The 112,989-nt window shown below is 71.9% G+C and carries 104 protein-coding genes and 4 pseudogenes (2 of these 108 cut by a window edge); 60 read left to right on the forward strand and 48 right to left on the reverse strand.

Annotated elements, in window-relative coordinates; all coding sequences use genetic code 11:
- A protein-coding gene (locus tag J1792_RS19125) for a transglycosylase domain-containing protein (RefSeq protein ID WP_207247891.1) crosses the window boundary here: on the reverse strand, positions 1-440 show its start. The gene continues 1,846 nt to the left of window position 1, outside the view; 440 of the gene's 2,286 nt are visible here — the first part of the coding sequence; the start codon lies at positions 438-440; the stop codon falls past the left edge of the window.
- Between the two features lie 240 nt (positions 441-680).
- Between J1792_RS19125 and J1792_RS19130 the strand changes: the two genes are divergently transcribed.
- The 5 genes from J1792_RS19130 to J1792_RS19150 all read left to right on the forward strand — a co-directional run bounded on the left by J1792_RS19130 (position 681) and on the right by J1792_RS19150 (position 5,463).
- Positions 681-1,616 (forward strand): SPFH domain-containing protein, encoded by a 936-nt coding sequence (locus J1792_RS19130; RefSeq protein WP_207247892.1) that lies wholly within the window; start codon positions 681-683, stop codon positions 1,614-1,616.
- Positions 1,613-1,876 carry a type II toxin-antitoxin system antitoxin gene (locus J1792_RS19135; protein WP_086570844.1) on the forward strand — a complete coding sequence of 88 codons (264 nt, stop codon included), beginning with the start codon at positions 1,613-1,615 and terminating at the stop codon, positions 1,874-1,876. The genes J1792_RS19130 and J1792_RS19135 overlap by 4 nt, the downstream gene beginning before the upstream one ends.
- Before the next feature lie 73 nt (positions 1,877-1,949).
- The gene (locus J1792_RS19140; protein WP_086570846.1) at positions 1,950-2,474 is read left to right on the forward strand and encodes a PadR family transcriptional regulator; all 525 of its coding nucleotides are present in this window, start codon (positions 1,950-1,952) and stop codon (positions 2,472-2,474) included.
- Positions 2,471-3,157 carry an ABC transporter ATP-binding protein gene (locus J1792_RS19145; RefSeq protein WP_086570848.1) on the forward strand — a complete coding sequence of 229 codons (687 nt, stop codon included), beginning with the start codon at positions 2,471-2,473 and terminating at the stop codon, positions 3,155-3,157. Before J1792_RS19140 ends, J1792_RS19145 begins: the two co-directional genes overlap by 4 nt.
- The gene (locus J1792_RS19150) at positions 3,154-5,463 is read left to right on the forward strand and encodes an ABC transporter permease (RefSeq protein WP_086570850.1); all 2,310 of its coding nucleotides are present in this window, start codon (positions 3,154-3,156) and stop codon (positions 5,461-5,463) included. The genes J1792_RS19145 and J1792_RS19150 overlap by 4 nt, the downstream gene beginning before the upstream one ends.
- Positions 5,464-5,542: 79 nt before the next feature.
- Here J1792_RS19150 and J1792_RS19155 read toward each other — a convergent pair whose 3' ends face one another.
- A complete protein-coding gene (locus J1792_RS19155) occupies positions 5,543-6,511 on the reverse strand; it encodes a hydrogen peroxide-inducible genes activator (protein ID WP_372446162.1) in 969 nt (322 codons plus the stop codon).
- 186 nt (positions 6,512-6,697) lie between these two features.
- Here J1792_RS19155 and J1792_RS19160 point away from each other — a divergent pair, with 186 nt between their 5' ends.
- Both J1792_RS19160 and J1792_RS19165 read left to right on the forward strand, forming a co-directional pair.
- Positions 6,698-7,252, forward strand: coding sequence for a peroxiredoxin (locus J1792_RS19160; RefSeq protein ID WP_086570852.1), 555 nt, complete (start codon positions 6,698-6,700; stop codon positions 7,250-7,252).
- Positions 7,253-7,263: 11 nt separating this feature from the next.
- Positions 7,264-7,797 carry an alkyl hydroperoxide reductase gene (locus J1792_RS19165; protein WP_086570854.1) on the forward strand — a complete coding sequence of 178 codons (534 nt, stop codon included), beginning with the start codon at positions 7,264-7,266 and terminating at the stop codon, positions 7,795-7,797.
- A 215-nt stretch (positions 7,798-8,012) separates the two neighbouring features.
- Here J1792_RS19165 and J1792_RS19170 read toward each other — a convergent pair whose 3' ends face one another.
- From J1792_RS19170 to J1792_RS19190, 5 genes are all read right to left on the reverse strand, one after another.
- On the reverse strand, positions 8,013-9,476 hold the full coding sequence (locus J1792_RS19170) for a catalase (protein WP_207247893.1): 1,464 nt from the start codon (positions 9,474-9,476) through the stop codon (positions 8,013-8,015).
- Positions 9,477-9,599: 123 nt separating this feature from the next.
- Positions 9,600-11,693 carry an ATP-binding SpoIIE family protein phosphatase gene (locus J1792_RS19175; RefSeq protein ID WP_242705362.1) on the reverse strand — a complete coding sequence of 698 codons (2,094 nt, stop codon included), beginning with the start codon at positions 11,691-11,693 and terminating at the stop codon, positions 9,600-9,602.
- Positions 11,694-11,751: 58 nt separating this feature from the next.
- Positions 11,752-12,462 (reverse strand): class I SAM-dependent DNA methyltransferase, encoded by a 711-nt coding sequence (locus J1792_RS19180; protein WP_207247894.1) that lies wholly within the window; start codon positions 12,460-12,462, stop codon positions 11,752-11,754.
- An 88-nt stretch (positions 12,463-12,550) separates the two neighbouring features.
- The gene (gene fomD / locus J1792_RS19185) at positions 12,551-13,249 is read right to left on the reverse strand and encodes a cytidylyl-2-hydroxypropylphosphonate hydrolase (protein WP_086570833.1); all 699 of its coding nucleotides are present in this window, start codon (positions 13,247-13,249) and stop codon (positions 12,551-12,553) included.
- A gap of 101 nt (positions 13,250-13,350) precedes the next feature.
- Complete coding sequence (locus tag J1792_RS19190; RefSeq protein ID WP_207247895.1) at positions 13,351-14,745, reverse strand: class II fumarate hydratase; 1,395 nt, start codon at positions 14,743-14,745, stop codon at positions 13,351-13,353.
- Between the two features lie 107 nt (positions 14,746-14,852).
- On the opposite strand from J1792_RS19190, the gene J1792_RS19195 reads away from it, so the two are divergent.
- Positions 14,853-16,376 carry a ricin-type beta-trefoil lectin domain protein gene (locus J1792_RS19195; protein ID WP_207247896.1) on the forward strand — a complete coding sequence of 508 codons (1,524 nt, stop codon included), beginning with the start codon at positions 14,853-14,855 and terminating at the stop codon, positions 16,374-16,376.
- Positions 16,377-16,421: 45 nt separating this feature from the next.
- Here the strand turns inward: J1792_RS19195 and J1792_RS19200 are convergent, their stop codons facing one another.
- Positions 16,422-18,134: a fumarate hydratase gene (locus tag J1792_RS19200; protein ID WP_242646308.1), complete on the reverse strand. Its 1,713-nt coding sequence runs from the start codon at positions 18,132-18,134 to the stop codon at positions 16,422-16,424.
- 155 nt (positions 18,135-18,289) lie between these two features.
- Between J1792_RS19200 and J1792_RS19205 the strand changes: the two genes are divergently transcribed.
- Together J1792_RS19205 and J1792_RS19210 are read left to right on the forward strand one after the other, a co-directional pair.
- Positions 18,290-18,916, forward strand: coding sequence for a DUF1707 SHOCT-like domain-containing protein (locus J1792_RS19205; protein ID WP_307843047.1), 627 nt, complete (start codon positions 18,290-18,292; stop codon positions 18,914-18,916).
- 181 nt (positions 18,917-19,097) lie between these two features.
- Entirely contained in the window at positions 19,098-19,454 is a 357-nt protein-coding gene (locus J1792_RS19210; RefSeq protein ID WP_207247897.1) for a WhiB family transcriptional regulator, read from the forward strand.
- 103 nt (positions 19,455-19,557) lie between these two features.
- On the opposite strand, the gene glpX is transcribed toward J1792_RS19210, so the two are convergent.
- On the reverse strand, positions 19,558-20,589 hold the full coding sequence (gene glpX / locus J1792_RS19215; protein WP_086575296.1) for a class II fructose-bisphosphatase: 1,032 nt from the start codon (positions 20,587-20,589) through the stop codon (positions 19,558-19,560).
- Between the two features lie 180 nt (positions 20,590-20,769).
- On the opposite strand from glpX, the gene J1792_RS19220 reads away from it, so the two are divergent.
- Positions 20,770-21,312, forward strand: coding sequence for a DUF4245 domain-containing protein (locus J1792_RS19220; RefSeq protein WP_086575298.1), 543 nt, complete (start codon positions 20,770-20,772; stop codon positions 21,310-21,312).
- 158 nt (positions 21,313-21,470) lie between these two features.
- On the opposite strand, the gene J1792_RS19225 is transcribed toward J1792_RS19220, so the two are convergent.
- The 4 genes and pseudogenes from J1792_RS19225 to J1792_RS19240 form a co-directional block, all read right to left on the reverse strand.
- Complete coding sequence (locus tag J1792_RS19225) at positions 21,471-22,061, reverse strand: malonic semialdehyde reductase (protein ID WP_086575304.1); 591 nt, start codon at positions 22,059-22,061, stop codon at positions 21,471-21,473.
- A 90-nt stretch (positions 22,062-22,151) separates the two neighbouring features.
- Positions 22,152-22,427 (reverse strand): exodeoxyribonuclease VII small subunit, encoded by a 276-nt coding sequence (locus J1792_RS19230; RefSeq protein WP_086575300.1) that lies wholly within the window; start codon positions 22,425-22,427, stop codon positions 22,152-22,154.
- Positions 22,428-22,437: 10 nt separating this feature from the next.
- A pseudogene (xseA, locus tag J1792_RS19235) lies at positions 22,438-23,657 on the reverse strand (exodeoxyribonuclease VII large subunit).
- A gap of 112 nt (positions 23,658-23,769) precedes the next feature.
- Positions 23,770-25,079, reverse strand: a pseudogene (locus tag J1792_RS19240) (APC family permease); the annotation flags it as partial.
- A 67-nt stretch (positions 25,080-25,146) separates the two neighbouring features.
- On the opposite strand from J1792_RS19240, the gene J1792_RS19245 reads away from it, so the two are divergent.
- On the forward strand, positions 25,147-26,136 hold the full coding sequence (locus tag J1792_RS19245) for a 4-hydroxy-3-methylbut-2-enyl diphosphate reductase (RefSeq protein WP_179199051.1): 990 nt from the start codon (positions 25,147-25,149) through the stop codon (positions 26,134-26,136).
- 30 nt (positions 26,137-26,166) lie between these two features.
- Positions 26,167-26,931 (forward strand): polyphosphate--glucose phosphotransferase, encoded by a 765-nt coding sequence (gene ppgK / locus J1792_RS19250; RefSeq protein WP_086573695.1) that lies wholly within the window; start codon positions 26,167-26,169, stop codon positions 26,929-26,931.
- Here the strand turns inward: ppgK and J1792_RS19255 are convergent.
- Positions 26,828-27,232 carry a DUF6542 domain-containing protein gene (locus J1792_RS19255; RefSeq protein WP_207247899.1) on the reverse strand — a complete coding sequence of 135 codons (405 nt, stop codon included), beginning with the start codon at positions 27,230-27,232 and terminating at the stop codon, positions 26,828-26,830. The two genes, ppgK and J1792_RS19255, sit on opposite strands and share 104 nt — an antisense overlap.
- A gap of 386 nt (positions 27,233-27,618) precedes the next feature.
- Between J1792_RS19255 and ychF the strand changes: the two genes are divergently transcribed.
- Positions 27,619-28,707, forward strand: coding sequence for a redox-regulated ATPase YchF (gene ychF / locus J1792_RS19260; RefSeq protein ID WP_086571820.1), 1,089 nt, complete (start codon positions 27,619-27,621; stop codon positions 28,705-28,707).
- A gap of 49 nt (positions 28,708-28,756) precedes the next feature.
- Here ychF and J1792_RS19265 read toward each other — a convergent pair whose 3' ends face one another.
- A complete protein-coding gene (locus J1792_RS19265; protein ID WP_086571818.1) occupies positions 28,757-29,338 on the reverse strand; it encodes a Uma2 family endonuclease in 582 nt (193 codons plus the stop codon).
- Positions 29,339-29,583: 245 nt separating this feature from the next.
- On the opposite strand from J1792_RS19265, the gene J1792_RS19270 reads away from it, so the two are divergent.
- The 6 genes from J1792_RS19270 (at position 29,584) to J1792_RS19295 (ending at position 36,410) form a co-directional block, all read left to right on the forward strand.
- Entirely contained in the window at positions 29,584-30,336 is a 753-nt protein-coding gene (locus tag J1792_RS19270) for a GntR family transcriptional regulator (RefSeq protein WP_086571821.1), read from the forward strand.
- Between the two features lie 248 nt (positions 30,337-30,584).
- The gene (locus J1792_RS19275; protein ID WP_086571816.1) at positions 30,585-32,228 is read left to right on the forward strand and encodes an APC family permease; all 1,644 of its coding nucleotides are present in this window, start codon (positions 30,585-30,587) and stop codon (positions 32,226-32,228) included.
- A 153-nt stretch (positions 32,229-32,381) separates the two neighbouring features.
- Entirely contained in the window at positions 32,382-32,561 is a 180-nt protein-coding gene (locus tag J1792_RS19280; RefSeq protein ID WP_086571814.1) for an SPOR domain-containing protein, read from the forward strand.
- Between the two features lie 132 nt (positions 32,562-32,693).
- Positions 32,694-33,110, forward strand: a complete 417-nt coding sequence (locus J1792_RS19285; RefSeq protein WP_086571812.1) for a (deoxy)nucleoside triphosphate pyrophosphohydrolase — start codon at positions 32,694-32,696, stop codon at positions 33,108-33,110.
- 172 nt (positions 33,111-33,282) lie between these two features.
- On the forward strand, positions 33,283-33,702 hold the full coding sequence (locus J1792_RS19290) for an ATP-binding protein (RefSeq protein WP_086571810.1): 420 nt from the start codon (positions 33,283-33,285) through the stop codon (positions 33,700-33,702).
- Between the two features lie 131 nt (positions 33,703-33,833).
- Complete coding sequence (locus J1792_RS19295) at positions 33,834-36,410, forward strand: SpoIIE family protein phosphatase (RefSeq protein WP_307843048.1); 2,577 nt, start codon at positions 33,834-33,836, stop codon at positions 36,408-36,410.
- Between the two features lie 183 nt (positions 36,411-36,593).
- On the opposite strand, the pseudogene J1792_RS19300 reads toward J1792_RS19295, so the two are convergent.
- The 6 genes and pseudogenes from J1792_RS19300 to J1792_RS19325 all read right to left on the reverse strand — a co-directional run bounded on the left by J1792_RS19300 (position 36,594) and on the right by J1792_RS19325 (position 43,400).
- Positions 36,594-37,577 (reverse strand): annotated as a pseudogene (locus tag J1792_RS19300) (IS481 family transposase).
- Positions 37,578-37,710: 133 nt separating this feature from the next.
- Positions 37,711-39,363 carry a TPM domain-containing protein gene (locus J1792_RS19305; RefSeq protein WP_207247900.1) on the reverse strand — a complete coding sequence of 551 codons (1,653 nt, stop codon included), beginning with the start codon at positions 39,361-39,363 and terminating at the stop codon, positions 37,711-37,713.
- 102 nt (positions 39,364-39,465) lie between these two features.
- Positions 39,466-40,245 carry a succinate dehydrogenase/fumarate reductase iron-sulfur subunit gene (locus J1792_RS19310; RefSeq protein WP_086572021.1) on the reverse strand — a complete coding sequence of 260 codons (780 nt, stop codon included), beginning with the start codon at positions 40,243-40,245 and terminating at the stop codon, positions 39,466-39,468.
- Entirely contained in the window at positions 40,242-42,206 is a 1,965-nt protein-coding gene (locus tag J1792_RS19315; RefSeq protein WP_086572023.1) for a fumarate reductase/succinate dehydrogenase flavoprotein subunit, read from the reverse strand. The genes J1792_RS19310 and J1792_RS19315 overlap by 4 nt, the downstream gene beginning before the upstream one ends.
- Positions 42,207-42,217: 11 nt before the next feature.
- The gene (gene sdhC, locus J1792_RS19320) at positions 42,218-43,057 is read right to left on the reverse strand and encodes a succinate dehydrogenase subunit SdhC (RefSeq protein ID WP_086572025.1); all 840 of its coding nucleotides are present in this window, start codon (positions 43,055-43,057) and stop codon (positions 42,218-42,220) included.
- Positions 43,058-43,109: 52 nt separating this feature from the next.
- Positions 43,110-43,400: an Rv0250c family protein gene (locus J1792_RS19325; RefSeq protein WP_086572027.1), complete on the reverse strand. Its 291-nt coding sequence runs from the start codon at positions 43,398-43,400 to the stop codon at positions 43,110-43,112.
- A 281-nt stretch (positions 43,401-43,681) separates the two neighbouring features.
- Between J1792_RS19325 and J1792_RS19330 the strand changes: the two genes are divergently transcribed.
- The 9 genes from J1792_RS19330 (at position 43,682) to J1792_RS19370 (ending at position 55,272) form a co-directional block, all read left to right on the forward strand.
- The gene (locus J1792_RS19330) at positions 43,682-45,712 is read left to right on the forward strand and encodes an ABC transporter family substrate-binding protein (RefSeq protein ID WP_372446133.1); all 2,031 of its coding nucleotides are present in this window, start codon (positions 43,682-43,684) and stop codon (positions 45,710-45,712) included.
- A gap of 176 nt (positions 45,713-45,888) precedes the next feature.
- Complete coding sequence (typA, locus tag J1792_RS19335; protein ID WP_086572029.1) at positions 45,889-47,793, forward strand: translational GTPase TypA; 1,905 nt, start codon at positions 45,889-45,891, stop codon at positions 47,791-47,793.
- 405 nt (positions 47,794-48,198) lie between these two features.
- Positions 48,199-49,830, forward strand: coding sequence for a peptide ABC transporter substrate-binding protein (locus tag J1792_RS19340; protein WP_086572031.1), 1,632 nt, complete (start codon positions 48,199-48,201; stop codon positions 49,828-49,830).
- Positions 49,831-49,927: 97 nt separating this feature from the next.
- The gene (locus tag J1792_RS19345; RefSeq protein WP_207247901.1) at positions 49,928-50,854 is read left to right on the forward strand and encodes an ABC transporter permease; all 927 of its coding nucleotides are present in this window, start codon (positions 49,928-49,930) and stop codon (positions 50,852-50,854) included.
- Positions 50,847-51,815: an ABC transporter permease gene (locus tag J1792_RS19350; protein ID WP_207247902.1), complete on the forward strand. Its 969-nt coding sequence runs from the start codon at positions 50,847-50,849 to the stop codon at positions 51,813-51,815. The genes J1792_RS19345 and J1792_RS19350 overlap by 8 nt, the downstream gene beginning before the upstream one ends.
- An 11-nt stretch (positions 51,816-51,826) precedes the next feature.
- Positions 51,827-52,882 (forward strand): ABC transporter ATP-binding protein, encoded by a 1,056-nt coding sequence (locus J1792_RS19355; protein ID WP_086572036.1) that lies wholly within the window; start codon positions 51,827-51,829, stop codon positions 52,880-52,882.
- On the forward strand, positions 52,875-54,023 hold the full coding sequence (locus tag J1792_RS19360; RefSeq protein WP_086572037.1) for an ABC transporter ATP-binding protein: 1,149 nt from the start codon (positions 52,875-52,877) through the stop codon (positions 54,021-54,023). Before J1792_RS19355 ends, J1792_RS19360 begins: the two co-directional genes overlap by 8 nt.
- A gap of 167 nt (positions 54,024-54,190) precedes the next feature.
- Positions 54,191-54,628, forward strand: coding sequence for a DUF6924 domain-containing protein (locus J1792_RS19365; RefSeq protein ID WP_086572039.1), 438 nt, complete (start codon positions 54,191-54,193; stop codon positions 54,626-54,628).
- Between the two features lie 152 nt (positions 54,629-54,780).
- Positions 54,781-55,272, forward strand: coding sequence for a hypothetical protein (locus J1792_RS19370; protein WP_143587742.1), 492 nt, complete (start codon positions 54,781-54,783; stop codon positions 55,270-55,272).
- A 5-nt stretch (positions 55,273-55,277) separates the two neighbouring features.
- Here the strand turns inward: J1792_RS19370 and J1792_RS19375 are convergent, their stop codons facing one another.
- From J1792_RS19375 to J1792_RS19425, 11 genes and pseudogenes are all read right to left on the reverse strand, one after another.
- Entirely contained in the window at positions 55,278-56,354 is a 1,077-nt protein-coding gene (locus J1792_RS19375; RefSeq protein WP_086572042.1) for an ABC transporter ATP-binding protein, read from the reverse strand.
- Positions 56,344-57,336: an ABC transporter ATP-binding protein gene (locus J1792_RS19380; protein WP_086572044.1), complete on the reverse strand. Its 993-nt coding sequence runs from the start codon at positions 57,334-57,336 to the stop codon at positions 56,344-56,346. Before J1792_RS19380 ends, J1792_RS19375 begins: the two co-directional genes overlap by 11 nt.
- Positions 57,337-57,348: 12 nt before the next feature.
- Complete coding sequence (locus J1792_RS19385) at positions 57,349-58,320, reverse strand: ABC transporter permease (RefSeq protein ID WP_086572046.1); 972 nt, start codon at positions 58,318-58,320, stop codon at positions 57,349-57,351.
- Entirely contained in the window at positions 58,313-59,236 is a 924-nt protein-coding gene (locus tag J1792_RS19390; RefSeq protein WP_086572048.1) for an ABC transporter permease, read from the reverse strand. The genes J1792_RS19385 and J1792_RS19390 overlap by 8 nt, the downstream gene beginning before the upstream one ends.
- A 45-nt stretch (positions 59,237-59,281) precedes the next feature.
- A complete protein-coding gene (locus J1792_RS19395; RefSeq protein WP_086572050.1) occupies positions 59,282-60,934 on the reverse strand; it encodes a peptide ABC transporter substrate-binding protein in 1,653 nt (550 codons plus the stop codon).
- Positions 60,935-61,107: 173 nt separating this feature from the next.
- Positions 61,108-62,098, reverse strand: a pseudogene (locus tag J1792_RS19400) (ABC transporter ATP-binding protein).
- A complete protein-coding gene (locus J1792_RS19405) occupies positions 62,095-63,087 on the reverse strand; it encodes an ABC transporter ATP-binding protein (protein WP_086573159.1) in 993 nt (330 codons plus the stop codon). The pseudogene J1792_RS19400 and the gene J1792_RS19405 overlap by 4 nt, the downstream one beginning before the upstream one ends.
- Before the next feature lie 19 nt (positions 63,088-63,106).
- Positions 63,107-64,084, reverse strand: coding sequence for an ABC transporter permease (locus J1792_RS19410; RefSeq protein WP_086573157.1), 978 nt, complete (start codon positions 64,082-64,084; stop codon positions 63,107-63,109).
- 20 nt (positions 64,085-64,104) lie between these two features.
- Entirely contained in the window at positions 64,105-65,910 is a 1,806-nt protein-coding gene (locus J1792_RS19415; RefSeq protein ID WP_086573156.1) for an ABC transporter substrate-binding protein, read from the reverse strand.
- 75 nt (positions 65,911-65,985) lie between these two features.
- Positions 65,986-66,957, reverse strand: coding sequence for an ABC transporter permease (locus J1792_RS19420; RefSeq protein ID WP_086573154.1), 972 nt, complete (start codon positions 66,955-66,957; stop codon positions 65,986-65,988).
- A gap of 220 nt (positions 66,958-67,177) precedes the next feature.
- A complete protein-coding gene (locus J1792_RS19425) occupies positions 67,178-69,298 on the reverse strand; it encodes a S9 family peptidase (protein WP_207247903.1) in 2,121 nt (706 codons plus the stop codon).
- A gap of 211 nt (positions 69,299-69,509) precedes the next feature.
- Between J1792_RS19425 and J1792_RS19430 the strand changes: the two genes are divergently transcribed.
- The 8 genes from J1792_RS19430 (at position 69,510) to J1792_RS19465 (ending at position 77,560) form a co-directional block, all read left to right on the forward strand.
- Positions 69,510-69,704 (forward strand): hypothetical protein, encoded by a 195-nt coding sequence (locus J1792_RS19430; protein ID WP_086573151.1) that lies wholly within the window; start codon positions 69,510-69,512, stop codon positions 69,702-69,704.
- A 96-nt stretch (positions 69,705-69,800) separates the two neighbouring features.
- Positions 69,801-70,691 carry an N-acetyl-1-D-myo-inositol-2-amino-2-deoxy-alpha-D-glucopyranoside deacetylase gene (gene mshB / locus J1792_RS19435; RefSeq protein WP_086573150.1) on the forward strand — a complete coding sequence of 297 codons (891 nt, stop codon included), beginning with the start codon at positions 69,801-69,803 and terminating at the stop codon, positions 70,689-70,691.
- Positions 70,692-70,702: 11 nt separating this feature from the next.
- Positions 70,703-71,080, forward strand: coding sequence for a DUF6113 family protein (locus J1792_RS19440; protein WP_086573162.1), 378 nt, complete (start codon positions 70,703-70,705; stop codon positions 71,078-71,080).
- Positions 71,081-71,261: 181 nt separating this feature from the next.
- A complete protein-coding gene (locus tag J1792_RS19445; RefSeq protein WP_207247904.1) occupies positions 71,262-73,802 on the forward strand; it encodes a hypothetical protein in 2,541 nt (846 codons plus the stop codon).
- Between the two features lie 163 nt (positions 73,803-73,965).
- Positions 73,966-74,925 (forward strand): ABC transporter ATP-binding protein, encoded by a 960-nt coding sequence (locus tag J1792_RS19450; protein ID WP_207247905.1) that lies wholly within the window; start codon positions 73,966-73,968, stop codon positions 74,923-74,925.
- The gene (locus tag J1792_RS19455) at positions 74,922-75,665 is read left to right on the forward strand and encodes an ABC transporter permease (protein WP_086567976.1); all 744 of its coding nucleotides are present in this window, start codon (positions 74,922-74,924) and stop codon (positions 75,663-75,665) included. The genes J1792_RS19450 and J1792_RS19455 overlap by 4 nt, the downstream gene beginning before the upstream one ends.
- 43 nt (positions 75,666-75,708) lie before the next feature.
- On the forward strand, positions 75,709-76,908 hold the full coding sequence (locus J1792_RS19460) for a sensor histidine kinase (protein ID WP_307843049.1): 1,200 nt from the start codon (positions 75,709-75,711) through the stop codon (positions 76,906-76,908).
- Between the two features lie 16 nt (positions 76,909-76,924).
- On the forward strand, positions 76,925-77,560 hold the full coding sequence (locus J1792_RS19465; RefSeq protein WP_278251581.1) for a response regulator transcription factor: 636 nt from the start codon (positions 76,925-76,927) through the stop codon (positions 77,558-77,560).
- 22 nt (positions 77,561-77,582) lie between these two features.
- On the opposite strand, the gene J1792_RS19470 is transcribed toward J1792_RS19465, so the two are convergent.
- Together J1792_RS19470 and J1792_RS19475 are read right to left on the reverse strand one after the other, a co-directional pair.
- On the reverse strand, positions 77,583-78,422 hold the full coding sequence (locus J1792_RS19470; protein ID WP_207248151.1) for a transglutaminase family protein: 840 nt from the start codon (positions 78,420-78,422) through the stop codon (positions 77,583-77,585).
- Between the two features lie 64 nt (positions 78,423-78,486).
- Complete coding sequence (locus tag J1792_RS19475; RefSeq protein WP_086571040.1) at positions 78,487-79,500, reverse strand: GNAT family N-acetyltransferase; 1,014 nt, start codon at positions 79,498-79,500, stop codon at positions 78,487-78,489.
- A 114-nt stretch (positions 79,501-79,614) separates the two neighbouring features.
- Here J1792_RS19475 and fdxA point away from each other — a divergent pair, with 114 nt between their 5' ends.
- Both fdxA and dapC read left to right on the forward strand, forming a co-directional pair.
- Entirely contained in the window at positions 79,615-79,938 is a 324-nt protein-coding gene (gene fdxA / locus J1792_RS19480) for a ferredoxin (protein ID WP_086571042.1), read from the forward strand.
- Between the two features lie 108 nt (positions 79,939-80,046).
- Entirely contained in the window at positions 80,047-81,144 is a 1,098-nt protein-coding gene (gene dapC / locus J1792_RS19485) for a succinyldiaminopimelate transaminase (protein ID WP_086571044.1), read from the forward strand.
- An 88-nt stretch (positions 81,145-81,232) separates the two neighbouring features.
- Here the strand turns inward: dapC and J1792_RS19490 are convergent, their stop codons facing one another.
- Positions 81,233-81,628, reverse strand: coding sequence for a hypothetical protein (locus J1792_RS19490; RefSeq protein ID WP_086571046.1), 396 nt, complete (start codon positions 81,626-81,628; stop codon positions 81,233-81,235).
- 299 nt (positions 81,629-81,927) lie between these two features.
- Positions 81,928-82,848 (reverse strand): VldE C-terminal domain-containing protein, encoded by a 921-nt coding sequence (locus tag J1792_RS19495; protein WP_086571063.1) that lies wholly within the window; start codon positions 82,846-82,848, stop codon positions 81,928-81,930.
- 74 nt (positions 82,849-82,922) lie between these two features.
- On the opposite strand from J1792_RS19495, the gene dapE reads away from it, so the two are divergent.
- Positions 82,923-84,002 carry a succinyl-diaminopimelate desuccinylase gene (dapE, locus tag J1792_RS19500; protein WP_086571047.1) on the forward strand — a complete coding sequence of 360 codons (1,080 nt, stop codon included), beginning with the start codon at positions 82,923-82,925 and terminating at the stop codon, positions 84,000-84,002.
- A 71-nt stretch (positions 84,003-84,073) separates the two neighbouring features.
- Positions 84,074-84,823: an LOG family protein gene (locus tag J1792_RS19505; protein WP_086571049.1), complete on the forward strand. Its 750-nt coding sequence runs from the start codon at positions 84,074-84,076 to the stop codon at positions 84,821-84,823.
- Between the two features lie 22 nt (positions 84,824-84,845).
- Here the strand turns inward: J1792_RS19505 and folP are convergent, their stop codons facing one another.
- On the reverse strand, positions 84,846-85,706 hold the full coding sequence (gene folP / locus J1792_RS19510; protein ID WP_086571051.1) for a dihydropteroate synthase: 861 nt from the start codon (positions 85,704-85,706) through the stop codon (positions 84,846-84,848).
- 107 nt (positions 85,707-85,813) lie between these two features.
- Between folP and J1792_RS19515 the strand changes: the two genes are divergently transcribed.
- Both J1792_RS19515 and J1792_RS19520 read left to right on the forward strand, forming a co-directional pair.
- Positions 85,814-86,227, forward strand: a complete 414-nt coding sequence (locus J1792_RS19515) for a cell division protein DivIVA (RefSeq protein ID WP_086571053.1) — start codon at positions 85,814-85,816, stop codon at positions 86,225-86,227.
- Positions 86,220-86,807, forward strand: coding sequence for a DNA-3-methyladenine glycosylase I (locus J1792_RS19520; protein ID WP_086571055.1), 588 nt, complete (start codon positions 86,220-86,222; stop codon positions 86,805-86,807). Before J1792_RS19515 ends, J1792_RS19520 begins: the two co-directional genes overlap by 8 nt.
- Positions 86,808-86,895: 88 nt before the next feature.
- On the opposite strand, the gene chcB is transcribed toward J1792_RS19520, so the two are convergent.
- Positions 86,896-87,696, reverse strand: coding sequence for a 2-cyclohexenylcarbonyl CoA isomerase (gene chcB / locus J1792_RS19525; RefSeq protein ID WP_086571056.1), 801 nt, complete (start codon positions 87,694-87,696; stop codon positions 86,896-86,898).
- A 306-nt stretch (positions 87,697-88,002) separates the two neighbouring features.
- On the opposite strand from chcB, the gene J1792_RS19530 reads away from it, so the two are divergent.
- A complete protein-coding gene (locus tag J1792_RS19530) occupies positions 88,003-88,170 on the forward strand; it encodes a DUF3117 domain-containing protein (protein WP_179198936.1) in 168 nt (55 codons plus the stop codon).
- A 146-nt stretch (positions 88,171-88,316) separates the two neighbouring features.
- On the opposite strand, the gene J1792_RS19535 is transcribed toward J1792_RS19530, so the two are convergent.
- Positions 88,317-88,982, reverse strand: coding sequence for an O-methyltransferase (locus tag J1792_RS19535; RefSeq protein ID WP_086571058.1), 666 nt, complete (start codon positions 88,980-88,982; stop codon positions 88,317-88,319).
- 248 nt (positions 88,983-89,230) lie between these two features.
- Between J1792_RS19535 and sigE the strand changes: the two genes are divergently transcribed.
- From sigE to J1792_RS19560, 5 genes are all read left to right on the forward strand, one after another.
- The gene (sigE, locus tag J1792_RS19540; protein ID WP_372446134.1) at positions 89,231-89,935 is read left to right on the forward strand and encodes an RNA polymerase sigma factor SigE; all 705 of its coding nucleotides are present in this window, start codon (positions 89,231-89,233) and stop codon (positions 89,933-89,935) included.
- Positions 89,932-90,669, forward strand: a complete 738-nt coding sequence (locus J1792_RS19545) for an anti-sigma factor family protein (protein ID WP_086571061.1) — start codon at positions 89,932-89,934, stop codon at positions 90,667-90,669. The genes sigE and J1792_RS19545 overlap by 4 nt, the downstream gene beginning before the upstream one ends.
- A 107-nt stretch (positions 90,670-90,776) precedes the next feature.
- Positions 90,777-92,666, forward strand: a complete 1,890-nt coding sequence (locus tag J1792_RS19550; protein WP_207247906.1) for a S1C family serine protease — start codon at positions 90,777-90,779, stop codon at positions 92,664-92,666.
- 108 nt (positions 92,667-92,774) lie between these two features.
- Positions 92,775-93,209, forward strand: coding sequence for a sec-independent translocase (locus tag J1792_RS19555; RefSeq protein WP_086569746.1), 435 nt, complete (start codon positions 92,775-92,777; stop codon positions 93,207-93,209).
- A gap of 116 nt (positions 93,210-93,325) precedes the next feature.
- Positions 93,326-94,015, forward strand: coding sequence for a hypothetical protein (locus tag J1792_RS19560; protein WP_086569744.1), 690 nt, complete (start codon positions 93,326-93,328; stop codon positions 94,013-94,015).
- An 82-nt stretch (positions 94,016-94,097) separates the two neighbouring features.
- Here the strand turns inward: J1792_RS19560 and J1792_RS19565 are convergent, their stop codons facing one another.
- From J1792_RS19565 to J1792_RS19575, 3 genes are read right to left on the reverse strand one after another with little or no spacing between them, the layout of a single operon-like run.
- Positions 94,098-95,258 carry an Mrp/NBP35 family ATP-binding protein gene (locus J1792_RS19565; RefSeq protein WP_086569743.1) on the reverse strand — a complete coding sequence of 387 codons (1,161 nt, stop codon included), beginning with the start codon at positions 95,256-95,258 and terminating at the stop codon, positions 94,098-94,100.
- 42 nt (positions 95,259-95,300) lie between these two features.
- Positions 95,301-95,912, reverse strand: coding sequence for a DUF1003 domain-containing protein (locus J1792_RS19570; protein ID WP_086569741.1), 612 nt, complete (start codon positions 95,910-95,912; stop codon positions 95,301-95,303).
- Complete coding sequence (locus J1792_RS19575; protein ID WP_086569739.1) at positions 95,899-97,197, reverse strand: magnesium transporter MgtE N-terminal domain-containing protein; 1,299 nt, start codon at positions 97,195-97,197, stop codon at positions 95,899-95,901. Before J1792_RS19575 ends, J1792_RS19570 begins: the two co-directional genes overlap by 14 nt.
- Before the next feature lie 239 nt (positions 97,198-97,436).
- Between J1792_RS19575 and J1792_RS19580 the strand changes: the two genes are divergently transcribed.
- On the forward strand, positions 97,437-98,228 hold the full coding sequence (locus J1792_RS19580; RefSeq protein ID WP_086569737.1) for a hypothetical protein: 792 nt from the start codon (positions 97,437-97,439) through the stop codon (positions 98,226-98,228).
- Positions 98,229-98,237: 9 nt separating this feature from the next.
- Here the strand turns inward: J1792_RS19580 and J1792_RS19585 are convergent, their stop codons facing one another.
- The gene (locus J1792_RS19585) at positions 98,238-98,744 is read right to left on the reverse strand and encodes a hypothetical protein (RefSeq protein WP_086569735.1); all 507 of its coding nucleotides are present in this window, start codon (positions 98,742-98,744) and stop codon (positions 98,238-98,240) included.
- A gap of 114 nt (positions 98,745-98,858) precedes the next feature.
- Here J1792_RS19585 and J1792_RS19590 point away from each other — a divergent pair, with 114 nt between their 5' ends.
- Positions 98,859-99,740: a DMT family transporter gene (locus J1792_RS19590; protein WP_372446163.1), complete on the forward strand. Its 882-nt coding sequence runs from the start codon at positions 98,859-98,861 to the stop codon at positions 99,738-99,740.
- A 24-nt stretch (positions 99,741-99,764) separates the two neighbouring features.
- Here J1792_RS19590 and J1792_RS19595 read toward each other — a convergent pair whose 3' ends face one another.
- Positions 99,765-100,874 carry a magnesium and cobalt transport protein CorA gene (locus J1792_RS19595; protein ID WP_086569732.1) on the reverse strand — a complete coding sequence of 370 codons (1,110 nt, stop codon included), beginning with the start codon at positions 100,872-100,874 and terminating at the stop codon, positions 99,765-99,767.
- A gap of 528 nt (positions 100,875-101,402) precedes the next feature.
- Between J1792_RS19595 and J1792_RS19600 the strand changes: the two genes are divergently transcribed.
- The 4 genes from J1792_RS19600 to J1792_RS19615 all read left to right on the forward strand — a co-directional run bounded on the left by J1792_RS19600 (position 101,403) and on the right by J1792_RS19615 (position 104,534).
- On the forward strand, positions 101,403-101,999 hold the full coding sequence (locus J1792_RS19600; RefSeq protein ID WP_086569730.1) for a suppressor of fused domain protein: 597 nt from the start codon (positions 101,403-101,405) through the stop codon (positions 101,997-101,999).
- Between the two features lie 111 nt (positions 102,000-102,110).
- Complete coding sequence (locus J1792_RS19605; protein ID WP_086569728.1) at positions 102,111-102,752, forward strand: DUF6758 family protein; 642 nt, start codon at positions 102,111-102,113, stop codon at positions 102,750-102,752.
- 122 nt (positions 102,753-102,874) lie between these two features.
- Positions 102,875-103,738: a PHP domain-containing protein gene (locus J1792_RS19610; RefSeq protein WP_207247907.1), complete on the forward strand. Its 864-nt coding sequence runs from the start codon at positions 102,875-102,877 to the stop codon at positions 103,736-103,738.
- 190 nt (positions 103,739-103,928) lie between these two features.
- A complete protein-coding gene (locus tag J1792_RS19615; RefSeq protein WP_086569725.1) occupies positions 103,929-104,534 on the forward strand; it encodes a MarC family protein in 606 nt (201 codons plus the stop codon).
- A 105-nt stretch (positions 104,535-104,639) separates the two neighbouring features.
- On the opposite strand, the gene J1792_RS19620 is transcribed toward J1792_RS19615, so the two are convergent.
- Positions 104,640-104,792 carry a DUF8834 family protein gene (locus tag J1792_RS19620; protein ID WP_086569723.1) on the reverse strand — a complete coding sequence of 51 codons (153 nt, stop codon included), beginning with the start codon at positions 104,790-104,792 and terminating at the stop codon, positions 104,640-104,642.
- A 138-nt stretch (positions 104,793-104,930) separates the two neighbouring features.
- On the opposite strand from J1792_RS19620, the gene J1792_RS19625 reads away from it, so the two are divergent.
- Together J1792_RS19625 and J1792_RS19630 are read left to right on the forward strand one after the other, a co-directional pair.
- The gene (locus J1792_RS19625; RefSeq protein WP_086569722.1) at positions 104,931-105,863 is read left to right on the forward strand and encodes an NYN domain-containing protein; all 933 of its coding nucleotides are present in this window, start codon (positions 104,931-104,933) and stop codon (positions 105,861-105,863) included.
- 106 nt (positions 105,864-105,969) lie between these two features.
- On the forward strand, positions 105,970-106,755 hold the full coding sequence (locus J1792_RS19630; protein ID WP_086569720.1) for a VOC family protein: 786 nt from the start codon (positions 105,970-105,972) through the stop codon (positions 106,753-106,755).
- Positions 106,756-106,801: 46 nt separating this feature from the next.
- Here the strand turns inward: J1792_RS19630 and J1792_RS19635 are convergent, their stop codons facing one another.
- Positions 106,802-107,467: a TetR/AcrR family transcriptional regulator gene (locus J1792_RS19635; RefSeq protein ID WP_086569718.1), complete on the reverse strand. Its 666-nt coding sequence runs from the start codon at positions 107,465-107,467 to the stop codon at positions 106,802-106,804.
- Positions 107,468-107,611: 144 nt separating this feature from the next.
- On the opposite strand from J1792_RS19635, the gene J1792_RS19640 reads away from it, so the two are divergent.
- A complete protein-coding gene (locus J1792_RS19640; RefSeq protein ID WP_242646310.1) occupies positions 107,612-107,914 on the forward strand; it encodes an efflux MFS transporter permease in 303 nt (100 codons plus the stop codon).
- Between the two features lie 83 nt (positions 107,915-107,997).
- On the forward strand, positions 107,998-108,834 hold the full coding sequence (locus J1792_RS19645) for an SDR family oxidoreductase (RefSeq protein ID WP_207247908.1): 837 nt from the start codon (positions 107,998-108,000) through the stop codon (positions 108,832-108,834).
- Positions 108,835-108,866: 32 nt separating this feature from the next.
- On the opposite strand, the gene J1792_RS19650 is transcribed toward J1792_RS19645, so the two are convergent.
- A complete protein-coding gene (locus J1792_RS19650; RefSeq protein ID WP_086569714.1) occupies positions 108,867-109,772 on the reverse strand; it encodes an alpha/beta fold hydrolase in 906 nt (301 codons plus the stop codon).
- An 82-nt stretch (positions 109,773-109,854) separates the two neighbouring features.
- Entirely contained in the window at positions 109,855-112,239 is a 2,385-nt protein-coding gene (locus J1792_RS19655; protein WP_278186351.1) for a DEAD/DEAH box helicase, read from the reverse strand.
- Between the two features lie 513 nt (positions 112,240-112,752).
- Between J1792_RS19655 and J1792_RS19660 the strand changes: the two genes are divergently transcribed.
- On the forward strand, positions 112,753-112,989 hold the 5' portion of the coding sequence (locus tag J1792_RS19660; RefSeq protein ID WP_086569710.1) for a ferritin-like fold-containing protein. It continues 510 nt past the right edge of the window; only the first 237 of its 747 coding nucleotides appear in the window; its start codon is at positions 112,753-112,755; the stop codon falls past the right edge of the window.

The following is a 112,989-nucleotide window of genomic DNA, read 5'->3' on the forward strand; positions in this document are numbered from 1 at the left end:
TGGGTGATCGTCGAACCACCCTGCTTGCCACGGCCGATGACCGTGTTGAAGATGCCGCGGGCGGTGCCCTTCAGGTCGACGCCCGGGTCGGTGTAGAAGTTCTTGTTCTCCGCGGCGACGACGGCGCGCCGGACGACCTCCGGCACCTTGGCCAGCGGCACCTCCTCGCGGTTGACCTCGCCGATGCGGGCGATGGTCTTGCCGTCGCTCGACTTGTAGACGTTGCTCTGCAGCTTGGCCGCCGAGTTGCCCTTCGGCACGTCCACGGAGAGGTACAGCGCGTAGAACGCGCCCATCCCCAGGGCGATCACGGCTATGAAGTAGGCCAGCAGCTTCTTCCAGGTGAAGAACCGGCGTATGCCCTTCTTCTTGGGCTTGTTGCCACCCCTTGCGGGGCCACTGCCCTTGTTCTGCGCCTGTCGCGCTTGCGCTCGGCCCATCTCTCCCGTAGCTCCAGTCCGTCCGCCCCCAACCCAGCTCACGAAGCTAACACCGCAACTGCCATCAAACGCCCATCGATCACGGCAATAACGGACGTGACATACAGCACCCCGGTCGGCGGGAACCGGGCGCGGCGTAGTGCGGGGGAAACCGTACAGGGCGATAATGTGCTATCACTTTGATAGACAGCCGAGAACGTGCGGAGGACCACCGCACGCCGAGCGAAACGGGGGGACACCATGTCCACGAACAGCACCGAGCACCCGCCCACCACGCCCGCGCCACGCGTGCGGGAACTGCCCGCCAACGACATCGGCGGCGGCCTCGCCCTGCTGCTGGGCCTGGTGGGCCTGCTCGCCGGCGCGGGCCTGGTGGCGACGGGCGTCGCGACCAGCTCGCACGTCGCGGGCGGCGCGACGGCCGCGCTCGTCGCCGCGGGGATCCTCGTCGGCCTCGCCGCGATCATCGCCATGAGCGGGCTGAACACCATCGCCCCCGGCCAGGCCAAGGTCGTCCAGCTCTTCGGGCGCTACCGCGGCACGATCCGCAACGAGGGCCTGCGCTGGGTGAACCCCTTCACCAGCCGCGAGGACATCTCCACCCGGGTCCGGAACCACGAGACGCCCGTCATGAAGGTCAACGACGCCTACGGCAACCCCATCGAGCTGGCCGCGGTCGTCGTCTGGAAGGTCGAGGACACCGCGCAGGCGATGTTCGCGGTGGAGGACTTCCAGGAGTTCGTCTCCACCCAGACCGAGGCGGCCGTGCGCCACATCGCCATCGAGTACCCCTATGACGCGCACGACGACGACGCGCTCTCGCTGCGCGGCAACGCCGAGGAGATCACCGAGAAGCTCGCCCTCGAGCTCCACGCCCGCGTCGAGACGGCCGGCGTGCGCATCATCGAGTCGCGCTTCACCCACCTGGCCTACGCCCCCGAGATCGCCTCGGCCATGCTCCAGCGCCAGCAGGCCGGAGCGGTGGTCGCCGCGCGCAAACTGATCGTCGAGGGCGCGGTGGGCATGGTCGAGCAGGCCCTGGAGCGCATCAACGAGCAGGGCATCGTCGAGCTGGACGAGGAACGGAAGGCGGCCATGGTGAGCAATCTGATGGTGGTGCTGTGCGGTGACCGGGCCGCTCAGCCCGTGCTGAACACCGGCTCCCTCTACCAGTGACGGACGACGCCCGCCGCGCCGGACGGCCGCAGCAGCGCAAGCAGGTGCTGCTGCGGCTCGACCCGCTGGTCCACGACGCGCTGACCCGCTGGGCGAACGACGAGCTGCGCAGCGCCAACGCGCAGATCGAGTTCCTGCTGCGCAAGGCACTGACCGACGCCGGGCGGATGCCCAGGGAGGCGGCCGCCATGCGCCGCCGGGGCCGGCCGTCGAAGGCGGAGCAGGAGAGGGAAGCGGACGGAGGACCGGGGACCTCATAGATCCGAAGCGGTCCGATCGGCTGTGCACCGCGTCTATACATACTGTGTATACACGCGGTGTACAGTGCTGCCCATGTCAATCGGACACACGCTGCTCGGCCTGCTCGAGGCCGGCCCCCGGCACGGCTACGACCTCAAGCGCGCCTTCGACGAACGCTTCGGCCAGGACCGCCCCCTGCACTACGGGCAGGTCTACTCCACGATGTCCCGACTGCTGAAGAACGGCCTCGTCGAGGTCGAGGGCATCGAGCAGGGCGGCGGCCCCGACCGCAAGCGCTACGCCATCACCGACGCCGGCGTCACGGACGTCGAGCACTGGCTCGCACAGCCCGAGAAGCCCGAGCCCTACCTCCAGTCCACGCTCTACACCAAGATCGTCCTCGCCCTGCTGACCGGCCGCGACGCGGCCCGGCTGCTGGACGCGCAGCGCGCCGAGCACCTGCGGCTGATGCGCGCCCTCACCGAGCGCAAGCGCGCCGGCGACCTCGCCGACCAGCTCATCTGCGACCACGCCCTCTTCCACCTCGAGGCCGACCTGCGGTGGCTGGAGCTGACCGCCGCCCGCCTGGGGCAGCTGGCGAAGTCGGTGGGAGCGTGACCCCCGCCGGCTCCCTCCTCGCGGGCACCGGCCTGCGCAAGGCCTACGGGCCGACCACCGCCCTCGACGGCGCCGAGTTCTCCGTCCACCCCGGCGAGATCGTGGCCCTCATGGGCCCCTCCGGCTCCGGCAAGTCGACGCTGCTGCACTGCCTGGCCGGCATCGTGCGCCCCGACGCGGGCTTCGTCGGCTACGACGGGCAGGACCTGACCGGCATGTCCGACGCCGAGCGCAGCGCGCTGCGTCGCACCGACTTCGGCTTCGTGTTCCAGTTCGGGCAGCTCGTGCCGGAGCTGACCTGCGTGGAGAACGTAGCGCTGCCGCTGCGGCTGTCCGGCGTCCGCCGCCGGGCGGCCGAGGACCGCGCCCTCGAGTGGCTGGAGCGGCTGAAGGTGGAGGACGTACGCACCCGGCGCCCCGGGGAGATCTCCGGCGGCCAGCAGCAGCGCGTCGCGGTCGCCCGCGCGCTGGTGACCCGCCCCCGGGTGATCTTCGCCGACGAGCCGACGGGCGCGCTGGACTCGCTCAACGGCGAGCTGGTGATGGATCTGCTGTCGGACGCCGCGCGCAAGGCCCACGCGGCCGTCGTCCTGGTCACCCACGACGTGCGCGTCGCCGCCTACTCCGACCGCGAGGTCGTGGTGCGCGACGGGCGGGCGACCGACATGGCGGGCGCGATATGACCGGCCCGCGCGTCTGGGCGCGCGATCTGGCCATGGGCGCCCGCTTCGCCGTCACCGGCGGCCGCGAGGGCTGGCTGCGCACGGCGCTGACAGCGGTGGGCGTCGGCATCGGGGTGGCGTTATTGCTGGTCATGACGTCGGTGCCGGAGGCGCTCGAGGCCCGCGAGAAGCGCGCCTCGGCGCGCGAGCCCCTCAGCGCCGGCACACCCATGGCGGCCGGCCCCACGACGCTGCTGTTCCAGCCGGCCGACACCGTGTACCGCGGCCGGGACATCGGGGGCGCCCTGCTGCGGCCCGAAGGCCCGCGGGCCCCGAAGCCGCCCGGCGTGGCGGAGCTTCCCGGCCCCGGCGAGATGGTGGTCTCCCCCGCCCTGGCCCGCCTCCTGCGCTCCGCCGACGCCGAGCTGCTGAAGGAGCGGCTCCCGTACCGCATCACCGGAACCATCGGCGACCAGGGGCTCGTCGGCCCCGACGAACTGGCCTACTACGCGGGCAGCGACCGCCTCGTCGTGCGCGGGCCGGGGACGTCCCCGCCGTACGGTGCGGCGCGGATCGACGCCTTCGACAGGCCGGCGTGGCCCCACCCGATGCGGCCCGAACTGAAGGTGCTCGTCGGCATGGCCTGCGCCGTGCTGCTGATGCCGGTCGCCGTCCTGATCGGCACGGCCGTGCGCTTCGGCGGCGAGCGGCGCGACCGCAGGCTCGCCGCGCTCCGGCTGGTGGGCGCGGACAGCCGCATGACGCGGCGGGTCGCGGCCGGTGAGGCCCTGAGCGGGTCGCTGCTGGGACTGGTCGTGGGAGCCGGATTCTTCCTCGTGGCGCGGCGGTTCGCCCCTTCGGTGAGCTTCTACAGCGTCGGCGTGTTCCCCTCCGACGTGGTGCCGTGCGTCTTGGCCGCCGTGAGCATCGCGGTCGCGGTGCCGGTCGGGGCCGTCCTCGTGTCGTGGTTCGCGCTGCGCGGTGTGGCCATCGAGCCGCTCGGCGTGGTCCGTGAAACGGCCCGTGGACCGCGCAGGTTGTGGTGGCGGATCCTGCTTCCCGTGGTGGGGCTGGCGCTGCTGATCCCGCCGGACGGCAAGGCGCCCGGTCTGTACGGGGGTTGGATCACCGGCTACCAGGCCGCGGCGGGCGCGGTGCTGCTGATGGCCGGCGTCGCGGCCCTGCTGCCCTGGCTGGTGGGCGCGTTCGTCGCGCGTCTGCGCGGCGGCCCGCCGTCCTGGCAACTGGCCGTCCGCCGCCTGCAGTTGGACAGCGGCCCGGCGTCCCGGGCGGTCAGCGGGATCCTCGTCGCCGTGGCGGGGGCGATCTCCCTCCAGATGCTGCTGGCCGGAACCTGGCTCTTCCTTCCGGTCTTCAAGGACGACGGCCATGGACCGGTGGTGACCGCCGGCCGGTACCTCCCCTCCGGAGGCGACGCCCGGGACCTCACCGAGACGTTCCGGGCGACCAAGGGCGTACGGCAGGCCGTCGGCCACATCACGTTCGAGGCTTCCCGGAACAACAGCGGCGGCGTCGTGTCGGTCGCCGTCGCCGACTGCGCCACCCTGCGCGAGCTCGCCGAGCTGGACTCCTGCACGGACGGCGACGTCTTCACCGGCCCGTACGCCCGGCCCGGCATGGAGCTGTCCCTGCCGAGCCGGGGCCGGGAGAAGCGGCGGTGGACCGTTCCGGCCTCGGCGGTCACGGGCACGCGACCGCGCGAGGACTCCCTCGGCCGGGGCGGCGTCAGCGGCGTGCTGGCCACCCCCGGCGCCCTCGACACCCGGGGCCTGCCGGACGTCTCGGCCGTCGTGCGGATGCGCCTCGACCCGTCCTCCCCCTGGGCGCTCGAGTACGTCCGCAACACCGCGGCACGGGTCGATCCCGCCATCGACGTCTTCGACACGGGCTTCAGGCCCAAGGAGGAGGACACCGACTACTGGGTCCTGCTCCGCTCCCTGCCGGCCGGCGCGGCACTGACCCTCGCCCTGATCGCCGTGAGCCTGATGCTGGCCACCCACGAGCAGCTGCGGGAGCGCAAGCGCGCGCTGGCCACGCTGTCCGCCTTCGGCACCCGCACCTCCACGGTGGCGCTGTCGGTGATCTGGCAGACGGCGATCCCGGTGGTCCTGGGCATGGCGCTCGCCGTGGCGAGCGGCGTGGCCCTGGGGTGGACGATGCTCACGCTGGTGTCGCGGCCGGTGAAGGACTGGTTCGCCTTCCTGCCCGTCGTGGGCTGGGGCCTGGGCGTCATCGCCCTGATCACGGCGGCCGCGCTGCCGACGCTGTGGCGGCTGACCCGTCCGGACGGACTGCGGGCGGATTAGCCGTACAGCGGTGAGCCGTACGCAGGTAAGGGGCGCCCTCCATTGCGGGGCGCCCCTTACCGGCGTACGGCTCGGCCCGTCACTTCTCCACGATCCGCACCGGCAGCCGCGCCAGCTCGACGCGCAGCGCGGCCGCGAACTCCTCGAACTCGCCCTGGCGCGCCGCCCCGCTGCGCATCGCCAGCGCGACGCGCCGCGAGGGCGCCGGCTCGGCGAAGTCACCGGTGGCGAGCCGGTCGCTGCGGCCGGTCTCGACGCGCAGGGCCGTACGCGGCAGCAGGGTGACGCCCAGGCCGCCGCCGACGAGCTGCACCAGCGTGGAGAGCCCGGCGGCGCTCGTCGTCATCGCCGCGCCCTCGGCGCGCCCGGCCTCCCGGCAGATGTCGAGCGCCTGGTCGCGCAGGCAGTGCCCCTCGTCGAGGAGCAGCAGGTCCAGCTCGCGCAGCGCCTCCCGCGGAATGTCACCGCGCCCGGCCAGCCAGTGGTCGCAGGGGGTGACGAGCACGAAGTCCTCGTCGAAGAGCGGGATTTCGGCGACGCCGGGGGCGCCCAGCGGCACGGCGAGCAGCAGCAGGTCGAGGCGGCCGTGGGTGAGGCCGTCCAGCAGCGAGGAGGTCTGCTCCTCGTGGACCTGCAGGTCGAGGGCCGGGTAGGCGTCCTGGACCAGGCGCAGGACCGTGGGCAGCAGGTAGGGCGCCACGGTCGGGATGACGCCGAGCCGCAGCACGCCGGTGAAGGGCGCGCGGGCCGCGTCGGCCTCCTCCATGAAGTCGCTCACGGCGTCCAGGACCGTGCAGGCGCGCGCGGCGAGCCGCTCCCCCGCGGGCGAGAGCAGCACCTTTCTCGTCGTACGCTCGAGGAGCTGGATGCCGAGGGACTCCTCGAGCGCCGCGACGGCGCTCGAGAGCGCGGGCTGGCTCATGCCGATGGCCGTGGCCGCGTCGCGGAAGTGCAGGTGCTCGGCCACGGCGACGAAGGCGCGCAGCTGGCTGAGACTGGGCTGGCGGGGCCGCGCCGGCGGGATCCTTCCCGCCCCGGGCCGGCCCACCGCGGCCCGCCCCGGTCCCGGTTCCGGCTGCCCCTGGGCTATGGACGACGTCACTGATAACCACCTCCGATCAACACCACCCAGTCTAGCTATTTCCGCTATCAATGCCTCCTGTGGCACTGTGGTGGACGTCCAACCCGCAGGAAACCTTGTGAACAGGGGTTTCCTCAGTTGCAAGGAGAGCGCGTGCTCACTGTCGGTGACCAGTTCCCCCAGTACGACCTGACCGCCTGCGTGGACCTCGACGCGGACAAGGCCTTCAAGCAGATCGACAACAAGTCCTACGAGGGCAAGTGGCGCGTCGTCTTCTTCTGGCCCAAGGACTTCACCTTCGTCTGCCCGACCGAGATCGCCGCGTTCGGTCAGCTGAACGACGAGTTCGCCGACCGTGACGCCCAGATCCTCGGCGTCTCCGGCGACTCCGAGTTCGTCCACCACGCCTGGCGCAAGGACCACAAGGACCTGCGCGACCTGCCCTTCCCGATGCTGGCCGACGCCAAGCACGAGCTGATGCAGGCCTGCGGCGTCGAGGGCGAGGACGGCTACGCCCAGCGCGCCGTCTTCATCGTGGACCCGAACAACGAGATCCAGTTCGCCATGGTGACCGCCGGCTCCGTCGGCCGTAACCCCAAGGAGGTCCTGCGGGTCCTCGACGCCCTGCAGACGGACGAGCTGTGCCCCTGCAACTGGACCAAGGGCGAGGAGACCCTCGACGCGGTCAAGCTCCTCGCGGGCGAGTGAGCTGATTCCCCATGGCCCTCGATGAGCTGAAGTCCGCCATACCGGACTACGCCAAGGACCTGAAGCTGAACCTCGGCTCGGTCATCGGCAACTCCAACCTGCCGCAGCAGCAGCTGTGGGGCACCGTCCTCTCCTGCGCGATCGCGACCCGCTCGCCGATCGTGCTGCGCGAGCTGGAGCCGGAGGCCAAGGCCAACCTGTCGCCCGAGGCGTACACGGCCGCCAAGGCCGCCGCCGCCATCATGGCGATGAACAACGTCTACTACCGCACCCGGCACCTGCTGTCGGACCCGGAGTACGGCAACCTGCGCGCGGGCCTGCGGATGAACGTCATCGGCAACCCGGGCGTGGAGAAGGTCGACTTCGAGCTGTGGTCCCTGGCCGTCTCCGCCATCAACGGCTGCGGCATGTGCCTCGACTCTCACGAGCAGGTGCTGCGCAAGGCCGGTGTGGACCGCGAGACGATCCAGGAGGCGTTCAAGATCGCCTCCGTCCTGCAGGCCGTCGGCGCCACCCTGGACGCCGAGGCCGTGCTGAACGGCTGACGTTCACGAATACGGGCAAGGGCCCGCTCCGACCACTGGAACCCAGGGTCGGGGCGGGCCCTTGGCCATGGTGCTGTGGGTTGCCCTCCCACCTTGCGGCGGACATACCCGCGCCAGACGCTGTACCTGGGGTTGGCCTAGTCTGCTGGCTCCAGCCAGTCACGGTTCGACAACCTGCGTGCAAGGTCCCGATAGAGAAGAGTGACCGTTAGTGCTCAGCGGCCGTTGATCCTGGCGGCGATCCGGTCGCCCAGCGCCTTGTCGATCGCGCGCCAGTACTGCAGCGCCCGCTCCAGGACCGGGTCGCTCACGCCCGCAGACAGATGGCCGGCCACGTTGGAGGCCAGCCGCTCGCGCGCGGCGTCGTCGAGGACCTGGCGCACCATCGTGCCCGCCTGGCCCCAGTCGTCGTCCTCGCGGTGCAGGCGGTAGGCCTCGCGCACCATCTCGCCCGACGCCGCCCAGCCCGCGATCTCGCCGAAGCGGTGGGTGTCGGCGGCCGGGCCGCCGTAGGAGTTGGGCGCGTACGGCCGCGAGACGCGGGCGGGCTGGTAGCGCATGGGCCCGTCCTTGGCGTACGAGGCCACCGGCGCGTGCGGCCGGTTGGGCGGCAGCTGCTGGTAGTTGGGGCCGATGCGGTAGCGGTGGGTGTCGGGGTAGGAGAAGAGCCGGCCCAGCAGCATCTTGTCCGGGGAGGGGCCGATGCCGGGCACCATGCTGGAGGGCTCGAAGGCCGCCTGCTCGATGTGGACGAAGTGGTCCTCGGGGTTGCGGTCGAGCGTCATCCGCCCGACCTCGATCAGCGGATGGTCCGTGTGCGGCCACACCTTGGTGAGGTCGAAGGGGTTGAAGCGGTAGTCCGCCGCCGCCTCGAAGGGCATCACCTGGACGTACAGCGTCCACGAGGGCGCGTCGCCGTCCTCGATGGCCTCGTACAGGTCGCGGCGGTGCCGGTCCGCGTCGTGCCCGGCCAGCTCGTCCGCGTCGGCCTGGGTGAGGAACTCGACGCCCTGGTCGGTCCTGAAATGGTACTTGATCCAGAACTTCTCGCCGGCCTCGTTGACCCACAGGAAGGTGTGCGAGCCGTAGCCGTTCATGTGCCGCCAGGTCCTCGGTATGCCCCGGTCGCCCATCAGCCAGGTCACCATGTGCGCGGACTCCGGGGAGAGCGTCCAGAAGTCCCACTGCATGTCGTTGTCGCGCAGCCCGGTGCGCGGGTGGCGCTTCTGCGAGCGGATGAAGTCCTGGAACTTCTGCGGGTCGCGCACGAAGAAGACGGGGGTGTTGTTGCCGACCAGGTCGTAGTTCCCGTGCCGCGTGTAGAACTTGAGGGCGAAGCCGCGGGGGTCGCGCCAGGTGTCCGGCGATCCCAGCTCGCCGGCGACCGTCGAGAAGCGGGCCAGCAGGTCCGTGCGCCGGCCGGGCTGGAAGAGGTCGGCCTTGGTGTAGCGGCTGACGTCGCCCGTGACCTCGAAGTGCCCATAGGCGCCGCCGCCCTTGGCGTGGACCACGCGCTCGGGAACCCGCTCGCGGTTGAACTGGGCCATCTTCTCGATCAGATAGTGGTCCTGGAGCAGGATGGGCCCGGTGTCACCGATGGTGAGCGAGTGCTCGTCGCTCTCCACCGGGATGCCGGCGTTGTCCGTGGTGTACGGGATGCTCTGCGCCGAATCGGTCATGGGACGCCTCCCGGAACGATGACGGTGGGACGGGCGGATGCCTGCCCGTCCGCGGCGCGGTCAGTCTTTCGTTGCCGACAGTGCGTCGGCAACGAAAGAACGGACTCTGTCCGGAACTCGGTCTCAGCGCCCCTGAGAGGGCAGCGGCAGCTCGAACCAGACCACCTTCCCGGTGCTCAGCCGGGTCGCCCCCCACCGCCGCGCGAGCTTGTTGACCAGGTACAGGCCCCGGCCGCCCTCGTCCGAGGGCCGTGCCTGGCGCAGCCGGGGCAGCTGCGGGACGTCGTCGCCGACCTCGCAGCGCAGCACGTCCGTGCGCAGCAGACGCAGCGTGATCGGCCGCTCGGCGTACCGCACCGCATTGGTGATCACCTCGCTGACCAGCAGCTCCACCGAGTCCGACAGATCCTCCAGGCCCCAGCGCGTCAGCGCCCGGCGGGCCAGCCGGCGGGCCTGACGGGCCGTCTGCGGGCGCGGGTCGAGGAACCAGTAGGCGACGTCGCTCGGCGCGATCCCCTCGAAACGGGCCGCCAGCAGCGCGATGTCGTCGTCCCGGTCGCCCGGGCCGAGCATGCCCAGCACCTCGTCGCACAGCGGCTCCAGCGGCGGCGGGTTGGGGCCGGTCAGCCGGGCGGTGTCGATCAGCCGCTCGCGCAGCTGCTCTATGCCGGTCCACACGTCGCGTATCCGCGACTCCACCAGGCCGTCGGTGTAGAGCAGCAGCGTCGCCCCGGCGGGCGCGTCCAGCTCCACGGCCTCGAAGTCCACCCCGCCCACGCCGATCGGCGCGCCCGGCGGCACCCGCAGCACCTCCGCCCGGCCGCCGCGGTGCAGCAGGACGGGCGGGGGATGGCCGGCGTTGGCGATCACGATGCGGTGGGCGACCGGGTCGTAGACCGCGTACAGGCAGGTGGCCATGCGGTCGCTGCCCAGCCGCTGCGCCTGCTCGTCGAGGTGGTGCAGCACCTCCTGCGGGGGCAGGTCCAGGCCCGCCAGGGTCTGCGCGGTGGTGCGCAGCTGGCCCATGATGGCGGCGGAGGTCATGGAGTGGCCCATGACGTCGCCGACCACCAGCGCCACCCGGTTGCCGGGCAGCGGGATGGCGTCGTACCAGTCGCCGCCCACCCGGGCCGTCTCGGCCGCCGGGAGGTAGCGGCTGGCCAGCCGCACGCCGGTCGGCTGGGGCAGCGAGTCGGGCAGCATGGTGCGCTGCAGCTCGTCCGCGATGTAGACCTCGCGGCCGTAGAGCACGGCCTTGTCCACGCCCAGCGCGGTGTGGGTCGCCAGCTGCGCGGCGACCAGCAGGTCGTCGCCCTCGAAGGCGGGCCGGTCCATGCGGCGGATGAAGACCGCGGCCCCGATCACCCGCCGGCGGCCGCGCAGCGGCGCCAGGATCGTGCGCTGGCACAGCGGTACGTGCCGGCCCTCGCCCAGCAGTTCGGGGAGCGCCGCCCGCGCGGCCGAGGAGTCCCCGAACACGGGCCTGACCCCCCGCAGCACCTCCGCGAGCGGCCCGCCTATGCGCACCTCGCAGCGCTCGGCCGCCGCCTCCGCCAGCTCCGGGCCGGGGTCGGGCAGCCGCTCCGGCGGGGCGTCCGTGTCCTCACGATCCTCGCGGACGTACTCCGGCAGCCGGTCGGTGCGGCGCAGCCGCAGCACCACCGGGCCCACGGGCCGCTCGTCGCCGACGGGCAGCGGGTCGCGCAGGTAGACCAGGATCGCGTCGGCGAACGTCGGCACCGTGGCCCGGCACAGGCCCAGCACGATCTCGTCCAGGTCGATCCCGCGCGCGATGCGCCGCGTGGCCGCGCCCACGAACCGCAGCCGCTCGCCGCCGCCGGGGCCTCCGGCGGGCGTACGGGCCGCGTCGGCGGGGCCGGTGCCGCCGCCGTCCGGCGGACCGGCGGGGGACGGCACGCCGCCCGGACGGCCCGTGCGGTCCTCGTGGGAGGCGGGCCCGGCGGCGTCCGGGTGCTCGGCGGAGGCGTGCGCCTCGGCGCTCGCGCGCGCCCGCCGCTCCGGCTCGTGGTGGCCGTCGCGGCTGCCCTCGGTGCCGGTGTCGGCGGAGGCGTGGGCTTCGCCGTCGGCGTGCCGGGCGGCGGGGGCGGCGACGGCCTCGCGGCGCCGGTCGGCGGCCGCGGCGTCACCGGGCTCACGGTGCCCCTGGCCCGGCAGGGGCAAGGGGTGTCTTCCGTGGGAGTTGGAGTGCTCCGTCACGCGTGGGGTTCCATCCGTCGGGGCCGTGCGCCCCGCCCGGGGGCGGGACACACGTGGGTCAGACGCGGCGCAGGTTGAGAAAGAGCTGGATCTCGGGTGGTACGTCCGTACTCGCCGGGGCGTACGCCGGCGAGCTCTCCCCGGCGATGTCGAATCCCGCGTCGCGCACGACCTGGCGCAGTTCTTCCCGCAGGTATCCCGATACCCGGATCGTGTTGCCCAGGAACGGGATCGCGTAGTCGTCGACGTCCGCCTCGACCATCGAGAGCGCCATCAGGCCCCCGGGTCTGAGCAGGTCGTGCAGCATGCGCAGGGCGTACGGGATCTCCGGGCGCGGCAGCATCAGCAGCGCGAAGAAGGCGGCGACGCCGTCGAAGGTGCCCAGGTGCCCGTCGCGCAGATCGGCGAGGTCGCCCCGGTGGAAGGCGGCGTCCGGCACGTTGACGCGGGCCAGGTCGAGCATGCCGGGGGAGAGGTCGACACCGGTCACCTCGTGGCCCGCGGCGATCAGCTGACGGGCCGTCGGCAGGCCTGTGCCGCAGCCGACGTCGAGGATCCGGGAGCCCGGCGGCAGGGCGGCGGCCAGCCAGGCGCCGGCCGCGAGCTGGCCCTCCTTGTGCGGGAAGGCCTCGTCGTAACGGTCGCCGATGGCGTCGAACGCCTCGGCCTGTCCATTGCGGTCCAGCCCTAACCGGGCGTAGCCGTCGTAGTCCCGCCGGTCCTGACCGCCCACGGCTTCGCCCCTCCTGTGACCGTGACTTTCCTTCATCCTGCAGTGCCGTGCCGTCTCGCGAGTATCGCGGAGGCCGATCCTACGGTTGCCTCGCGGGGATTCGGCAAGCGTTTCCCGCTCCGATTCACGCCCCGATGCGCGTGGGAGTGCGGCCCCAGTCGCCCGGCAGCTCGGGAACCGTCCACCCCGGGTCCGGCCGCCACCCCTCCCAGCCCGCCGTGAACGGCGCGTCCCAGGCCTCGATCAGCTCGACCGCCGCGCGCCCCGCGGCCCGTACCCGCTCGGCCCGGTCGGCGGGCATCAGGCCGGCGCGCTGCGCCTGCGCGAACTCGTCCTCGTCCTTCCACTCCCAACTGCGGTCGGGGTAGACGGCGATGTCCAGGAAGTGGTCCTCGGAGTCGACGCCGCCGGCCCAGCGCGCGAGCGGTTCCTCGAGATTCACGTACCAGTTCCGGAAGCGCCAGTCGAGGTCCCAGAACAGCCAGACCGACCAGGGGTCGCCGGGCCGGGCGAGCTTGAGCACCCCGGGCCCGAACCAGCGGGTGACGGACGTGGCGCGCGGCTTGGTGTAGCGGGTGGCCAGCGGCTCGCGGTGGACGGGGGTGCCGTCGGCGAGGACCGGCTTGACGCAGTCGGTGCCGGGGGCCATCCAGACGGCGAGCAGCTCGTCGGTGTCCTCGACGACGGTGACGGGACGGCAGATGTGGATGCGGCCCTCGGTGCCGGGTCTGGTGTTGCCGCGGTAACGCCAGAGGATGTGGCTCCCCGGTGCCCAGTGGGCGGTGCCCGCCCCGCCCGTCGTCCCCGTCGTGTCCGCTGTCATGCGGAGATCTTAGGTGCCCGGGGCACCGATGCGCGGGGAAGTCCGCCGTGATGTGTACCGCAAAGGTACGGGCCAAAGGCCCGTACCCGTCCGGGCGCGCCTCAGGGGCGGGTCATGCGCAGCACGTCGAGGGCCTCGTCGAGCTGCTCCAGGGTGAGCAGGCCGCGCTCCACGTAGCCGGCCTCCAGGACGACCTCGCGGATGGTCCTGCGCTCGGCGAGGGACTTCTTGGCCACCTTCGCGGCCTCCTCGTAGCCGATGTAGCGGTTCAGCGGCGTGACGACCGACGGGGAGGACTCGGCGTACTCGCGGGCCCGCTCCACGTTGGCGGTGATGCCGTCGATCGTGCGGTCGGCCAGCAGGCGGGAGGCGGCGGCCAGCAGCCGGATGGACTCCAGGAGGTTCTTCGCCATGACCGGGAGCATCACGTTGAGCTCGAAGTTCCCGGCGGCGCCGGCGGTGGCGACGGTGGCGTCGTTGCCGGTGACCTGGGCGGCCACCATCAGGACGGCCTCGCAGACGACCGGGTTGACCTTCCCCGGCATGATCGAGGAGCCGGGCTGGAGGTCGGGCAGGTTGATCTCGGCGAGGCCGGTGCGCGGGCCGGAGGCCATCCAGCGCAGATCGTTGGCGATCTTGGTGAGCCCGACGGCGATGGTGCGCAGCTGGCCGCTGGTCTCCACCAGGCCGTCGCGCGCGCCCTGCGCCTCGAAGTGGTCGCGGGCCTCGGTCAGCGGCAGACCGGTGGTGCGGGCGACCTCGGCGATGACGGCGCCGGAGAAGCCCGGCGGGGTGTTGATGCCCGTGCCCACGGCCGTGCCGCCCAGGGGGAGTTCGGCGAGCCGCGGCAGGGAGGAGCGCAGCCGCTCGACGCCGTACCGGACCTGGGCGGCGTACCCGCCGAACTCCTGACCGAGCGTCACCGGCGTCGCGTCCATCAGGTGCGTCCGGCCGGACTTGACGACCTCGGCGAACTCCTCCGCCTTGCGCTCCAGCGAGGCCGCCAGGTGCTCGAGCGCCGGGACGAGGTCGGCGGTGACGGCGGCCGTGGCGGCGATGTGGATGGAGGACGGGAAGACGTCGTTGGACGACTGGCTGGCGTTGACGTGGTCGTTGGGGTGGACCGGTCTGCCGAGCCGCTCGCCGGCGAGGGTGGCGATGACCTCGTTCGCGTTCATGTTCGAGGACGTGCCGGAGCCGGTCTGGAAGACGTCGACGGGGAAGTGCTCGTCCCAGCGGCCCTCGACGACCTCGGCCGCCGCGTCCGCGATGGCCCCGGCCACGTCCTTGTCGAGCACGCCCAGTTCGGCGTTCACCTTCGCCGCCGCCGCCTTGATCCGGCCCAGCGCGGCGATGTGCGCCCGCTCCAGGCGCTGCCCGCTGACGGGGAAGTTCTCGACGGCCCGCTGGGTCTGTGCCCGCCACTTGGCGTGCGCGGGGACGCGCACCTCGCCCATCGAGTCGTGCTCGAGCCGGTACTGCTCGCTGTCGGTCATGGTCACTTACCTCCTGACAAACACAAGGTTTGTCTTGTCCATCCTGTTCCCAAAGCCACAACCGACTAGTAAATACCGCTGGTAACAACAGAACTCGGGGAGGCTTCATGACACGCAGACCCACCCTGCGATGTTCCCTCGCCGCGCTGGCGGCACTCGCCGCCGCGTTCGGCGGACTGACCGTCACCGCTCCCGGCGCGGCCGCACAGCCCCGCGCCGCCGCCACCGCGTCCACCCCCCTGCCGCCCGAGCTGGAGAAGCTCCGCGCCGCAGAGGCCGTGCGGCTCTACGGCGACCCCGCCGAGCGCCCCTTACAGGAACGCAAGACCTCCCTCGTCTCCCTCGGCGACAGCGAGATCTCCGGCGAGGGCGTCGGCACCTACGAACCGGGCACCAACGGCCCCGACAACTGGTGCCACCGCTCGCCCGACGCCGCCGTCCACCGCACCGCCATAGGCGCCGACGTCACCTACAACGTCGCCTGCTCCGGCGCGTCCACCGCCAACATCCGCATCGGCGGCAGCAAGCAGTACGCCGACGAGCTCGTGCAGAGCGACGCCCTGGCCGTCAAGGCCCGCGCCACCCGCGTGAAGATGGTGCTGCTCGTCGCGGGCGCCAACGACGACCTGCAGTTCGGCCCCGTGATGACCGACTGCGTCACCCGCTACCTCACCCTCCAGGGCCCCTGCGAGCCGAAGTACGCCCCCGCCTGGCAGTCCCGCGTCGACGGCCTGGTGCCCAAGGTCGAGCAGACCGTACGGGACCTGCGCAAGGTGATGACGGACGCCGGGTACGCGAGCGGCGACTACAAGCTCGTCGTCATGGGCTACCCCAGCCCCATCGGCCCCGACTTCGAGGACAACCCCGGCTACCGCGGCAAGCTCCTCGACGGCTGCGTCGGCCACACCTCCGACTCCGTGTGGGGCCGTAACCAGGCCGTCCCCGCCTTCGAGCGCGGGATGCGCAAGGCCGCCCGGGACACCGGCGCCGTCTACCTCGACAACTCCCGGCTCTTCCACGGCCACGAGGTCTGCATGGAGGACACCTGGGCCCGCGGCCTCTACGTCGACGTGACCAACCCCTTCCCGCCGAACGAGAACTCCGTACGGCAGTCCTTCCACCCCAACTTCCGGGGCCACGGCGCCTTCGCGTCCTGCCTGACGCAGATCTACCTCTCCGGCTACCAGGAGGCGGGCTGCGCCGACCCGGCGAGCACCGGGAAGCCCGTGCTGCACAAGGGCGCCTGGGACGACGCGTACAAGCCGCTGAAGAGCGCGGCGACGGGCACCTGCGTGGACGCGTACGGGGCCGCCAGCGCCAACGGCACCCAGGTCGGCGGCTGGCCGTGCTCGGGGAGCCGCAACCAGGACTGGTGGTACGACGCGGGGAACGGCTCGCTGCACTCCGCGCTGACGCACGACCGGTGCGTGGACGTGCCGGGCGGGAAGTACGCGGCGGGCGCGGCCGTGGCGCTGTGGAACTGCCACGGGGGCGCCAACCAGCGGTTCACGAAGTCCGGCTCGACGTTCCGCCCGTCGGCGGCGCAGGACCTGTGCCTGACGCTGGCGGGGGCGAAGGAGCCGGTGCGGCTGCAGAAGTGCGACGGCTCGGCGTCGCAGAGCTTCGCGTAGCCGGTCCTCCTGTGGGCCCCGGTGCGGGGCCCACAGGAGCACGGGTCACTTGCGGACGGGGATGGACGTGAAGGTCGGCGCCGGGGACGGGTCGACGAAGAAGTCGTTGCCCTTGTCGTCGACGACGATGAACGCCGGGAAGTCCTCGACCTCGATCTTCCAGACGGCCTCCATGCCGAGCTCCTCGTACTCGAGGACCTCGACCTTCTTGATGCAGTCCTGGGCCAGGCGGGCGGCCGGGCCGCCGATCGAGCCGAGGTAGAAGCCGCCGTGCGCGCCGCAGGCGTCGGTGACCTGCTTGCTGCGGTTGCCCTTGGCCAGCATGACCTTGGAGCCGCCCGCGGCCTGGAACTGCTCGACGTAGGAGTCCATGCGGCCGGCCGTCGTCGGGCCGAACGAGCCGGAGGCGTAGCCCTCGGGGGTCTTGGCCGGGCCGGCGTAGTAGACCGGGTGGTCCTTGAGGTACTGCGGCATCTCCTCGCCCGCGTCCAGCCGCTCCTTGATCTTCGCGTGGGCGATGTCGCGGGCGACGACCAGCGGGCCGGTCAGCGAGAGCCGGGTCTTGACCGGGTACTTGGTCAGCTCGGCGAGGACCTCGTCCATCGGACGGTTGAGGTCGATCCTGACGACGTCGCCGTCCGACTCCAGGCCCGCGGCGGAGCCGCCATTGAGTTCAGCGTCGGTGGTCTCCGGCAGGAAGCGCGCCGGGTCCTTCTCCAGCTGCTCGAGGAAGACGCCCTCGGCGGTGATCTTCGCGACGGCCTGGCGGTCGGCGGAGCAGGAGACGGCGATGGCGACGGGCAGCGAGGCACCGTGGCGCGGCAGCCGGACCACGCGGACGTCGTGACAGAAGTACTTGCCGCCGAACTGGGCGCCGATGCCGATCTTCTGCGTCAGCTCGAAGACCTTCTCCTCCAGCTCCTTGTCGCGGAAGCCGTGACCGGTGGGGGAGCCCTCGGTGGGCAGCTCGTCGAGGTAGTGCGCGGAGGCGTACTTCGCGGTCTTGAGCGCGAACTCCGCGGACGTGCCGCCCACGACGATCGCCAGGTGGTACGGCGGGCACGCGGCGGTGCCCAGCGAACGGATCTTCTCCTCCAGGAACTTCATCATGGAGGCCTCGTTGAGGACCGCCTTGGTCTCCTGGTAGAGGAAGGACTTGTTGGCCGAGCCGCCGCCCTTGGCCATGAAGAGGAACTTGTACGCGCCGCCGTCGGTCGCGTACAGCTCGATCTGCGCGGGCAGGTTGGAGCCGGTGTTCTTCTCGTCCCACATCGTCAGCGGGGCCATCTGCGAGTACCGCAGGTTGAGCTGGGTGTAGGCGTCGAAGATGCCGTGCGAGAGGGCCTTGGCGTCCTCGCCCTCGGTGAGCACGTTCTGCCCGCGCTTGCCCATGACGATCGCCGTGCCGGTGTCCTGGCACATCGGCAGCACGCCGGCGGCCGCGATGTTGGCGTTCTTCAGCAGGTCGAGGGCGACGAAGCGGTCGTTCGGGGAGGCCTCGGGGTCGTCGAGGATCCTGCGCAGCTGGGCGAGGTGGGCCGGGCGCAGGTAGTGCGAGATGTCGTGCATCGCCTCGGCGGCCAGCTTGCGCAGCGCCTCGGGCTCGACCTTGAGGAAGGTACGGCCGTCGGCCTCGAAGGTGGAGACACCCTCGGAGGTGATCAGGCGGTACTCCGTGGTGTCCTCGCCCGTGGGCAGCAGGTCGGTGTAGGCGAACGCAGGGTGGGTCGGGCGGGGGTAGCGGACATCGGAGGCCATTCCTCACTCGGCAGACGGCTGTGTGCCGGCATCTTCGACAGCACTGAAACAGCGTAGAACCCTGTCGGGGGGCGCAGGAGGTGAGGTAAGACTCACTCGACGCCCGCCTCCCGCACGGGCTATCGCGATCTATCGCGTTTCGCTACGCTGCCTTCGTGGACCACTCATCACTGCGCGCCTCCGACGCCGACCGCGACCGGACGGCCGGGATCCTGCGCGACGCCCTCGCCGAGGGGCGGCTGACGGCCGAGGAGCACGCCGAGCGGATCGACGCGGTCTACGAGGCCAGGACGCTCGGCCAGCTGGAGCCGCTGGTGCGCGACCTGCCCGGCGGGCACGGCCCCGCCGCGGAAACCGCCGCCGCGACCGCCTCCACGCGCCCGTACGGTGCTTCCGTGCGCCCCGCGCCGATGGCGAGCGAGAACGCCGTCGCCGTGTTCGGCGGCGCCACCCGCCGCGGCCGCTGGCGCCCGGCGCCGCGCACGAATGTGCTGGCCCTGTTCGGCGGCGTGGAGATCGACCTGACCGAGGCGTTCTTCGAGCAGCGGGAGATCGTCCTCAACGTCTGGGCCGTCTTCGGCGGAGTCGAGATCAGGGTGCCGGAAAACGTCTCCCTCCGGGGCGCCGGATCCGGCGTCTTCGGCGCCTTCGACGTGCAGACCGTCGAGGCCCCGGACCCGGACGCCCCGGTCGTCGTGGTCACGGGCTTCGCCGTTTTCGGCGCTGCGGAGGCGAAGCCCCGCAAGGGCAGGCGGCTGAAGAACCTCCGGGCGGCCAACTGACCGTCGCCGCGCGGTAACCGAGGGCATTCCGGTCATGGCAACGGTGTGAATAAGCTCGCGCACAGCGGGTAAAGCTTGGTGCATCGTCTCTCGTACGGCTGCGGGTGCGAATGGCCGTGCGCGCCGAGGCGGGCAAAGGTGACTCAAATCGGCCCAGCAAAGCCGTCGTCAGGAGTAGACCGTGCTGCTACCGCATCAGCCCCTGCAGGAAGCCGCCGTACCGTCCCAGCGGATTTCCGCTCGGGAACAGGCCGGCCCCTGGCATTCGGAGGCGGTGTGCCGCCGGGATGAAGCCGGGCTGTTCTTCGCACCATCAAAGGAGCCAACCGCCGCCCGTCTTTCCCGGGAAGAGGCCGCCAAACGCGTCTGCGCCCGTTGCCCCGTCATGGTCGAGTGCCGCGAGCACGCCCTGCTGCAGCCGGAGCCCTACGGAGTGTGGGGCGGGCTGACGGCGGCCGAGCGGCGCGTCGTGCTCGCCCGCCGCCGGCGGCGCGAGGCGGAGCTGCAGCGGTCCACACGCATCGCCGCGGCGGGCTGAACGCCCGCGCAGGGGACACATCGGGCCGGGCCCCGCCGTCTGACGGCGGGGCCCGGCCCGTTGAGCGCTCCGTTCCCCGGTGTGCCCTGCCGGGGTGCCCGGATCAGCTGGGGCGCTCGAAGTCGACCGAGCTGTAGGCGCGCAGCTTCGACAGCCGGTGCTCGGAGTCGATCAGACGGATCGTGCCCGACTTGGAGCGCATGACCAGCGACTGCGTGGTCGCCGTCTCGGCGCGGTAGCGCACGCCGCGCAGCAGCTCGCCGTCGGTGATGCCGGTGGCGACGAAGAAGACGTTCTCGCCGCTGACCAGGTCCTCGGTGTGCAGGACGCGGTCCAGGTCGTGGCCGGCGGCGAGGGCGCGCTCGCGCTCCTCGTCGTCCTTCGGCCACAGCTTGGCCTGGATGGTGCCGCCCAGGCACTTCATCGCGCAGGCCGCGATGATGCCCTCGGGCGTGCCGCCGACGCCCAGCAGGAGGTCCACGCCGGTGCCCTCGCGGGCCGCCATGATCGCGCCGGCCACGTCGCCGTCGGAGATGAACTTGATGCGGGCGCCCGCCTCGCGGATGTCCTTGACCAGACCGTCGTGGCGGGGGCGGTCCAGGACGACGACCGTGACGTCCTCGACGGAGGAACGCTTCGCCTTGGCGATGCGGCGGATGTTGACCGCGACCGGGGCGTCGATGTCGACGAAGTCGGCGGCCTCGGGGCCGGTCACCAGCTTGTCCATGTAGAAGACCGCGGACGGGTCGAACATGGTGCCGCGCTCGGCGACGGCCATCACGGAGACGGCGTTGGCCATGCCCTTGGCGGTCAGCGTCGTGCCGTCCACCGGGTCCACGGCGACGTCGCACTCCGCGCCGGTCCCGTCGCCCACGCGCTCGCCGTTGTAGAGCATCGGGGCGTTGTCCTTCTCGCCCTCGCCGATCACGACGACACCGTTCATCGACACGGTGTGGATCAGTGCGCGCATGGCCCGCACGGCCGCGCCGTCCGCGCCGTTCTTGTCGCCACGGCCCACCCAGCGGCCCGAGGCCATCGCACCCGCCTCGGTGACGCGGACGAGCTCCAGCGCCAGGTTGCGGTCGGGCGCCTCCGGGCTGACTACCAGCTGGGACGGCAAGTGATGATCGCTCATCGGGGCGCACCTTTCTGTACGGCAACGGCCGTGGGGCCCCTCCTTCCCCGGGTGGGCCAGGAGGGTGAGGGTGCTGATGACTTTATCGGTTCATTGCGAGAGTGAGCAGGGCGCCCCACGCATGAGCGGCGTAAAGGTCCGCTGTCAAGATCAAGAACGGCATGGGGGACCATAGGGGGCGTGGCAGGTAGGAACCCGAAGGCTCAGACGATCCGGAACATGCTGCTCGCGATGGCGGTGGTGATCCCGGTCGCGGGCATCAGCTATGTCTTCATCCCGCACGACCAGGACGGCGATCCCGTCCCCACGGTCGGCTACCGGGTGGAGCTCGACACGGCCCGGCGCGCCGCGCCGTACGCCGTGGCCGCCCCGGAGGGTCTGGGCGACGACTGGCGGGCGACCTCGGTGTCGTACCGGCCGAAGGGCGAGCTGGGCTCGGTCTGGCACCTGGGCTTCCTCGACCCGCAGACCGAGTACGTGGCCGTCGAGCAGAGCGACGGCCCGGCCCGCGCCTTCGTCGACGACGTGAGCCGGCGCGCGGAGAAGACGGGGAAGACCCAGCGCGTCGGCGGCGCCGAGTGGCAGCGCTACCAGGGGCCGAAGTACAACGCACTGGTGCGCGAGGAGAAGGGCGTCACCACGGTCGTCACCGGGACCGCCTCGTACGAGCGGCTCGGGGAGATGGCCGGGGCGCTCAAGGCCGCCAAGGGTCCCAAGAACTAGACACCCGGCCATGAGCGGTGCTCATGGATGCCGGTGACGGCCGTCCGCCATGAACGCCGCTCATGAATGCCGGAACGACGAGAGCCCGGGCCTCGGCCCGGGCTCTCGTCATGCGCGAAGCCGCTTTTTCCGCTGCTTCACGGCCTGTCTCGCCGCCGTCAGACGGTGGTGACGACCTGCTCGAAGGACAGGCGCGGCGAGCGCGGGCGGAAGGCGTCCTCGCCCGGCTTGCCGATGTTGACGATCATCAGCGGGGTGTGGTCGTCGTCGAGGAACTCCTTCTGCACGCCCGCGAAGTCGAAGCCGGTCATCGGGCCGGCGGCCAGGCCGGCGGCGCGGATGCCGAGGAGGAAGTAGCCGGCCTGCAGGGCGGCGTTGGCGGCGGCGGACTGCTCGCGGACCGGGCGCTCGCTGAAGAAGAGGTCCTTGGCCTGCGGGAAGTGCGGCATCAGGGCCGGCAGCTCCTCGTGGAACTCGTTGTCCGCGGCGAGGATCGCGACGAGCGGGGCGGAGACCGTCTTGGCGCGGTTACCCTCGGCCATCAGCGGCGCCAGGCGCTCGCGGGCCTCGGCGGAGCGGACCAGGACGATGCGCAGCGGCGACTGGTTGAAGGCGGTCGGCGCGAGCTTGATCAGGTCGTAGATCGCCTGGACCTGCTCGTCGGTGACGGGCTCGTCGGAGAAGGTGTTGGCGGTGTGGGCCTCGCGGAAGAGGAGGTCCTGGGCTGCGGAGTCAAGGGCGAGAGTCATGACCCCCACCATAGGGAGCGGTATGTGAAATTTCAACTAAACGGGCGGCAGGGTGGCGTACGTCACGTCGGCCCGCGGTTTAGTGCCTGATCACTCGTCGGTCGCGGAAGCGCCGGATGCGCCCTCTTCCCGCTCTTCCTGCGCCAGCGCCGCGTCCAGCCGGGCCCGGGCGCCGTCCAGCCAGCGGCGGCACACCTTCGCCAGCTCCTCGCCGCGCTCCCACAGGGCCAGCGACTCCTCGAGCGTCGTGCCGCCGGCCTCCAGCCGACGCACCACGTCGATCAGCTCGTCCCGCGCCTGCTCGTAGCCCAGCGCGTTCGCGGTCGCCGTCGCGGCCGTCGCGTTCCCGTCCGATGTCGTCGCCATGCCGGACAGCCTATGCGGGGGGTGCGACAACGGGCCGTACCGCGAACTCGCCCTCCGCGACCCGCGCCCGCAGCTCCTCGTCAGGCCCGACCTCGTCGGCCGCGCGGACCACCCGCCCGTCCTCGTGCTGCAGGACCGCGTAGCCCCGCCGCAGCGTCGCCGCCGGGGACAGGGCGACCACGCGCGCGTGGGTGTGCGTCAGCTCCGAGTGCGCCCGGTCCAGCAGATGGCCCAGGGTGCGCCGGGAGCGGTCGGTGAGGGCGTCGATCTGCTCCGCGCGCTCGTCCACCATCCGCTGGGGCCGCTCCATGCACGGACGCGCCCGCGCGGCCGCCAGACCGCGCTCCTCGCGGTCCAGGTGGGCGGTGACGCAGCGCAGGGCGCGCTCGCGCAGGTGTTGTACGCGGGTGAGCTCCTCGCCCACGTCCGGCACGACCCGCTTCGCCGCGTCGGTGGGCGTGGACGCGCGCAGGTCGGCGACCAGGTCGAGCAGGGGGGTGTCCGGCTCGTGGCCGATCGCCGACACCACGGGCGTACGGCAGGCCGCCACGGTCCGCACCAGCTGCTCGTCCGAGAACGGCAGCAGGTCCTCCACGCTGCCGCCGCCGCGCGCCACGATGATCACGTCGACGCCGGGGTGGGCCTCGAGCTCCTTGACGGCCTCGATGACGCTCGGGACCGCGTGCACGCCCTGCACGGGGACGTTGCGCACCTCGAAGCGGACGGCGGGCCAGCGGTGGCGGGCGTTCTCCAGGACGTCGCGCTCGGCGGCGGAGGCGCGGCCGCAGACCAGGCCGATGAGCTGCGGCAGGAACGGCAGCGCGCGCTTGCGGTCGGCGGCGAACAGGCCCTCGGCGGCCAGCGACTTCTTCAGCTGCTCCAGGCGCGCGAGGAGCTCGCCGACGCCGACGGGGCGGATCTCGGCGGCGCGGAGCGAGAGCTGGCCGCGCGGCGCGTACCACTCGGGGCGGGCGTGCACGACGACGCGCGCGCCCTCGGAGACGACGTCGGCGACGCGGTCGAAGACGGCGCGGTAACAGGTGACGGACAGGGAGACGTCATGAGAGGGGTCGCGCAGCGTCAGGAACACCACGCCGGCACCGGGGCGACGCGAGAGCTGGGTGATCTGACCCTCGACCCAGACGGCGCCGAGGCGGTCGATCCAGCCGCCGATGAGGCGGGAGACCTGACCGACGGGAAGGGGGCGTCGGGAGAGGTGGTCGCGGCCATGCGGTCGAGCGTATCGGGGCGGGGTGACATGTGGTGCGGGTCCGGGGCGGGACGGGGCGGGCCCTTCCCTACGCCGCCCTCCGCACCACCGCACGCTGGACGGCCAGCACCCCAAGCCGGCGACCAGCCACACCCCGCCGACCTGCTGGGCCGCGGGGAGGCCTCCACGATCACCGCGATCACCACCGCCAGCCCCAGCAGCGGCACCACCACATGCCGTACGAGCCCCACCCGCTCCCCGCGCCCCCGCACCCCGAACCACGCGATCACCGACGCGTGCAGCAGGCCGAAGGCCACGAGCGCGCCGATGTCGACCACCGACACCAGCCGGTCCAGGCCGTCGTCGCGACGGGCCGCCCACACCGCCGCGATCAGGGTCACCAGGGCCGCGCTCAGCACGGCGGGGCGGGGGACGCCCGAGCCGCGGTCGACCTTCGCCAGCAGGGACGGCAGCCGGCGGTCGCGGGCCATCGCGAACAGCAGGCGGCCCGCCGCGGCCTGACCCGCCAGCGCGGCGAAGGCCGCGCCGATCGCCTTGCTCGCCGCCACCAGGTCGTGCAGCCACCGGCCGGTCGCCGCGTCGACCGTGTCGTAGAACGCGGCCCCCTGCGCGGCCGGGTGCGCCGCCAGCGCGGCCGGGGACATCGGGGCCAGCAGAGCGGCGAGGTAGCTCTGCACGGCGAAGAGCACGCCCGCCACGGCCAGGCAGGTGACGACCGCGCGCGCCACCTTCCCCGAGCCGCCCGCCGACTCCTCGGCGAAGGCCGCGATCGCGTCGAAGCCCAGGTACGACAGGACCGCCACCGACACCGCCCCCAGCACCGCCCCGGGCGCGAAGCCCCCTTCCCCGGTCAGCGGCGACAGCCAGCCGCGGCGGGGGCCGTCCTGGGCCAGCGCGACGGCCGCCGACACCACGAAGACGGCCAGCACCGCGAGCTCCATGGCCAGCACCAGGAAGCCCGCCAGCGCCGCCGCCCGTACGCCCCAGAGGTTCAGCCCGGTCGTCACGACCACCGCGATCGCCGTCCACACCCACTGCGGCACGGCCGGCACCAGCGCGTGCAGGGCGATGCCCGAGAAGAGGTACGCGACCGCCGGGATGAGGGCGTAGTCCAGCATCGCCATCCAGCCCGCGACGAAGCCCGGCCCCTCGCCGAGGGCCACGCGCGCGTACGTGTAGACCGAGCCCGCCCGGGGGGCCACGCGCACCATCTGCGCGTAGGAGTACGCCGTGAAGGCCATGGCCGCCGTCGCCACGAGGTACACCAGCGCGATCGCCCCGTGCGCCTTCGCCGAGAGGGTGCCGAAGACGCCCACCGGCGCCATGGGGGCGATGAACAGCAGGCCGTAGACGACCAGGTCGCGGAAGGACAGGGTCCGGCGCAGCGTGCCGACGCCGGCGACGGGGGAGGGTGCGGCCATGGGGTCAGTATTCGGGCGCTTGGGCCCGGCGGCGGCGGGGCCACGCCGGTCCGCGCGGGCCCTTACGATGGACCGCATGACTGCTACCCCCGCCCGCAAGGTTCTGCTCGCCGCCCCCCGTGGCTACTGCGCGGGCGTGGACCGTGCCGTGATCGCCGTGGAGAAGGCGCTGGAGCAGTACGGTGCCCCCGTCTACGTACGGCACGAAATCGTGCACAACAAGTACGTGGTCAAGACGCTGGAGCAGAAGGGCGCGATCTTCGTCGACAGGACGGAGGAGGTGCCCGAGGGCAACATCGTCATGTTCTCCGCCCACGGCGTCGCCCCGGTGGTCCACGAGGAGGCCCGGCGGGGCAAGCTGGCGACGATCGACGCCACGTGCCCGCTGGTGACCAAGGTGCACAAGGAAGCCGTCCGCTTCGCCAACGAGGACTACGACATCCTCCTCATCGGTCACGAGGGCCACGAGGAGGTCATCGGCACCAGCGGCGAGGCCCCCGACCACATCACCATCGTCGACGGCCCGGAGGACGTGGCCAAGGTCGAGGTCCGCGACGAGAACAAGGTCGTGTGGCTGTCGCAGACCACGCTCTCGGTGGACGAGACGATGGAGACCGTCGACGCCCTCAAGGGCCGCTTCCCCAACCTGCTCTCCCCGCCCAGCGACGACATCTGCTACGCCACGCAGAACCGCCAGACCGCCGTGAAGCAGATGGGCGCCGACGCCGACCTGGTCATCGTGGTGGGCTCCAAGAACTCCTCCAACTCGGTGCGCCTGGTCGAGGTGGCGCTGGGCGCCGGCGCCCGCGACGCGCACCTGGTGGACTACGCCGAGGAGATCGACGAGACCTGGCTCGAGGGCGTCTCGACGGTCGGCGTGACCTCGGGCGCCTCGGTCCCGGAGATCCTCGTCGACGGCGTGCTCGAGTGGCTCGCCCAGCGCGGCTACGCGGACGTCGAGCTCGTCCGTGCGGCCGAGGAGAGCATCACCTTCTCGCTGCCCAAGGAGCTGCGCCGCGACCTGCGCGCCGAGGCCAAGGCCGCCACCGAAGGGTGATCAGCCCCGTCCGCGCCTAGGCTGCTGGGCATGGACGTATTCGGCGTGGACATCGGCGGATCGGGCATCAAGGGCGCTCCGGTGGACCTGGGGCGCGGCGAGATCGCGGAGGAGCGCTTCAAGGTGCTCACCCCGCACCCGGCCACCCCGGACGCGGTCGCCGACTGCGTCCGGCAGGTGGTCAGGCACTTCGGCCGGCCCGTCGGCCAGGTCGGTGTGACGTTCCCCGGCGTGGTGGTCGGCGGTACGACCCGCACGGCCGCCAACGTCGACAAGAGCTGGATCGGCCGGGACGCCGCCGGGCTGCTCGGCGAGCAGCTCGGCACGCCGGTGACCGTGCTGAACGACGCGGACGCGGCCGGTCTGGCCGAGATGACCCACGGCGCCGGGCGCGGACGCACCGGCACCGTCGTCGTGCTCACCTTCGGCACCGGCATCGGCAGCGCGGTCTTCATCGACGGGCGGCTGGTGCCCAACACCGAGCTCGGCCACCTGGAGCTGCAGGGGCACGACGCCGAGACCCGCGCCTCCACCCGGGCCAAGGAGGACGAGGACCTCAGCTGGAGCCGCTGGGCCAAGCGGGTGGGGCGCTACCTGGCACACGTGGAGATGCTCTTCTCGCCCGAGCTGTTCGTGATCGGCGGCGGCGTGAGCCGGAAGGCGGGGAAGTTCCTGCCCCTGATCGAGGGCGTCAGCGCCGAGGTCGTGCCCGCTCAGCTGGAGAACAACGCGGGGATCGTGGGGGCCGCGATGGCCGCTTCCGCTGCTCCTTCCGCGCCCTCTTCCGCAGCCTGATCAGCACGACCCGCCGGACCAGCGCGATCAGCGCGGCCAGCAGCGTGCCCGCGTAGAGCCAGCCGGCGCTCAGCGACAGCATGGTGACCAGGCTCATCAGTCGGCCGCCCAGGCCGCCCGTGCCGTCGCTGACGGCCACCGCCCCGACCGCGTAGGCGATCGGCGCGCTCACGGGGGCGGTCATCAGGTCGGCGGGGCGCACCCACAGCGCGCAGGCCGCGGCGGCGATCACGAAGAACACGCCGTAGACCCGGGGCGAGCCGCCCAGCAGCGCCGCGTCCAGGGCGCCGACGGCCAGCATGGCCAGCGCCGTGAGCAGTCCGCTGCCGAGCCCCGTCAGCCGGGGCGAGGGAAGGCGCCGGACCAGCGGGGAAGCCGGTCGGCGGGGCCGGGGTCGCTCGGGGCGGCGCCCTGGCTCTGTCCTACGGGAACGGCGGGGCGGGGCACGGGGACCCGCGCCGGGCCTTGCGCTGGGGGATGCGCGTGCTGGGTTGCTCCACCCGACCAAACTAGGTGGGGTCGGACGGGGAATCCCGCGTTGGACACGCCGGAGGCACCTCGTTGGCCGTGTGTTCGGGGAATCCTCCGTGCGGGGACCGTGTGCGACGCGGACCCGTAGACTGGATGACCGGGCGCGTCACGGGGCGCGGAACCCTCGCACTACGGGAACAAACGGGAAGTCGCCACGTGTCGCTCACGATCGGAATCGTCGGTCTGCCGAATGTCGGCAAGTCGACCCTGTTCAACGCCCTGACCAAGAACGACGTCCTGGCGGCCAACTACCCCTTCGCCACGATCGAGCCCAACGTGGGCGTCGTCGGCGTCCCGGACGCCCGGCTGAACAAGCTCGCGGAGATCTTCGGCTCGCAGCGGATACTGCCCGCCACGGTCGACTTCGTCGACATCGCCGGCATCGTGCGCGGCGCCTCCGAGGGCGAGGGCCTGGGCAACAAGTTCCTGGCGAACATCCGCGAGTCCGACGCGATCTGCCAGGTCATCCGCGCGTTCAAGGACGAGAACGTCGTCCACGTCGACGGCAAGGTCTCGCCGAAGGACGACATCGAGACCATCAACACCGAGCTGATCCTGGCCGACCTGCAGTCGGTGGAGAAGGCGGTCCCGCGCCTGACCAAGGAGTCGCGCCTCCAGAAGGAGAAGGTCGCCGTCCTCGCCGCCGTCGAGGAGGCCAAGGGCATCCTCGAGTCCGGCCAGACCCTGTTCTCGGCGGGCATCACCAAGGGCACCGAGCGCGGTGACCTCCTGCACGAGCTGCACCTGCTCACCACCAAGCCCTTCCTCTACGTCTTCAACGTGGACGAGGACGAGCTGGTCGACGAGGACTTCAAGAACGAGCAGCGCGCGCTGGTCGCCCCGGCCGAGGCCATCTTCCTCAACGCCAAGATCGAGTCCGAGCTCATCGAGCTGGACGACGACGAGGCGCTGGAGCTGCTGCAGTCCATGGGCCAGGAGGAGCCCGGTCTCGCCACCCTGGGCCGCGTCGGCTTCGACACCCTGGGCCTGCAGACCTACCTCACCGCCGGTCCCAAGGAGACCCGCGCCTGGACGATCAAGAAGGGCGCCACGGCCCCCGAGGCGGCCGGTGTGATCCACACCGACTTCCAGAAGGGCTTCATCAAGGCCGAGGTCATCTCCTTCGACGACCTGGTCGCCGCCGGCTCCGTCACCGAGGCCCGCGCCGCCGGCAAGGCGCGCATGGAGGGCAAGGAGTACGTGATGGCCGACGGCGACGTGGTGGAGTTCCGCTTCAACGTCTGACGACCACAGCGAAGGGCCGCACTCGGGGAGTGCGGCCCTTCGGCGTTCCTCAGCCCTTGCCGCCCGGGGTGAGCTTGTCCAGGTCGAGGCCGATCCCGAACGGGACGGGGCGCTGGAGGGCGTGGCGGAAGATGCCGGCGGGCGCGTAGGCCATGGTGGGCACGTCCAGCTCGTAGACGTGGACGACGGGAGCGCCGCCCTCGTCCTCGATGCACCAGTAGTGAGGAATTCCGGCGCGTGCGTATTTCTGCAGCTTGACCGTGCGATCACGGTGTGCGGACTCGGGCGAGACGACCTCCACCACGAGTTCGACGTCCTCCGGTGCGAACCAGGTGCGGTCGGGGTCGTAGGGCGTCCTGGTCACCAACAGATCAGGCTCGGGGCGGTTGCGGTCGTCGAGCCGGATGGTCATCTCCCGCTCGACCTCGAAACCGTCCGGCACCTGGTTCATGAGTGTCGTGGTCAGGGCGGTGACGAGGCGGCCGTGCCAGGACCGCTGCGGCGACATCATGAAGACGAGGGCTCCGTCGATCAGCTCGGTGTGGCGGGGGGCTTCCGGGAGGCGGTCCAAGTCCTCCGCGAACCAGCCTTCCCTGCGCGGCGGGCGCATCCAGTCGGGCAGTGCGGTCATGGACTCACGGTAGCCGTCCCCGGTGGCGTCGTGCAGGGGCGCGGACTTTTGTCACCGCTTGTCCGGCCATCCCCGCATAGTTGCGGAATTGCCGCCGGAGAGTGCGCTGCGCATGTGTCCCGGGATCTCACCTACACACCGCTGAGCTGCAATTCACCACATCTGGTGATTCCTTGGCCTAGAGTTGCGGACCGCAACCCACCGTTGCCAAGCTGTTGCGGACTGTCAACCCCTTGGGAGTGGACGTGGCCTTCGGTGATCAGCCCGCATACCTTCGCGTCGCCGGTGATCTCCGGCAGAAAATCGTCGCGGGTGAGCTGCCGCCGCACACCCGCCTTCCCTCCCAGGCGCGCATCCGGGAGCAGTACGGCGTCTCCGACACCGTCGCCCTGGAGGCCCGCAAGGTCCTGATGGCGGAGGGGCTCGTCGAGGGACGCTCCGGATCGGGCACGTACGTCCGTGAGCAGCCCGTGCCGCGTTCCGTGGTGCGTACGGGCTACCGGGCGGTCGGGGAGTCCACGCCGTTCCGGCAGGAGCAGGCGGACGACCGCGTCAAGGGCACGTGGGAGTCCCGCAGCGAGCAGGGCGTGGCCGACACGTCCCTCGCCCGCCGGCTGCGGATCGGGCTCGGGGACCGGGTGATGCGCACCGACTATCTGTTCCGCTCCGGCGGCGAGCCGAGCATGCTCTCGACCTCCTGGGAGCCTCTGGCGCTCACCGGGCGCACCCCCGTGATGCTGCCGGAGGAGGGGCCGCTGGCGGGGCGGGGCGTGGTCGAGCGGATGGCTGCCATCGACATCGTCGTCGACAACGTGACCGAGGAGGTCGGGGCCCGTCCGGGGCTCGCCGAGGAGACCCTCGCGCTGGGCGGCGTCCCCGGCCACTGCGTGCTGGTGGTCTCGCGGACGTACTTCGCGGGCGGCTGTCCGGTGGAGACGGCCGACGTGGTGATGCTCGCCGAGCGGTTCCGGGTCGCGTACCACCTCCCGGTGAAGTAGGCGTGAACCACATATGAACTGACTCCGGAGTCAGTGATGTAACCCCGCCCGCTGGTCCGTACCAGCGGGTAGGAAGTGTCCTGCTTGCCCCGGTTTTCCCTGCTTTGGTGAGCCGCTCCCTACTGTTGTAAAACTCACATCGTCCCAGGTCGAGGCCCTTTGGCGGAATCAAGCAGGCCAAATCGCTCGTACGATGGCGCGGTTTGTGTCCTGTCCGTGGGGGAGTAGAAGCAAAGGAGATCCGGGGCTTGAGTACCGAACAGGGTTCGACCTCCAATTACCGCCGGACCCTCGGCACGACGGCGCTGACCGCCGTCGGCCTCGGGTCGATCATCGGCTCCGGCTGGCTGTTCGGTGCCGAACGCGCCGCCGTGCTCGCCGGACCGGCCGCCATCTTTGCCTGGGTCATCGGCGCCGTCGTGGCGCTGACCATCGCCCTGACGTACACCGAGCTCGGCTCGATGTTCCCCAAGGCGGGCGGCATGGTGCGGTACGGGCAGTTCTCGCACGGCTCGCTGGCCGGTTACATGGCCGCCTGGGCCAACTGGATCGCGATCGTCTCCGTCATTCCCGGCGAGGCCACCGCGTCCATCCAGTACATGAGCTCGTGGAAGTTCGACTGGGCGGGCAAGCTCTTCGACGGCAAGGAGCTCACCGGGACCGGCCTCGCGGCCGCCAGTGTCCTGGTGGTCTTCTACTTCTTCCTGAACTGGTTCGCGATCACGCTGTTCGCCAAGACGAACAACGCGATCACCGTGTTCAAGGTCGTGGTGCCGGCGCTGACCGCGGGTGCGCTGATCTTCGCGCACTTCGACACCAGCAACGTCGGCTCCGCCCACGGCGGCTTCGCCCCCAACGGCTGGAGCGCCGTCTTCAGCGCCGTCGCCGTCGCGGGCATCGTCTGGGCCTTCAACGGCTTCCAGTCGCCGCTGAACATGGCCGCCGAGGCCCGTAACCCCGGCAAGTCGCTGCCGAAGGCCGTCGTCGGCTCCATCCTGATCGCGCTGGTCATCTACATCGCGCTGCAGGTTGCCTTCCTGATGGCCGTCCCCGCCGCGGACCTCTCCGGCGGCTGGAACACCCTGGCCTACAAGTCCCCGCTGGCGGACCTCTCCATCACCTGGGGCCTGAACTGGCTGGCGCTGCTGCTCTACGCGGACGCCTTCATCTCCCCGTCCGGCACCGGCATGATCTACGCGGCCACCACCTCGCGCATGATCAACGGTGTCCAGGAGAACGGTCACCTGCCGAAGGTCTTCGGCAAGGTCGACCCCAAGACCGGTGTGCCGAAGCCGGCCCTGCTGCTCAACCTGGTGATCTCCTTCATCTTCCTGGCCGTCTTCCGCGGCTGGGGCTCGATCGCCGAGATCGTCGGTGTGGCCACGGTCATCTCGTACATCACCGGCCCCGTCGCCGTGATGTCGCTGCGCCGCATCGCCCCGGACATGAAGCGTCCGGTCAAGCTCAAGGCCATGCCGGTCATCGCCCCCATCGCGATGATCTTCGGCTCGCTGGTCATGTACTGGGCGCGCTGGCCGCTCACGGGCAAGGTCATCTTCATCATGGCCATCGGCCTGCCGATCTGGGCCTGGTACGAGCTGCGCAAGCCGTGGGCCGAGCTGAAGCCGCACCTGCAGGCCGGCGCCTGGATGGTGACCTACCTGCTGGTCATGGCGTTCGTCTCGTGGGCCGGTGGCAGCGAGTTCGGCGGCAAGGGCTACCTGGCCCAGGGCTGGGACATCGTCGTGGTTGTCCTGATCGCGCTCGCGTTCTACCTGTGGGGCGTGCGCAGCGCGTGGCGCAACCCGACGCTTGTTCAGGTCGAGAAGGAAATGAAGGACGCCCAGGCGGTCGAGGAGAAGGACGAGGCGGAGCTCGCCGAGGCCAAGTAACCCTCACGGGTGGCCGAATGCGTACCTCTTCGTGAAAACCCGTATCCGCTGCGTAAAGGTCGGGCGTACGCTCGGGCATATGCGGACTGCGGTTTCTTCGGAAGTCACCGAAGGGCGTGCGCCGGTGCGCGCGGCGACGGGAGGGCAGGGGCGATGAACGACACCGGACCGGTCCTGCCCTGGCTGGTGATCCGCCAGGACGAGAACGGCAACCGCTACCGCGTCGGGCGCTACGCCACCAGAACCGAGGCGGAACGGGTGGCCGACCGGCTGGACGCGGAAGGCCGTCGCCGGCTGTACATAGTCGAGCGGGTCGGGCGCGCCATCCCCTAGTCGCTTCCCGGGACGGGGGCGCGCGACAGAGCGCGCCCGCCTCCGGGAGTGCGCCCCCGGGGCGGCGCTTCCCAGGCCCGGCGTCGCCCCGGGCCCGGCACCTCAAGGTGCCGGGCCCTACGCTTTCCCCTCATGGCGACAGTGCGCGTGGTGGTGGGCGGAGCGGTGTTTGATCAGGGGCGGCTGCTGGCCGCACGGCGCAGCGCCCCGCCCGAGCTGGCCGGCCGGTGGGAGCTGCCCGGCGGCAAGCTGGAGCCCGGCGAGAGCGCCGAGCAGGCGCTCGTACGGGAGCTGCGCGAGGAGCTCGGCGTCGAGACGGAGCCGCTGGAGCGCCTCGCGGGGGAGTGGCCGCTGAAGCCCGGCTACGTCCTCCAGGTCTGGACGGCACGGCTGGTGGCCGGTGAGCCCCGCCCGCTGCAGGACCACGACGAGCTGTGCTGGCTCACCCCCGACCGCGTCGACGACGTCGACTGGCTGGAGCAGGACCGACCCGCGGTGGCCCTCGCGGCCCGGCGGCTCGCCGCCATGGACCAGGCTCCGCCGCGGTGACCCTTCCGTACCGCCGCCGACCTGGGCGGTCCACGCCCGGTGTACGCCGAACGCGGCAACTCTCGCGGACGGAGCCGGGTGATGAAGATAGTCCGACCCTCATTCCGGGTATGTGCTGATTATTAGCCCCAAAGCCGGACATGCCGGTGTGGGGTCGCCAGAGGTCTGGGAAGTGGTCGGCGTGAGCGACAGCGCAGGGACCTTGGAATGGACGCCCGGCTTCGCCGAGTGGAGCTTCCCCGCCGAGGCCGGCGCCGTGCGCACCGCCCGCACCCTGGTGCGCGACACCCTGCGCCAGTGGGGGCTCGAGGCCGTCACCGACGTCACGGTCCTGCTGGTCAGCGAGCTCGTCACCAACTCCCTGCGCTACGCCAGCGGGCCCATCGGCGTCCGGATGTACTCCCACGCCGGCCCCAGCCTGCTCGTGGAGGTCTCCGATCCGCTTCCGGATCCGCCTCGCGAACGCGTGGCCGAACCCGACGACGAGGGCGGCCGCGGACTGCAGCTGGTGGCACTGGCTTCCCGCCGCTGGGGTACCCGCCCGGGCAGCACCGGAAAGACGGTGTGGTTCGAGCTCAGTCTGCCCGGTTAGTAACCCGGGGAGAAGACATAGCGGGTTGAGACCGTGCTGTGATCGTGAAGTCCGTGTTCCGAAGGGCCCCTGTGCTGGATACTCGGCCTTCTGATGCCGGTGCGAGCACATGAGCCGGAGGGGACGGGCACGTGAGCGAAAAGCCAGCGGGTACTGCGGGCAGGCCAGAGGGTACGGACTCCACTTCGCTGTGGCAGAACAGCCCGCCCGGGTCGCTGTACGACTACATCCGCGTGGCGTCGTTCTCCCTGGGCTCCGACGGCCGGATCGAGCAGTGGAGCGAGCGGGCGAGCGAACTCTTCGGAATAGCGGCCCGGCACGCCGTCGGCAGGAACCCCCTCGAGGTGTTCACCCCCGCCGACGAACGCCACGACCCCTCGCGCCCCGCCCCGCCCTTTCTCGCCGAGGGCGGCCTCGACGGACGGGCCTGGACCGGACTCGTCCCCTACCAGCGGGGAACCGACCGCCAACAGGGCCTCGCCGAGATCTATGTGATGCCCAGTGAGAACGCCGACGGGGAACGCGCCGCGCTCTGCGTGGCCGTCGACGTCCGGGCCCTGCGGGGAATAGAGACCGACATCGCCGCGTCGGAAGCCGTTTTCGGCCAATCTCCGCTCGGCTTCTTCTTCTTCGGCACCGACCTCACCCTGCTGCGCGTCAACGAGAGTTTCGCCCAGACTTTCGGACGCCCCGCCTCCTGGCACCGCGGCCGCACCCCCCACGACTTCCTGCCCCGCACCGAGGCCGAACGGCTGACCGCGGCACTGCGCCAAGTCCTCGACACCGGCAAACCCATGGCCGACATTCAGCTCGTCGGCCCGGTCCCCGGACACAGCGAGCGGCGCCGCTGGTCGGTTTCGCTGTACCGGCTGCACAGCGGCAGCGGACGGCCGATCGGGGTGGCCGCCATCGCCACCGACGTCACCGGCCGGCGCCGCGCCGAGCGGGAGGCCGCCGGCGTACGCCGCAACCTGGCCCTCCTCAACGAGGCCGGCGCGCGCATCGGCAACTCCCTCGACCTGGAGACCACCGCCCGCGAGCTGCTGGACGTCGCCGTCCCGCAGTTCTGCGACCTGGCCTCCGTCGACCTCTACCAGGGCCTGCTCGTCGGCGACGAGGCCCCGCCCGGCCTCGCCGACGGCAGCGCCGAGCTGCGCCGCGTGGCCTACTCCAGCGCGGTGTCCGGGGCGCCCCTCGACGAGGCCGACTCCAAGCCCATCCAGGTCGGCGAGGTCCACCGCTACCCCTTCCACTCGCCCTGCGCCCAGGCCCTGCGCACCGCCCATGTGCAGGTCGTCCCCGGCCGCGAGGGCGACGACGGCCCCGAGCTGGGCGCCGTCGTGCAGTCCACCCTCGCCGTGCCGATGGTCGCCCGCGACACGGTCGTGGGCCTCGCGCAGTTCTCCCGCACCAAGGGCAGCGAGCCCTTCGGCGAACGCGACACCGCCCTGGCCGTCGAGCTCGCCGCCCGCGCGGCCGTCTGCATCGACAACGCCCGGCTCTACCGCCGCGAGCACGAACGCGCCCTGATACTGCAGCGCAGCCTGCTGCCCCCCGGCGACCCCGAGGCCGCCGGCGTGGAGATCGCCTGCCGCTACCTCCCGGGCAACGCGGCGACCGAGGTGGGCGGCGACTGGTTCGACGTGATCGAGCTGCCCGGGCACCGCACGGCGCTCGTCGTCGGCGACGTCATGGGCCGCGGCCTGCGCGCCGCCGTCGCCATGGGCGAGCTGCGCACCGCCGTCCGCACCCTGGCCATGCTCGACCTCGAGCCCGCCGAGGTGCTCTCCGCCCTCGACGAGATCGCCCACGGCCTGGGCCGCCCCGGCGGCAAGCAGTCCGCCTCGCGCGGGGTGCGCGGCAGCGTCCGCCCGGCCGACCTCTCCGAGGTCTACCTCGCCACCTGCGTCTACGCCGTCTACGACCCGGTCACCCGGCGCTGCACGGTCGCCAACGCCGGGCACCTGCCCCCGGTCCTGGTCGAGGCCGGTCAGCCCGCGGTGCTGCTGGAGGTGCCGCCCGGCATGCCGCTGGGCGTGGGCGGCGAGCCGTTCGAGGAGACCGAGATCGAGCTCCCCGACGGGGCGCTGCTCGCCCTCTACACCGACGGCCTCGTCGAATCCCGCGACCATCCCCTCGACGAGGGCCTGCAGGCCTTCCGCGAGGCTCTCTCCGACCCCGAGCGCCCCCTGGAGGACGTCTGTGACCACGTCCTCGGCGCCCTGGACACCCACCACGGCGAGGACGACATCGCCCTCCTCATGGCCCGCCTGCGCGGCCTGCGCCACGACTGCGTGGGCGACTGGACCCTGCCGCCCGAGCCCCGCTCGGTCGCCCGGGCCCGGGAACTGGCCCGCGACCAGCTCGAGAGCTGGGGCATGACCGACCTGGTCGACACCACCGAACTGCTCGTCAGCGAGCTGGTGACCAACGCCCTGCGCTACGGCGAGGGCGAGATCCGGCTGCGCCTGCTGCTGGACCGCACCCTGGTCTGCGAGGTCTGGGACGGCGGTCACGTCCAGCCGCGCCGCCGCCGGGCCCGTGACACCGACGAGGGCGGCCGCGGCCTGCAGCTCGTGGGCCTGCTCAGCGCGGCCTGGGGCAGCCGGCGCATCCCGCACGGCAAGACGGTCTGGTTCGAGCTGGGCCTGCCGGAGGAGGGCTCGCCGGCCCCGGACGCGGTGGAGGCCCTGCTGAGCCTGTACTAGGGCGTGTCCGATGGGTCGGCACGGGCCCTGCGGCTCCCCCAGCTACCGCTGGGAGGCGCCCCCAGCACGGCACCTCGCTGCGTTGTCGCATCGCCCAAGGACGCCCAGCCCGAGGGAGACGCTCCGCCTTGCGATGCACCGCACCAGACGCCGCAGGACCCGCACCGACCCATCGGACACGCCCTAGGTGTATCGACCCGGAGCGTTGTTCACGCGGCTGATGGGCGGCTTGCCGCCCAGTGCGGTGTGGCAGCGGTGGTGGTTGTAGGTGTGGAGGAAGTCTGCCAGGGCCGCTGTCCGCTCGGTGTTCGAGCGGTAGGGCCGCTGGTAGGCCCATTCATCGAGCAGGGTGCGGTTGAAGGGTTCGACCTTGCCGTTGGTCTGGGGCCGGTAGGGGCGGATCTTCTTGTGGGTGATGCCGGCCGCGGTCAGGGCTTGGGTGAACTGCTTGGACTTGTAGCAGGAGCCGTTGTCGGTCAGGACCCGCTCGACGCTGATTCCATGGGCTGCGAAGAACGCATTGGCCCGGGCTCAGAAGGCGATGGCGGTGTGCTGGCGTTCGTCGGTGAGGACTTCGCTGTAGGCCAGGCGGGAGTGGTCATCGACCGCGGAGTGGATGTAGGAGTAGCCGATCACCGGCGTGCTGCTTTTGCGCTGGCCGGTGGTGGCCTGCCGGTTGCGGTCGCCTGCGGTTCGGCCCACCACGCGCCAGCCGCCGCCGTCGGGGATGTTGCCGAGCTTCTTGATGTCGACGTGGACGAGTTCGCCCGGTCGGTCGCGTTCGTAGCGGCGGATCGGCTCTCCGGTGGGCCGGTCCAGCCAGGCCAGGCGGCCCAGGCCGTGACGGGTCAGGATCCGGTGCACGGTCGAGGCGGGCAGGCCTAGGATCGGGCCGATTCGGGCTGGGCCGAGTTTCCGGCTTCTGCGCAGGTCGCAGACCCGGGCCTCGACCGCAGGGCGGGTGCGGTGCGGTGTCGTGTGCGGGCGGCTGGAACGGTCGTGGAGTCCGGCTTGGCCTTCGGCCCTCCAGCGGCGGACCCATTTGTGGGCGGTCGGCCGGGATATGCCCATCTCGGCCGCCACGTGCGCGACGGGACGCCCGGCCAGGACCCGTTCGACCAGGATCCGCCTGCCGTGAACAGTCAGCCGGGCATTACGGTGGGACACGAAGACCTCCGTGTGTGGTGTGGAGCCTAGACACCTCCACCACACCGGAGGTCTTCGCCATGATCAAGACCCGGTCCGCGTTAACAACGCTCGTGATCAATACACCTAGGCCGCCGGGAGGCCCGCCGGGGGCTCACCCGGTCAGCCGCGCCCGTGTCCCCCCGCCGCCGAACGTGGCCGGCAGCAGCCCCGCCAGGACGACGCCGCCCAGCTCGGCGGAGCCGGCCACGTCCCGCTCGGCCAGGGCCCGCGCCGCCCCGGCCAGCTCCTTGGCGCGCAGCGCCGCCGTGACCGTCGTGGCCCCGGCGAGCTCTCGTCCGGCCGCCGCGAGGCGGGTCCGGGCCGGGCAGCCGACCGCGCCGCGGTGGGTGGCGACGTAGTCCTCGGCGGCGGCCACCTCGCCGCGCGCGGCGAGCACCGCGCGGGCGGCGAGGTCGGCCGGCGCGGTGCGGGTCAGCGCGTGCAGGCGGCGCAGCGCCGCCGAGGTGATGGCGCGGCCCTGGGCGAGGGCGACCTCGGCCGTGCGCAGGGAGGTCACGGCCCGGGCGGGGGAGCCCACGAGCAGCGCGGAGCGGGCCTCGGCGAGGGCGGCGTCGGCGAAGGCGAGGCGCTCGCGGGCCCGGGCGGGGTGGTCGGCGACGAGGTCGAGGGCGGGCCCGGCGCGGCAGCGGGCGAGGGCGGTGAGCGCGGCCTCGGCGGCGCCGACGCGCGGCGCGAGCGCGCGGGCCGCGGCCTCGGCGCGCTCCAGGATCAGGGCCGGGTCGGCTCTCAGGCCGCGCAGGCGGTCGAAGGCCTCGGACTCCGCGTCCAGGCGGCGGTTGGCGCTGGTGCAGCGGGAGCAGATCTCGTCGAGAGCCTGGCGCCGGACGTCGGCGTCCTCGTGCGGCGACTCGTCGAGGCGCAGGCGCAGCCGGAAGGCGTCGGCGAGCTCGCCCCGGGCGTAGGCGACGGCCTCCGCGAAGGGCCGGGTGGCCTGGGCGCCCCGGTGCGCGGTCGCGAAGACCATCTCCTCGGCGCTGGTGCGGACGGCTTCGTCGGTGGCGACGAGGTTCAGCGCGGCCTCCGCGTCCAGCTCCGGCAGCGGGGTGAGGGGCTGGGCCAGGCGGGCGAGCCCGGGTGGGGTGGTGGTGGCGAGCACGGGGCGGTCGCGGGTGACCCCGGCCCGGCGGCGCGCGGCCCGGCCGCGCCGGGTGCAGACGTAGATCCCGCCGACGCACAGCGCGGCGCCCCCGGCCACCGGCATCCAGGTGCCCCGTTCGCCGGGGACGAGCCCGTCGCCGCCGGGGTCGCGGCTGCCGGGGCGGATGGCGGGCGGGCGTACGGGCTCGCCGCGCAGGACGGCCGTGTAGCCGTCGGCGGCGCCGACGGCGGCCCCGGCCCAGTCGTGTTCGCGCACGGCGGGCGCGATGGCGATGGCGGCGACGCGGGCGAGCTGGTTCTTGCGGAGGCCGGAGTCCTTGTCGGCGGAGACGGCGAACATGCGCGGGTTGGTGGCGACGGCGAGCAGGAGCTCCTGGGGCCCGAGGCCGTTGCGGTCGGCGGTGGCGTCGGCCCACTTGGTGCCGGAGCGGCCGGAGAAGTCGTGGACGTAGATGACGTACAGCTGGATGTGGTGGGCGGCGTTGAGACGGTCGAGCGCCGCCTCGACCTGGCCGCGGCGGCGCCCGAGGGCGCCGACCGTGTCGGTGACGCGGCTCGTGGCGTCCAGGTCCAGCGGTGTGTCGGCGTGGGCGGGGGGCGGAGCCGGAAGCAGCAGGGCGCACAGCGCGAAGAAGGCGCTGACCATAGCCCAGCTCCGCGCCCCCGGCCCGTACCGCCACGAAAGCCGCGTCACATTTTGGAGCGTATGACCGGAATGGCCGACCCGCTACCGGGAGGGCCCGAGCTACTACGGAGCGTGTTCGGCTCCCCGGCGGCGGATCTTGTTCCCCAGCCAGACCAGCGGATCGTAGGACCGGTCGACGACCCGTTCCTTCAGCGGGATCAGCGCATTGTCCGTGATCTTGATGTGTTCGGGGCAGACCTCCGAGCAGCACTTGGTGATGTTGCAGTACCCCAGCCCGTGGTCCTCGCGCGCCCCGCGCCGCCGGTCGAGGCCCTCCTCGGCCGCCGCGTCCAGCGGGTGCATGTCCAGCTCGGCCACGCGCATCAGGAAGCGCGGCCCGGCGAAGGCCGTCTTGTTCTCCTCGTGGTCACGCACCACATGGCAGGTGTCCTGGCACAGGAAGCACTCGATGCACTTACGGAACTCCTGCACCCGGCCCACGTCCTCCTGGTGCATCCGGTACTCGCCGGGCTTGAGGTGCGCGGGCGGCACGAACGACGGCACCTCGCGGGCCTTGGCGTAGTTGTACGACACGTCCGTCACCAGGTCCCGTACGACCGGGAACGCCCGCATCGGCGTCACCGTGATCGTCTCGGCCGGGTCGAAGACCGACATCCGGGTCATGCACATCAGTCTCGGCCGGCCGTTGATCTCCGCGCTGCACGAGCCGCACTTGCCCGCCTTGCAGTTCCAGCGCACGGCCATGTCGGGCGCGGCCGTGGCCTGCAGACGGTGGATGATGTCGAGGACGACCTCGCCCTCGTTGACGGTGACCTCGTAGTCGACGAGACCGCCGCCGTCCGCATCGCCCCGCCACACCTTGAAGCGGGCCTGATAACTCATGACGTGAGCTCCTCGTCGGTCAGGTACTTCCTCAGCTCTTCCTTCTCGAAGAGCTCCAGCAGATCGCCCCTGATCGGCGGCGTCTCCAGGCGCTCCAGCCGGATCAGCCCGAGGACCGAGTCGGCGGCGGCGGGCTCGGCGGACTCGTCGGCCAGCCGGCAGACCAGGTTGACCCGCCGCCAGCGCCGGTCCATCCCCGGATGGTCGTCGCGGGTGTGCCCGCCCCGGCTCTCCTCGCGCTCCAGCGCCGCCCGCGCCACGCACTCGCTGACCAGCAGCATGTTGCGCAGGTCCAGGGCCAGGTGCCAGCCGGGGTTGAACTGCCGGTGCCCCTCCACGCCCGCCCGCCGGGCCCGCGCCCGCAGCCCGGCCAGGCGGTGCAGGGCCTCCTCCATCTCGCTCGCCCTGCGGATGATGCCGACCAGGTCGCCCATGGCCTGCTGCAGCTCCTGGTGCAGGGTGTACGGGTTCTCGGCCACGCCCCCGGAGGCGTTCCCGGCGGCCTCCGCGCCGAACGGGCGCAGCGCCTCCGCCTCGGCCAGCTCGATGTCCGCCTCCGCCACCGCGGGCGCCGCACCGGTGGCGAAGGCGGCCGCGTAGCGGGCCGCGTGCAGCCCGGCGCGCCGGCCGAAGACCAGCAGGTCGGAGAGGGAGTTGCCGCCCAGCCGGTTGGAGCCGTGCATGCCGCCCGCGACCTCGCCGGCCGCGAACAGCCCCGGCACCCCGACGGCCGCCGCCGTGTCCGGGTCGACCTCGACGCCGCCCATCACGTAGTGGCAGGTCGGGCCGACCTCCATGGGTTCGGCCGTGATGTCGACGTCCGCCAGCTCCTTGAACTGGTGGTGCATCGAGGGCAGCTTGCGCTGGATCGCCTCGGCGGACATCCGGGTGGAGACGTCCAGGAACACCCCGCCGTGCGGGGAGCCCCGCCCGGCCTTGACCTCGGCGTTGATGGCCCGTGCCACCTCGTCGCGGGGGAGCAGCTCGGGCGGGCGGCGGTTGTGGTCGGGGTCGGTGTACCAGCGGTCGCCCTCGGCCTCGGACTCCGCGTACTTCTCCTTGAAGACGTCCGGGACGTAGTCGAACATGAACCGCTTGCCGTCGCTGTTGCGCAGCACCCCGCCGTCGCCGCGGACGGACTCGGTGACCAGGATGCCCTTGACGGACGGCGGCCAGACCATGCCCGTGGGGTGGAACTGCACGAACTCCATGTTGATCAGCCGGGCCCCGGCCAGCAGCGCCAGCGCGTGCCCGTCGCCGGTGTACTCCCAGGAGTTCGAGGTCACCTTGAACGACTTGCCGATGCCGCCGGTGGCCAGCACCACGGACGGCGCCTCGAGCACGAAGAACCGCCCGGACTCGCGCTCGTAGCCGAAGACCCCGGAGACCCTGCCGCCCGCGGCGGAGCCGCTCTTGGACGGGGCCTTGAGCACACGGGTGACCGTGCACTCCTGGAAGACCTTCAGCCGGGCCTCGTAGTCGCCGTACTCCCGCTCGTCCTCCTGCTGCAGCGAGACGATCTTCTGCTGGAGGGTGCGGATCAGCTCCAGGCCCGTACGGTCGCCCACGTGCGCGAGGCGGGGGTACTCATGGCCGCCGAAGTTGCGCTGCGAGATCCTCCCGTCGGGCGTGCGGTCGAAGACCGCGCCCCAGGTCTCCAGCTCCCACACCCGGTCGGGGGCCTCCTGCGCGTGCAGCTCGGCCATCCGCCAGTTGTTGAGGAACTTGCCGCCGCGCATCGTGTCGCGGAAGTGCACCTGCCAGTCGTCGTTGCTGTTGACGTTGCCCATGGAGGCGGCGATGCCGCCCTCCGCCATCACCGTGTGCGCCTTGCCGAACAGCGACTTGCAGATCACCGCGCAGCGCAGCCCCTGCTCGCGGGCCTCGATGGCGGCGCGCAGCCCGGCGCCCCCCGCGCCCACCACGACCACGTCCCAGGCCTGCCGGTCCACCCGTGTCATCAGTAGGCCTCCTAGAAGAAGCGCGGATCGTCGAAGGCGCCACTGGCGACCAGATAGACATAGAGATCGGCGACCGCCACGCTCACCAGGGACGCCCAGGCGAGCTGCATGTGACGGGCGTTCAGGACGCTCACCCACGTCCACATGCGGTAGCGCACCGGGTGCTTGGAGAACGTGCGCAGCCGCCCGCCGACGATGTGCCGGCAGGAGTGGCAGGAGAGGGTGTACGCCCAGATCAGCGCGATGTTGGCGAGCATCACCAGGGTGCCCAGGCCCATGTGGCCCCACGCGCCGTTCTCGTCGCGGAAGCCCAGCGCCGCGTCGTAGGTGAGCACCCCGGCCACCAGCACCGCGAAGTAGAAGAAGTAGCGGTGGATGTTCTGCAGGACCAGCGGGAAGCGGCTCTCGCCGGAGTACTTCGCGTGCGGCTCGGGCACCGCGCAGGCCGGGGGCGAGGCCCAGAAGCCCCGGTAGTAGGCCTTGCGGTAGTAGTAGCAGGTCAGCCGGAAGCCCAGCGGGAAGATCAGCACCAGCAGGGCGGGCGACAGGGCCCACCACGAGCCGACGATCTCCCAGTCGGCGCCGCCGGGCATGTCCGCGCAGTTCTCCGCGAGGCAGGGCGAGTAGAAGGGCGAGACGTAGGGGGCGGCGTAGTAGTCGCTGCCCGCGAAGGCCCGCCAGGTGGAGTAGACGATGAACGCCAGCAGGCCGGCCGCCGTGGCGGCGGGCTGCAGCCACCAGCGGTCGCGGCGCAGGTGGCGGGCCGGGATCGCGGCGCGCGTGGCGTGGTGGACGCCGCGCGCGGAGCGATCCCCGGCCGCGGAGGTATCGGGTTCGGTTCCAGTGGCCAAGAGGGACTCCGGTGAGGAGTGGGACGAAGGGGGACGCCGCTGCCGGGAGCGGTCAGGGGGCGTGCCCGCGGGAGCCGAGGCCCTCGTCCTCCGCGTCCTTCCACAGCGAGGCGTCGTACGGGGCGTCGGGGATCAGCACCATGGCCTGCCGGGACGCGCCGGCGGGGCGGGCCGCGCCGTTGCCACGCAGAAGGGCGACGCTCTCGCGCAGATGTCCGGCATCCGTGCGGACCCGCCGCACCTCCAGGCCGCCTTTGCCCAGCCGCTGCTCCAGCCGGCGGATCGAGCGGTCCATATCGTCGAGACAGCGCTGAATGGTGGTCAGTTCATCTTCAACGGACATGATGTGGCCTTCCGCTTCGGCGATTGCGGGTGGCGCCCGGTCATGCGACAGAGAGTGTCGCGCGTCACACCCCTCGAGGGGAAGATAGCCGTCGGGATCAGGCCTTCGGGGGAACGCGCTCGCGTGGCGCCGCCGGCCGCCGATCGTTCCCCCAGGTGGGTGGCGTGGCCGCGAGCGGCGACGTGTCGGCATGTCTTCGAGCGGGCTCTCGCCTTCAGTGGGCGGCAACACCGGCAGCACACACGGCACGGGCGGTGGACGCCCGGCGGAGGTGGCACCCCATGTCGTCCATGCCCACGCGGCGCACCCGCCGCTTCGCCGTTCTCGTCACGGCGGCGGCGCTGCTGCCCCTGCCCGTGCTGGCCGGCTGCTCCGGCGGGGGCGACGCCGGCGGGGGCGACGACGCCCCGGCCGTGGCCCAGGACATCGGCGCCGCCCCCCGCGCCAAGGTCGCCGACCGGGGCACCCTGAACTGGGGCGTGGACGCGCTGCCCGCCACCTACAACACCTTCCAGACCGACGCGGACGCCGCCGGCCACCGGGTCGCGGGGGCCGTGCTGCCCACCCTGTTCACCCTGGACGGCCGCGGCCGCCCGCGCCGCGACCCCGACTACCTGGCGTCCGCCGAGGTCAAGCAGCGCGAGCCCCGCCAGGTCGTGGTCTACCGGCTCAACCCCAAGGCCGTCTGGAGCGACGGCACCGCCGTCACCGCGGCCGACTTCGAGGCCCAGTGGAAGGCGCTGCGCGGCAAGGACAGCGCCTTCTGGGCCGCGCACCACGCCGGCTACGACCGCATCGACCGGGTCGAGCGCGGGGCCACCGAGCGGGAGGTCAAGGTCACCTTCGCCAAGAACTACGCCGACTGGACCTCGCTGTTCACCCCGCTCTACCCCAGGTCGGTCATGGGCACCCCCGCCGCCTTCAACGACGCCTCGCGCAAGCAGCCGCCGCTCGCCGCCGGCCCCTTCACGGTCGGCTCCCGCGACGACGAACAGGGCAAGCTGACGCTCGTACGCAACCCCCGGTGGTGGGGGGACAAGGCCAAGCTGGACCGCCTGGTGCTGCGGGCCGTGCCGCGCGACAAGCGCGTCGAGGCGCTGGCGACCGGCCGGCTCGACATCGCCGAGATCAACCCCGGCGCCGCCGAACGCATCACGAAGGCGAACGCCGCGAAGAAGAAGGACCGGTCCGACAAGGGCCGGCAGCCGAGCTCCGGCGCCCCGTCCGTCGGCGGCGACAAGAGCGACAACAAGAGCGGCAACGGGAGCGACAGCAAGGGCGACAAGCCCCGCGCCGCCGACGCGACGGCCCTGCGCGGCCTGGTCGTCCGCCGTTCCCTGGAGCCCGCCTACACCCAGCTCGCGCTCAACGGCGCCTCCGGCCCGCTCGCCGACGAGCGCGTACGCCGAGCGATCGCCCGCGCCGTGGACCGCAAGGCCATCGCCGAGTACGTGCTCAAGCCGCTGGGGCTGCCCGTCGCGCCCCCCGGCAGCCACGTCCTGGTCGCCGGGCAGCCCGGCTACTCGGACACGAGCTCCGCCATCGGCTCCCTCGACCCCAAGGCCGCCCAGGCCCTCCTCGCCGACGCCGGCTGGAAGGAGGGGCACGGCGCGGCCCCGCAGAAGAAGGCCGTGGGCAGCCTGCCCGCCGTCCCGCTGGCCAGCCGGACGGCCGCGGACGGGCACAGCGCCCAGCCGGACGAGGGCGAGGCCGACCGGCCCGACGGCACGGACGGCAAGGGCGCCCGCGACACCGGCGGCAAGGCCATGGCCGGCCCGGCGCGCTACAAGGACGGCAAGAAGCTGATGCTCCGCTTCGTCCTGCCCAAGGGCGCCGGCGGCGAGCCGCTGCGGGCCGTGGGCGAGCGGATCGCCCGCCAGCTCGACGCCATCGGCATCCGCACGGAGATCGTCAAGGTCGACGACGCGAGCTTCTTCAAGGACCACATCGCCTCCGGCGACTTCGACCTGGCCCTCTACGGCTGGCCCACCGGCGCCTACCCCGCCACCGACGCCCGGCCGATCTTCGCCAAGCCCCAGCCGGCGGCCGACGGCTCGCTGATCGTCGAACAGAACTACACCCGCGTCGGCACGGACCAGATCGACCGGCTGTTCGACCAGGCCTCGAGCGAGCTGGACCCGGAGGTCTCCCACGACCTGATGGCCCGGGCCGACGCCCGGATCTGGGCGGTGGCCGCGGCCATCCCGCTCTACCAGCGCCCGGAGCTGGTGGGCACCCGCAGGAAGGTGGCCAACGCCGGCGCCTTCGGACTGGCGACCCCGCGCTACCAGGACCTCGGATTCCTGCGCTGAAGCCCCTGATCGATACGGTATAACCGCAGGTCACACAGTGTGCTCACGGCCCTGGGCGGCCGAATGCGGCGGCGCCCCGTACCATGGAAGAGGCCGCGGCGTGATTCTGCCCGGCAGGGCGCGCGTGCCGGACCGTACGCGCCGCCATCCACGATTCCGGGAGAAGCGCCGCCAGTATGCCCACGCGCCACGACATTCGTAACGTCGCCATCGTCGCCCACGTCGACCACGGCAAGACGACCATCGTCGACGCCATGCTCAAGCAGGCCGGCGCCTTCGCCGCCCACCAGCTCGACTCCGTCGACGACCGGGTCATGGACTCGAACGACCTGGAGCGCGAGAAGGGCATCACGATCCTCGCCAAGAACACGGCGGTGAAGTACCACCCCAAGGACGGCGGCGAGCCGATCACCATCAACATCATCGACACCCCCGGCCACGCCGACTTCGGTGGCGAGGTCGAGCGCGGTCTGTCGATGGTGGACGCGGTCGTGCTGCTGGTGGACGCCTCCGAGGGCCCGCTGCCGCAGACCCGCTTCGTGCTGCGCAAGGCGCTCGCCAAGCGGATGCCGGTCATCCTGTGCATCAACAAGACCGACCGCCCCGACTCCCGGATCGACGAGGTCGTCAACGAGACGTACGACCTCTTCCTCGACCTGGACGCCGACGAGGACCAGATCGAGTTCCCGATCGTCTACGCCTGCGGCCGTGACGGCGTCGCCTCGCTGACCAAGCCGGAGGACGGCACCGTCCCCGCGGACAGCACCAACCTGGAGCCGTTCTTCTCCACCATCCTGGAGCACGTCCCGGCCCCGACGTTCGAGGAGGAGGCGCCGCTCCAGGCGCACGTCACCAACCTCGACGCCGACAACTTCCTCGGCCGTATCGCGCTGCTCCGCGTCGAGCAGGGCGAGCTGCGCAAGGGCCAGACCGTCGCGTGGATCAAGCGTGACGGCACGGTCTCCAGCGTCCGCATCACCGAGCTGATGATGACCGAGGCCCTCACCCGCAGGCCCGCCGAGGTGGCCGGCCCGGGTGACATCTGCGCCGTCGCCGGTATCCCCGACATCATGATCGGCGAGACCCTGGCCGACCCGGAGAACCCGATCGCGCTGCCGCTGATCACGGTCGACGAGCCGGCGATCTCCATGACCATCGGCACCAACACCTCGCCGCTGGTCGGCCGTGGTGGCACGGGCAAGGGCGCGGACGCCAAGTCCGCGGTCAAGGACCGCAAGGTCACCGCCCGCCAGGTCAAGGACCGTCTGGACCGCGAGCTGGTCGGTAACGTCTCGCTGCGAGTCCTGGACACCGAGCGCCCCGACGCCTGGGAGGTGCAGGGTCGTGGTGAGCTGGCGCTGGCCATCCTGGTCGAGCAGATGCGCCGCGAGGGCTTCGAGATGACCATCGGCAAGCCGCAGGTCGTCACCAAGCAGGTCGACGGCAAGACCTACGAGCCGGTCGAGCGCCTCACGGTCGACGTGCCCGAGGAGCACATGGGCGCGGTCACGCAGCTCATGGGCACCCGCAAGGGCCGCATGGACAACATGTCCAACCACGGCTCCGGCTGGGTCCGCATGGAGTTCGTCGTCCCGTCCCGTGGCCTGATCGGCTTCCGTACGGAGTTCCTGACGAACACCCGCGGCACCGGCATCGCCCACTCCATCCACGAGGGCCACGAGCCGTGGTTCGGCGAGCTGAAGACCCGTAACAACGGCTCCCTGGTCGCCGACCGCGCCGGTGCCGTCACCGCCTTCGCGATGACGAACCTCCAGGAGCGCGGCGTGCTCTTCACCGACCCGGGCACCGAGGTGTACGAGGGCATGATCGTCGGCGAGAACTCCCGCGCCGACGACATGGACGTCAACATCACCAAGGAGAAGAAGCTCACCAACATGCGCTCTTCTTCCGCCGACTCCTTCGAGGCGATCGTCCCGCCGCGCAAGCTGTCGCTGGAGCAGTCCCTGGAGTTCTGCCGCGACGACGAGTGCGTCGAGGTGACCCCGGAGGCGGTCCGCATCCGCAAGGTCGTCCTGGACCAGAAGGAGCGCGGCCGCACCGCTTCCCGCGCCAAGCGCTGACCTATTCCGGCCAAGCGCTGACCCTTTCCGCCGAAGGCCCGGCACCCCGCAGCACACGGGGCGCCGGGCCTTCGCCGTTCCCGTGTCCGGATAACGCGCTCAGCGCACCGGATGTCGTGTTAACAGTCCGTTTCGTAGGTGTCTGTCTGCACTGCGTTTGTCCGGATTTCGAACCTCGCGAGGTGATCGATGTGACCAAAGCGAGACCCTATAAGTGTGGTTTAAAGGGCGGTCGTACCCAATAGTTGGGTTCACTGAGCTCGGGTCAACGGGTCACGCGCTGTTGGGGAGCGCCGACTCACGAGCACACTCGAGGTGCCGGTTCCGTCTCCGCTGTCAGGGGTGTCAGCGTGGGGCCGGCGCCTCATCTTGTAGTGATAGTGGACTCATGAGGAGGGCATTCCCATGCGCGGTGCCAAGAGCGCTACCTGGGTCGCGATGGCCACTGCCGTTGCGCTGACAGCTACGGCCTGTGGTGGCGGTGGAAGTGACAGTGGGGACGACAACGCTGCTGTCAACCCCGACGGCACCTACACGTACTACAACGTCGAGCCGCAGAACCCCATCATTCCGAGCAACACCAATGAGGTCGGCGGCGGTTACATCGTCAAGAACCTCTTCCGCAGCCTGGTGGGCTTCGACGAGAAGTCGAAGCTGCGCATGGAGGCGGCCGAGAGCATCGAGTCCTCGGACAACCAGCACTTCACCGTCAAGCTGAAGCCGGGCTGGAAGTTCCACAACGGCGAGCCGCAGACCGCCGCGTCCTTCGTCGACGCGTGGAACTGGGCGTCCAACGGCAAGAACGCCCAGCTGAACGCCTCCTGGTTCGAGCCGATCAAGGGCTACGCGGACGTCCACCCGGAGAAGGGCGACCCGAAGGCCGACAAGCTGGAGGGCCTGAAGGTCGTCAACGACCTCGAGTTCACCATCGAGCTGACGAAGCCTGTCTCCACCTTCAAGGAGCAGCTCTTCTACGACGCCTTCTCCCCGCTGCCCAAGGCGTTCTACAAGGACACCAAGGCGTTCGGCGAGCACCCGATCGGCAACGGCCCGTACCAGATGGACGGGGACTGGTCGCACAAGGTCGAGTTCAAGACCAAGAAGTTCGCCGACTACAAGGGTGACGACAAGCCGAAGAACGGCGGCGTCATCTTCAAGTTCTACAACAAGGACGACGCGGCCTACAACGACCTCGTCTCCGACAAGCTCGACATCATGTACCAGGTGCCCAACTCCATGGCGGGCCAGTTCAAGAACGACCTGGGCAAGCGCGCCATCAGCCAGATGTTCGGTGGCAACACCAACATCTCCTTCCCGCTGTACGAGGGCGACTGGGGCAAGCCGGAGAAGGTGAAGGTCCGTCAGGGCCTGTCCATGGCGATCGACCGCGAGACCATCGCCAAGACCGCGCTCAAGGGCAGCAAGGACGCGGCCGACGGCATCACCCCGAAGGTCGTCGAGGGCTACCAGGCCAACTCCTGTGGTGAGTTCTGCAAGTTCAACCCCACCAAGGCCAAGGAGCTCATCAAGGAGGGCGGCGGCGTTCCGGGCAACAAGGTCACCCTCACCTACAACGCCGACGGCGCCAACAAGGAGTGGGCGGACGCGGTCTGCAACGACATCCGTCAGAACGGCGGCGTCGAGTGTGTGACCGACCCGAAGCCGACCTTCCAGCAGGCCCGCACGGACATCACCGAGCGCCACATGAAGAGCGCCTTCCGCATGGCCTGGGTGCAGGACTTCCCGAACATCCAGAACTTCATCTCGGCGCAGTACCGGACCAAGGCCGGTGCCAATGACATGGAGTTCAGCAACAAGGATGTCGACGAGCTGATGGACAAGGCCGACGCGGCCAAGACCATCGAGGAGTCGAACAAGCTCTACGCCGAGGCCGAGAAGAAGATCCTCCAGGAGAGCATGCCCTCCATCCCGCTGTTCTTCGACCACACCCTCGCCGGCTACTCCAAGAAGGTGCAGAACGTGAAGTTCGACTCCTTCCGTCAGGCGATCTGGACCGACGTCGAGGTCAAGAAGTAACCGGGACAGGCTTGCAGTGACGTAAGGCCCGGCGGCCGCCCTCCTCCCACAGGAACACGGGGGCGGCTGCCGGGCCCCGTCGGCGACAGGAGGAACCATGGGGCGCTTTGTCGCGAGGCGACTGCTCCAGATGATCCCGGTCTTCATCGGGACCACTTTGCTCATTTTCTTGATGGTGTATTCGCTGCCGGGCGACCCCGTCAAATCGCTCTTCGGCCCCAAGGCGGCCGACCCGGCGACGGTCGAGAGACTGCGCCACCAGTACGGCCTCGACAAGCCGTTGCTCGAGCAGTACTGGAACTACATCTCCGGCCTCTTCAAGGGTGACTTCGGGCAGAGCTTCACCGGCCGCCCGGTCGCCGACCTGATGGCCGAGGCCTTCCCGGTGACCATCCGGCTGGCCCTGCTCGCCTTCGGCTTCGAGGTCATCGTGGGCGTCGCCCTCGGTATCCTCACCGGCCTGAAGCGCGGCAAGTTCCTCGACCAGATCGTGCTCGTGCTCACCCTGGTCGTGATCTCGATCCCGGTCTTCGTCATCGGCTACGTCACGCAGTTCCTGCTGGGTCTGAAGTGGAAGGTCATCACACCGACCGTCCAGGACTCCATGAACATCGGGCAGTTGATGGTTCCGGCCATCGTGCTCGCCGCGCTCTCGCTGGCGTACGTCACCCGGCTCACGCGCACCACCGTGGGGGAGAACCTCCGCGCCGACTACATGCGCACCGCGGTGGCCAAGGGCCTGCCGCGCAAGCGCGTCATCGGGGTGCACCTGATGCGCAACTCCCTCATTCCTGTCGTCACGTTCCTCGGCACCGACCTCGGCATGCTGATGGGCGGCGCCATCGTCACCGAGGGCATCTTCAACATCCAGGGCGTGGGCAACACGCTCTTCCGGTCCATCCAGACCAGTGAAGGCCCCACCGTGGTGGGCATCGTGACCGTGCTCGTGCTCGTCTACCTCGTGAGCAGCCTGGTCGTCGATCTGCTGTACGCCGTCCTGGACCCGAGGATCCGTTATGCCTGAGAAGACTTCCCCCGAAGCAGGCCGCAGCACCGTCGCGGCAGCGGTGGTTGGCGCAGCTGAGCTCACCGAGGCGACCATCAAGACCCAGGGCCAGAACAAGCCCCGCTCCCTCGGTCAGGACGCGTGGCGCGAGCTGCGCGGCAGCTGGCTGTTCTGGGCGTCCGGCGTGCTGCTGGTCATCTTCATCGTCATGGCGGCGTTCCCGACGCTCTTCACCGACGTCGACCCGCGCCAGGCGGACCTTCGCGGCCACTACCTGGCCCCGCCGAACTGGTCCCACTTCTTCCAGGGCGACTGGTTCGGTTACAACGGCCAGGGCCAGAGCGTCTACGCCCGTACGGTCCACGGCGCCCGCGCCTCGATCATCGTCGGCGTCTGTGTGACGATCGCGGTCACCGTCTTCGGTGGCCTGGTGGGCATGCTCGCCGGCTACTTCGGCGGCTGGGTCGACGGTCTCCTCTCACGCATCACCGACATCTTCTTCGGCATCCCGCTGCTGCTCGGTGGTCTGACGCTGCTTCAGGCGTTCACCCACCGCACGGTGTGGACCGTGACGCTCGGCCTCGCCACCTTCGGCTGGATGCAGATCGCCCGCGTCATGCGCGGTGCGGTCATCACGCAGAAGCAGGCGGACTTCGTGACGGCGGCCCGCGCCCTGGGCGCCGGCACCGGCCGGATCCTCTTCCGGCACATCCTGCCGAACGTCCTCGGTCCGGTGATCGTCGTCGCCACCATCGCGCTCGGCGGCTACATCTCCACCGAGGCCACCCTGTCGTACCTGGGCATCGGCCTCCAGGACCCCGTGGTCTCCTGGGGCGTGGACATCTCCGCCGCCCAGAGCCAGCTGCGCGACGCCCCGCACGTCCTGCTCGTTCCGGCCACGTTCCTGAGCCTCACCGTGCTCGCGTTCATCCTGCTCGGCGACGCGGTGCGCGACGCCCTCGACCCCAAGCTGCGCTGAGGGAGGCGTACGTGACCACCATGGAGAAGACCGCGAACGTCCCCGAGCCGAGGGCCGGAGACGACACTGCACCCCTGCTGGAAGTCCGCGACCTGCACGTGGAGTTCCACACCCGGGACGGCGTCGCCAAGGCCGTCAACGGCGTCAACTACTCGGTCAGCGCGGGCGAGACCCTCGCCGTGCTGGGCGAGTCCGGCTCCGGCAAGTCCGTGACCGCGCAGGCCATCATGGGCATCCTCGACATGCCGCCGGGGAAGATCCCGCAGGGCGAGATCCTCTTCCGCGGCCAGGACATGCTCAAGATGTCCGGCGAGGAGCGCCGGAAGATCCGTGGCAGCAAGATCGCCATGATCTTCCAGGACGCGCTGTCCTCGCTGAATCCGGTGCTCAGCGTCGGCTACCAGCTCGGCGAGATGTACCGCGTGCATCAGGGCCTCTCCAAGAAGGAGGCCAAGGCCAAGGCCATCGACCTGATGGACCGGGTGCGCATCCCGGCGGCCAAGGAGCGCGTCAACGACTATCCGCACCAGTTCTCGGGCGGTATGCGGCAGCGCATCATGATCGCGATGGCGCTGGCGCTGGAGCCGGACCTGATCATCGCGGACGAGCCGACGACGGCCCTGGACGTGACCGTCCAGGCCCAGGTGATGGACCTGCTCGCGGAGCTGCAGCGCGAGTACAACATGGGTCTCATCCTGATCACCCACGACCTGGGTGTGGTCGCGGACGTCGCCGACAAGATCGCGGTGATGTACGCGGGCCGGATCGTCGAGACCGCCCCGGTGGGCGAGCTGTACAAGCGGCCCGCGCACCCGTACACCCGTGGCCTGCTGGACTCGATCCCGCGCCTGGACCAGAAGGGCCAGGAGCTCTACGCGATCAAGGGTCTGCCGCCCAACCTGCTGCACATCCCCACCGGCTGCGCGTTCAACCCCCGTTGCCCCAAGGCCACGGACCTGTGCCGCACCGACATCCCGGCGCTGCACCAGGTCACCGAGAAGGACGGCGCGGAGCTGGCCGGCCGCGGCAGCGCGTGCCACTTCTGGAAGGAGACGATCCATGGCTGAGAACAGCAAGAAGTCAGAGGCCGTGGACGCGACTCCGAACGTCTCCGAGGTCGAGGTCAGCGACGCGAGCACGACCGCCGAGGTCGAGGCCGTCCTCGACGCCCCGGTCGAGCGCGGCGAGCCGATCCTGCAGGTGCGCAACCTGGTCAAGCACTTCCCGCTGACCCAGGGCATCCTCTTCAAGAAGCAGGTCGGCGCGGTCAAGGCCGTCGACGGCGTCTCCTTCGACCTCTACCAGGGCGAGACCCTCGGCATCGTCGGCGAGTCCGGCTGTGGCAAGTCCACGGTCGCCAAGCTGCTGATGACCCTGGAGACGGCCACCTCCGGCGAGGTCTTCTACAAGGGCCAGGACATCACCAAGCTGTCCGGGCGCGCGCTGAAGGCCGTACGCCGCAACATCCAGATGGTCTTCCAGGACCCGTACACGTCGCTGAACCCGCGCATGACGGTCGGCGACATCATCGGGGAGCCCTTCGAGATCCACCCCGAGGTGGCCCCGAAGGGCGACCGGCGCAAGCGCGTCCAGGAGCTCCTGGACGTCGTGGGCCTGAACCCGGAGTACATCAACCGCTACCCGCACCAGTTCTCGGGCGGTCAGCGGCAGCGCATCGGCATCGCCCGCGGGCTGGCGCTCAACCCCGAGATCATCATCTGCGACGAGCCGGTGTCCGCGCTGGACGTGTCGGTGCAGGCGCAGGTCGTCAACCTGATGGAGAAGCTGCAGGACGAGTTCAACCTCTCCTACGTCTTCATCGCGCACGACCTGTCCATCGTCCGGCACATCTCCGACCGCGTCGGCGTGATGTACCTGGGCAAGATGGCCGAGATCGGCACGGACTCCGAGATCTACGACCACCCGACGCACCCCTACACCCAGGCGCTGCTGTCGGCCGTCCCGGTCCCGGACCCCGACGCCCGCGAGGGCCGCGAGCGCATCATCCTCACCGGTGACGTGCCCTCGCCGGCCAACCCGCCGTCCGGCTGCCGCTTCCGCACCCGCTGCTGGAAGGCCGAGGACAAGTGCGCCCAGGAGGTGCCGCTGCTGGCGGTGCCGGAGGTGTTCGCCGGCAAGAAGACCCCGGCGGCGCACGAGTCGGCGTGCCACTTCGCCGAGGAGAAGCAGGTGGTGGGCGCGGCGTAACGCCCGCCGCCCGCCGGCCGTACGACAAGGGGCTCCCCCGGACATCCGGGGGAGCCCCTTCTCGCTGCGCGCGCAGGCCTGGACCTGGCGGTACCGCGCGGGCGCGGGGGTGAGATCGTTCTGCTGACCTCGCAGACCACGGGGCATGTCCGAAGGGAACCAGAGCAGTGACGCAGGAACGTCCGTCGATATCCGCCCTCCTCACCGACGCCGGGTCCACGCCGGTGCTGCGCACCGACTTCTCCGACCAGGAGGCGTGGGAGGACATCCGGGAGGCGATCGGGACGCCGACCGAGCGCGACGAGTTCGTCGCGGACGTGACCCTCTTCGACGACGCCTCCTGCGAGGGCCTCACCGCCCGGGAGCTCGTCGCGCTCGTGCCGGACGACTACGACCACGCCCTCCTCGTCCTCGTCGACGACGTGGCCATGGCCTCGGACGAGATGCCGTTGCTGTGCGTCGACCTGGCGGACGAGCGGGGCCGTACGCTCCGCGTCGTCGCCGCCGAGCTCTGGTCGATCGAGAACAACCTCTCGCTCGCGAACATGGACTTCGAGGAGTTCGTGGACGCGGCCGAGGCCGACGGGGTCTTCCGGGGGTTCTGAGGCTCCGGACGGCGCACTCCTCAGGGCCGGTAGAAGGTCCGTCGGACGGGTCGAGGTCCACGACGGCTATGCCCTCGGCCGTGAACCGCAGGCCCGCCCGCTGGTCCCGGTGTTAGTTTCTGATCACGTGTCACCGCATTCAGGGGGGAATCGTGCGCAGAACTGCACAGCTGGCGGGGACGGCGCTGGCGGCCGTACTGATGGCGGGGTGCGCCGGAGGGGGCGGCGACAAGGCCGACGACCGTACGGCCTCCGCCGCACCGTCCGCCGCCCCGCGGCCGTCGGCGGCCACCGGGAAGGGCGGCCCCCTCGACGGCGCCTACGCGGCCCGGTCGGCGGACGGCCCGGTGGGCCTGTCCCTCTACGGGGACAAGGCGGCCGTCTACAGCGACAACGGCAAGCGCGCGTGCGTGGGCACCTTCCACCGGGACGCGAAGCCCGCCACGCTCGCCCTGCGCTGCGCCGACGGCAACACCGACCGGGCCGACGGCAAGGTCGATCCCACGGGCGACAAGACCCTGGTCATCACCTGGGACAGCGGCACGAAGGACACCTTCACCAGAACCGCCGACGCGGCCCCGCTGCCCGACCCCACCCGCCTCGGCGGAGGCCTGCCGGCCCCGACGAAGCTGGGCGACGGCTGAGGCCGTCAGGGCCCGTTCCACGACACCGGCGCCTCCGCCCCCGGCTCCCGCACCGGGACCACGTGCCGCTCCTCCGCGTAGTGGCACGCCGAGACGTGTGCCGCCGGGCCGCCGCCCTCGCGGAACCAGTCCGGGACCTCCAACGGCGGCACCACGCGCGCGCACTTCTCCTGGGCCTTCCAGCAGCGCGTACGGAAGCGGCAGCCGCTCGGCGGGTGCGCGGGCGAGGGCACGTCGCCCGTCAGCAGGATGCGCTCGCGCCGCTCGCGGGCGTCGGGGTCCGGGACGGGGACGGCGGACAGCAGGGCCTGGGTGTAGGGGTGGGTGGGGTGGTCGTAGATCTGGGCGTCCGTGCCCACCTCGGCCAGCCGGCCCAGGTACATCACCGCCACCCGGTCCGAGATGTGCCGCACCACCGACAGGTCGTGCGCGATGAAGACGTACGACAGGTCGAACTCGTTCTGCAGCCGTTCCAGCAGGTTGACGACCTGCGCCTGCACGGACACGTCCAGCGCGGAGACCGGTTCGTCGGCGACGATGACCTCCGGCCGCAGGGCCAGCCCGCGGGCGATGCCGATGCGCTGCCGCTGGCCGCCGGAGAACTGGTGCGGGTAGCGGTTGATGTACTCGGGATTGAGGCCGACCACATCCAGCAGTTCCTGCACCCGCCGGCGGCGGCTGCCCTTCGGGGCCACCTCGGGGTGGATCTCGAAGGGCTCCCCGATGATGTCGCCGACCGTCATGCGCGGGTTCAGCGACGTGTACGGGTCCTGGAAGACCATCTGGATGTTGCGGCGTACGGCCTTCAGCGCGCGCCCGGACAGCTTGGTGACGTCCTCGCCCTTGTAGCGGATGTGCCCGGACGTCGGGCGCTCGAGGCTGACGAGCAGCTTGGCGACCGTGGACTTGCCGCAGCCGGACTCCCCGACGATGCCGAGGGTCTCGCCGCGCCTGAGGTCGAAGGAGACGCCGTCGACGGCGTGCACGGCGCCGATCTGTTTTCTGATCAGGATGCCCCGGGTCAGCGGATAGTGCTTGACCAGGTCCCGTACCTCCAGGATCGCCTCGCCGTCAGCTCTCATCGAGGGTCTCCTTCCAGAAGTGGCAGGCGCTGGCCCGGCCGGGCTCCACGGCGTACAGCGGCGGCCGGTCCGAACGGCAGATGTCCTGGGCCCTGGGGCAGCGGGGGTTGAAGGGGCAGCCGGGCGGGATGGCGGTGAGGCTGGGTGGCAGGCCCTTGATGGCGTAGAGCTCCTGGCCCTTGTGGTCCAGGCGCGGGATCGAGTCGAGCAGGCCGCGGGTGTAGGGGTGCGCGGGCCGCTTGTAGAGCTCGTGCACGGGGGCGGTCTCGACGATCCGGCCCGCGTACATCACCGCGATCTTGTCGGCGACGTCGGCCACCACGCCCAGGTCGTGGGTGATCAGGACGAGGCCCATGTTGTACTCGCGCTGGAGCTCCGCGAGCAGGTCCATCACCTGGGCCTGGACGGTCACGTCCAGGGCCGTGGTCGGCTCGTCCGCGATGATCAGGTCCGGCTCCAGCGCCAGCGCCATCGCGATCATGATGCGCTGCCGCATGCCACCCGAGAACTGGTGCGGATAGTCCCGCACCCTCTCCTTCGCCGCCGGGATGCGCACCCGGTCCATCAGCTGCACGGCCCGCGCGCGGGCGTCCTTGCGGGTCATCCCCTGATGGACCTCGTACATCTCGCCGAGCTGCGCTCCCACCGTCATCACGGGGTTCAGCGACGACAGCGCGTCCTGGAAGATCATGGCGAGCTTCGCGCCGCGCACCCGGCGCCGGTGCTCCTCGCCCATGGTGAGCAGGTTCCTGCCCCGGAAGAGCACCTCGCCGCCGGTGACGAAGCCGGGTGGCGAGTCGAGGATGCCCATCACGGCCTGCGCGGTCACGGACTTGCCGGAGCCCGACTCGCCCAGCACGGCGAGGGTCTCGCCGGCGGCCACGGAGTAGCTGACGCCGTTGACGGCCTTGGCCACCCCGTCCCGGGTGCGGAATTCGACGTGCAGGTCGCGGACGTCCAGAAGCGTCGCCGGCTGCTCCATCTGTCGGGCTCCTCAGCGCAGCTTGGGGTCGAGGGCGTCGCGCACCGCGTCGCCGAGCATGATGAACGCGAGCACCGTGAGACTCAGCGCGCCCGCCGGCCACAGCAGCATGTGCGGGGCGTTGCGGATCTGGTTCGAGGCGTTGGAGATGTCGATCCCCCAGGACACCGTGGGCGGCTTGAGCCCGACGCCCAGGAACGACAGGGTCGCCTCCAGCGCGATGTACGTACCGAGGGCGATGGTCGCCACGACGATCACCGGGGCCACGGCGTTGGGGGCGATGTGCCGCAGCAGCAGCCGGGTGCCGCCGGCGCCGAGCGCCCGGGCCGCCTGCACGTAGTCGTGCTGCTTGGCGCCGACGACCGAGCCGCGGGCGATGCGGGAGATCTGCGGCCAGCCCAGCAGCACGATGAAGCCGACCACCGGCCACACCGATCCGCTGGTGACCATCGACAGGAACACCAGCCCGCCCAGGATGATCGGGATGCCGAAGAAGACGTCGGCCAGCCGGGAGAGCAGCGCGTCCCACCAACTGCCGAAGAAGCCCGCGAGCCCGCCCAGCACGCCGCCCAGCAGCGCGGCCCCGGCCGTGGCGCAGACGCCGACGGTGATCGAGGCCCGGGCCCCGTAGACCACGCGGGTGTAGACGTCGCAGCCCTGGGTGTCGTAGCCGAAGGGGTGGCCGGGCTGGGAGCCCTCCTGGGCCTTGGCGAGGTCGCACGAGAGGGGGTTGCCGCTCGCGATCAGGGAGGGCCGGATCGCGATGACGACCAGGAAGACGATGACGAGCGCGGAGAGCACGAACACGGGGCTGCGCAACAGGTCGTGCCAGGCGTCGGACCACAGGCTGCGGGCCTTGCCGCTCTGCGTCCCGCCGGGGATCGGGCCCCCCTCGAGCGTCTCGGCGTCGCTGGTGGCCAGGGTCATCGCCCCGCCGCCCGCCGGTGTGATCGTTTCCTTGTCGAGGGGGTCGGGCTCAGGCATAGCGGATCCTCGGGTCGAGCACGGCGTAGAGGAGGTCGACGATCAGGTTCGCCACCAGGAAGACGATGACCAGGACGGTCACGAAGCCGACGACGGTCGGCGAGTTCTGCCGCAGGATGCCCTGGTAGAGCTGGTAGCCGACGCCGTGGATGTTGAAGATCCGCTCGGTGACGATGGCCCCGCCCATCAGCGCCCCGATGTCGGTGCCGATGAAGGTGACGACCGGGATGAGGGAGTTGCGCAGCAGGTGCCGGGTGACGACGCGGTGCCGGGGCAGGCCCTTGGCGACGGCGGTGCGGAGGTAGTCGGCGCGGGAGTTCTCGGCGATGGACGTACGGGTCAGCCGGGTGACGTAGGCCAGCGAGGTCAGGGCCAGCACCGCGCCCGGCAGCAGCAGCTGGTCGAAGGGCGCGGCGGGGGACACGGACGGGGAGACCACCGCCCACTTCACCCCGAAGAGGTACTGCAGCACATAGCCGCTGACGAAGGTCGGGATGGAGACGACGACCAGGGTGGCCAGCAGGACGGAGGTGTCCACCGAGCGGCCGCGGCGCAGTCCGCTGAGGAGGCCGAGGGTGATGCCGATGACGATCTCGAAGAGGATCGCCACGATCGTCAGGCGCAGCGTCACCGGGAAGGCGTCGGCCATCAGCTCGAGGACGTCCTGGCCGTTGAAGGCGGTGCCGAAGTTCCCGGTGAGGATCTGCGCCATGTAGTGCAGGTACTGCTTCCACAGCGGCGCGTCGAGGTAGAGCTCCTGGCGGATGCGCGCGGCGGTCGCCGGGTCGGGGGCCTTGTCGCCGAAGAGGGCGGCGACCGGGTCGCCCAGGGCGTAGACCATGAAGAAGATCAGGAACGTGCTGCCGATGAACACGGGGATCATCTGGAGCAGCCGCCGGATCACATACCGTCCCATGACGACCAGGGCCTTTCCGGTGCGTACGCGCGTACCTGACGGGTCCTACTTGACGGTGATCCGTTCGTAGACGGGGACGCTGAAGGGGTTGAGCTCGACGTCCGCGATGTTCTCGGAGTAGCCGGCGCTGCCGTTCTGGTACCAGAGCGGGATGGCCGGCATCTGCTCGGCGAGGATCTTCTCCGCCTCCTGGAACGTGGCGACCGCCTTCGCCGTGTCCGACTCGGCGTTGGCCTCGTCGACGAGCTTGTCGAACTGCGCGTCGCCGAACTTCCCGAAGTTCGACGAGGCGCCGGTGTAGTAGAGCGGCTGCAGGAAGTTCTGCACCAGCGGGTAGTCCATCTGCCAGCCGGAGCGGAACATGCTGGTCATGCGCTGTTCGGTGACCTGGTTGCGGAAGTCGGCGAAGGTGCCGACCGGGTTGACCGTGCACGCCTTGTCGTCGCCCAGCGCGTTGTTGATGCTGTTGCAGACGGCGTCCATCCACACCCGGTGTGATCCGTTGTCGACGTTCGAGGTGATGGTGACCCTGCCGCCGGGCAGCCCGCCGCCCTCCTGGATCAGCCGCTTGGCCTGGCCCGGGTCGTATGTGCAGACGGCGCCGCACAGCCCGGCCTTGTAGCCGCCCTTCTCACCGAGCACCGGGGACGTCCAGTCGGTGGCCGGGGTGCGGGTCCTGCGGTAGATCTGTTCGGTGATCTGGTCCCGGTTGATGGCCATGGACAGCCCCCGCCGGACCTTCTCCATCCCGGCCTTGGACCAGGTCGCGTCGTACATGGGGAAGACGACGGTCTGGATGATCCCGGCGGGCTGGTTGATGTAGCGGTCGCCGAGGTCGGCCTTGACGTTCTTCAGCTGGGCGCTGGGAATGTCGTCGACGAGGTCGAGGTTCCCGGCCTGCAGGTCGGTGTAGGCGGTGTTGTTGTCGGTGTAGACCCGCAGCTCGACGCCGCTGTTGCGCGCCTTGTCCTCGCCGGGGTAGTCGTTCCACTTCGACAGCCGCATCTGCGAGCCCTTGGTGTACGAGTCGACCAGGTACGGCCCGTTGCCGACCGGCCGCTTCAGCCAGGCCGCGCGGTCGTCGAAGAACGCCCTCGGCAGCGGCGCGAAGGCGGCGTAGCCGAGGGTGTCCGGCCAGGTGGAGAACTTGGTGCGCAGCTTGACGGTGAAGGTGTGCGCGTCCTTCACGACCAGGCCGGAGAGGGTCTTGGCGGTGGGGGAGCCGCTCGCCGGGTGGACCTTGCCGTAGCCGTCGATGTCCTGGAAGAAGGGGGCGTTCTTCTGCTTGTTGTCGCTCAGCGCGGCGTAGTTCCAGGCGTCGACGAACGACTTCGCGGTCACCTCCTCGCCGTTGCTGAACGTCCAGCCGTCCTTGACGGTGATGGTGAAGTTCTGCTGGTCGGGGCTCTCGATCTTCTCGGCGAGCATGTTCCGGGCCTCGCCGGTCTTCGGGTCGTAGTGCTTGAGCCCCCGGAAGATCATCGCGAGGACCTTGCCGCCCTGTACCTCGTTGGTGTTGGCGGGCTCGAGCGGGCTCTGCGGGTCACCCCAGGAGGACCGCACGGTGCCGCTTCCGGTGGCCGACCCCCCTCCACCGCAGCCGGCGGCACACACCAGCGCGGCCCCGGCCGCCCCGACGGCCAGGCCGGCCCTGACCCACGATCGGGTGCGGGCGCGCGTGCGCGTGCCTCCACGCATGGGGTGCCCTCCTCGGCGCCTGGACCTGCCTAGGCCCAAATAACACCCTATGAAGCGTTATGAGACCGCGTTCCAGCACGTCTAAGTCGAAGAAACCGCCCATATGCGCGAGCGCCGCCCGACGGGCGATCCAGCCGGCCGCGCCCGGCGGCCCGCCGGGCCGCCCCCGCCCCTCAGCCCGCGGCCTCCGGGAAGTGGCATGCCGACAGGTGGCCCTCGTCGCTGCCCGGCGCCCGCTCCAGTGGGGGCTCCTGGTGGGCGCACAGGTCCTGGGCCTTCCAGCAGCGGGTGCGGAAGCGGCAGCCGGTCGGGGGTTGACGGGGGAGGGGACGTCGCCCGTGAGGCGGATGCGGTCGCGGGGGTGGTGGCGGCGTCGGCCGGTTCGGGGACGGCTGAGAGGAGGGCGTGGGTGTAGGGGTGGCGGGGGTGGTCGTAGATGTCCTCGCGGGTGCCCACCTCCACGATCCTGCCGAGGTACATCACCGCCACCCGCTGGGAGAAGTGCCGGACCACCGCCAGGTCGTGGGCGATGAAGAGGAAGGCGATGCCCAGCTCGCGCTGGAGGCGTTGCAGGAGGTTGACGACCTGGGCCTGGATGGAGACGTCCAGGGCGGAGACCGGCTCGTCGGCCACGATGACCTTGGGTTCCAGGGCCAGGGCGCGGGCCACGCCGATGCGCTGGCGCTGGCCGCCGGAGAATTCGTGCGGGAAGCGGTTGTAGTGCTCGGGGCTGAGGCCGACGGTCTCGAGGAGCTCGCGGACGCGGGCCTCGCGGCCGCCGGGCGGGGTGATGCCGTTGATCTCCATGGGGCCGGAGATGATCGTGCCGACGGTGTGCCGGGGGTTCAGGGACGAGTACGGGTCCTGGAAGATCATCTGGATCTGGGAGCGGATGGGGGCGAGCCGCTTGCGGCCCGCGTGGGTGATGTCCTCGCCCTGGTAGAGGACGCGCCCGGCGGTCGGCTCCAGCAGGCGGGTCAGCAGCCGGCCGGTCGTGGACTTGCCGCAGCCGGACTCGCCGACCAGGCCGAAGGCCTCGCCCGCCCGTACGGTCAGGTCGAGGCCGTCCACGGCCCGTACGGCGCCGACCCTGCGCTTGACGGGGAAGCCGCCCATGACGGGGAAGTGCTTGGTCAGGCCCTCGGCCACGAGGATGTCGTTCATCGGGTACGTCCCCTCCCGGCCCCGTCCGGCAGATGGCAGGCCGCTCCCCGGCCCTCCGGCGGCTCCGGTCGCTCGGTGCGGCACCGGTCGCCCCCGACCCGGTCGACGTACGCGCAGCGCGGGTGGAACGGGCACCCCGGCGGCGGGTCCAGCAGGCTCGGCGGGCTGCCCGGGATCGGGGTGAGCGGCTCGTCGACGGGCGAGGTCAGGCGGGGCATCGAGCCCAGCAGGCCCCAGGTGTAGGGGTGCCGGGGGGAGCGCAGGACCTCCCGGGCGGTGCCGCGTTCGACGGCCCGCCCGGCGTACATCACCAGCACGTCGTCGGCGGTGCCGGCCACGACCCCCAGGTCGTGGGTGATCAGCACGATCGCCGAACCCGTCTGCTGCTGGAGGTCCTTGAGCAGGTCGAGGATCTGGGCCTGCACGGTGACGTCCAGCGCGGTCGTCGGCTCGTCGGCGATCAGCAGCTCGGGGTCGCAGACCAGCGCCATCGCGATCATCGCGCGCTGGCGCATGCCGCCGGAGAACTGGTGCGGGTAGTCGTCCACGCGCAGCGCCGGGTTGGGGATGCCGACCTTCCGCAGCATCTCGATCGCCCGCAGCCGGGCCTCGCGCCGCGAGGCGCCGGTGTGCTTGCGGAAGGGCTCGGCGATCTGGCGGCCGACGGTGTAGTACGGCGAGAGCGCGGTGAGGGAGTCCTGGAAGATCATCGCCATGCGGTTGCCGCGCAGCTTCTCGAGCACGGACTCGGGGGCCGTGGTCAGGTCCTGGCCGTCGAGGAGGATGCGGCCCTCGATCTCCGTCGTACGCGGGTCGTGCAGCCCGAGCACGCTGAGGTTGGTGACGGACTTGCCGGAGCCGGACTCGCCGACGATGCCCAGCGTCCGCCCGCGCTCGACGTCGAAGGAGAGGCCGTCGACGGCCCGTACGACGCCGTCCTCGGTGGCGAAGCGCACGGACAGGTCCCGTACGGAGAGGAAAGCTGTCACTGTCGTCGTCTCCTGACGTTCAGGCGAGCCGTACGCGCGGGTCGATGAGGGCGTACGCGGCGTCGACGACGATGTTGGCGAGGACGATCGCCGTGCAGCCGACGAGCATCACGGCCATCAGCATCGGCAGGTCCGTGCCCGTCACCGAGGAGACGGCCAGCCGCCCCAGCCCGTGCAGGCTGAAGGTGAACTCGGTGATGATCGCCCCGCTGAAGAGCGAGCCGAGGTCGATGCCGAAGATGGTCACGATGGGCGCCAGCGCGCCCCGCCAGGCGTAGCGGAAGAAGACCGCGGACCGCCCGAGCCCCTTGGCCCGGGCGGTGCGCACATGGTCCTCGGAGAGCTGCTCGATCATCAGGGAGCGGGTCATGCGGCTGTAGCCCGCGATGAAGATGACGGAGAGCACCAGCCAGGGGATGAGCATGCCGGTGAACCACTTCACCGGGTCCTCGGTGATCGGGTGGTAGGCGGGGTTGTCCATCCAGTGCAGCCCGCTGACGAGGACGGCCAGGGCGAGGACGCCGACGAAGTAGATCTGCAGGGCGTTGCCGAGCAGCGAGAGCGAGCTGAAGAGCTTGTCGATCCAGGTGCCCCGGAAGGCGGCGGCGAGCATGCCGACGCCGACCCCGACGACGAGGAACACCACCGCCCCGCCCAGGGCGATGGACAGCGTCGTCGGGAAGCGGTCGACGATGGTGTCCCACACCGGCTGCTGGTTGGCGAAGGAGTAGCCGAAGCAGGGCGCGGGGCAGTGGCCGGCGGAGAACTCGCGGCCGGTGAAGATGCCCGCCATGTAGTGCCAGTACTGCACGGGGACGGGCTGGTCGAGGCCCAGGTTCTTGTTGATGACCGCGAGGGAGTCCGCCGTGCAGTTCTTGCCGCAGGACATCAGCGCGGGCTCGGAGGGCAGCGCGAAGAAGAGGAAGAACGTGATCGCGCTGATCAGCAGGATGATGACGAGGGCGCCGAGGGTGCGGCGGGCGAGGAATCTCAGCATGGCTCTTCCGTGGCCAGGTGCTACTTCACGAACACGCCGGTCGGGTCCACGCTGCCGTAGACCGGGTGGTACTTGACCCCGCCGAGGCCCGAGCCCCACAGCGAGAACTGCCGGTTGTAGAAGACGGGCACGCCCGGCACGTCGTCGGTCAGGACGCGGTCGGCGAGCTTCTGCCACTCGGGGGCGGCCTGCTTGACGTCGGGGATGGCGTTGATGCGGTCGATGTCGGCGTTGACCCGGGCGTTGTCGAGGTGCCCGTAGTTCTGGGCGCCGTCGGCGATCTGCCGGCCGTCGTAGAGCGGCGGGACGACGGTCGAGGAGACGGGCCAGTCCGCGCCCCAGGAGGTGCGGTAGATGTCGAACTTGTTCTTGACGTCCGCGATCGCCGTCCGCCAGGTGTTGGAGTCGACCTCCTTCTTCTGGACCGTGAAGCCCGCCCGCTCCAGGGCCTGGGTCACCACGACCGAGACCTTCTGCTGGACGTCGGTGTTGGCATAGGCGTAGACGATCTCCTGGCCGAGCTTTCCGGCCTCCTTCAGCAGCGCCTTGGCCTTCTCCGGGTCGCCGGCGGGCTTGGCCTTCTTGTCGAACGGGTCAGTGGGCCGGTAGCCGTCCATGGCGGGGGAGAGGAAGTTGGTGGCGATCACGCCGGCGGTCGCTCCGCCGTTCTGCTGCAGGATCTGCCCGTTGGGGATGGCGTAGGCGAGGGCCTTGCGGACCCTGACGTCCTTGAGGCGGTCGGTGTTGAAGCTGATGTAGTCGACGTAGGGCTGCACCTCGAGCAGCCGGCGCCCCTTGGTGTCGGCCTGGTTCAGGACCTTCTCGGTCATCTCGGGGGCGACGGCGTTGCTGAACGACAGGGTGGTCTTGTCGGAGCCCTGGTCGGCGAGGAAGCGGCGGGTGGAGTCGGCGTACTGGTGGCCGAAGCTGATGTCGAACCTGTCCGCGTACTGATGCCGGATGGGGTCCGTCCTCGGGTCCCAGTGCTCGTTGCGCACGAGAGTGAGGGACTTGCCGACCTTGTAGTCGCCGACCTTGTACGGGCCGGAGGAGAAGGGGGCGTTGTCGTACTTCTGCTTGGTGTCCTTCTCGGCCTTGACCGGTGCGACGTTGGGCATGGCGGTGGCGAAGGGGGCGTCGGCGTGCGGCTGCCGGAAGTGGAAGACGATCGTCTTGTCGTTCGGGGTGTCCAGCACGGACGAGGGCAGGTGCTTGCCGTCGTACGGGCCGTCCGGCAGGGCCTTGCGGAAGTCGTTGCCGTCGCCGGAGAGCCACTGCGGGATGTAGAGCGGGCCGTCGGACTGGTACGAGGCGTAGAGCCGCTCGATGCCCCACCGGACGTCCTGGGAGGTGATCGGCGAGCCGTCCTCGAACTTCAGCCCGTCCTTGAGCGTGAACGTCCAGGTCTTCCCGCCGTCGGAGGCCGTTCCGGCGTCGGTGGCCAGGTCGCCGACGACCTTGCCCCTGCCCTTGTCGTCGAACTTGTACGCGGTCAGGGTGCGGTTGTAGAGGAGCTGGTTGGTCAGGACGTCGATGTAGTAGATCTGCCCGGGGTCCAGGTGGTTGAAGGCGTCGCGCTGCAGGACGCCGACCGTGCCGCCCTTCTTCGCGCCCGGGACCTCGGGGGCGGGGCCGGCGGAGTCGGCCTTGGTGCCGATGGAGTAGTTCGCGGACGTCGTCTTGTCCTCGCCCGGCCCCTGGCTCTTGCCGCCGCCCCCGCCGCCACCTCCCCCGCCGCTGCACGCGGAGAGCACGAGCGCTCCCGCCGTCAGGGCGACGGCGGTGAGACGGGCTCTGTCCTTGCGGAACCTCGACGTGGGGGTCATGGTCGATGCACCTGCCTGTCGGTCGTCAGCGGGCAGTCGTAGGGGCCTTCGGGGCCTGCGCCGGCTTCACCGGCGTCACCGTCCGGTCCTGGGGTCGAACGCGTCCCGGACCGAGTCCCCGAGCAGGTTGAACGCGACCACGAAAATGATCATCGCGAGCCCGGGGAAGAAGATGTAGGTGATGTCGCTCTCGTAGTACCCGGCGCCGGCGGCGAACATCCGGCCCCAGTCCGGGGTGGGCTCCAGGATCCCCACGCCGATGAAGGACAGCCCCGCCTCCGTCGTCACCAGCGTGGGCAGCATCAGGGTCGACTGGACCAGGATCGGCGTCCAGAGGTTGGGCAGCAGCTCCTTGGTGATGATCCGCCAGGGGGACGCGCCGGTCACCTTGGCCGCCTCCACGAACTCCCGCTCCCGCAGGCTCAGCACCTGCCCGCGCAGCAGCCGGGCCAGCCCCATCCAGCCCAGCGCCCACAGCACCAGGATCAGGGTGAGCACGCGCAGCGAGGTCGGGGTCTCCTTCTCGGGGCTGACGAAGAGGGAGTAGACGATCGGGGTGAAGGCGATGAACGACAGCTGCGCGGGGAAGGCCAGCAGCAGGTCGATGAACCGCCCGAGGAGGTAGTCGGTCCTCCCGCCGAGATAGCCCGCCGTCACCCCGACGAGGACGCCCGTCAGCACGCACAGCACCGTGGCGGCCGCGGCGATCAGCAGGGAGGTGCGGATGCCGTAGACGAGCTGGGTCAGGACGTCCCGGCCCATCGTCGGCTCGAGGCCGAACCAGAAGCGGCCGGAGACGCCGCCGTTGGGCGCGACCGGATAGCCGAACTCGTTGAGCAGGCCCGACTCGTCCAGCCCGTAGGTGGCGGTGGGGCTCTTGCCGTAGACCGCCGAGATCAGGGGTGCGGCGAGCGCGACGACGAAGAAGAAGGCGACGACGTACGCCGAGACGACCCCCGAGCGGTCGCGCTTGAAGCGCCGCCACATCAGCTGTCCGGGCGACCGGCCCACGAGCTCACGGGGCTGGGTCTGGGAAGGAATCGGCATCGCGTGGATCCCCCGCACTGTCGTCTCGTCGGCCCTGCGCGGATATGGCGAACGCGGTTGGGTTGAGCGGACTTTCGCAATGGATGAACAGTGCAGTCAAGGGGGCTGCGGTGGACGACGCGGCCTTCCCCCGCTTCTTGAGCGAAGGTTGTGCGGATCGAGGTGACGGCGTGCTTGACAGCGAGGTCGAGCACACCGCCCCGAGACCACCCTCACGGGCTCAGGCGACGCCCAAGGAGCGCTTGAGGAAGTCGACTTGAAGCAGCAGCAGATTCTCGGCGACCTGCTCCTGCGGGGTCATGTGGGTCACCCCGGACAGCGGCAGCACCTCGTGCGGGCGGCCCGCGGCGAGCAGTGCCGAGGACAGGCGCAGGGTGTGGGCGGCGACCACGTTGTCGTCCGCGAGGCCATGGACGATCATCAGCGGACGGGTTCGGTCCGCCGGCGACGACAGACCGTCGTCGGTGACGAGGGAGTTACGGGCGTACACCTCCGGACGCTCCTGGGGCATCCCGAGATAGCGCTCGGTGTAGTGGGTGTCGTACAGCCGCCAGTCGGTGACGGGGGCGCCCGCGACGGCCGCGTGGAAGACGTCGGGGCGGCGCAGTACGGCCAGGGCCGCGAGGTAGCCGCCGTAGGACCAGCCGCGGATGCCCACCCGGCCGAGGTCGAGCGGGTAGCGGCCGGCCAGCGCGCGCAGCGCCTCGGCCTGGTCCTCGAGGGTGGCGTCGGCGAAGTCCTCGTGGATCGCCTTCTCCCACGTGGGGGAGGTGTGCGGGGTGCCCCGGCCGTCGGCGACGACCACGGCGAAGCCCTGGTCGGCGAACCACTGCGAGGTCAGGTGGGCGTTGTGGGCGGCCACCACGCGCTGCCCGTGCGGGCCGCCGTAGGGGTCCATGAGCACGGGCAGCGGCCCGTCGCCCTCCCGGTAGGTGCCGGGCAGCAGGACGGTGGCGGGAATGCCGCGTTCGCCCGCCCGCTCGAGCCGCGGCCGGGCGGTCAGCACGGGCCGCTCGGCGTACGACAGGACGGTGGCGGCCTGCTCGCCGTCGCGCAGGATCCGTACGGTGGCGCCGGGGCGGTCGAGGGCCGACGACGCCAGCACGGTCACCGCACCCGAACGCACGGCCGAGTGCCAGCCCGGCTCCCGCGAAACCCGCTCGGCCCCTCGCTCGTTGACGCGGTAGACGTGCGCCTCGCCGGTCTCGGGCTCACCGGCCTCCGGGCCGGCCGACGCGGCGATCAGCACGTCCTCCGGACCGACGTTCAGCACGGCCCGTACGTGCAGCCGGGCGTCGGTCAGCGTCCGCTCGCCGACGGCCAGCACACGGGCGCCGGCCTCGTCGGCGATCCGGACGAGCCTGCCGTCGGGCGTCCAGGCGGGCACTCCTGCGAAAAGTTCCAGCCACTTCGGATCCTCGTCCGTGTGCAGCACACGCGTCGCGCCCGTCCCGGTGTCCACCGCCAGGTACGCCTGGTGGCGCTGGTCGCGGGTCTGGACGAGCAGCAGCGGCGGGCCGCCGGCGGACCAGTGGACCCGGGCGAGGTAGGGGTGGCGCTCCCGGTCCCACACGATGTCCGTGCGTGTGCCGTCCAGACCCAGCAGCGCGAGGGACACCTCGGCGTTGGGCGTGCCGGCCGCCGGGTAGGCCACCTCGGCGGGCGCGCTCGCGGGGTTGGCCGGGTCGGCGATCCACCAGCGCCGCACGGGCGCGTCGTCCACCCGGGCGGCCAGCAGCGCGTCGCTGCCGGGCGACCACCAGAAGCCGCGCGAGCGGTCCATCTCCTCGGCGGCGATGAACTCCGCCAGGCCCCAGGTCGTTCCGGCGCCCTCCGGCCCGGCCAGGGCCCGGTCGCCGGTGCCGTCGGCGGCCGCGACACGCAGGGCGCCGCCGGCGACGTAGGCCACATGGCGGCCGTCCGGCGACGGCCGCGGGTCGGCCACCGGCCCGGGCGTCTCGAGCTCGCGGGCCGTGCCGCCGCGCAGCTCGGCGACGTACAACCGCCCCGACAGCGCGAACGCCGCCAACTCCACGGCGCCGTCCACCGCGTATCCCACGACGCCCGCCGAGCCCTCGCGGCTGCGCTCGCGGCGCGCCCGCTCCTCGGCCGACAACTCCTCCTCGGCCCCGCCCAGCAGGGCCTTGGGGTCGGCGGCCGGGTACTCCCTGCCCTCGTCGAGGTCCAGCACCCACAGCACGTTCGCCCGATCGGTGCCCGAACGGGAGCGCAGGAAGACGACACGCGAGCCGTCAGGCGACACGCTGAACGCGCGCGGCGCGCCGAGCGAGAAACGTTGGGTACGGGCGTGCTGACGGGGAAACGAGAGCTGTCCGGTCATGCCTGGGAGCCTAGAGGCCCTATCACCGGGTTCACCCAAGACGGCGAGAACTCGCCGTGCGCCCCGTGTTTGCTCCCGTGCACCGAGTCATGCGCACGCACGGAAAGTTATGATCGCTCGCGCATAGTGGATATGACTCCCCTGGCGTCGTATGCCACCCGGGCATTCGTATGCCGTCCGTCCGACCGCGCGTACCTGGAGGTGAGCCGCTGTGGCACTTTCGATTTCGGCGGTGGTGCTGCTGGCGATCATCGTCTTCCTTTTGGTCCGGAAGTCCGGGCTGAAGGCGGGCCACGCCGCGATCTGCGTGCTGCTGGGCTTCTACCTCGCCAGCTCGTCCATCGCCCCCACGCTGAACCAGCTGACCACCAGCGTCACGGGGATGATCAGCAACATCAAGTTCTGACGGCCCGCGCGCGCGAGGGGCGTACGGGCGGTGGGTGCGGGGTGCGGCCTGACGGGTGGCGCCCCGGCGGGCCCGTGCGGCTCGTAGGCTGGAGTCATGACCGACCTTCCCGGCCGCCGGCTGCTCCTGGTGCACGCGCACCCGGACGACGAATCGATCAACAACGGCGCGACCATGGCCAAGTACGCCGCCGAGGGTGCCCTTGTCACGCTCGTGACCTGCACGCTCGGCGAGGAGGGCGAGGTGATCCCGCCCGGACTGGCGCATCTCGCCGCGGACCGGGACAACACCCTGGGCGCCCATCGCATGGGCGAACTCGCCGCCGCGATGAAGGAGCTGGGCGTCACCGACCACCGCTTCCTCGGCGGCCCCGGGCAGTACCGCGACTCCGGCATGATGGGCGCCCCGCAGAACGCCGACCCCGCCTCCTTCTGGCAGGCGGACCTCGACGAGGCGGCCGCGTCGCTCGTAGAGGTGATCCGCGAGGTGCGCCCGCAGGTGCTCGTCACCTATGACCCCGACGGCGGTTACGGCCACCCCGACCACATCAAGGCGCACCGCGTCGCGATGCGCGCGGCGGAACTCGCCGCCGAACCGGCGTACCGCCGGGACTTGGGCGATCCGTACGACATCGCGAAAATCTACTGGAATTGTGTGCCGATGTCCGTTGTGGAGGCGGGCTTCGCCCGGCTGCGCGCGGCGGGCCGCGACAAGGAGCTCTTCCCCGGCATCGCCTCGCCCGAGGACGTCCCCGGCGTGGTGCCCGACGACGAGGTGACGGCCGCGGTCGACACCGCCGCCCACGCGCCGCGCAAGGCGGCCGCGATGCGTGCCCACGCCACGCAGATCGCCGTGGACGGCCCCTTCTTCGCGCTCTCCAACGACCTGGGGCAGCCGCTCTTCCCCACCGAGTACTACAAGCTCGTCAAGGGCCGGCCCGGCGCCGCCGGACGCGAGGACGACCTCTTCGCCGGAGTGGACGCGTGAACGACGGCCTGATGAGACTCCCCAGCGCCAAACGTCTGTTCGCCTATCTGGGACTGGCGCTGCTCGGCCTGCTGGTCGGGGCGGGCGGGGCGCTGGTGCAAGGGGGCTGGTTCCCCGCCGGGTTGCTGCTGGCCCTGCTCGGCGTCGCCGGGCTGTGCTACGGCGGCGCGACGGCGATGCGCAGCAGGGCCGGCGGTGCCGTGCCGGGCGCCGGGTGGCTGGTCGCGGTGCTGTTCCTGGCCGCCAACCGGCCGGAGGGCGACTTCGTCTTCGGCGCCGGACTGGGTTCGTACGTCTTCCTGCTGGGCGGGATGATCGTCGCTGTGATGTGCGCCACGGTCGCGAAATCGCCGCAACCGGAACGGCCTCCGGCCCGACTTGGCAAGTGACGTGGGGATTTTTACCCGTCCGGCACCCGACCGGCCGGGGGACCGAACCAGCGGTCGTCCATGACGAGCCCGTGGTGGCCAGTATGGTTGTGCGCGCCGCCGAGCCTCCCCTGGCCTCCGGCGATGGGCGACCCAAAGCGAGGTCAACGAGGGCGGCAAAGAGTATCCGGGAGAACCTGCTTTGAGCCGTGCATCTGACAGTTCGTCCTCCGGGCCCCAGGGGCGCGGTGGCGCCGCCTACCCGTCGGGCACCCCGCCGTACGGGACCGGTCCCGACGCGGATCCGGCCGCCGCTGCCGCCAAGCCCGGTGAGCCGAAGACCGAAACCACGCTGACGACGCGGATCCGCATCAACATCCCCGGCTCGCGCCCGATTCCGCCGGTCGTCATGCGTACGCCCCTGGGCGACGAGGCCCCGGCCGCCGAGGCGGCTCCCGCGGACGCGCCGGCCCCGGCGCCCGCGAGCGACCGCAAGGAGGGCCTGCCGACCCGTCCCAAGCGCTCCGACCGGCGTGCGCCCGGCGCGGCGCCGCCCGGCATGGAGCCCGGCTCCGGGGACAAGCCCAGCGACTGGTTCGCGCCCCGCAAGGCCGGCGGCGCCCCGCCGCCCCCGCCCGCCGCGGCCCGCCGTCAGCAGGCCAAGGGCGGTGGCCAGCAGGCCAAGGGCGGCGGCAAGCAGCAGCCGCCGCTGCCGCGCCGTGGCGGCGGCCAGAACCCGCCCGCGGGCGGTGGCGCGGGCATGGCCGCCGGTGCCGGCATGGGCGGCAACGCCGGTGCGGGCGGCGGCGTCTGGCAGGACGCGCCCCGGGCCGACCAGCTGCCGCAGCCGCCCGCTCCGCCCGTCTCCGGCGGTGCCCCCACCGGTGGTGGCGCGCCCTGGCCGAACGACCCCTCGACGACCGCCGCGATGCCGCAGCCGCCCCTCCCGGGCGCCGGCGCCATGCAGGGCGGCGCGCCCATGAACGGTGGTGCCCCTGTTCCGGGCGGCGCCCCGGCGGCCGGCGTCGACGACTGGCCGGGCGCCTCCGGCGCGCCGGGCAACGCCTGGCCGAACGACCCGTCGACCACGGGCGCCATGCCGCAGCCCCCGCTGCCCGGCGACCCGTCGACCACGGCCGCCACGCCCTGGTCCAACGACCCCTCCACCACCGCTGCCACCCCGTGGCCGAACGACCCCTCGACGACGGCCTCGATGCCGCAGCCGCCCGTCGACGACTGGCCGGTCACCCCGTCCGCGGGCGGCGGCCAGGCGGCCGGAGCGTCCGCTCCCGGCGGCGCGCCCACCAAGCGCCGCCGCGGCGGCGACGACTGGCCGGGCGGCGCCCCCGCCGCGGGTGGTGCCGCTGCTCCGGGCGGCGACTCGGCGCAGGCGAACGCCCGCGCCGCGGCCGCCCAGCAGTTCCCGCCGCCCACCATCGGCGGCATGCCCGCCGGCGGCGCGGCCTTCGCGCCCGGCCGTACGGACACTCCGCGCGAGGGCACCCCCGTCGTCCGGAGCGGTGGCGGCCAGCCCGGCGCCAAGGGCAAGAAGAAGCGCGGCGCCAAGGCGCCCGCGCCCGCCGGCTCCCCGCAGGCGTCCGGCGAGCGGCTGGTCAGCGGCGTACCGCCGGTGTCCCCGGCCGCCGGCCAGGTCCCCAAGCCGGGAGCGGACGGCGGCGCGCCGCGCGTGCCCGTGCCCAAGCCGAAGCCGGGTCCGGCGGTCCCCAAGCCCCCGGCGGCGGCCACGGCTCCCAAGCCCCCGGCCAAGGGCGCCAAGGCCGCGAAGAGCGCGCCCAAGAAGAAGGGCCGCAACAAGCTGGTGCTCCTGGGCGGCGGCCTCGTCGCCCTGGTCGGCGTCGCGTACGCGGCCGGGCTGCTGCTCGACCACGCGGACGTGCCCAACGGCACGACCGTGCTCGGCGTCGACATCGGCGGCACGTCCAAGGAACAGGCCGTCCAGAAGCTCGACTCCGCCCTCGGCAACCGGGCGACCGCCCCGCTGAAGGTCTCCATCGGCGGCAAGACGGCCGACCTCAAGCCGTCCGTGGCGGGCCTGTCCATCGACACCCAGGCCACCGTGCGCGCGGCGGCGGTGAAGGACTACAACCCCGTCACCGTCCTCGGCTCGCTCGTCGGCGGCACGCGGACGGCCGAGCCGACCGTGACCGTGGACGAGGAGAAGGTGGCCGCCGCCCTCAAGACGCTGGCCGGCGAGAGCGGCGGTGCCAAGGAGGGGACGATCAAGTTCCAGCCGGGCAAGGCCGTGGCCGTGTACGGGCAGCCGTACGAGGGCATCGACGTCGACGGCTCGGTCAAGACGATCTCCAAGGCCTACCGCGACCGCGCGGCCACCGGCCAGGACAAGCCCGTCACGCTGGCCACCTCCGCGCAGCAGCCGAAGATCTCCAAGGCCGAGGTCGACCGGAAGATGAAGGAGTTCGCGGAGCCCGCGATGTCCGGTCTGGTCACGGTCCAGACCGACCCGGCGCACAAGATCCAGTTCGGTCCGGACCGCTCGCTGCCGAAGATCCTCTCCGTCAAGGAGGTCAACGGCCAGCTCGTGGAGAACTACGACCTGGACGCGCTCAAGGAGCTGTACGGCGCCGCCTTCAACGGCGTGCTCATCCAGCGCGGCAGCGGCGAGAAGAAGCCGGTCATGCCGCAGGACGTCGCCAACGCCCTCAACAAGGCGCTGCGCGGCAAGACGCCGGCCGAGCGGGTCGGGGTCATCCCGCTGAGCTGAGCCGGGCCGTCCTTCCCCGTGTGAGCCCCCGTGTCCCTCGTGGCGCGGGGGCTCCCGCGTACCCGGGGGCCTCACGGATGCCGGCCCACCCATGACATCTGTCATGGCGGGCTCACGACGGCTGACACTGCCGCCCGCGCCCCGTTCTCGCGATGATTTCCCCATGACCACAACCGCTACCGCGATCACGGGGGACGGGCGGCATCGGACCGGCTCACCCGTGGTCAGCTTCGAGAACGTCAGCAAGAGCTACGGCACCGTGCGGGCCGTCTCCGGCCTGAACCTGGACCTGTACCCCGGCGAGACCGTCGCCCTGCTCGGCCCGAACGGCGCCGGCAAGTCCTCCACCCTCGACCTGCTCCTGGGCCTGCGCAACCCCGACGCGGGCCGCGTCGAGGTCTTCGGCACCACGCCGCAGCAGGCCATCGAGCAGGGCAGGGTCGGCGCGATGCTGCAGTCCGGCGGGCTGATGGAGGACGTGAAGGTCCGCGAGCTGGTGAAGCTGGCCTGCGACCTGCACCGCAACGCGTACCCCTTCGAGCGCGTCATGGAGCAGGCGGGCATCACCGAGATCGCCGACCGCATGGTCAACAAGCTCTCCGGCGGCCAGGAGCAGCGGGTGCGGTTCGCCATGGCCACGGCGGGGGCCAACGACCTGATCGTGCTCGACGAGCCGACGACCGGCATGGACGTCACGGCCCGCCAGGCGTTCTGGGGCGTGATGCGGGAGCAGGCGAACGAGGGCCGCGCGGTCCTGTTCGCCACCCACTACCTGGAGGAGGCCGACGCGATCGCGGACCGCGTGATCGTGCTGCACCGCGGCCGGGTGCTCGCGGACGGCTCCGCCGCCGAGATCAAGGCGAAGGCCGGCGCCCGCCGCATCGTCTTCGACCTCGAGGGGCACATCGGCGAGGCCGCCCTGCGCGAGCTGCCGTTCCTGGCCTCCCTGGAGATATCGGGCCGCACGGTCCGCATCCAGTCCCACGACGCCGACGCCACCGTGCACGCCCTGTACGGGCTCGGCCTCTACCCCCGCAACCTCGAGGTCGCGGGCCTGGGCCTGGAGCAGGCCTTCATCGCCATCACCGACGCCGCGGCCGCCGAGGAGGCGGTTTCCCGATGAACACCCTGATCAAGCTGGAAATCACGCGCACCCTGCGCAACAAGAAGTTCATGTTCTTCTCGGTGATCTATCCGGCGGCGCTCTATCTGATGATCGCGGGCGGCGCGAGCGCCACGGAGAAGGTCGGGAACACAGGCCTCACCCTGCCCCTGATCATGATGGTGTCGATGGCCTCCTTCGGCGCGATCACCGCCGTCCTGGTCGGCAACAGCGAGAAGATAGCCAAGGAGCGGGAGAAGGGCTGGGTGCGCCAGCTGCGCCTCACCTCGCTGCCCGGGCGCGGCTACGTCACGGCGAAGGTCGCCTCGGCCGCCGTGGTCTCGCTCCCGTCGATCCTGGCCGTGTTCGCCGTCGCCGCGATCGTCAAGGACGTGCGCTTCGACGCGGCGTGGCAGTGGCTCGCGCTCACGGCCGTGATCTGGGCCGGCAGCATCGTCTTCGCCGCGCTCGGCGTGGCCGTCGGCTACCTGGCCACGGGCGACGCCGTACGCCCCATCACCTTCATCATCTACTTCGGCCTGTCGATGCTGGGCGGCCTGTGGATGCCGACGGCCGTCTTCCCGCAGTGGCTGCAGGACATCGCGGAGTGGGTGCCCACCCACGCCTACGCCGCGCTCGGCCAGGCCATCGAGCAGGGCGGCGCACCGCATCTGAAGGACGTGGCCATCATGGTCGCCTACCTCGCCCTGTTCGGCGGCGCGGCCGCGTGGCTGTACCGCAAGGACACCCACAAGGCGTGACGTCATGTCATGGCCGCTGCCGGGTCCGGGGGAGACTACGAGGGTGAAGGAACACGGGGACCAGCAGGTGATGGGTGGCTTCATCCAGGTCGGCAGGGCGCCGGAGGACTGGCGGCAGATGATCGCCAAGGGCTGCTGGACCTTCCTCTACATGTCCTACCTCTACTACGCGGTGGAGGACCTGACCGAGGACCGGCACACGGCCGCGGTGACGGCCGTGGGGTGGGTGGCGCTGGTCTCCTTCGTCCTCGGCTACTTCTTCCTGGTCCTCGGCCCGCGCCCGGAGCACCTCGTCCCCTGGCGGAACCGCCTGCTGGGCGGGCTGTACGTGCTGGCGGTGACGCTGACGCTGACCCTCGGGCCGTCGTGGACGGTGCTCCTGGTCTACGTGTCCATCTCCAGCGGCGTCCAGCTGCCGCTGAAGTGGGGGCTGCGGGTCGTTCCGGCCATCGCGCTGACGGTGGCCGCGCTCGGCGTGCTGAACGGGTTCGGCACGGCCGAGATGCTGCTGCTGGTCCTGCCCACGCTGCTGGGCGGCGGGGCGATGATGGCCGTCGTGCAGATGGGCCGCACGATGCGGGAGCTGCGCGAGGCCCGGGCCACGGTGGCGCACCTCGCCGCGAACGAGGAGCGGCTGCGGCTCGCCCGGGACCTGCACGACCTGCTGGGGCACTCGCTCTCGCTCATCACGCTCAAGAGCGAGCTGGCCGGGCGGATGCTGCCGGACAAGCCCGAGGCGGCGGCCCAGCAGGTCGCCGACATCGAGCGGGTGAGCCGGCAGGCGCTGGTGGACGTCCGGGAGGCGGTGAGCGGCTTCCGCCGCCCCACGCTGGACGCCGAGCTGGCCGGGGCGCGGACCGCCCTGGCCGCCGCCGGCATCGCCGCCGACCTGACCCGCGTCTCCGTAGGCCACGCCGACTCCGGCCACTCCGACTCCGGCCACGCCGACCTCGCTCCGGACGAGGAGGGGGCGCTGGCGTGGGCGCTGCGGGAGGCGGTGACCAACGTGGTGCGGCACAGCGGGGCGCGCCGCTGCGAGATCGCGGTCGAGGAGACGGGGGACGAGCTGTGCCTGACCGTCACCGACGACGGCCGGGGGCCCGGGGGCGCCCACGGCAACGGCCTGACCGGCCTCACCGAGCGCCTCGCCCTGGCCGACGGCCGACTGGAGACCGGGCCCGGGCCGCGCGCCGGGTTCCGCCTGCGGGCGTACGTACCGCTCTCACGACGGGTCGCGGCCTGACCTCTACGCTGTCGGCGTGACCTCAGCACCGCCGCCCGCAGATGCCGCCGTTCGTGTCCTCCTCGCCGAGGACCAGTCCATGGTCAGAGAGGCGCTGGCCGCGCTGCTCGGGCTGGAGGGCGACATCGACGTCGTCGCCCAGGTGGCCCGCGGCGACGAGGTCCTGGCCGCCGCCCGCGCCACCCCCGTCGACGTGGCCCTGCTGGACATCGAGATGCCGGGAATGACCGGGCTGGACGCGGCGGCCCTGCTGCGCCGGGAGCTGCCGTGCCTCAAGGTCGTGATCCTCACGACCTTCGGCCGGCCCGGCTATCTGCGCCGGGCCATGGAGTCCGGCGCGGACGCGTTCCTGGTCAAGGACGCCCCGGCGGCCCAGCTGGCCGACGCGGTGCGCCGCGTGCTGCGCGGCGAGCGCGTCATCGACCCCACGCTCGCGGCCGCCGCGCTGGCCGAGGGCGCCAACCCCCTCACCGACCGCGAGCGCGCGGTCCTCGCGGCCTCCGCCGACGGTTCCACCAACGCCGAGCTGGCCGCCTCGCTGCACCTCTCGCACGGGACCGTGCGCAACTACCTCTCCACGGCGATCCAGAAGACGGGCGCCCGCAACCGCGCGGAGGCCGTACGGATCGCCCGGGACAAGGGCTGGCTCTGAGCCGGCCGCGCCCGGGCGGTCCTCAGTTGAGCATGGCCCGCGCGGCGAGCGCCTGCTGGCGGACGGACTCGGCCGCCGCCGGCTCCACGGGGTCGATGACCGCCGCGTACTCCTCCAGCTCGCGGGCGCCGCGGACGAAGTCGCCACGCTCGACGAGGAGCTCGGCGCGTTCGTAGCGCAGCCGGGCCGGGTGGGTGGGGAGCAGCAGGGACAGCTCGACGGCCCACAGCTGGACGTCGCTGCGCTCGGGGCGGGCGGCGGCCCAGGCGCGGATGTTGTTCAGGACGCGCAGGACGATCTCCAGGGGCTCGGCCGGGGAGAACATCGACGGCGCCAGCGGTGCGCCCGTCGCGCCCGCGACGAGCAGGCCCGCCTCCTCCTCGGACAGCGTCCGGCCGCCGTCGAAGGGGTCGGCCAGGACGTGCCGGCCGGCCGGGTCGCCGAAGCCGACGACGAAGTGGCCCGGCAGCGCGACCCCGTACACGGGCGCGCCGGCCCGCCGGGCCACCTCCATCCACACCACCGACAGCAGGATCGGCAGGCCGCGCCGCCGCCTGAGGACCTCGGGGAGCAGCGAGGACTCCAGCCTGCGGTAGTCGGCCGGTGAGCCGTGGAAGCCGCAGCGCTCGCCGAGCAGCCCGGCGAGGGCCTCCGCCCAGCGCCGCGGCTCGGCGTGCCGCCCCAGCGCGGGCAGCAGCCCGGCCAGCCGGTCCAGCTCGATCTGGGCCGCGTCGATGTCCTCCTCGGGCAGCCCCGCGCCGGCCTCCGCGGCGACCATGAGGCACAGCAGCGCGAGGTCGGGCCGGTCCTCCCGGGCCGCCTGGGTGAAGTCCCGCCGTCGTCCGGTGATGTCGTCGTACATGGGTGCCTCGTACCCGCTCGGGGCGGTGGCGCAGCCACCGCCGGTCTCCATGGTGCGACCGCGCTCACGGCCGGCGCAGCGGCTCGCGACGGTAGTGGTAGCCGTGGTGGGTGGTGAAGCCGAGCTCGTCGTAGAGGGCGGCCGCCGGGCCGTTGTCCGTCTCCACCTGCAGATACGCGGCCGAGGCGCCCTCGCTCAGGGCCTGCTCGGCGAGCCGGGCCATCACCAGGGTGCCCAGCCCCTCCCTCCGCCGTTCGGGGCGCACGTCCAGGGCCGCGAAGCCCGCCCAGCGCCCGTCGACGACACAGCGCCCTATGGCCGCCGGGTGCTCCTCGCCGGCCTCGCCGGGCACGGTCGCGAACCACACCGACGGCCCGCCCGTCAGCACCGCCGCCGCGTCCTCGCTCGCCGCGCCCGTACGCCCGTACGCGGCCGTCCAGGCCTCGTCCGGCTCGCGGGTCAACCGCACCCGCCCCGTGTCGGCACCCGTATCGGCGATCGGGGCCAGCGCGGCGGTGCGCATCAGGGCGTGCCGCTCGGCGGCCCAGCCGCGCCGCTCCAGCTCGGCGTCCAGCAGCGCGTCCCGGTCCGGGTCACCCGTCGTGACCTGCACACACGCGCTCAGCCCGCGCTCGGCGTACCAGGCGGTCACCCGGTCCAGCGCGGCCGGCAGCGGCAGCCCGGGGTCGCCCAGGGGCAGCACCGAGTTGGCCCGGGCGGTGAAGCCGCCGGCCGCGCGCAGCGTCCAGTCGCCGAGCCGCTCGCTCTCGCGCGGCGGCCAGCCGCGGGAGGCGGTCTCCTGGAGCTCACGGAGCGTGGCGGCGGGGCCGCGGCGCCGGGCCGGCGTCATCGGCACGACCTTGCCGGCGACCAGCGTGGACTCCGGGATCTCGACGGTTTCGCCGTTCCGGCGTGTGATCCGCAGCACACCGCCCTCCCAGGAGTCGAGCATGCCGACGGCGTCGGTGAAGCGTTCCGGCGACGTGCCGGAGGCGTTCAAGTGCCGTACGGAGACACGCTTGCCCACGTCCGCGGCGTTGATCCGGACTTCCAGCCTTCCGCCCGTGGTGAATTCCACAGCTCTGCCAGCCCCTCTTGTTCGTCATGTGCCCGGGGAGGGAGATACTAGGTGTGGGCATCGACGACGCCGCGCTCCCGCGCGAAATGAGCCCTACCGAGGAGGAACGACAGCGTGACCTACGTCATCGCGCAGCCTTGTGTCGACGTGAAGGACAAGGCGTGCATCGAGGAGTGCCCCGTCGACTGCATCTACGAGGGCTCCCGGTCCTTGTACATCCACCCGGACGAATGCGTCGACTGCGGTGCCTGTGAGCCGGTCTGCCCGGTCGAGGCCATCTTCTACGAGGACGACACTCCCGAGGAGTGGAAGGACTACTACAAGGCGAACGTCGAGTTCTTCGACGAGCTCGGCTCGCCCGGTGGTGCCTCGAAGCTGGGCCTGATCGAGCGCGACCACCCCTTCATCGCCGAGCTGCCGCCCCAGTCCGAAGGCTGAGCGGCACCGCCGCGGCCCCGTACGGCCCTGAGCCGTACGGGGCCGCGGCGTTTCCCCACGCACCACGCACCACCCCTCCCTCACGCAAGAGAGCGAGCAGCGAGCACCGTGAGCGCAGTCTCTTCCCGCCTCCCCGTCTTCCCCTGGGACCGGCTCGAGCCGTACAAGGCCACGGCCGCCGCCCACCCCGACGGCATCGTGGACCTGTCGGTGGGCACCCCCGTCGACCCGGTGCCGGCGGTGATCCGGCAGGCCCTGACCGACGCCGCCGACAGCCCGGGCTATCCCACGGTCTGGGGCACGGCCGCGCTGCGGGACGCGCTCACCGGGTGGGCCGAGCGCCGCCTGGGCGCCGAGGGACTGACCCACGCCAACGTGCTGCCGGTGGTCGGCTCCAAGGAGCTGGTGGCCTGGCTGCCGACCCAGCTCGGCCTCGGCGCCGGGGACAAGGTCGCCTACCCGCGCCTGGCCTACCCCACCTACGAGGTGGGCGCGCGCCTGGCCGGCGCCGAGCCCGTCGTCTACGACGACCCCACGGAGCTCGACCCCACGGGCGTGCGGCTGCTCTGGCTGAACTCCCCCTCCAACCCCACCGGCCGGGTGCTGTCCAAGGACGAGCTGCGCGCCGCGGTGGCCTGGGCGCGCGAGCACGACGTGCTGGTCTTCAGCGACGAGTGCTACCTGGAGCTGGGCTGGGAGACCGAGCCGGTCTCCGTGCTGCACCCGGAGGTGTGCGGCGGCTCGTACGAGGGCATCGTCGCCGTCCACTCCCTCTCCAAGCGCTCCAACCTGGCCGGCTACCGCTCGGCGTTCCTCGCCGGCGACGCCGCCGTCCTCGGCGAGCTGCTGCAGATCCGCAAGCACGGCGGAATGATGATCCCCGCGCCCGTCCAGGCCGCCACCGTCGCGGCGCTGGGCGACAGCGCCCACGTCGCCGAGCAGCGCGCCCGCTACGCCGCCCGCAGGGCCGCGCTGCGCGCCGCGTTCGAGGGCGCCGGCTTCCGGATCGAGCACAGCGAGGCCTCGCTGTACCTGTGGGCGACGCGGGACGAGCCGTGCTGGGAGACGGTGGGGAGCCTCGCCGAGCGCGGCGTCCTCGTCGCGCCGGGCGAGTTCTACGGCGTGGCGGGCGAGCGCTTCGTACGCGTCGCGTTCACCGCGACCGATGAGCGTGTGGAGGCGGCGGTCCGCCGTCTGGCCCAGTAGCCGCTACGCACGACGCCTACGCGAAGGGGGCCCGGGAGATGTACTCCCGGGCCCCCTCGGTGCTTCTCGGTGCCGTGTGCCGGTCCGGTCAGCCGCCCAGCGGAACCTGGGGCAGGCCGCCCTTGGTGGCGCCCTGGACGGTGCCGCCGAGGGCCTGGGCGCCGCTGCCGACGACCTTGCCCGCCTGCTTGTTGACGGCCGGGAGGGTCTCGCTGCCGGCCTTCTGCACCGCGCCGGTGGCGGCCGGTACGGCGGTGTGGACGGCCTTGCTCCCGACGCCCGACGCGACGGATCCGGCCTGCTCGGAGGCGGCGCCGACGGTCTTGCTCGCGGTCGTGGTGTCCAGCGCGCTGACCGGCGCGAGGTCCGTGGCCTGGGGCAGCGCCGCCGCGCTGGCGGAGCCGGCCGCGCCGACGACGGGAGCGGCACCCGCCGCGACGAGCAGGGCCACGCGGGCGATCCGGCGCGTGAGGGGGAGGGACATGTTGCTCCTTTGACGGAGTGGGAGTTCGGTTGCAGTCCGGCGAGCGGACGCTGTGACTACCGCGTGAGCCCCTCGAAGGTTGCGGTGGGCCAAGGTAAAGAGTAAGTAATGCGTCGCATAATCAGCTCTACCGAAACCCCGTCAAACCGGTCAGGTTGTCAATCGATCGGCAAGGCCGAAAAGCCTTTGATCACAAGGTCGACGGGGGTCCGTCGGGCAAGCGTGCGGATGGCGGGAGGCGGCGCGGGGTGCGGCAACTCCCGTATGCGGCACTTACCTCCGGAGAGGGGACGATCGCACTAACGAACGGTCGTGATGCGAACGGTCCCGGCGGCGTCCCCGGCCGCCTCACGGCCGGACGCCCGCCAGCCGTCCGCGGAATCCTCCGCCGTCCACGCCCGGCCGCCGAAGGAAACGCGCTCGATGCGCAGTTCCGCCGCATGGGCCACCGCCCAGGACGCCAGCTCCCAGCCGCGCCGGGCCGGCTCGTCCGGCGCCGCCTCCCGGTCCGCCCGCACCGGCACCACCACCGTGCGCGACGCGACCGCCCCGGCGCGGCCCGTGTCGGCCATCGTCGTGGCCGGCGCCCCGGAGCCGAACTCGCGGGCCAGCTTCGCCCGCACCGCCACCGGATCGCCCGCCTTGCCGTCGTCCGGGCTCTTCGTGCAGCTGAACGCGCCCGCCGCGCGGCCCGTCAGACCCGAGGCCAGCAGCGAGGCGTCCGGCTCGTGCTTGGCGTACGCCTGCGGGAAGCCGCTGCGCTGCACCTTCTGGGCGGCCACCGTCAGCGGCAGCCGCGAATAGCCCGGCACCCGCACCAGGTGGTCGTAGAACCTCCCGGACGCGTAGACCGGGTCCGTGATCTGCCGCGCGGTGCCCCAGCCCTGGGTGGGCCGCTGCTGGAAAAGGCCCAGCGAATCACGGTCGCCGTGATGGATGTTGCGCAGCCCCGACTCCTGCATCGCGGTCGCCAGCGCGATCGTCACCGCCCGCTCCGGAAGCCCGCGGGCGGACCCCACGGCCGAGATCGTCGCCGCGTTCACGGCCTGCTCGGGGGAGAGGGAGTACGACTCGCCGTTCGCCCGCACCACACAGCGCGGAGCCCCCGGACCGCCGGTCACCAGCTGCGCCACCACGTACCCGACCAGCGCCAGCAGCACGGCGCAGGCGGCCACGGTACGCAGCAGTCGGCCACGGCGGGTGACGATGATCCGGGACATGCGGGCCACGTTACTTCAGAGACCGGTCCCGGACCGCTCCGGACCGTACCGGCGGTCGCGTTAGGCTCGCCGGCATGGATCACACCGCACTGGACCTGTCCCTCGACGCCGTCGCCCTCACCGCAGCGCTCGTCGACTTCCGTTCCGAGAGCGGTGACGAGAAGGCCCTCGCCGATGCCATCGAGCGCGAACTGCGCGCCCTGCCGCACCTGACCGTCGACCGCCACGGCAACAACGTGGTCGCCCGCACCCACCTCGGGCGCGCCGAGCGCGTCGTCCTGGCCGGGCACATCGACACCGTCCCCATCGCGGACAACGTCCCCTCCCGGCTGGACGGCGACGGCGTCCTGTGGGGCTGCGGCACCAGCGACATGAAGTCCGGCGTCGCCGTCCAGCTGCGCGTCGCGAAGACCGTCACCGCGCCCAACCGCGACCTGACCTTCGTCTTCTACGACAACGAGGAGGTCGCCGCCCACCTCAACGGCCTCGGCCACGTCGCCGAGGCGCACCCGGACTGGCTGGCGGGCGACTTCGCCATCCTCCTCGAGCCCTCCGACGGCGAGGTCGAGGGCGGCTGCCAGGGGACGCTGCGGGTGATCCTCAGGACCGAGGGCGAGCGCGCCCACTCGGCGCGCGCCTGGATGGGCTCCAACGCCGTCCACGCCGCGGCCCCGGTCCTCGCCCGCCTCGCCGCGTACGAGCCGCGCCGGCCCCTCGTCGACGGCCTGGAGTACCACGAGGGCCTCAACGCCGTACGGATCGAGGGCGGCGTCGCCAACAACGTCATCCCCGACGCCTGTGCCGTGACGGTGAACTTCCGCTACGCCCCGGACCGCACCGAGGAGGAGGCGCTCGCCTACGTGCGCGAGTTCTTCGACGGCTGCGGCGTGACGGAGTTCGTCGTCGACGACCACTCGCCCGCCGCCCGGCCGGGGCTGACCCACCCGGCGGCCGTGGCCTTCATGGAGGCCGTCGGCGGCGCGGCCCGGCCCAAGTTCGGCTGGACGGACGTGGCCCGCTTCAGCGCGCTCGGCGTCCCCGCCGTCAACTACGGCCCGGGCGACCCGCTCTACGCCCACAAGCGGAACGAGCACGTGGTGGCCGAGCGGATCACGCGGTGCGAGGAGCGGCTGCGGGCCTGGCTGACGAGCTGACGGTACGGCCCCCTAGCGGGCCTACCCTGAAGCGCATCGAATCCGACGACATGCAGCGGAGGGAGCTCGGTATGGTCCATTCCGAGGGGGCGCGCGCCCCGCGGGAGCAGCGCCGGGGGCCGGTCGTACGGCGGCAGAGCCAGATGCAGGCGGGCACCACCGACCAGCATCTGCTGGACACCCGGGGGGCGGCCGACTGGGTGCACGAGGACCCGTTCAGGGTCCTGCGCATCCAGTCCGAGTTCGTCGAGGGCTTCGGCGCGCTGGCCGAACTGCCCCCGGCGATCAGTGTGTTCGGCTCGGCCCGGACGAGTCCGGGCTCGCCGGAGTACGAGGCCGGCGAGGCCATCGGGCGCGGCCTGGTGGAGGCCGGCTTCGCGGTCATCACCGGCGGCGGGCCCGGCGCGATGGAGGCCGCGAACAAGGGCGCGATGGAGGCCGGCGGCGTCTCCGTCGGCCTCGGCATCGAGCTGCCCTTCGAACAGGGGATCAACCCCTATGTGAACCTGGGCGTGGACTTCCGGTACTTCTTCGTCCGCAAGACGATGTTCGTGAAGTACGCGAGCGGGTTCGTGGTGCTGCCGGGCGGCCTCGGCACGCTGGACGAGCTCTTCGAGGCGCTCACGCTCGTCCAGACGAAGAAGGTCACCCGCTTCCCGATCGTGCTCTTCGGCACCGCCTACTGGCAGGGCCTGGTGGACTGGCTCACCCACACCCTCGTCGCCCAGGGCAAGGCCGGACTGCAGGACCTGCAGCTGTTCCACATCACCGACGACGTGGAGGAGGCCATCGGCGTCGTCACGAAGGAGGCGGGCGCCTAGCCGGCCGTCCGCCGCCGGGCCGTCAGGCCAGCCCTCGCCGGGCCACCGCGGGCGCGCGGTGGCCGGCGATGGAGGCCACCATGTCCAGCACCTGCTTGGTCTCCGCCACCTCGTGGACGCGGTAGACCTGAGCACCCAGCCACGCCGAGACGGCCGTCGTGGCGAGCGTGCCCAGGACGCGCTCCTTGACCGGCTTGTCGAGGGTCTCGCCGACGAAGTCCTTGTTGGACAGCGAGACCAGCACCGGCCAGCCCGTCCGCGTCATCTCCTCCAGGCGGCGGGTGGCCTCCAGCGAGTGCCGGGTGTTCTTCCCGAAGTCGTGCCCCGGGTCGATCATGATGCCGTCGCGCCGCACCCCGAGTTCCACGGCCCGCTCGGCCAGCCCGACCGTGACCCGCAGGATGTCCTCCATCACGTCGTCGTAGGCGATGCGGTGCGGCCGGGTGCGCGGGGCGACGCCGCCGGCGTGGGTGCACACCAGCCCCGCCCCGTAACGGGCCGCGACCTCGGCCAGCTTGGGGTCCGCCCCGCCCCACGCGTCGTTGAGCACGTCCGCGCCCGCCTCGCAGACCGCCTCGCCGACCTCGTGCCGCCAGGTGTCGACGCTGATGACCACGTCCGGGTGACGCCGGCGCACCTCGGCCACGAAGCCGACCGTCCGCCGCGCCTCCTCCTCGGCGTTCACCTCGGCCCCGGGGCCCGCCTTCACCCCGCCGATGTCGATGATGGCGGCGCCCTCGGTCACGGCCTGCTCGACCCGGGCCAGGGCGGGCTCGTCGGCGAAGGTGGCCCCCTGGTCGTAGAACGAGTCGGGGGTCCGGTTGACGATCGCCATGATCACCGGCTCGTGCGTGTCGAACTCGCGTCGTCCCAGCCGCAGCATCTTCGGTACTCCCTCTCCAAGGTCCGCCAGCGACCTTAACTGTCAGTGCGGCATGGCACGATCGGGGTGGACGGTTTGGCTGACGGAGGACATACGGGGAGACAGCCGTGTTCTGGTTCTTGCTCATCGCGCTGGTCGTGGTGGTCGCCGCGGTGACGCTCGCCGTCGCCGGGGGCGGCAGCGGCGGTGTGCTGCCCGAGGCCGGGCAGGACCGGATGGCCTGGCCGCTGCCGGCCGGCCGGCAGCTGGGCCGTGCCGACGTGGAGTCGCTGCGGCTGCCGCTGGCGTTGCGCGGCTACCGCATGACGGAGACCGACGACGCCCTGGACCGGCTCGGCGCCGAGCTCGCCGAGCGCGACGCGCGCATCGCCGAGCTGGAGGCCGCGCTGGCCGGGGCGCAGGCGGCGGCGATAGGCGGCCTCGGGCTGATGCCGCGTGGGACGGACGCTGCCGACGCGGCCGGTGCGCAGGACGCGCCGCGGGCCGGGAAGGCCGCGGAGGAGGGGGAGAAGGATGAGTGACGGCGGAGCGGTCATCGGGCCGGACGGGCTGGCGCGCTGCCCGTGGGGCCTGGAGGCGGAGTCCCGCGCGGACTACCGCGCGTACCACGACACGGAGTGGGGCCGGCCGGTGCACGGCGACGACGCGCTCTACGAGCGGATATGCCTGGAGTCCTTCCAGTCCGGGCTGTCGTGGCTGACGATCCTCCGCCGCCGGGAGGGATTCCGGGCCGCCTTCGCGGACTTCTCCATTCCCAAGGTGGCGGCCTTCACCGCGGCGGACGAGGAGCGGCTGCTGGCCGACCCGGGCATCATCCGCAACCGCGCGAAGATCGCGGCGGCGCTGGCGAACGCCCGGGCGGCGGCCGAGCTGGCACCGGGTGAGCTCGACGGGATCGTCTGGTCGTACGCCCCGCCCGCCGGGCGGCCCGCGCCACGGACGTTCGCCGACGTGCCCGCGATCACACCGGAGTCGACGGCGCTGGCCAAGGACCTCAAGAAGCGGGGGTTCCGCTTCATCGGTCCGACGACGGCCTACGCCCTGATGCAGGCGTGCGGGCTGGTGAACGACCACCTAGCGGACTGCCACGTACGAGGCTGAGGTCCGGAGCCCGGTCCGGGGCGCGGGGCGTCCAGGGCCCCGGACGCGGCTCCGGACGCAGCCCCGGTCGTGGCCCCGGACCGTCGGGTCAGCGGCCGACGAAGCGCGGCTTCTCCTTGCCGAGGAAGGCCGCGACGGCGATGCCGTGGTCCTCCGACGCGCCCGCCCTCTCCTGCAGCTCGTCCTCCTTGGCCAGGGTCTCCTCCAGAGAGTGGTCCGCCCCGTACGCCAGCGACTCCTTGATCGCCGCGTAGGCGGCCGTCGGGCCCTGCGCCAGGCGCCGGGCCACGGCCTCGGCCTCGGCGGCGAGGTCCGCCGCCGGGACGACCTTGTTGGCGATGCCCAGCTCCCGGGCCTCCTCCGCGGTGACGTTGCGGGGGAAGAGCAGCAGATCGCTGGCCCGGCTGTGGCCGATGAGGCGGGGGAGGGTCCAGGAGACTCCCGAGTCGGCGGTGAGGGCCACCCCGGCGAACGAGGTGTTGAACGAGGCGGAGTCCGCGACGACGCGGTAGTCGGCCGCGAAGGCGAAGCCCGCGCCCGCGCCCGCCGCGACGCCGTTCACCCCGGCGACGACCGGCTTGGGCATCCGGGTGATCGCCGTGACGATGGGGTTGTAGTGATCCCTGACGGTGTCCATGGTCACGCGCGTGCCGTTCTCACGGTCGGCCGCCAGGGAGGCCACGTGCTCCTTGAGGTCCTGCCCGACGCAGAAGGCACGGCCGGTGGCGGTGAGCAGCACCGCCCGTACCGCCGGGTCGTCGGCGGCCTGCCGCAGGACGTCGCGCAGGGCGACCTTGGTCTCGGTGTTCAGCGCGTTCATGGCATCGGGACGATTCAGCGTGATCGTCGCCAGCCCGTCGGTCACCTCGTACAGCACGGCGTCCGCCATGTGCGGTCCCTCCCTCGGTCGGCTGCGGATGGGCTCAGCATGCCGGAGATCATCGGGCCCCGATATGTGACCTGCGTCAAAGAATCGAGGGACATAGTGCCCTCCGGGGGGATGGACGAGGGGCGTCCGATCCCCGAATTGAGTGGTTTTGCGGCAGCGCGTTGCCGAAGGGTTGCCGACTGATGTTGGTCATTGGGTCGCGCGATGCGGGATAATGGCCTGGAAGCAATGTGTTCGATGCCGGTGACGCGTGCCCTTCCAGAGGGCCGTCGGCACGATGAGCTGGTTTCAGGAAGGGGAACGAGCATGGCGGCCATGAAGCCGCGGACGGGCGATGGCCCGCTCGAGGTGACCAAGGAGGGGCGGGGCATCGTCATGCGGGTTCCGCTCGAGGGCGGCGGTCGTCTCGTCGTCGAGCTGACCCCGGACGAGGCCAAGGCTCTCGGCGAGGCCCTGGAGAAGGTCACCGCCTGACGCACGGCACCACGAATTCTCCCGCACCGCCCCGGCCACCGGCTCACCCCGGTTCCGGGGCGGCGGTGTGTCCGCGGCCGCCGACCCGGCCGTTATGGTCGTCACCGGCGTACGCCGCCCCCGGCCGGACACCGCCCCCACCTGCCTCAGCCGCGCCGGACCGCGCACAGCAGCCCGTCGCCCACCGGCAGCAGGGACGGCACCAGCGCGGTGGACTCCCGCACGGCCCGCAGAAGTTCGCGCACCCGCTGCACCTCGGCGGGCGGCAGGGCGGAGTCGACGGTACGGCCGTCGGCGAAGACCCCCTCGAAACAGACCAGTCCGCCCGGGCGCAGCAGGCGCAACGATTCGGCTAGGTAGTCGAGGCACTCCAGTCGGTCACCGTCGCAGAAGACCAGGTCGTAGCCCCCGTCGGCCAGCCGCGGCAGGACCTCCAGGGCGCGGCCGGGGATGAAGCGCGCGCGGTTGCCGGCGAAGCCGGCGGCGCGGAACGCCTGCCGGGCGAACTGCTGGCACTCCGGGTCGCTGTCGACGGTCGTCAGCACTCCGTCCGGGCGCATGCCGTGCAGGAGGTGGATGCCGGAGACCCCGGTGCCGGTGCCGATCTCGGCGACGGCCTTGGCGTCCACAGCGGCGGCGAGCAGGCGCAGCGCCCCGCCGGTGCCGTTCGACACCGAGCGGAGACCTGCCTCGTAGGCCCGGTCCCGGGCCCAGCGCAGCGCCTCGTCCTCGGCGACGAACACATCGGCGAACGCCCAGCTCGTCTGCTGGTTGCCGGTAATGGCCCTCTCCTGTCCCCGTAGTCGACGCAACCGTGACTGTATCCGCTGACCACGGGAACTCGCAGATGGGACCGGGCGTTGGAAGGGCCGAGGGGTACGTGGAACGGCGGGAACCGCAAGCTCCGGCCGCTCGTCGCTGATCATGGCGGGATGAGAACAAAAACCGGGTCAAAAATGCTTATCCGGAGCTAACGGGCGAGGTGGATATGGTAGGGGCTCCACTGGACACCACCAGAGCCGACAGGGGAGGTGCGGCTGCGGGCCGCGACCGCCGGGGAGTGCTGAGGCGCTTCCGCAGGTCCGCTCCCGAGCCGAAATCCGTGACCTACACCGCTGACCGTTCCCACACCGCTGCCTCCGCAACCACCGCGACCTTCGCCACCGATGCGGACCCGTCGGCGTGGACCCCTCCCACCTGGGAGGAGATCGTCAGCACGCACAGCGCACGGGTCTACCGCCTCGCCTACCGCCTCACAGGCAACCAGCACGACGCCGAGGACCTCACGCAGGAGGTCTTCGTCCGCGTCTTCCGCTCGCTGTCCACGTACACCCCGGGAACGTTCGAGGGGTGGCTGCACCGCATCACCACCAACCTCTTCCTGGACATGGTCCGCCGGCGCCAGCGCATCCGCTTCGACGCGCTCGCCGAGGACGCGGCCGAGCGGCTGCCCAGCCGTGAGCCCTCCCCCCAGCAGCACTTCAACGACACCCACTTCGACGCCGACGTCCAGCAGGCGCTGGACACGCTCGCCCCGGAGTTCCGCGCCGCCGTCGTCCTGTGCGACATCGAGGGCCTGTCCTACGAGGAGATCGCCGCGACGCTCGGCGTGAAGCTCGGCACCGTCCGCAGCCGCATCCACCGCGGCCGCTCCCACCTGCGCAAGGCGCTCCAGCACCGCTCGCCCGCCGCCCGGGCCGAGCAGCGTGCCGTGGCCGTCGCGGCGCCCGGCCTGCCGTTGGGTGGGGAGGTAGGGATCGCGTGAGCGGTTCAGGCGGTCAGTCCCCCGCCGAGATCCATCTCGGCGACCGCCTCGCGGCCCTGGTCGACGGGGAGTTGGGACACGACTCGCGGGAGCGGGTGCTCGCGCACCTCGCCACCTGCTGGAAATGCAAAGCGGAAGCCGACGCGCAGCGCCGGCTCAAAAGCGCGTTCGCCCAGGCCGCGCCACCGCCGCTGTCCGATTCCCTGCTGGCCCGGCTGCAGGGCCTGCCGGCCGGCGGGACCGGCGACGACCGCGGCGGCGAGCGGCCCGGCGGCCGGGATCGCGGTGACGACGCGGGAAGAGGTGGCCTCGGCTCCCGGGCCGAGGAGTTCGCCCTGCTGCCGGCGGCCGTCGGCGCGCCCCGTGACCGCGGCTTCCGCGTCCATCCCGTCCCCCGGGCCGGCCAGGACGCCCGCGGCGGCGGTACGCGCGGGCGCCGGTTCGCCTTCGCGGCGGCCGGAGCGGTCTCGCTGGCGGCGTTCGCGCTGGTCGGCGCCCAGCCGCTGGAGACGGCCGTGGAGACGCCCCGGGCCCGGGGCGGCGGCCCCACCGCGGCGACGACCTCCCTCGCCATGACGCCGGGTCACCACTTGGAGCGCGACGCCGTCCACACGGCGACCACGCTGGGGGCGCCCCCCTCCCTCGGGGTCTCCCTGCTGCGTCCCTCCGACGCCCCGGTGCTCCCGCCGCTCGTCCGCAGCTACCGGGCCCTGTCGGAGGCCCCGGCCCGCTGACCCATCCCCACCGCCCTCTCCGCACACCCGTCAGGACCTGGTGTAATCGTCGTTGGGGCGCGCGTGCTTTCGGTATGCGCGCCTCCGGACGAACGGTGGGGAGAGGGATGGACGAGGGGAAGGCGCGGTCCTCCGCGCCCAAGCCGCAGTGGTGGCAACGACGACGCCCACGTACCGGCGAGCAGCCGGAAGCGGATCAGTGGCTCCTGCCGGAGGCGGCGCCGGTCACGCCCGCCGTGCCCGGCCCCGAGGCGACCGGTGGCGCGCCCGTGCCCCTGCACGCGCCCGACCCGTACGGCACCCCTCCCTACGGCCGCCCCGGCCCCTGGGCCCCCGCCCCGCCCGTCCAGCGCCCCACGGTCACCCCAGCCCACGGCACGGCTGTTCCGGGCGCGCCGGCGTATCCGCAGCCGGGTCCGACCCCGGCCCAGGGCACGCCGGTGCCGGCCGCGTCGCCGTATCCGGGCCACACCCTGCCGCAGGACGCCGCCCCCGCCCCGGCGTACGGGCAGCCGGCCGCTTCCGCGGCGGCCGAGGAGCCGGCGGACTTCCCGCTGCCCGCTCCGGCCGCCCCGGCAGCGGATGTCCCGGCCGCGGCGGGAGACGCCGTCGTGCCGCCGCACGCGCCGGCGGATGACCGGCCCCACCTCGGCGTCACCCCGCCGCAGGGCACGGCCGTACCGCCCGTAGCAGCCCACCCGCAGGCATACCCGCAGGCCGGCCCCCAGGGCCACCCTGGCCCGGCCCCCGCCGACGGCACGGTCATGCCCGCGCCGCACGCGCACGCGCACCCACACCTCACGCCCGGCCCGGAGGGCCCCTGGCAGTACGACCCCTGGGCGGCGTCCGCGGCCGCCGCCGCGGTCGCGGCCGGGGCGCCGGCGCCGGCGAAGGTGCCGTCCAAGGGGCGGATCCTGGCCGGGGCGGCCGTCGTCGCGGTGGTCGCCGGGGCGATCGGCGGAGGCCTCGGGGCGTGGCTGGAGCGGGACGGCGGGATGGGGCACAGCGTGACGCTGCCCCAGGCGTCCGCCGAGGCGGGCGACAGGCCGGCCGGGAGCATCGCCGGGATCGCCGCCCGGGCGCTGCCGGGCGTGGTCACCATCCACGTCAGCGGCAGCGGCGAACAGGGCACCGGCACCGGCTTCGTCCTGGACAACAAGGGCCACATCCTCACCAACAACCACGTGGTGCAGCCCGCCGGCTCCGGCGGCTCCATATCCGTGACCTTCAACGGCGGCCAGACCGCCAAGGCCACCCTCGTCGGCCGGGACGGCGGCTACGACCTGGCCGTCATCAAGGTCTCCGGGGTCTCCAACCTCACCCCGCTGGCCCTCGGCAACTCCGACTCCGTACGCGTCGGCGACTCCGTCGTCGCCATCGGCGCCCCCTTCGACCTCGCCGGCACGGTCACCACCGGGATCATCAGCGCCAAGGAGCGCCCGATCACCGCCGGCGGCAAGAAGCAGGACGGCAGCGACGTCAGCTACGTCGACGCCCTGCAGACCGACGCCCCCATCAACCCGGGCAACTCCGGCGGTCCCCTCATGGACTCCCGGGCCCGCGTCATCGGGGTCAACAGCGCCATCCGCTCCGCGGGCGAGTCGGAGTCCGGCGGTCAGGGCGGCAGCATCGGGCTGGGCTTCGCCATACCGATCAACCAGGCCAAGCGGGTCGCCGAGGAGCTGATCAACACCGGCCGGGCCACCCATCCGGTCATCGGGGTCTCCCTCGACAACGCCTATACGGGCGACGGCGCCCGGGTGAACTCGGACGGCGGCGACACCAAGGGCGTCACCTCCGGCGGCCCCGCCGACAAGGCGGGCGTCCGTCCCCGGGACGTGATCAAGAAGGTGGACGGGGTGTCCGTGCACAGCGGCAGGGAGCTGATCATCAAGATCCGCAGCCACCGTCCGGGCGACTCCATGACCCTGACCGTCGAGCGGGACGGCAAGGAACAGGACCTGCGGCTGACCCTCGGGTCGGCGAGTGCTCGCTGAGCCTCGGCCCGTTTTGGGCCGAGGTGTCTCCCACCTGCCCCCGTGGGCCAGGTACCGTGATAGACGGCCTGGACCCTCGGCCACCGACGCCACAAGGAGCTGTGCAACGTGCTCGACATAGGACCCCTCGAGCTGGTCGCGCTCGTCGTCCTCGCGGTGCTCATCTTCGGGCCCGACAAGCTGCCGAAGCTGATCCAGGACGTGTCGAGCACGCTGCGCAAGATCCGGCAGTTCTCCGACAGCGCCAAGGAGGACATCCGCTCCGAGCTCGGCCCCGAGTTCAAGGACTTCGAGTTCGAGGACCTCAACCCCAAGACGTTCGTCCGCAAGCATGTGCTGGAGAAGGACGAGCTGGGGCTGAAGGAGATCCGCAACGGCTTCGACTTCTCGTCCGAGATGGCCGACGTCACCGACGCGGTGCACGGTCGCACCTCCGAGCCGCAGTCCTCGGCCGCCCCCTCGGCGGGCACGGGGGACCTGCTCAAGAAGCGTGAGAAGGTCCAGGACGGCGAGCGTCCGCCGTTCGACGCCGACGCCACCTGAGCCCGTGTTGGCCGCGCCCCATTGACGGGGGTGGCTATCCTCCCTTTGTTCGGGGTGCCGTCGCGCGCGATGGGCCGGTGCCCACGACGAAGGGGCTACGAGGAGGCGCCGCGCAGATGGAGACGACGAGTCGGGTGGGGGCGCAGGGGGCCGACGCGTCCGCCGGTCAGGCGCAGGGAGCGTCGCAGGGCGGGTCCGGTGACCGGCGCTCGGTCGACGGCTACCTCCTGGCGTCGTTCCCGTGGTACGGCCTGGACGAGGCGTACACCGGACCACGCTGGCTGATGCAGGTCGGCGCCGCCGCCGACGGCACCGTGGAACACGGCGCCACCGGCCACGGCACCGAACCCACCCTGCGGCTGGAGCGGGCCGACCCGGGCGCCGCCAAGCAGCGCTTCGCGGTCGTGGTGACCGTGGCCAGCCGCCCGGTGCGGCGCAGCGCCGACGGCACGGGCGTGCTGGAGGCCACCTCCGTCTCCTCCGCGGCCTGGCTGGCCGGCTCCGGCCTGCTGGCGTGCACCTGGCCGGCCGCGATGGAGCGGGCGCTGCGCCAGGACTGGCTGGACCAGCAGACGGCCCTGGCCTGGGAGCTGGCCGACCAGCTGGACGAGGGCCCGTGGTCCTCGCTGTCGCTGCCGGTGGACGGCGTGCCGACCGACTTCCGCTACCGCGAGTCCGAGTACGGCTGGGTGCTGGCCGGCTCGCCCGAGGAGGGCGGGGTGCACCTGGGCGCGTACGGGCGGGGGATGAGCGCGTACGGCATGGGCTTCTCGGTGATCAAGGACATCGCCACCTACCGGGACTGAGCCCGGGACGGCGTACGCGTAAGGGGCGGCCTCAATGGAGGCCGCCCCTTACGCGCGTGCTCCGGTGCGCCCGGAGCCTCGCTCAGAACTTGTTGCGCGGCGTGATGCCCAGCGACATGCCGGACAGGCCGCGCTGGCGGCCGCCGAGCTTGCCCGCGATGGCCCGCAGGGCGCTGCCCGCCGGGGACTCGGGGTCGGTCAGCACGACCGGCTTGCCCTCGTCGCCGCCCTCGCGCAGGCGGACGTCGATCGGGATGGAGCCGAGCACCGGGACGTTGGCGCCCGTGGTCCGGGTCAGGCCGTCGGCGACCTTCTGGCCGCCGCCCGTGCCGAAGACGTCGACCATCTCGTCGCAGTGCGGGCAGGGCAGCCCGGACATGTTCTCCACGACACCGACGATCTTCTGGTGGGTCTGCACGGCGATCGAGCCGGCGCGCTCGGCGACCTCGGCCGCGGCCTGCTGAGGGGTCGTCACCACCAGGATCTCGGCGTTCGGCACCAGCTGGGCGACCGAGATGGCGATGTCGCCCGTGCCCGGCGGCAGGTCCAGCAGCAGCACGTCGAGGTCGCCCCAGTAGACGTCCGCGAGGAACTGCTGGAGCGCGCGGTGCAGCATCGGGCCGCGCCAGACGACGGGGGCGTTGCCCGGAGTGAACATGCCGATCGAGATGACCTTCACGCCGTTCGCCGACGGCGGCATGATCATGTTCTCGACCTGGGTGGGGCGGCCGTCCGCGCCCAGCATGCGCGGGACGCTGTGGCCGTAGATGTCGGCGTCCACGACGCCGACCTTCAGGCCGTCGGCGGCCATGGCCGCCGCGAGGTTGACCGTGACGGAGGACTTGCCGACGCCGCCCTTGCCGGAGGCGACGGCGTAGACGCGGGTGAGCGAGCCGGGCTTGGCGAAGGGCACCTCGCGCTCGGTCTGGCCGCCGCGCAGGGAGGACGCCAGCTCGCGCCGCTGCTCGTCGCTCATCACGTCCAGCTCGACGCTGACGCCCGTCACGCCCTCGACGCGGGCGACGGCCTCGCTCACCAGCGAGGTGATCTTGTCCCGCATGGGGCAGCCGGCGACCGTCAGGTACACCGCGACCGCGACCGAACCGTCCGCCGCGATCTCCACCGATTTGACCATCCCCAGGTCGGTGATGGGTCGCTGGATCTCGGGGTCGTTGACCGTCGCGAGTGCGGCGCGGATCGCGTCCTCACCCGGTGCGGCGGTTCCGTACGTGTCGGTAGCCATGGGTCGATGGTACGGCCCGGCGGGGGTGGGGAGGAAAGACTCTCAGCGGTCGCCTTCCTCACTCTCGCGCGGGAATACCCGGCGCTCGTCCAGCTCTCTGACCAGGTCCTCGAACTCCGAGCGGATCCAGTCCCGGGTGGCCACCTCGCCGAGGCCCATGCGCAGCGAGGCGATCTCCCGCGTCAGGTACTCGGTGTCGGCGATGGAGCGTTCGTTCTGCTTGCGGTCCTGCTCGAGGTTGACGCGGTCGCGGTCGTCCTGGCGGTTCTGCGCCAGCAGGATCAGGGGCGCGGCGTAGGAGGCCTGCAGCGACAGCATCAGGGTCAGGAAGATGAACGGGTACTGGTCGAACCGCAGGTGGTGGGGTGCGGAGCTGTTCCACACCACCCACAGGACGATGACGACCGTCATCCAGACGATGAACCGCCCGGTGCCCAGGAAGCGGGCGATCCGCTCGGAGCCCCGGCCGAAGGCCTCCGGGTCGTACTCCGGCAGCCAGGTCCGCCGCTTGACCCGGGGCAGGTCCAGGCGCACCCGCGGGCGCGGGTGGCCGTGCGGGTGGACCGCCTCCGCCTGCGCCCTCGCCCGCTCGGCCCGGTCGCCGCGCTCGGCGCGGCCCGGCCCGTACTCCCGCCCCCGCTCATCGCCCGCCATCGACGCCCTCCGGCAGCTCGTCCATGCCCGGTGCACCGTGGTACAGCTCGGTCTCCCGCCAGTCCTCGGGCAGCAGGTGGTCCAGGACGTCGTCGACGGTCACCGCGCCCAGCAGCGAGCCGCTCTCGTCCACGACGGGGGCGGCGACCATGTTGTACGTCGCCAGGTAGCTGGTGACGGCCGGCAGCGGGGTGTCCGGGGGCAGGGGGCGCAGGTCGGTGTCGGTGATCGAGCCGACGAGCGTGAAGGGCGGGTCGCGCAGCAGTCGCTGGAAGTGCACGGTGCCCAGGTACTTGCCGGTCGGGGTCTCGTCCGGCGGGCGGCAGACGTAGACCTGGGCGGCGAGGGCGGGGGAGAGGTCGGCGTTGCGGACGCGCGCGAGGGCGTCGGCGACCGTGGCGTCCGGGCGCAGCACGACCGGCTCGGTGGTCATCAGGCCGCCGGCCGTCCGCTCCTCGTAGGACATCAGCCGCCGGACGTCGGCGGCCTCGTCCGGACGCATCAGGGTCAGCAGCCGCTCCATCTCGTCCTCCGGCAGCTCGGAGAGGAGGTCGGCGGCGTCGTCGGGGTCCATCGCCTCCAGCACGTCGGCGGCGCGTTCCTCCTTCAGCTTGCCGAGGATCTCGATCTGGTCGTCGTCCGGCAGCTCCTCCAGCACGTCGGCGAGCCGGTCGTCGTCCAGGGCGGCGGCGACCTCCGCGCGCCGCTTGGGGGAGAGGTGGTGCAGGACGTTGGCGAGGTCGGCGGGGCGCAGCCGCTCGAAGGTCGCCAGGAGGTTCTCGGCGCCCTGCCCGTGCTCCTCCAGGGAGAAGCCGGTGACGGCCGACCACTCGACGGTCAGCGTCTCGCCCTTGCGGCGCAGGGCACCGCCCTTGCCGCGGCGGACGAAGACCTTGTCGATCTCCCAGTCGCGGCGGGCGGGCAGCTGGGTGATGGACACGTCCAGGACCGTCACCTCCTCGCCGCCGTCGACCAGCCGCACCCGCCGGTCGAGCAGCTCGCCCAGGACCAGCGTCTCGGTCGGGCGCTGCTCGAAGCGCCGCATGTTGACCACGCCCGTGGTGATGACCTGGCCCGACTCCACTCCGGTGACGCGGGTCATCGGAATGAAGATCCGGCGGCGGCTGACGACCTCCACGACGAGCCCGAGCACGCGCGGCGGGCGGCCGCCGACGCGCAGCATCGCCACCACGTCGCGGACGCGGCCCACCTGGTCGCCGTGGGGGTCGAAGACGGCCACGCCCGAGAGGTGCGAGACGAACACCCGGTAGGCGCCTGCTGCCATGGCCGCGTGCCTCCTGCCTGGCCGGGATCCCGTACGGGGATCCGCCGACGGATCCGCCGGCGAGGCCCGCCGACGGGATCGGATGTCCGATTCAGGCTAACGTGACCCGCTTCGCCCCGCCGGGGGGCGAGGGCCGTACGGAATCCTTGCGCTCCCGGCACGGACTCCCGGCTTCCGCCGTCCGGCGGCCCGGGTACGCTGCGGCCGTATCCCAGCGGTAACAGGAGGCATGAGCAGACGTGCGTACCCGTAACGCGGCTCTCGTGGGGGCCCTGTGCGTCGGCCTGTCCGCGGCGCTCACGGCCTGCGGCGGCGCCGCCGCCGAGGACCCCGACGCGGGGACCAACGGCGTCGGCAAGCTCGAGGCCCCCGCCATCCAGGACAAGGCCCGCGCGGCCGCGCGCAGCGCCGAGGCCGTCCACCTGTCGGGCAACGTCGTCAGCCAGGGCCGTACGTACCGCATCGACATGCGCCTGAAGAAGAACGGCGGCATGGGCCGGGTCTCGTCCTCCTCCGACGCCAGCGCGTTCGAGCTGCTGCGGGTGGGGGACGAGCTGTACCTGAAGGCCCCGGCCGGCTTCTGGGCGAAGGGCGCCTCGCCCTCGGCGTCCGCGGCGCCCGCCCCCAAGGCCTCCGCCTCCAAGTCGGGGGACGCCGCGGCGGCGGCCGGCAAGCTCGACGACAAGTACGTCAAGGTGCCCTCGGACGACCCCTCCTACCAGCAGTTCAAGGGCTTCACCGACAAGGACGTGCTGCTGGACGGCCTCCTCGGCCTGCACGGCGAGCTCGCCAGAGGCGAGCGCGGGTCGGTGGGCGGCGTCCGCACCGTCCGGGTCACCGGCGCCAAGGGCGGCGGCGGCACGCTGGACGTCTCCCTCGTCGGCACGCCCTATCCGCTGCGGGTGCAGCGCGCGGGCGGGGCCGGGCAGCTGGAGCTCGACGGCTGGGGCAAGGACTTCGCGCTCGCCGTCCCCGCGAAGTCGCAGACCGTCGACTACGGCAAGCAGCTGCGGATCCCCAGCGGCGGCTGACGCGGCCTTCTAGCGCTTCTTGCGCCCCCGCCGCAGCAGGCGCGGCAGCGCCGCCGGCATCGGATGGCGGGTCGTCGCCGGGGTCGGCAGGGGAGTGGCGGCCAGGGAGCCGTCCGGAAGGTCGCCGGAGGCGCCCGTGGGCGCCAGACGCAGCACGCGGCACGTCGTGGCCCACCGCTCCTCCAGCCGCTCCGCGTCCGGCGCGTTCAGGCGCTTGCCCTTGAGCTCGGCCACCGCGGCCGTCCACTCCTCGCCGCGCGGCGCGAGCTCGCCGACGGACGCGGTCCAGGAGACGATGCGGCCGCCCTTGTCCTTGCTGCGCACGGTGACCGTGGCCGTCGCGCCGTCGTCCAGGCCGAGCCCGTCCACCGGCTGCTCGCCGGGGCCGCCCACCAGGTACGCGGCGCCCTCGTGCCAGACGTGCCACAGGGCACGGCTGGGCCCGGAGGGGCCCTGCACCCAGATGAGGCCGGACTTCTTGGTGGCCTCTTCGATCAGCGCCTGCGTCATGGTCATGCGCCCTACCTTAAGCGCGGCCCCTACGCTGGTGACGTGAGTGCCGCCCCCACCCGAAGCGACGCGAAGCCGGGCCGGACCGCCGCCCCGGCGGCCTCCTCCACCTCCGTCCGCGTGGAACTGCTCCTGCTGGCGGTCGCCATCGCGGGCGTCTCCCTGTCCGCGCCGCTGATCGCGGCCACCGCCGCCCCTGCGCTGGCCATCGCCTTCTGGCGCAACGCCATGGCCGTCGGCGCGCTCACCCCCTTCGCCCTGTGGCGGCACCGCGCCGAGCTGCGCGGCGTCGGCCGCCACACGGCGCTCCTGGCGGTCGCCGCGGGCGCGCTGCTGGCCGTGCACTTCGGCGTCTGGCTGCCCAGCCTGCGGATGACCTCGGTGGCCTCCTCGACCGCCCTGGTCACCACCACCCCCATATGGACGACGCTGCTGCTGCGCCTGCGCGGCCACCGCCCGCCCGCGCTGGTGTGGGCGGGCACGGCGCTCGCGTTCCTGGGCGTGCTCATGCTGACGGGCGTGGACCTCTCGCTCTCGCCGCGCGCCCTGGCCGGCGACGTGCTCGCGCTGGCGGGCGGCATGGCGGGGGCCGGGTACGTCCTGCTGGGCGCGGAGGTGCGCCGCACGGTGAGCACGGTGACGTACACCTACCTCTGCTACGCGACCACGACCGTGCTGCTGCTGGCCGCGTGCCTGGTCGGCGGCGTCCGGCTCGGCGGCTACGACGGGGAGACCTGGCTGAAGCTGGCCCTGCTCACCGTCGCCGCGCAGCTGCTGGGCCACTCGCTGATGAACCGGGTGGTCAAGGGCCTCGGCCCGTCGGTCACCTCCACCGCGATCCTGCTGGAGACCCCGGGAGCGGCGCTGATCGCCGCGCTGTGGCTGGACCAGCGGCCGCCCGTGGTGGCCTACCCGGCGCTCGCCGTGATCATGGCGGGCCTGGCGCTGGTCATCATGGGGGACCGGAAACGGAAGCCCGTGACCCCCGAGACCGGCGTGTAGGGGCGGCCGGGGCGGCCCGGGGGCCTACAGCCAGCCGTTCCGCTTGAACCCGCGGTGGATCGTCACGCAGATCGCGACCGTGACGACCATGACCGCCGGATAGCCGTACTTCCAGTGCAGCTCCGGCATGTAGTCGAAGTTCATGCCGTAGATCCCGGCGATCATCGTGGGAACGGCGAAGATCGCCGCCCATGAGGTGATCTTGCGCATGTCCTCGTTCTGCGCCACGGACGCCTGCGCGAGGTTGGCCTGGAGGATGGAGTTCAGCAGGTCGTCGAAGGAGACCACCTGCTCGTGCACGCGCGCCAGGTGGTCGGCGACGTCGCGGAAGTACTTCTGGATGTCGGGGTCGACCAGCCGCATCGGGCGCTCGCTCAGCAGCTGCATCGGCCGGATCAGCGGGGTGACGGCCCGCTTGAACTCCAGCACCTCGCGCTTGAGCTGGTAGATGCGGCCCGCGTCGCCGCCCCGGCGGGATCCCTTGCCGGGGTCGGAGAAGACATCGATCTCCACCTCGTCGATGTCGTCCTGCACGGCGTCGGCGACAGCTATGTAGCCGTCCACCACCTGGTCGGCGATGGCGTGCAGCACGGCCGAGGGGCCCTTGGCGAGCAGCTGGGGGTCGTCCTGCAGCCGGTGGCGCAGCGCGCGGAGCGAGCCCTGGCCGCCGTGCCGGACGGTGATGATGAAGTCCGGGCCGGTGAAGCACATCACCTCGCCGGTCTCCACCACCTCGCTGGTGGCGGTCAGTTCGGCGTGCTCCACGTAGTGGATGGTCTTGAAGACGGTGAAGAGCGTGTCGTCGTAGCGCTCGAGCTTGGGCCGCTGGTGGGCGTGGACCGCGTCCTCGACGGCCAGCGGGTGCAGCCCGAACTCGCGGGCGATCCCGGCGAACTCGTGCTCCGCCGGCTCGTGCAGCCCGATCCAGGCGAAGCCGCCCTCGGTGCGCACCCGGCGCATGGCCTCGGCGGGGCTGATGTGGTCGCCGACGCGCTTGCCGTCGCGGTAGACGGCGCAGTCCACGACCGCGCTGTTGGTGGCGGGGTCGCGGGTGGCGTCGTAGGCGCCGCCCTGGCTGGGCACCCGGCGCAGGGCGGGACGGACGGCGGCACGCAGGTCGCGGATCATCGACATCGGCTGGCTCCTTCACGGGCCGGCCGTCAGCGCGGGGCGCGGTGCGCAAGCGCTGCCTGAAAACGTGGACGTGGTGTTCCGTGGGGGTACGTCCGCAATTCGGGCGGCGCTTCGGGCGATGCGCGGGGCTGACGGCAGTTCGCGGAGAACGTCGGTAAGAAAACGGGACAAAGCGGGAGAGGCGCTCTTCCGTCAACTGCCGCGGGCGTGAAGGGGCTTCCGTGAGGCGGTGCCGGCGCGGGGGCCGGGCGCGGAAGGCTTCAGATCACGTGGAGACTCACGCGGTGACCCACCGGGTGGCTCACTCGGTGACGTGCGTCCGGAGCGGTGAAGACGGGAGAACTGTCGGTACTGCACGGTCGACTAGGATCCACCGCAGCCCCACCTCCTCCGGCCGGTCCCCGCTGGGGGACGAACGTAGCGCGCTGACCAAAGGTCAAGGCGGGTTCCAGGCTAGCAGCCGCTCGACGCGTCAAGCCCCCCTGAGGCCCGCCTTTGCCCGTTCGATACGCGTTCTATGCTCACGGCATGTCAGACGTTCTCGCATTGGTCGAGGCCCGGCTGCTCATGGCCCTCGGTACGCCGGACGCGCGTGCCGCGGTGACCTTCCTGGGCGCGGACCGGATCGAAGTCCTTCGCTTCACCGGCGCCGACGAGGGCGGGGACATCGTCCGCTACGTCACCCTCGGCATGTCGGCCCAGCCCATGACCGACCCCACGGCCACCGTCGTCGATCACCTGCGCGGCCCCCGCGCGGAGCTGGTCCTCTCCGTCCGCAGGGGCCGCGCCGACACCGACAAGGTGCTCCGCCCGCTGGCGGTGCTCGCCGCCTCCCCGCAGGTGGAGGGCGTCGTCGTGGCGCCCGGCGCCTCGCTGGACACCGGCGAGCCGCTGTGGCCGGGCGCATCGTTCACCTCCGTGCTCGTCGGCGAGTCCGGCGGGCTGGTGGAGGACCTGGAGCTGGACGAGCCGATGGACCCGGTCCGCTTCCTCCCCCTGCTTCCCATGACCCCCAACGAGGCCGCGTGGAAGCGGGTGCAGGGCGCCGCGGCCCTGGAGGAACGGTGGCTGCGGCACGGCACCGACCTGCGCGACCCGCTGCGGTCCGGGGTTCCGCTGGGCTGAGCGGGCCCGTGGGGCGGCAGGGGCGGGACGGCCAAAAACGTCGGACGGCCTCGACTCCGGACGGGTGATCGTCCTTGACGCGGGGGCGGCCTGGTAGGACCGTTGGAGGCTATGAGGGGCGAACCCAGTTGCCCGAAGTGCGGTGGCCGGGTGCGCGCGCCCGGTCTCTTCGCCGACTCCTGGCAGTGCAGCGTGCACGGTACGGTCCACCCCCTGCAGCCGGTCGTCCCGCCGAGCGTCGAGGCGCTGGCCGTCGTGGTCAACCGGGCACAGGTGCCCGTGTGGATGCCGTGGCCGCTGCCCGTGGGCTGGCTCTTCACCGGCGTGGGCAGCGCGGGCGACGACCGCAGCGGGGGCCGGGCCACCGCCGTCGCCTGTACGGGGCCGAGTCCGCTGGGCGGCCCCGGTGAGCTGCTGCTCGTCGCCGAGGAGCTGGGCGTGGGGCTCGGCGCCCGCTACGCCGGCGTCGACGGCCCCGACCCCGGCCCGTACCTGGCGGTGGACCGCTCCCCGCACGCCAAGGTCCACGCGGCGGGCCGCCCCACCCCCCTGTGGCACGTCGACAAGGCCCCCGGCGACCGGGCCGTCTTCGCGGGCGAGGCGCTGGGGCTGTGGCTGTGGGCGATCGTGTGGCCGGAGAGCTCGGGGCTGCTGATGTACGACGAGCTGGTGCTGACGGACCTGCGCGACGCGGGGGCCGAGGTGGACCTGCTGCCCTGCGGGGCGCTGTCACCGCGCATCCTGTCGCCCTGAGCGGTGCGGCCGGCCGACGACGGTCGCCGCCCACGGTCGCCGCTGAGCGGCCGGATCATGTTCTGACGGCGGTTATCCTGAACCGGTCCAGTTACGTTCCACCCGCCGTTGGGAGCAGTGTCGTGCGCATCGATCTGCACACCCACTCCACGGCGTCGGACGGTACGGACACCCCCGCCGAGCTGGTCCGGAACGCGGCCGCCGCCGGGCTGGACGTCGTCGCCCTGACCGACCACGACGGGGTCGGCGGCCACGCCGAGGCCATCGCCGCCCTGCCCGAGGGGCTCACCCTCGTCACGGGCGCCGAGCTCTCCTGCCGCCGGAACGGCCCGAACGGCTTCAGCGTCCACATGCTGGCCTACCTCTTCGACCCGCTGGAGCCCGAGCTGGCGCGCGAGCGGGAGCTCGTCCGCGACGACCGCGTGCCCCGCGCGCGGGCCATGGTCGTCAGGCTCAACGAGCTCGGCGTGCCGGTCACCTGGGAGCGCGTCGCCGAGATCGCCGGGGACGGCGCCGTCGGCCGCCCGCACGTGGCCACCGCCATGGTCGAGCTGGGTGTCGTGGACAGCGTCTCCGACGCCTTCACCTCCGAGTGGCTCGGCGGTCACGGCCGTGCCTTCGTCGAGAAGCACGAACTCGATCCCTTCGAAGCGATCCGGCTGGTCAAGGCCGCCGGCGGCGTCACCGTCCTCGCGCACCCGCTGGCGCTCCAGCGCGGCAACTGCGTCTCCGAGAGCGCGATAGCCGAGCTGGCCTCGGCCGGACTCGACGGCGTCGAGGTGGACCACATGGACCACGACGCCGCCACGCGCGCCCGGCTGCGCGGCCTCGCCGCCGAGCTCGGCCTGCTGACCACCGGTTCCAGCGACTACCACGGCAGCCGCAAGACCTGCCGGCTCGGCGAGTTCACGACCGACCCGGAGATCTACGGCGAGATCACGCGCCGCGCGACGGGCGCCTTCCCCGTCCCGGGCGCCGGGGGCTGACCACCCCACGCGTCGGACCCGTACGCCGCGCCCCGGCGTCCGGGCGCCCGTGCCCCACGGTCCGTCGTCCGGAGTCCGTACGCCCGGATCCGCCGCACTCCCGCACCCGTCCTACGACGGCGTTCGCGACCGTGCTCCTGACTTCTCCCTCCCTGCTCTCTGCTCGCACCACTCCCGCAAGGCCCTCACTGTGTTCGACATCGCTGTCTTCGGATCCCTCTTTCTCACCCTTTTTGTGATCATGGACCCGCCCGGGGTCACGCCGATCTTCCTCGCGCTGACCGCGGGCCGCCCCGTCAAGACGCAGAAGCGCATGGCGTGGCAGGCGGCCACGGTCGCCTTCGGCGTGATCACCATCTTCGGCATCTGCGGCCAGCAGATCCTCGACTACCTGCACATCACCACCCCCGCGCTGATGATCGCGGGCGGGCTGCTCCTGCTGCTGATCGCGCTGGACCTGCTGACCGGCAAGTCCGAGGAGCCGACCCAGACCAAGGACGTCAACGTCGCGCTGGTGCCGCTGGGCATGCCGCTGCTGGCCGGGCCCGGCGCGATCGTCTCCGTGATCCTCGCCGTGCAGCACGCCGACTCCTTCAAGGGCCAGGTCTCGGTGTGGTGCGCGATCGCCGCCATCCACGTGGTGCTGTGGGTGGTGATGCGCAACTCGCTGCTGATCATCCGCGTGATCAAGGACGGCGGCGTGGTGCTGGTGACGCGGCTCGCCGGCATGATGCTCTCCGCGCTGGCCGTGCAGCAGATCATCAACGGCATCACGCAGGTCATCGCCTCCCACTGAGGCGCTGCGGCCGCGTCCGTACGCGACCCGGCGGCCCCGCGTACAGAACACCCCCGTACGGTCCTTTCCGTACGGGGGTGTTCTGTACGCGCTGCGCGGGAAGCGTTACCGGACCGCGGTGTCGGCCGGGCGGATGTAGATGCGCTGGCCGATGGAGGCGGCCTGCTGCACGATCCGGTTGACGGAGGCGGCGTCCACGACGGTGCTGTCGACGGCGGTTCCGTCGACGTCGTCCAGGCGCATGATTTCGAAGCGCAAGGCACTTCTCCCTTCGTCTGATCCTCCTGAGGAGAACTTTTATGAACAGTGACGCGCGCGGCGACGCTGCGGCGCGTTTCATACGTGTCCAACGAGGAGACCCGAGCAAACATTCCCTACGCTAAAGAAATTATTGATATGTCTAACTACTCGCCCCGCGAGCTGGCCGAGATCGCCTCAGGCATCGAGCGCACCAACGAGCTGCTCACCCGAGTCCTGGCCGAGGTCGCGACCACACCCTCCACCCACGCGGTCTTCGTGGACGCCGGCTACGTCTACGCCGCCGCCGGCCGCCTCGTCGCCGGCACCGAGGACCGGCGCACCTTCGAGCTCGACGCCGAAGGGATCATCGAGGCCTTCATCGACAAGGCCCGCTCGATCTTTCCCGACAGCCGGCTGCTGCGCGTCTACTGGTACGACGGCGCCCGCCGCCGCATCCACACCGCCGAACAACAGCGCATCGCCGAGCTCCCCGACGTCAAGGTCCGCCTCGGCAACCTCAACGCCAACAACCAGCAGAAGGGCGTCGACTCCCTCATCCGCACCGACCTGGAGTCCCTCGCCCGGCACCGCGCGATCAGCGACGCCGTGCTCATCGGCGGCGACGAGGACCTCGTCTCGGCCGTCGAGGCCGCCCAGGGCTACGGCGCCCGCGTCCACCTGTGGGGCATCGAGGCCCTCGGCGGGCGCAACCAGGCCGAGCCGCTGCTGTGGGAGGTCGACAGCCAGCGCACCTTCGACCTCGAGTTCTGCAAGCCGTACGTGACCCGGCGCACCCTCCACGAGCAGCCCTTCGGCCTCGCCGACGACGCGGGCCGGACCGGCGGCCCCGTGCCCTCCCGCGACGACGTCCGCTTCGTCGGCGCCCGGGTGGCGGCCCAGTGGCTCGGACAGCGCGGCCGCGTCCCGCTCGCCGAACTGCTGCCCGGCCACCCCTACCTCCCCGGCACCGTCGACCAGGAGCTGCTCGTCGAGGCCGAGTCACTGCTGGGCCTGTCCCTGCGCGGCCACGCCGACCTGCGCCGGGCCCTGCGGGACGGGTTCTGGGACCACCTGCGCACGCAGTTCTGAACGAACCGCCCCGCGCCGCGCGCGCCGGAATGCGCGGGAAGGAGGTGAGTGGAACCCTGACAGGGAGCACCGGTGCGGCACCGACACAGAGACGAGGCGATCGGCCATGGCGGCCACTGACCGCGTGGTGGGGCTCGGCCAGCCCTGCTGGGTGAGCCTGATGACCGCCGACCTTTCCGCGGCGCAGAACTTCTACGGGGCGGTGCTGGGCTGGGCCTTCCGCGCCGCCTCCTTCGGCGAGGGCTTCTCCGTGGCGCTCGCCGACGGCAAGCCCGTCGCCGGCCTCACCGACATCGCCCGCCGCATCGGCATGGCCGTCTCCTGGACCAGCTACTTCGCCGTCGGCGACGCCGACATGGTCTCGGCGCGGGTGCGCGAGCGCGGGGGCACCGTCGCCGTGGGCCCGCTTGCCGTCGGCAGCGGCCGGGTGGTCCTGGCCGCCGACCCGGCGGGGGCCGTCTTCGGCTTCTGGGAGGGCCGCAACGTCCCCGACTGGGGCATCGGCAAGGGCGCCGCCCCCGCCTGGCTCGAGCTGCGCACCCGGGACGCCTTCGCGGCCGCCATGTTCTACGGCGAGATCTTCGACTGGGCCGTCGACCGGCCGGGCCGCTGCGAGGTCCGCTACGAGGACGAGATGGTGACCGTACGGGCCGGCGGGCACACCGTGGCCTGCCTGCGCGGCGGGGCCATCGAGGCCGACCCCGACCCGCGCATCAGGCCGCGCTGGCACGTCTACTTCCGCGTCGACGACGTGGAGAAGGCCGTGGAATCGGCCCTCGCGGCCGGCGGGGCCGTGGTCAACGAGCCCGGCGGCCCCGGGGCGGGCCGGGAGGCGACGCTGCGCGACCCCGAGGGGGCCATGTTCACGGTCACCTCGAAGACGAGCTGCTGAGACGCCTCTCTTGAGACGCCTCTCGCGCCCCGCTTCCGGCGCGGGCTCAGACGGCCGGCGTGCCCAGGATCCCGTTGAGCAGGACCCGTAGGGCCCAGGCCTCGCGGTCGCCGCCGGACAGGAGGGCCTCCCGCATGGAGGTGATCATCGGGTAGCGGTCGGCCGGCAGGGACGCGTAGTGCCGGTCGATGTCGGCGATGTGGTCCTCCTGGACCATGTCCTTCGCGTTGTAGGCGCTCTGCTCGGCCGCCGACGCGGTGATGTGGAGGTGGAGCAGGTCGACGGCCCAGGCGGCGGTGGTGTCGTCGAGGCCGCCCTGCTTGAGCAGGGCCAGCACGCGGTCGAGGACGAGCAGGGCGTTGGCCCCCTGGGGGATGCCCCCGAGCGCGGTGAGCGCGAGCCCCTCGTGCCGGCCCATCGCCTCGACGGTGGCGGCGACGAGCGCGCGGAGCTGCTCCCGCCAGTCGCCCTCCGAGGTCAGGGGCACCTGCCCCAGGGCCTCGTCGAGCATCGCCGCCATCAGGTCGTCGCGGTTCTTGACGTAGACGTAGAGCGAGGCCGGGCCGGTGTCCAGTTCCTGGGCGACACGGCGCATGGTCAGCGCGTCCAGACCGTCGCGGTCCAGCACCCGCAGCCCCGTCCGCACGATCACGTCGCGGCTCAGCGGGGCTTTGGCGGGCCGCGCGCGGCGACTCATCGGCTGGGTGCTCATGGCGCGAGCCTACCCCTCGACGAACGCCGTTTGGAACGAACGACGTTTGACACGAACAGTGTTCGTTTCCTACGGTGATGTCGCAACGAACGGCGTTCGCCACGATCGACGTTCGTATTCGCCGTCGCTCCGGGAGCCCCCACCATGACCACACTCGCCGCCCCCGCCCCCGCGGCCGCGATCTCCCCACCACGCCGGTGGGCCGTCCTGGCCGTGGTCCTCGCGGCCGAGATCCTCGACCTCCTCGACTCGACGATCACCAACCTCGCCGCGCCGACCATCGCCGCCGACCTCCACGGCGGGGAATCCCTGGTCCAGTGGCTCGGCGCCGGCTCCGGCCAGGCCCACGCCATGGCCGTCAGCCTCCTCCTCGTGGCCGGCGCGACCGGCGTCAGCTGCTGCCTGGTGCGGCTGCTGCCCCGCAACGCGCAGCCCCGGCACCACTGAGATCCCCGGCCGGGCCTCCCGGCGGCCCACCCGGCGGACCTGTCACCTCACCCGACCGACCCAATCAGCGAAAGCAGCACGACATGATCCTGATCACCGGAGGCCGCGGCGCGGTCGCCACCCACCTGCTCACCCTGCTGCGCGAGCACGGCACGCCCGTCCGCGTCGCCTCCTCCGCCCCCGGCGAGCTCGACCTGCCCGAGGACGTTCCGTCGGTCGCGCTCGACCTCACCGACCCGGCGACCTTCCCCGCGGCCCTCGCCGGCGTCACCTCGGTCTTCCTCTACGCCACCGCCGACCACATCACCGAGTTCGCCGACCGGGCCGCCGAGGCCGGAGTCGACCACATCGTGCTGCTCTCGTCCTCCTCGGTGCTCGGCCCCGACCCCGAGGACGACCTGCTCGCCAAGTCCCACCTCGACGTGGAGAAGGCGCTGCTGGCCTCGCCGGTCGCCACCACGATCCTGCGACCGGGCGCCTTCGCCGGCAACGCCGGCGGCTGGGCGTGGTCCATCGCCTCCGGCACCCCCGTGAGCCTGCCGTTCCCCGGCGCCTATGCCGAGCCCGTTCACGAGAAGGACGTGGCCGAGGCCGCCTTCTCCGCCCTCACCGACCCCCGGCACCGCGGCGGCCGGTTCACCCTGACCGGACCCGCCACGATGACCTTCACCGAGCAGATCGACCAGCTCGCCGCGGTCATAGGCCGGCCGATCGCGACCAAGCGCGTCACCCCGGAGGAGTGGAAGAGCGAGATGGCCGCGTACGTCCCCGGCCCCTACGCCGACGCCCTCCTGAACTGGTGGCAGTCCAACGACGGCAAGCCGGGCGAGCCCACCGGCGGCGTCGAGGACCTCACCGGCCACCCCGCCCGCGCCTTCGCCACCTGGGTCGCCGACCACGCCGCCGACTTCACGCGCTGAGCCCGTTCTTCCCTCCTCCGGCCTCAGGCCCTCTACGCCTCGGCTCGCCCCGCTCCGGGCTCCGGATCGGTCGTGCGCCAGAAGCCGACGAGGGCCTCGGCCGTTTCGGCGGGCCGCTCCGCGTTGGGGGAGTGACCCGCGCCCGACACGATCGTGCGGTGCGCCGAGAGCTCCTTGGCCATCTCGGTGATCCTCGGCACCGGCCAGGCGTAGTCGAGCACGCCGGAGATGACGTGCTTGGGCAGCGGCACCGCCGCCAGCTCCGCCGTACGGTCCGGTTCCTCGATCAACTGGCGGCCCGTCGCCATCAGTTGCTCGGGAACGGTCGTCGTCCAGCGCCGGTGCAGGAAGTCCGCCAGCCCCGGCGCCTTGCCGTCCGCCGCCGCGTTCTCGGCGTCCCGGCGCTGCATCTCCCGCCAGACGCTCTCCATGTCGAGGACCGCCAGGGCCTGGATCAGCTCGCGGGTCCGGGCCTGCTGTGTCGCGGAGATCGACCCGGCGCCGCTGCTCATGACGGTCAGCGAGCGGAACGGGGACGCGTCCGCGAGGACGGCGGCGCGGGTGATGAGACCGCCGAGGGAGTGCCCGAGGAGATGGATGCCGGGCCGGCCGTCCTCGGCCGTGAGGGCCGCGGCCTGGGCCAGGACGTCGCGGGCCAACTCGTCCTGGGCGTAGGCGGCTTCGTCGCGGGGCCCGGGCGTCTCGTGCTGTCCGCGCCCGTCCACGGCGACGGCGCGGTAGCCGGCGGCGGCCAGGGGCTCGAGGAGGGCGATGAAGTCCTCCTTGCTGCCGGTGAAGCCCGGTACGAGGAGGACGGTGCCGCGCCGTGGCGACGCGGGGCCCGGGCGCGCGTCGTGGACGGCGAACTCGCCGCGTGCGGTGGCGAGACGGTACGCGCTGGCGCACGCGGGCAGGGTGAGGAACGGGGGCCGGCTCATGCCCCGAGGCTAACGCCGGGGGCTCACGCGCCGCCGGACGGGCTGCGGTTCGCAGCCCGTCCGGCGGTAGGCGTCATGACCGTCAGGCCGAGGCGGCCTTCGGGGCGGCCGTCTTCTTGGCGGTCCGCGTGCGCTTCGGCTTGGCCTCGGCGTCGGCCTCTACCGCCGGGGCGGCGGCCTTCTTGGCGGCCGCGCGCGTGCGCTTGGGCTTCTCCTCCGTCGCCTCGACGACGGCGGCGGCGGCCTTCTTGGTCGTGCGGGTCCGCTTGGGCTTCTCCGCCACGGTCTCGGCGGCCTCGGCCGTCTCGACCGGGGCGACGGCCTTCTTGGCCGTACGGGTCCGCTTGGGCTTCTCCACGACCGTCTCGGCCGCCTCGGCGGTGTCGACGGCGGCGACGGCCTTCTTCGTGGCGGCGCGGGTGCGCTTGGGCTTCTCCGCGACGGCCTCGACGGCCTCGGCCGTCTCGACGGCGGCGGCGGCCTTCTTGGTCGTGCGGGTCCGCTTGGGCTTCTCCGCCACGGTCTCGGCGGCCTCGGCCGTCTCGACCGGGGCGACGGCCTTCTTGGCGGCACGGGTCCGCTTGGGCTTCTCCACGACCGTCTCGGCCGCCTCGGCGGTGTCGACGGCGGCGACGGCCTTCTTCGCGGCGGCGCGGGTGCGCTTGGGCTTCTCCGCGACCACCTCGACGGCCTCGGCCGTCTCGACGACGGCGGCGGCCTTCTTGGCGACGCGCGTGCGCTTGGGCTTCTCCACGACCGTCTCGACCGCCTCGGCGGTGTCGACGACCGCGACGGCCTTCTTCGCCGTACGGGTCCGCTTCGGCTTCTCCGCGGCGGCCACGACCGCCTCGGCGGCCTCGACGACGGCGACAGCCTCGGCCGTCTCCACCGCGGCGACGGCCTTCTTCGCCGTACGGGTGCGCTTCGGCCTGGCCGGAGCCTCCACCGCCACGGCGGGCTCGGCGACCGGCGCAGGGGCCTCCGCCACCACGGGGGTGACCGGGGCGGCGACGGTGACCGGAGCCGAGGACGCGCCATTGCGCGTGCGGCGACGGCGGCGCGGGCGCGCCGGGGTCTCGGGAGCGCCGGAGAGCTCCTCGGCCACCGGAGCGGCCACCGGGGCGGCCGCGGCGGCTGGCGCCGCGGCGGACGTCATGGACGAGCCACCGCGCGTGCGGCGACGCTGGCGCGGGGTGCGGGTGCGCTCCGGGCGCTCCGTACGCTCCTCGGTCTTGGGGCCGCGACCGCGGTCACGGTCGCCACGGCCACGGCCGCCCGGCTCGCCGAGGTCCTCGACCTCCTCGGCCGCGAGCCCGGCCAGCGTCCGCTCGGAACGCGGCAGGATGCCCTTCGTGCCGGCGGGGATGCCGAGCAGCTCGTACAGGTGCGGGGACGTGGAGTACGTCTCCTCCGGCTCGTCGAACGGCAGCTCGAGCGCCTTGTTGATGAGCTTCCAGCGCGGGATGTCGTCCCAGTCGACCAGCGTGACGGCCGTACCCGACTTGCCCGCGCGGCCGGTGCGGCCGACGCGGTGCAGGTAGGTCTTCTCGTCCTCGGGGGTCTGGTAGTTGACGACGTGGGTGACGTCGTCCACGTCGATGCCGCGGGCGGCGACGTCGGTGCAGACCAGGACGTCGACCTTGCCGTTGCGGAAGGCGCGCAGCGCCTGCTCGCGGGCGCCCTGGCCGAGGTCGCCGTGGACGGCGCCGGCGGCGAAGCCGCGGCGGGTCAGCTGCTCGGAGATGTCGGCGGCGGTCCGCTTCGTGCGGCAGAAGATCATCGCGCGGTTGCGGCCCTCCGCCTGCAGGATGCGGGCGACCATCTCCGGCTTGTCCATGTTGTGGGCGCGGAAGATGTGCTGGGCGATGTGGGCGTGGGTCTGGCCCTCGTCGTCCGGCGAGGTGGCGCGGATGTGCGTGGGCTGCGACATGTAGCGCCGCGCGAGGGAGATGACGGCGCCCGGCATGGTGGCCGAGAACAGCATCGTCTGACGCTTGGCGGGGAGCATCGTGATGATGCGCTCGACGTCGGGCAGGAAGCCCAGGTCGAGCATCTCGTCGGCCTCGTCCAGGACGAGCGCCTTGACGTGCGCCAGGCTGAGCTTCTTCTGGCCCGCGAGGTCCAGCAGTCGGCCGGGCGTGCCGACGATCACGTCGACGCCCTTCTTGAGGGCCTCGACCTGGGGCTCGTAGGCGCGGCCGCCGTAGATGGCCTGGACGCGGACGTTACGGACCTTGCCGGCGGTGAGGAGGTCGTTGGTGACCTGCTGGCACAGCTCACGGGTGGGAACCACGATGAGCGCCTGCGCGGCGTCGGTCAGCTGCTCGGGCTTCGCCCGGCCGGCCTCGACGTCGGCGGGGACCACGACGCGCTCCAGCAGGGGCAGGCCGAAGCCCAGGGTCTTTCCGGTGCCGGTCTTGGCCTGGCCGATGACGTCGGAGCCGGAGAGGGCGACCGGGAGCGTCATCTCCTGGATGGGGAACGGATTGACGATGCCGACAGCCTCGAGGGCCTCGGCGGTTTCGGACAGAATCCCGAGTTCGCGGAAAGTGGACAGAATCTTGCCTCTTCTGTGAGACGCGGCGCGTGGCGCACGAAGGGGGTCGTACGAATGTGACGTACGCACCGCGCCGGGTGACGATCCGGCCATGGGGCGACCGGGTGACGCGGGACCACTGCCTTCGCTCGAGCACACGTGCCGCTAGCGGATCCCTCCAGGTGCGTACGTCTCGTACGTACCGCGCGGAGGGCGGTCGGTTTTGTGGAAGCCGATCGGGCCACCGACCGGGCATCCGCTGGTGCCCCGGAGACGCGCCTCCAGAAGACTCAGCATGAGTTCGGCCCGTCGAATACTCGACTGGCCTATTACCACTGTACCCCGGAAAGGCGCATGTGTGTCCGGACAATCCCGTGTCCGGATCCTGAGGAACTGTCTGACCAGGGGCTTCCGCGTGTCGCGCGGGGGGCTATCGTTCGCTGCATGGAGACGCCCGACACGCCAGAGAACGCCACCGAGCCCGTGGCCGAGCTCACCGGAATCGCCGCCCAGGACTGGGCCCACGCCTCCGCCGACCCGCAGTACCGGGCGGCCGTGGTGGATCTGCTCGGCGCCCTCGCCTACGGCGAGCTGGCCGCCTTCGAGCGGCTGGCGGAGGACGCCAAGCTGGCGCCGACCCTGGACGACAAGGCCGCCCTCGCCAAGATGGCCGCGGCGGAG

Source organism: Streptomyces triculaminicus (assembly GCF_017349075.1).
Taxonomy (GTDB): Bacteria; Actinomycetota; Actinomycetes; order Streptomycetales; family Streptomycetaceae; genus Streptomyces; species Streptomyces triculaminicus.

What these genes read in the sequence shown, in the direction of transcription:
- J1792_RS19470 (WP_207248151.1), bottom strand. Translation starts at nt 78,422, where the DNA reads ATGTACGACGACATCACCGGACGACGGCGGGACTTCACCCAGGCGGCC.
- J1792_RS19395 (WP_086572050.1), bottom strand. Translation starts at nt 60,934, where the DNA reads ATGCGTGGAGGCACGCGCACGCGCGCCCGCACCCGATCGTGGGTCAGG.
- chcB (WP_086571056.1), bottom strand. Translation starts at nt 87,696, where the DNA reads ATGGCGGACGCCGTGCTGTACGAGGTGACCGACGGGCTGGCGACGATC.
- J1792_RS19150 (WP_086570850.1), top strand. Translation starts at nt 3,154, where the DNA reads ATGACCGGCCCGCGCGTCTGGGCGCGCGATCTGGCCATGGGCGCCCGC.
- folP (WP_086571051.1), bottom strand. Translation starts at nt 85,706, where the DNA reads ATGCTGCGGCTGGGACGACGCGAGTTCGACACGCACGAGCCGGTGATC.
- J1792_RS19655 (WP_278186351.1), bottom strand. Translation starts at nt 112,239, where the DNA reads ATGACGCTCCCGGTCGCCCTCTCCGGCTCCGACGTCATCGGCCAGGCC.
- J1792_RS19310 (WP_086572021.1), bottom strand. Translation starts at nt 40,245, where the DNA reads ATGAGTTATCAGGCCCGCTTCAAGGTGTGGCGGGGCGATGCGGACGGC.
- J1792_RS19650 (WP_086569714.1), bottom strand. Translation starts at nt 109,772, where the DNA reads ATGAGCCGGCCCCCGTTCCTCACCCTGCCCGCGTGCGCCAGCGCGTAC.
- J1792_RS19630 (WP_086569720.1), top strand. Translation starts at nt 105,970, where the DNA reads ATGGCGGCCACTGACCGCGTGGTGGGGCTCGGCCAGCCCTGCTGGGTG.
- mshB (WP_086573150.1), top strand. Translation starts at nt 69,801, where the DNA reads ATGACCGACCTTCCCGGCCGCCGGCTGCTCCTGGTGCACGCGCACCCG.
- glpX (WP_086575296.1), bottom strand. Translation starts at nt 20,589, where the DNA reads ATGAGCGATCATCACTTGCCGTCCCAGCTGGTAGTCAGCCCGGAGGCG.
- J1792_RS19195 (WP_207247896.1), top strand. Translation starts at nt 14,853, where the DNA reads ATGACACGCAGACCCACCCTGCGATGTTCCCTCGCCGCGCTGGCGGCA.
- J1792_RS19255 (WP_207247899.1), bottom strand. Translation starts at nt 27,232, where the DNA reads ATGCTGGCCGTCGGCGCCCTGGACGCGGCGCTGCTGGGCGGCTCGCCC.
- J1792_RS19245 (WP_179199051.1), top strand. Translation starts at nt 25,147, where the DNA reads ATGGACCGCATGACTGCTACCCCCGCCCGCAAGGTTCTGCTCGCCGCC.
- J1792_RS19190 (WP_207247895.1), bottom strand. Translation starts at nt 14,745, where the DNA reads ATGACCGACAGCGAGCAGTACCGGCTCGAGCACGACTCGATGGGCGAG.
- J1792_RS19530 (WP_179198936.1), top strand. Translation starts at nt 88,003, where the DNA reads ATGGCGGCCATGAAGCCGCGGACGGGCGATGGCCCGCTCGAGGTGACC.
- J1792_RS19140 (WP_086570846.1), top strand. Translation starts at nt 1,950, where the DNA reads ATGTCAATCGGACACACGCTGCTCGGCCTGCTCGAGGCCGGCCCCCGG.
- ppgK (WP_086573695.1), top strand. Translation starts at nt 26,167, where the DNA reads ATGGACGTATTCGGCGTGGACATCGGCGGATCGGGCATCAAGGGCGCT.
- dapE (WP_086571047.1), top strand. Translation starts at nt 82,923, where the DNA reads ATGGATCACACCGCACTGGACCTGTCCCTCGACGCCGTCGCCCTCACC.
- J1792_RS19455 (WP_086567976.1), top strand. Translation starts at nt 74,922, where the DNA reads ATGAACACCCTGATCAAGCTGGAAATCACGCGCACCCTGCGCAACAAG.
- J1792_RS19200 (WP_242646308.1), bottom strand. Translation starts at nt 18,134, where the DNA reads ATGGCCTCCGATGTCCGCTACCCCCGCCCGACCCACCCTGCGTTCGCC.
- J1792_RS19570 (WP_086569741.1), bottom strand. Translation starts at nt 95,912, where the DNA reads ATGGCGGGCGATGAGCGGGGGCGGGAGTACGGGCCGGGCCGCGCCGAG.
- J1792_RS19520 (WP_086571055.1), top strand. Translation starts at nt 86,220, where the DNA reads ATGAGTGACGGCGGAGCGGTCATCGGGCCGGACGGGCTGGCGCGCTGC.
- J1792_RS19440 (WP_086573162.1), top strand. Translation starts at nt 70,703, where the DNA reads ATGAGACTCCCCAGCGCCAAACGTCTGTTCGCCTATCTGGGACTGGCG.
- J1792_RS19170 (WP_207247893.1), bottom strand. Translation starts at nt 9,476, where the DNA reads ATGACCGATTCGGCGCAGAGCATCCCGTACACCACGGACAACGCCGGC.
- J1792_RS19225 (WP_086575304.1), bottom strand. Translation starts at nt 22,061, where the DNA reads ATGACTCTCGCCCTTGACTCCGCAGCCCAGGACCTCCTCTTCCGCGAG.
- J1792_RS19340 (WP_086572031.1), top strand. Translation starts at nt 48,199, where the DNA reads ATGCGCGGTGCCAAGAGCGCTACCTGGGTCGCGATGGCCACTGCCGTT.
- J1792_RS19495 (WP_086571063.1), bottom strand. Translation starts at nt 82,848, where the DNA reads ATGTCCCGGATCATCGTCACCCGCCGTGGCCGACTGCTGCGTACCGTG.
- J1792_RS19315 (WP_086572023.1), bottom strand. Translation starts at nt 42,206, where the DNA reads ATGACACGGGTGGACCGGCAGGCCTGGGACGTGGTCGTGGTGGGCGCG.
- J1792_RS19325 (WP_086572027.1), bottom strand. Translation starts at nt 43,400, where the DNA reads ATGTCCGTTGAAGATGAACTGACCACCATTCAGCGCTGTCTCGACGAT.
- J1792_RS19585 (WP_086569735.1), bottom strand. Translation starts at nt 98,744, where the DNA reads ATGACCATGACGCAGGCGCTGATCGAAGAGGCCACCAAGAAGTCCGGC.
- J1792_RS19305 (WP_207247900.1), bottom strand. Translation starts at nt 39,363, where the DNA reads ATGGTCAGCGCCTTCTTCGCGCTGTGCGCCCTGCTGCTTCCGGCTCCG.
- J1792_RS19635 (WP_086569718.1), bottom strand. Translation starts at nt 107,467, where the DNA reads ATGAGCACCCAGCCGATGAGTCGCCGCGCGCGGCCCGCCAAAGCCCCG.
- J1792_RS19390 (WP_086572048.1), bottom strand. Translation starts at nt 59,236, where the DNA reads ATGGGACGGTATGTGATCCGGCGGCTGCTCCAGATGATCCCCGTGTTC.
- J1792_RS19285 (WP_086571812.1), top strand. Translation starts at nt 32,694, where the DNA reads ATGGCGACAGTGCGCGTGGTGGTGGGCGGAGCGGTGTTTGATCAGGGG.
- J1792_RS19385 (WP_086572046.1), bottom strand. Translation starts at nt 58,320, where the DNA reads ATGCCTGAGCCCGACCCCCTCGACAAGGAAACGATCACACCGGCGGGC.
- J1792_RS19130 (WP_207247892.1), top strand. Translation starts at nt 681, where the DNA reads ATGTCCACGAACAGCACCGAGCACCCGCCCACCACGCCCGCGCCACGC.
- J1792_RS19605 (WP_086569728.1), top strand. Translation starts at nt 102,111, where the DNA reads ATGAGGGGCGAACCCAGTTGCCCGAAGTGCGGTGGCCGGGTGCGCGCG.
- J1792_RS19350 (WP_207247902.1), top strand. Translation starts at nt 50,847, where the DNA reads ATGCCTGAGAAGACTTCCCCCGAAGCAGGCCGCAGCACCGTCGCGGCA.
- J1792_RS19600 (WP_086569730.1), top strand. Translation starts at nt 101,403, where the DNA reads ATGTCAGACGTTCTCGCATTGGTCGAGGCCCGGCTGCTCATGGCCCTC.
- J1792_RS19425 (WP_207247903.1), bottom strand. Translation starts at nt 69,298, where the DNA reads ATGACCGGACAGCTCTCGTTTCCCCGTCAGCACGCCCGTACCCAACGT.
- J1792_RS19645 (WP_207247908.1), top strand. Translation starts at nt 107,998, where the DNA reads ATGATCCTGATCACCGGAGGCCGCGGCGCGGTCGCCACCCACCTGCTC.
- J1792_RS19380 (WP_086572044.1), bottom strand. Translation starts at nt 57,336, where the DNA reads ATGGAGCAGCCGGCGACGCTTCTGGACGTCCGCGACCTGCACGTCGAA.
- J1792_RS19375 (WP_086572042.1), bottom strand. Translation starts at nt 56,354, where the DNA reads ATGAGAGCTGACGGCGAGGCGATCCTGGAGGTACGGGACCTGGTCAAG.
- J1792_RS19595 (WP_086569732.1), bottom strand. Translation starts at nt 100,874, where the DNA reads ATGTCGATGATCCGCGACCTGCGTGCCGCCGTCCGTCCCGCCCTGCGC.
- J1792_RS19265 (WP_086571818.1), bottom strand. Translation starts at nt 29,338, where the DNA reads ATGACCGCACTGCCCGACTGGATGCGCCCGCCGCGCAGGGAAGGCTGG.
- typA (WP_086572029.1), top strand. Translation starts at nt 45,889, where the DNA reads ATGCCCACGCGCCACGACATTCGTAACGTCGCCATCGTCGCCCACGTC.
- J1792_RS19165 (WP_086570854.1), top strand. Translation starts at nt 7,264, where the DNA reads ATGGCCCTCGATGAGCTGAAGTCCGCCATACCGGACTACGCCAAGGAC.
- J1792_RS19420 (WP_086573154.1), bottom strand. Translation starts at nt 66,957, where the DNA reads ATGCCGATTCCTTCCCAGACCCAGCCCCGTGAGCTCGTGGGCCGGTCG.
- J1792_RS19450 (WP_207247905.1), top strand. Translation starts at nt 73,966, where the DNA reads ATGACCACAACCGCTACCGCGATCACGGGGGACGGGCGGCATCGGACC.
- J1792_RS19550 (WP_207247906.1), top strand. Translation starts at nt 90,777, where the DNA reads ATGGACGAGGGGAAGGCGCGGTCCTCCGCGCCCAAGCCGCAGTGGTGG.
- J1792_RS19575 (WP_086569739.1), bottom strand. Translation starts at nt 97,197, where the DNA reads ATGGCAGCAGGCGCCTACCGGGTGTTCGTCTCGCACCTCTCGGGCGTG.
- J1792_RS19505 (WP_086571049.1), top strand. Translation starts at nt 84,074, where the DNA reads ATGGTCCATTCCGAGGGGGCGCGCGCCCCGCGGGAGCAGCGCCGGGGG.
- J1792_RS19560 (WP_086569744.1), top strand. Translation starts at nt 93,326, where the DNA reads ATGGAGACGACGAGTCGGGTGGGGGCGCAGGGGGCCGACGCGTCCGCC.
- J1792_RS19360 (WP_086572037.1), top strand. Translation starts at nt 52,875, where the DNA reads ATGGCTGAGAACAGCAAGAAGTCAGAGGCCGTGGACGCGACTCCGAAC.
- J1792_RS19415 (WP_086573156.1), bottom strand. Translation starts at nt 65,910, where the DNA reads ATGACCCCCACGTCGAGGTTCCGCAAGGACAGAGCCCGTCTCACCGCC.
- J1792_RS19625 (WP_086569722.1), top strand. Translation starts at nt 104,931, where the DNA reads ATGTCTAACTACTCGCCCCGCGAGCTGGCCGAGATCGCCTCAGGCATC.
- J1792_RS19490 (WP_086571046.1), bottom strand. Translation starts at nt 81,628, where the DNA reads ATGTCCCTCCCCCTCACGCGCCGGATCGCCCGCGTGGCCCTGCTCGTC.
- fomD (WP_086570833.1), bottom strand. Translation starts at nt 13,249, where the DNA reads ATGACAGCGGACACGACGGGGACGACGGGCGGGGCGGGCACCGCCCAC.
- J1792_RS19410 (WP_086573157.1), bottom strand. Translation starts at nt 64,084, where the DNA reads ATGCTGAGATTCCTCGCCCGCCGCACCCTCGGCGCCCTCGTCATCATC.
- J1792_RS19640 (WP_242646310.1), top strand. Translation starts at nt 107,612, where the DNA reads ATGACCACACTCGCCGCCCCCGCCCCCGCGGCCGCGATCTCCCCACCA.
- J1792_RS19180 (WP_207247894.1), bottom strand. Translation starts at nt 12,462, where the DNA reads ATGAAGGAAAGTCACGGTCACAGGAGGGGCGAAGCCGTGGGCGGTCAG.
- J1792_RS19280 (WP_086571814.1), top strand. Translation starts at nt 32,382, where the DNA reads ATGAACGACACCGGACCGGTCCTGCCCTGGCTGGTGATCCGCCAGGAC.
- J1792_RS19230 (WP_086575300.1), bottom strand. Translation starts at nt 22,427, where the DNA reads ATGGCGACGACATCGGACGGGAACGCGACGGCCGCGACGGCGACCGCG.
- J1792_RS19565 (WP_086569743.1), bottom strand. Translation starts at nt 95,258, where the DNA reads ATGGCTACCGACACGTACGGAACCGCCGCACCGGGTGAGGACGCGATC.
- J1792_RS19345 (WP_207247901.1), top strand. Translation starts at nt 49,928, where the DNA reads ATGGGGCGCTTTGTCGCGAGGCGACTGCTCCAGATGATCCCGGTCTTC.
- J1792_RS19330 (WP_372446133.1), top strand. Translation starts at nt 43,682, where the DNA reads ATGTCGTCCATGCCCACGCGGCGCACCCGCCGCTTCGCCGTTCTCGTC.